The organism is Streptomyces sp. NPDC001502 (assembly GCF_042894785.1).
GTDB classification, from domain to species: Bacteria; Actinomycetota; Actinomycetes; order Streptomycetales; family Streptomycetaceae; genus Streptomyces; species Streptomyces kutzneri.
In genome coordinates this window covers 225,552-340,894 of the sequence record NZ_JBIAVW010000008.1, presented here as the reverse complement: position 1 = coordinate 340,894, position 115,343 = coordinate 225,552, and the positions used below count along the sequence as shown (strand labels likewise).

The following is a 115,343-nucleotide window of genomic DNA, read 5'->3' as shown; positions in this document are numbered from 1 at the left end:
CTTCTTCGGCCACGTGCACCGCCACCCGGCGAAGCTCTACTACGAGCACGGCGCCACCAAGGACGGCAAGCTCACGCACATGAAGTGCAAGATCGTCCTGGACGGCGGCGCGTACGCCTCCGCCTCCCCGGCGGTCGTGGGCAACGCCTCCTCCCTCTCGGTGGGTCCCTACGTCCTGGAGGACGTGGACATCGAGGCGATCGCGCTCTACACGAACAACCCGCCCTGTGGCGCGATGCGCGGCTTCGGCGCCGTCCAGGCCTGCTTCGCCTACGAGGCCCAGATGGACAAGCTCGCGGCGAAGCTGGGCATGGACCCGGTCGAGTTCCGCCAGCTGAACGCCATGGAGCAGGGCACGATCATGCCCACCGGCCAGGTCGTGGACGCCCCGGCGCCGGTCGCCGAGCTGCTGCGCCGGGTCAAGGCCCGCCCGCTGCCGCCGGAGCGCCAGTGGGAGAGCGCCGGCGAGAGCGCGGACGTCCGCGCGCTGCCCGGTGGCCTGTCGAACACCACCCACGGCGAGGGCGTCGTCCGCGGCGTCGGCTACGCGGTCGGCATCAAGAACGTCGGCTTCTCCGAGGGCTTCGACGACTACTCCACCGCCCGCGTGCGCCTGGAGGTCATCAACGGCGAGCCCGTCGCGATGGTCCACACGGCCATGGCGGAGGTCGGCCAGGGCGGTATCACCGTCCACACGCAGATCGCCCGTACCGAGCTCGGTGTCACGCAGGTGACCATCCACCCGGCCGACACGCAGGTCGGCTCCGCCGGTTCCACGTCCGCCTCCCGGCAGACGTACATGACCGGTGGCGCCGTGAAGAACACCTGTGAGGCGGTCCGCGAGGCCCTTCTGGAGATCGGCCGCCGCAAGAACGGCTCGTACCACCCGGCGTGGGCCACGGCCGAGCTGCTCCTCGAAGGCGGCAAGGTCGTCACCGACGGCGGCGAGGTCCTCGCGGACATCGCCGACATCCTTGAGGACGAGGCCATCGACCTCGAACTTGAGTTCCGTCACGCGCCGACCGAGCCCTTCGACCTGGTCACCGGCCAGGGCAACGGCCACGTCCAGTACACCTTCGCCGCGCACCGCGCGGTCGTCGAGGTGGACACCGAGCTCGGCCTCGTCAAGGTCGTCGAGCTGGCGACCGCGCAGGACGTCGGCAAGGCGCTCAACATGCTTTCCGTGGTCGGCCAGATCCAGGGTGGTACCACCCAGGGTCTCGGCGTCGCGATCATGGAAGAGATCATCGTGGACCCGAAGACCGCGAAGGTGCGCAACCCCTCCTTCACGGACTACCTGATCCCGACCATCCTCGACACCCCGACCATCCCGGTCGACGTCCTGGAGCTCGCCGACCCGAAGGCCCCCTACGGCCTGCGCGGTATGGGCGAGGCCCCGACCCTCTCGTCCACCCCGGCCGTCATCGCGGCGATCCGACAGGCGACCGGTCTTGAGATCAACAAGACGCCGATCCGTCCGGAAGCCCTTACCGGGACCCTCTAGGACGGCGTGGTCCGGGGGCCGCGAGGCCCCCGGACCCCCTCAGACTCTCCGGGCGGTGTGCATGGGAACGTCACACTTCACGCCGCACCGCCCGGAGGACATACGAAGCACCGCACCGCTCGCGGTCCCTTCACCTGGCAGTACCCCTGCAAGAACCCCCGTAGTACCAGCGGTCACCCCCGCACTACCCGCAGTACACGCAGTGAACATTCGCGTCGCCTCGGGCCGTCACCCCGGGTCGTGCAGCCAAACGCAGCATCCCAAATCCCGCGTCTCCAATCTCCAAGCGGGTGCCCCTTTGAACCTTGGGAGTTAGGCACCATGACCCAATCGTCAGTAGAGCCCAAGACCACCGCGGAGGATGCCGGCGACGGCTCCCAGCCGCCCGCCGGACGGTCCTGGCTCGACCGCTATTTCCATATAACGCACAGAGGCTCAAACGTCGGCAACGAGGTCCGTGGCGGTATCACGACCTTCATGGCGATGGCGTACATCCTCCTGCTCAACCCGCTGCTCCTGTCGGGCAAGGACGTCGCCGGCACGGTGATGGACGGGTCGGCGATCATCACCGCCACCGCGTTCGCCGCCGCCGTCACGACGCTCCTCATGGGCTTCGTCGGCAAGGTGCCGCTCGCCCTCGCCGCCGGTCTCTCCGTGTCCGGCGTGCTGGCCTCACAGGTGGCCCCCCAGATGACCTGGCCGCAGGCCATGGGCATGTGTGTGATCTACGGTGTCGTGATCTGTCTCCTGGTCGTCACCGGCCTCCGAGAGATGATCATGAACGCGATCCCCCTCGCGCTCAAGCACGCGATCACCATGGGCATCGGCCTCTTCGTCGCCCTGATCGGCTTCGTCAAGGCCGGTTTCGTCGGCAAGGGCCCGGAGTTCGGTCCCCCCGTCCAGCTCGGTGCGGTCGGTGAGCTGGCCGGCTGGCCCGTGCTGCTCTTCTGTATCACCCTGGTCGCCATCTTCATGCTCCAGGCCCGCAAGGTGCCCGGCGCCATCCTGATCGGCATCGTCGGCGGCACCGTCCTGGCCGCGATCCTCAACGCCGTCGTGGACATCGACCCGAAGGCCTGGAAGAACGGCCCGCCGGAGCTCGACGGCTCCGCGGTCTCGATGCCGAACTTCTCGCTCTTCGGTGACGTCTCCTTCGGCGGCTGGGGCGACGTCGGCTACATGACGATCGGCATGATCGTCTTCACGCTGGTGCTCGCCGGCTTCTTCGACGCCATGGCCACCATCATCGGTGTCGGCACCGAGGCCAAGCTGGCCGACGACAAGGGCCGCATGCCGGGCCTGTCCAAGGCGCTCTTCATCGACGGCGCCGGTGGCGCCATCGGTGGCATCGCGGGCGGCTCCGGCCAGACCGTCTTCGTCGAGTCCGCGACCGGCGTCGGCGAGGGCGCCCGTACGGGTCTCGCCTCCGTGGTCACCGGCCTGTTCTTCGCCGCCTGCCTCTTCTTCACCCCGATCACGCAGATCGTCCCGGGTGAGGTCGCCTCCGCGGCCCTGGTCGTCATCGGCGCGATGATGATGCAGAACGCCCGCCACGTGGACTGGGCCGACAGCGCGACCGCGATCCCGGTCTTCCTGACCGTCGTGATCATGCCGTTCACGTACTCGATCACGGCCGGCGTCGCCGCCGGTGTGATCTCCTACGTCGCCATCAAGATCGCTCAGGGCAAGGCCCGGGAGATCGGCGGCTTCATGTGGGCGCTGACCGCGATCTTCGTGGTGTTCTTCGCCCTGAACCCGATCGAGCACTGGCTCGGGGTCGGCTGACCCCGAACCGCCTGATCATCACGTACCCGCACCTCCACGTGTCCGACGTACGTACCCGATGCACGTACTCGGTGTACGTGTCAGATACTGGAACCGAACCTCTCCGAGGAGGCCCCCCATGCTGGACATCGCCGAAGAGCTGAACCGGTGGGTCGAGCAGGGGCGTGACTTCGCCGTCGCCACCGTCGTGGCGGTCGGCGGGAGCGCGCCCCGGCAGCCCGGGGCCGCGCTCGCCGTCGACAGCGAGGGCACGGCCATCGGCTCGGTCTCCGGCGGATGCGTGGAAGGTGCGGTGTACGAGCTGTGCCGACAGGCGCTGGAGGACGGCGAGACCGTCCACGAGCGCTTCGGGTACAGCGACGACGATGCCTTCGCCGTGGGCCTGACCTGCGGCGGAATCATCGACATCCTGGTCACCCCGGTCCGCGTGGGCTCTCCCGCACGGGAGGTCTTCGCGGCCGGGCTGGCCGCGGCGGCCCGCGGCGAGGCCGCGGCGGTGGCCCGGATCGCAAAGGGCCCCGCCGAGCTCATGGGCCGCGCCGTGTTCGTCCGTACCGACGGCGCCCACCAGGGCGGGTTCGGCGGACACCCCGAGCTGGACCGCACCATCGCCGAGGAAGCCCGCGCCATGCTCGACGCCGGCCGGACCGGCGTGCTGGAGATCGGCGCCGACGGCAGGCTCTGCGGAGAGCCGCTGAAGGTGCTGGTCGAGTCCAGCGTCCCGCCCCCGCGGATGATCGTCTTCGGTGCCATCGACTTCGCCTCCGCCCTCGTGCGGATCGGCAAGTTCCTCGGCTACCGGGTGACGGTGTGCGACGCGCGGCCCGTCTTCGCGACGAAGACCCGCTTCCCGGAGGCGGACGAGATCGTCGTCGACTGGCCCCACCGCTACCTGGAGGCCGCGGACGTGGACAGCAGGACCGTCCTGTGCGTGCTCACCCACGACGCCAAGTTCGACGTCCCGCTCCTCGAACTGGCCCTCAGGCTGCCCGTCGCCTACGTCGGAGCTATGGGCTCCCGTCGCACCCACGAGGACCGCAACGAGCGACTGCGCGAGGTCGGCGTGACCGAGCTCGAACTGGCCCGGCTGCGCTCCCCGATCGGCCTGGACCTCGGCGCCCGCTCCCCGGAGGAGACCGCGCTGTCCATCGCCGCCGAGATCGTCGCGAACCGCCGTGGCGGCACCGGCGCGGCCCTGACCGGCGCGCACATCCCGATCCACCCGGACATCTCGCACACGATGCTCGACCGGATCGGCTCCGTCGCCTGAAGGCGTGACGGCCGAACGTGAGAAAAGGGCGCACCCCGTGGGGGTTGCGCCCTTTTGCCGTTCCCCCTATCTTACCCGCCGGTAATAGGAGGCACCCTCTCCATCCCTTCCCCGTAGCGGAGTTGAGCGGATGTTGCGTACCGTGCGAACCCTGGGCCTGCTGGCCGCGGCCACCCTGCTCACCGCCTTCACCCCGGCCCCGGCCGGGTCCGTTCCGGGCTCCGGTCCGGGTGGCGGTCCGGGTGGTGGTCTGCGCGAGGTGCTCTTCGTCGGGAACAACTGGGAGGGGACCGCCGACGTCCTCGCCTCCACCGGCGATCTCGCCAAGGTCGGCCGGATCGACGTGGTCCCCGACAAGGCGGAGCGGCTGCGGGAGATCTACCTCAACCCCGTGAAGCTCGCCTTCTTCCTCGGCATCCGGGAGAGTGCGGGCGAGGGGCACGACCAGTTCGTCGACGACATGTTCACCACCCCGGACGGCTCCGCCGTCGTCGTCTCCCGCCCCAGCTTCGCCGACGTCGTGTCCATCGACGTGGCCTCCGGACGCGTCAACTGGCGCTTCCCGGTGTCCGGGTACCGCTCCGACCACATGGCGGTCTCGCCGGACGGGACCCGCGTCGCCGTCTCGGCCTCCACCTCCAACACCGTGCACGTCCTGGACATCACCACCGGGCGGCAGGTCGGTTCCTTCGGCACCGGGGACAAGCCCCACGAGAACACCTTCACCCGCGACGGCCGCTTCCTGTGGAACAGCTCCATCGGCGAGGTGAACACCGCCCTCGACGCGCCCTGGCTGGACTGGACGAAGGGTGACCGCAAGATCACCGTGGTCGACGCGCAGACCTTCCGCACGGTCCGGGTGATCGACATGCGGGAGCGGCTGGACGCCTTCGGCCGCCGCGACCTGTCCGACGCCGTCCGCCCGGTGTCCTTCAGCCCCGACGAGTCGAAGCTCTACTTCCAGGTGTCCTTCTTCAACGGCTTCCTGGAGTACGACGTCCCCTCCGACCGGATCACCCGCCTCAAGACCCTCCCGGTGAACCCCGCCACCAGCACCGACCGCACCACCTGGGTCAACGACTCCCGCCACCACGGCATGTCGATGAGCCCCGACGGGGCGAAGCTCTGCATCGCGGGCACCATGGACGACTACGCGACCGTCGTGGACCGCGCCACCCTCGCCGAAGGCCCGCTCGTGCCCGCCGCCAAGCCGTACTGGGCCACGGTCTCCGGCGACGGCAGCGCCTGCGTGATCTCCGAGAGCGGCGCCGACCGGGTCACGGCCATCGACTTCGCCACCGGCGCCAAGCGGGTCTCCGTCCCCGTCGGGGACCATCCGCAGCGCGTCCGGCTCGGCCGCGTCCCGGCCGGCTGGACCGGTCCCGCCGCACGGTAGCCCGCAGGAGGTGCGCAAGAGGTCCGCGGCAGGTCCGCAGCGGGTCCGCAGCGGGTCCGCGGCAGGTCCGCAGCGGGTCCGCGGCAGGTCCGCGGCAGGTCTGCGGCAGGTCCGCACACCGGCCGGACGTGCGGACCCGGGCTGCTATGGGGTGACCGGTCCTACGATGACCGATTAGTCTCGCGATCATGGTGGACATCCGCGAGGTACCCGAGTCCGACATCGACCGTGCTCTGGAGCTCGCGTACCTGGTCTTCCACGACCGGCCCGAGAAGGAGGTCCGGGAGAAACACCACGCGCTGCTCGCGCGCGGCGACCGGCTCGGCGCCTACGACGGCACGGCCCTGGCCGGCTTCATGGCCGCGTACGACTTCCGGCTCTCGGTGCCCGGGGCGGACCTGCCCTGCCCCGGGCTCACCTTCGTCGGCGTCGCCCCCACCCACCGCCGGCGCGGCGTGCTCACCGCTCTGATGGGCGAGATGCTGCGGCGGACCGCCGAAGCGGGCAGCCCGCTCGCCGCCCTCTGGGCCTCCGAGGCCGCGATCTACGGCCGCTTCGGCTACGGCAGCGCCACCACCGGCGCCACCATCGAGATCGACTCCACCCGCCCGCTGGCCCTGCGCATCGACCCGGACCGGCGCCCGCTGCGGTTCGTCGACCCGGAGGAGGCCGTCGCCGTCATCGGGCCCTTCCACGACGCGGCCCGCGCCGGGCGGGCCGGCCGCCCCACCCGCAGCGCGGAGCGCTGGACCGAGGAGTGGCTGGCCGAACAGGACGAGGAGGACGAGGAGCTGAGCCCGCCGCGGATCATCGTCCTGGGCGACGCGGACCAGCCGATCGCCGGGTACGTGCTCTACCGCACGAAGCCGGAGGGCGGCGCCGGCCCCGCCCGGGTGCCGGGCCTGGTCCGGGTCGACGAACTGGAGGCCGACACCCCGGCGGTGGCCGCCGCGCTGTGGGAGTGCGTGTCCTCCCTCGACCTCACGGGCAAGGTCTCCGCGTGGGGCCGTCCGGTCGACGACCCGCTGCTGCACATCGCCGCGGACCGGGACCAGGTGCGGGTCACCGCCCAGTTCCCGGCGCTCTGGCTGCGCCTGGTCGACGTACGCGCGGCCCTGACGGCGCGGTCCTGGGCCGCGCCGGTGGACGTGGTGCTGGAGGTGCACGACGTACGGATGCCCGCCAACGCCGGACGGTTCCGGCTGGCGGCCGGGCCGGAGGGGGCCACGTACGAGCAGGCGGACTCCGCCGCCGACCTGGCCCTGGACGTACGCGAACTGGCCGCCTGCTACCTCGGCGGGACCCGGGTCGGGGAACTCGTCGCCGCCGGGCTGGTACGGGAGCACACGCCCGGCGCGGCGGGGGCGCTGGACGCGGCCCTGCGCACGGCCGTACTCCCGCACACGAGCGACGAGTTCTGACGTACGGCCGTCTCACGGCGGGGCGCGTCCCGCCCCGCCGGCACGGCCGACGGGATCAGGCGGGGCGTGTGATCCGGGCGGCCGACATGCCGAGGCCGGCGCCCAGGACGGCGGTGGACAGCAGGTCGGGCCGCGCGTGCAGGTCCTCCGGACGGTAACGGCGGATCTGCTGGTGCCAGTTGAGGATGCCGGCGTGCCAGTCCTGCAGCTCGCCCACGTACGCGTCCAGGGCCTGCCGGGCCTGCCGGCCGAGCTTCCAGTCGTCGTAGAGCAGTGGCAGCTGGTTCGCCACGATGTGCTCGAACTCCTCGGTCCGCCGGGTCATCAGCTCATGGCAGATGTGCAGGGCCTGCGGGTAGCCGACGTCGAAGAAGTTCCGGGTGACCAGGATGTAGTTGTGGACCTCGCCCTCGACCTCCACCTCCTTCTGGTAGGAGTAGATGTCGTTGATCAGACAGGCGGCGTCCGCGACCGCGTTCTCCAGGGAACGGATGGTCCCGGAGGCGTAGATCTCCTCGGGGATGCCCCGGCCCTGGTGCCCGAGCCGGCACAGGTACATCGTGAGGTGGCTGCCGAAGGTGTGGCGGCGCATCTCCGCGTAGTCCACCGGGTCCGGGATGCGGTTCTGGATCTGGTTGCCCACCTCCCACAGCCAGCTCTCCAGCATGCTCACCAGGGTCGCCCGGAACTCGGTGCGCTGCCCGGCGGACATGCCGGCGCCGGTGCGCACCCACAGGTCGCCGAGCGCGCGCTCCATCGCGGTCACCGGCTCCGGCTGTTGGGCGTGGTCGACCGGGATCATGGCGACCAGGCGGGCGGTGGCCGCCTTGGCGGCCGAAAGGTTCCTGCCCTGGGCGAAGACCACCGGGTAGTAGTCGTCCCCGTACGTACCCCAGGTCAGCCAGCAGGCGTTGAGGGCCAGCTGCTCCGGCGTCGCGTCGGGATCGATCCCGGCCGAGCAGAGCGCGAAGTCGAAGCCCCGCAGCCGCTCCTCGGTCCAGATCGCCGAGCCGGGGTCGCCGGACTGCGGGTCCAGCAGGCCCATCCGCCGGGACCAGGCCACGGACTCCTCGCGCGCGTGCGCCAGGTGCGGGCTGAGGGCGAGCCGGTGCGGCATGTAGATGTCGGGGATGACGGAGGGGCCGGTGCGCTCGAAGGGGACGTGGGTGAAGGAGCGGTGGCGCAGCTCCATCGAGCGCCGCGTGAACACGGACCGCAGGTCGAGCGAGGCGGTGCCGAGCCCGGACGGCAGGAAGGGCAGGGTGGCCGGGGCGGTGGGCCGGGCCTCCTTGTTCATGTAGCGGCTGGAGACCATGTGCCACTCGTGGCCGCCGGACTGCCAGTCCTGCAGGCCCTTGGCGTAGGCGAGGACGGCCGCGATCTCCGCCGGGTCCAGCGCGTGGTCGGCGAAGAGCTGCGGGAGCTCGACGAGCGCGGTCTGCTCGAACTGCTGGAGGCGGGAGGTGAGCAGGTCGTTGGAGGCCTCGGCGGCCTCCTGGGTGGTGCAGCCCAGGAAGGTCTCCAACACCAGGATGGCGTTGGAGAGTTCACCCTCGTCGGCGACCTCGCGCTGGTAGGAGAAGATGTCGTTCCTGATGTGCACGGCGTCGGCGAAGGCGTCGCGCAGCACGGCGAGCGGGCGCGCGTGCGCGACGCGTGCGGGGACCTCGGCGCAGACGTACTCGATCAGGCCGGCCGACCAGGGGGCGCCGCCCACCTTGCGCCGCATCTCGATGTATTCGAGCGGGTTCGCCACGCGCCCGATGTCGATGTTGGCGAGCTCCCACATGGACTCGTCGAGGAGGTTCTTCGTGGACAAGGAGAACCGTTCCCGCCAGTCCTGCGACATGGCCGGGACGGTCCGCGCCCACAGGTCCGCGAGCCCCGCCTCGACCGGGTTGGTGGGCTCGGGGAAGCCGTCGGACAGGTCCATGGGCATGAAGGCGGCGAGCCGGTCGAGATAGGCCTTGGCGCCGTGCCGGTCCTGGGAGCGCTTGTACATCTCCAGGAAGTGGTCGTCGAAGAAGAACACCCACACGTACCAGTCGGTGACCAGGGCCAGCGCGTCACGGCCGCAGTCGGGGTGGGTGTACGAGCAGAGCAGCGCGTAGTCGTGCGAGTCGAGGTCGCTCTCCTCCCAGACGCCGGAACCCTCCAGCATCCCGAAGTCGCGCGCCCACCGCTTGGTGTGGGTCCGCGCGTCCTCCAGGTGGGGGTTCAGTCGCGCCGGATAGGGCACGTAGAAGTCCGGCAGTTGGAACGGCTGCGTCACGGCGGCTCGGCCTTTCGTCCATGGGTACGGGGTCCGGCGACCCGGTCCCCCGCACGAGATCAGCAGGGCCCTACCCCTGGTGCCCGTGGGACAAGGGTGATTTCACCGCTTCAGGTGACGCGCGGCCGGTTTCCCGGCGCGCGGCCCCGCAGGGGCTACGCTCGTCCGCGCGGGCGGCGCTCGCTGGCGTCCGGAACCAGCGCGCAGATCACGAAGCCGCACTGGAGTATCAGGCGAACTCAACGACCACGCCGCGTCCCTCGAGACACTCGACGATCAGGTCAAGGACGGACTTGCCCGCGGCGTAGGTGCTCTGGCCGCCGAGTGAACCGATCGCCACCTGCGAGCTCTCCCACACGAGCCGGAAGGGGGGTGTCGGACCACTCACGTCGGCGAGGCAATCGTCCAGGGCTGCCAGGTTGCTCCCGAAATATCCGCCCGGGCCGATCATCATCTCGCCGATGGCGCAGTAGAAACTCGCGAGATCGCAAATGTCGCCGCCGTCGAGGGTGTATTCGCTGCGGGACTCAGCGGGGGCCGTGGCCCTTCCCCAGTGCATGCGGGCCACTTCCACCCAGCCCTCCCGCCGGCCCAGAGGGAGTCGTGTCCAGCCGTTCCTGGTCACAGGCACCTGGTTGCTCCAGGCCTTCCACAGGGCATGGGCACTCTCGTGCGGCACTGCACTGAGCCAAACCGTGAGAGTGGCGGTGATACGTCCGTCGGCACCGGCCGTCCAATCCTCCAGCGTCGCGTTTCCCGCGAAATAGGAGCCGATGGTCCGGCCGAGCGCGTCATGAACATTGATCCATACGTTGCCGAGGTCTCTCGCCGCCTCGGTGCCCCTGCTCCACGCCTCGTCCATGTTTCGTGACGGGGCCAGGCCGATCAGCCGAGGGCGGAGCCATGATCCCTGCCCTGCGTCCGTATCCGCCGCCGTGTCGTCGAATTCCGCGAGGGCAGGCGCTCGGCCGACGAAGAAGCCCTGGATGTCGTTGAAATGGCCGAGGTGTGTGTCCGCGTCGTCGTCCGCGTGGATCGAGAACGTGCAGGGCGAGCTCGGGGCTGTCATGCGAGGGGCTCCATTCAAGGAAAGAGCCTGGGGGGCTCGAAGGCGAGCCCCCCAGGCGGGTGGGTCAAGTCATCTGGACACGCCGGTCAGCCTGACCTACTGGCCGTAGCCGGCAGGGAACTCCTGGATCGTGGTGTAGTGGTTTTCGCTCCAGCCCATGGCGCCCGTGGTCGGATTCTGCAGGATTCTCACTTCGTTTCCAGGGCGGTTGGTCGGCACAACCCATTCCAGTGAGCCTGCCCACTGCCTCTGGCTGGGCCTGTCACCACGGAAGATCTTCTGCACGCCGTTGTTGTCCAGCTGCGGAATTCCGTTTCCTTGCCTGACAGCGGTGAAGTGGTACTTGACTTCCCGGGGGATCGGGATCGGCCCGGCCCCGTTCCCCGAGCCCCTTCGGGGGCAATTGTGAACCAGGACGGGGGTGTGGCCTGCGAGCACATAGTACGTGTGCAGATCAGCGACGGTCATGTTGTACGTCGCTTGCAGGGCCTGATAGGCGCGGGTGCTCGCCACGGAAACCGACGCCCCGGCATCCGTACGCAGAGTCATTCCCGGCTCGAGCAGCTCGGCATTGAGCCACTCCTGCCTGGATTCGACCCAGAACGGGTGATGGCCCGTGGCGGTTATGGTGCTTACCCCATCGACCGTCAGAACACCGATGTCGACATAGGTCTTGTCGTCCTCAGTGCGGATCGTGGCGGCGACGGCTTTCCCCGCGGTCTCATCGGATTCGGGGTCAGTGGCCAGCACGAGATCGTCGGATTCGAGTTGCTCGATCGGCTTCGTGGACCCGTCGGCCATGAGGACCTCGGTGCCGGCAACGAAGCTGTTCGGGCAGTACCTCGTTTGGGGTTTCCCGCCGCCTCCGGCCAGATAGGCGAGACCTGAGGCGAGTTCCCGGCCTACACGTTCGGATGCGTTCGGTTCGTAGAGGGGAGTGTCGACGTTGTTTCCGGTCAGCGCCGCCTCGACCGGCCCGTTGCACGTCAGGAAGTCGCAGTAGTGCGCGCTGAAGTACTCGATGTCCTCGATCGACGCCCCGTACATGTACATCTTGTACGCGACCTGCTTGGTGACGCTGTGGCTCGATGGGTCGTACTTGACCTGGATCTTGTGCAGCTCCTCCTTCGCGGTATTGCTCGGGTTGCGGACGTACTGCTGACCCGAGGTGTAGAGCTCCACGGCGCGGTCGTACGACTGCTGCGCCTGGCCGGCCTTCGCTGAGCCGTAGTGCTCGGCGTACAGCCGCCTGATCCTCGCATCCTCCATGGCCGCGATGTTCTCGGAGACGATCCTGTCGTAGTTCCTGCCCTTGCTGATGGGCTGAGTACCACGGTTGGTGCACACGTACATGCCGCTCATGCACTCTTCGAGCTGCTCACCCGACGGGTCCCAATTGCTGACGGGGTTTCCGTTGGAGTACGTGTACCCGTTCATCTGGAGCGGGTCGGTTATGTCGATGAGCGGGTCGACCGAGATGAAACGGCCGGTGCTCTGGTCGTACTCGCGCGCCCCGATGTGCGTCAGGCCCGTGGTGGAGTCGTTGACGCCCGTTCCGAGGAAGCTGCGGTCGCCGGGCCAGTCGGCAGGCACCGTCCCCCGGACGTTGCCGTACGGGTCGGACTTGCGACGGTAGACCTTCTGGCCCGCGGCCTGCTCGACGGAGGTGGTCGCGGTGTTGTGGTGGTCGGACAGCAGGACGTTGAGCTTGTGCCCCGTTGCCTTGCTCCCCGTGCGGCGGGTGGTGGTGACACCACCGGGGCCGCCGTAGTAGCGGACGGCATCGATGGCCTGACCGGCCTTGTTGACGGTGACTTCGGCGTCGGCGAGGTAGAGGGTGCGGGAGCTGCCGGTCTCCTCGATCAGGCGGTTGCCCGAGGCGTCTTGGATGTAGGTGGTGGTGTTCTCGAAGCTCCACTGCTGGGCGACGGCGCCCGCGACACAGGTGTAGATGTCGAGGTCGTTGCCGTCGACAGGGTTGTCGTTGGGGACGGTGACGCAGGCGTTGGCCGCCGGGTTGTACAGCGTTTTGTCGGCGGGACGGTAGGTGAACTTCTGCTTGGCACTGCCGTCGCAGGTCGCCAGGACCGCATCGCCGCCCTGCGCCGTCAGGCACTTGCCGAGGGCGCGGACGGTGTCACCACTCAGCTTCCACTGCTGAGCCGCGGTCGTGTTGCACGGGTAGAGCTGGACGGCCGTGCCGTCCGCGCTGGACCCGTCGGCGACGTCGATGCACTTGCCCGCCATGCCCGTGACGGCCACCGCACCGATGCCGGGGCTGCTCGCGGAGGTGAGCTTGCTGCGGCGGTCCCAGTTCAGGGCCTGGGTGTCACCGTCGATGCGCCGGGACTTGGTGTTGCCGGAGGCGTCGTACTCGTAGGTCGAGAGCGAGTTGACCGTGGACGCTGCCGTCTTGGTGGTCTTCTCGGCCTTGGACAGGGCGTGGGGCTGGATGGTGACGGGAGGCAGGGAAGCGTTCCCGGCGACCTGGACGCCGTACGTGTACTTCGTCTCGTCGTCCAGCGCCGGGTTGGTGAGGTCGTGGTCGATCAGCTTGGTGCGGTTGCCGATCTTGTCGAACTGGTACTCCTGCCAGTAGCCGTCGCCGTCCGGACCGGCGGTCACGTCGTTCAGCGAGGGCCCGGCGCAGGCGGCCGTCTTGCCCGTCCATGCCTTGGTGAGCTGGCCCACCGCGTCGTACGCGAAGCACTGGCGGTCGACGCGGCCACCGGCCTGGGTGTCCGTGATGGAGGTCGGGTTGCCGACCGTGTCGTAGGTGTAGGAGAGCGCGGAAACGCGGTTCGGGCTGGCGGTCTCGCGGTCACTGATCGACTGTTCGACACGGCCGGTGTTGCGGTTGTGGAGGTTGGTCGTCCACACGCGGTTCGGCGCATTGCCGGATGCCGTGCGCAGGACTTCGCCGTACGGGCTGTACACGACGTCTGCGGTGTACCAGGACAAGCCCGAGATGGTCTTGGCCATCCCGTCGGCGTCATAGCGGGTGATCAGCTTCTCGGCTGCCAGGCCACCCGGAGTGGCCGGCACGGTCGTCGACTGGACCTGGCCGCGCGGTGTGTAGGTGGTGCTGTACGCGTACGTCCCGGCGAGACCCTTGGTGGCAGGCACGTCCGGGATCGTGATCTTGGTTCCGGTCGGCCGGTACTCACTGTCGTAGGAGGTGACCTCGCTGGTGTAAGCCACCAGGCCCTCGTAGCGCGTGGACGCGACGGGCAGTCCCTTGGCGCCGGTCAATGTGTCGTACGTCCAGGACGCGACCACGGGGCCGTCCGGGGCGTCGTCGCGCATCTGGGTGGTACGACCGAGGGCGTCGTACGTCGTGTACTGCGTCCGCCCGGAAGAATCCGTGACGGACACCTTCCGGTCGAGGTTGTCGTACGCGACTGCCGTGGTGCCCATATCAGGGTCGCCCGTAGAGGTCATGCGGCCGCGGGCGTCGTAGGTGTACGTCCACTTGTTGCCGACCGGGTCGGTCACCTTGGCCAGCTTGCCGCGCTGGTCGTACGAGTAGGCGGTGTCCTTCCACGTCGTGAGGTCGGTCGCCGTGTAGTGCTGGATCAGCGAGGTCCGGCCCGACGTGTCGGTCCAGGTCTTGACCGCGCGGCTGCCCGAGAGCGGGGTGAGGCCGTCCGCCGACATGGCAGTGCGGGTCAGCGTCCAGTCGCCCTCGTACATGCTGGTGTTGGAGTGCTGCGGCACATCCGCGTAGAGCGTGGTCGCGCGCACGGGGCGGCCGAGGCCGTCGTACGCCGTCTTCGTCGAGTTCGGGACGTGGAAGACGCTCTCCGGGACGAAGATCTTTCCGTTGGGGCGGCCCTCGGCGTAGTAGCCGTTGTTGGTCTGCCGGACGGTGCCGTTCGCGTTGTAGAGGGTGTCCGTGATCACACGGCCGCCGCCCAGGGCATCCGCCTGGGTCTGGCGCGGCCGCAGCTGCCCGTCGTAGATCGCGATGGACGTGGCGTAGCTGCCGTTGTCCCGGAGGGTCTTGCTGGTGACGACCGGGGGCTCGTGCTCCGAGATCTGGTACTCGAAGGTCTGGGACGCCGGGTCGGTGGTCTTCTGCGACGGCGTCCAGACGGCCTTGGAGCGGCCCAGGTTGTCGTAAGCCTGGCTGAACTTGCGGTTGTTGGTGTCGATGTCCTCAAGGACGGTGCCACGGCCCGGGTCGCTCTTGACGACGCGCGTGTGCCCGAGAGGGTTCGTCGTCTTCGTGCTGAAGGGGACGCCGGTGGCGGGGGTGAACACGGTGGAGGTGGGGTTGCCGGCCGGGTCGAAGACCTTGACCGTCCTGCCCAGTGCGTCGTACTCGGTCTTCGCGGTGGTGACCCAGCCGGTGCCAGCCGCGTCGTTGCTGTCCACCTGGAAGGGCAGACCCTTGACCGGAGCGGTTCCGAAGGCGTTGAGCGCGTCGTACGACGTGCGCAGGTCGGAGAGCATCGCGGCGGTCCCGGCCTGGGCGCAGGCGCCCGTGGTGGCCCGTACCCGCTGAGGCAGGCCGATCAGGTGCTTCGCCGGGTTGTGCACGTACGTCGTCAGCGTGCAGATCTGGTCGGCGATGACCGAGCTGCCGCTGCCGTCCTCGGCACGCGATTCGGTCTGGGCCGACTCCAGGAGACCGTAGGCGGACTCGAAGGTGTTCAGGGAGCGCCCCACACGGAAGCGGCCGCCGCTGATCGACTGGATCGTGTCCGTGCGTGAGTCGTTGACCCGGTAGGCCTCGAGAGGGGTGGTTCCGTCCCGGGGGCGTGTCGCGGTCTTCTGGCTCGAGGGCCAGGTGAGGACGCGCTTGTCGACGCTGCCGCCGGCCTGGGTGTAGGTGATCACCTCGGCGGTGCGGCCCTGGTATTGGGTCAGGTCCTCACCCAGGGTCTCCTTGCCCGTGGAGTCCTTGATCGTGACCTTCGGCCGTCCCGCGTCACCGGACATGCCGCGGAAGAAGTAGGTGCGGGTCTGGGATTCGGCCGTCGCATCGCTCTTGCCGGCGTTCGCCGTCACGCCGCCCTTGGTGACGACGGAGGAGTAGCCGCGCCACTGTCCGTACGTGCGCAGTTCGGGCTTGGAGAATTCGTCGGAGTCCTTGGCCCAGGCCGCGCCGCCCTCGTAGGTGTAGCTGGTGGTGACGTCGGGCTGGCGGGCGACACGGTCCTTCTCGACCACACGCTCGACGACGTACTTGTTGAACCAGGCCAGCGGGGGCTTCTCCAGATCACTGTCGGGTGACCAGTGGACCGGGAAGCAGCGGGTCGTGTTCTCCTCCGGCTTCGGGTGCGTGGTGCCGACCGCGCAGGGGGCGGAGTAGTCGACGTAGATCTCGTTGCCGGTCTCCGTGCGGATGGTCTCCACACGGAGGCGGTCGAAGTCCGGGGTGGCGTCGCCTGGACCCGTGGCCACCCGGTTGGGCATGTCCTGGACGTTCGCGAGGAAGGACACCGGCGGGAGCGAGGTGCTCTCCTGGTTGCCGTTGGTGTCCTTGGTGGTGCCGTAGCCGGTGCGGGTGATCGACTCCAGCCACAGCGGCGGGTGGGTGTCGGTGCGCTGCTTGGGGAAGGACTGGGCCAGGTTCCACCGGTCGACGAGCGAGAGGGCGGTGGAGCCGTCGGTGCGCTGGCCGTACGTGGTGACGGCGGTCAGGCGCTTGCGCGTCCAGAAACTCGGCGAGGTACTGAAGCAGTCCTTCGCGTCGGCCTTGCAGTGCAGGGACGACGGGGTGTCCCACCAGGCCTGCTTGTCACCGTAGTTCTTCGACTCGAACTCGGTGTCCGTGCACTTGGCCGAGCCCTCCTTGATGCACCGTTCGTCGACGGTGAACTCCACCTTGCCGGCCGGAGCTCCGGAGAGGTTGGTGGAGCGCAGGCCGTAGGTGATCTGGCTGGGGTAGCCGCCGCGGCTGTAAGGGACCTTCGCCTGGAACTTCTCGTTCTTGGCGTAGTGGTTGGTCTCCTTCTTCCAGTCGACGATCATCGCGTTGCCGTGGAGGTCCTCGACGTAGTCGAGGTTCCAGCGCCAGCCCTGGTTGCAGGAGGAGTCGGCGAAGGCGGCTTGGTAGCACGGCTCGCCGGGGTGGTTGCCGAACACCGGGACGGTGAAGACGGAGTCGGTCACGGCTCGGGTACCGGCGCCGTCGACGTCGTGGCGGCCGAAGTGGTAGCGGACGCCGTCACGGGTGGTGACGACCCAGTACTCGCCGTCCTTCGCGCCGTTGGCGACGTTCGCGTCGGTTTTGCGCTCCACCTTGGAACCGTCGTCCCCGGCGGGGACCCACTGACCCGAGGTGGCGTCACGGACGAGCTCGGTGCTGCTACCGCCGAGCGACATCACCATGTTGTCGCCGGCCCAGCACAGGTCGTTCTTCTTCTTGTCCGTGCTGTTGTCGTTGTTCGGCTTGCCGGGCGTGGCCTTGAGGTCATCCGAACAGGTGCGGTACCGGCGCTCGATGAAGCCGGGGTGGTAGTCCCAGCCGTCGCCGATCCAGGAAGCCTGGCTGTTCGCGACGGACGTCTTCCCGTCCACGGACTGCGAGGAGTACGTGAACGCCAGCTTCGGCACGGGCCCGGCCCCGGGGGCGGGTGTGCCCAGCGGATAGGTCCACGAGAAGTCGCCGCTGTTGCCGCCGGCCGACCAGCTGCCGGATGCAGCGAGGGGGGTTGCGCTGTAGGTTCCGCCGGGGCCAGAACCGGAGTCGGAGGCGGCCAGGACCATCGGGCCGCCTCCACCGACGGCCATGGTGCGCAGGCCCTGTCCCGGCGCGGTCGCCGGGTCGACGGTCGCGCGGACCGTGCCCGTCGCCGGGTCGTTCGTGCTCGGGACGGCTTTCGCCGTGTTGCACTCGGGCACCAACGGGGTGGTCAGGAAGCACTGCGGGAGCATCCTCAGCTCCAGGCGCGACGACCACTCGGTGCCGTACAGGTCCTTGAACTGCTTGTAGTCGAGCTGCACGTCGACCGGGGTCGAGCCTTCGGCCGGAGGCGTGACCTTGATGAGCGCACCGTCGATGTTCGCGGCTTCGGTCACCGCCCGGGCCTCGACCGCCACCGACCACGTGCCCGACGGGGCCGGAGGGGTCGGGTTGGTCTCCGTCGGTGAGGCCTTGCCGATGCTGATCGGCAGAGATCCTGCCTGGACCAGCTGGTCGCCGGCCAGGGCGACGTTCGCCGTTCCGGCGGTGGGCGGAGTGACCTTCGACGGTTCGTACTCGGCCGGGGGCTGCACCGGAGCTCCGGACCAGCCCTCCAGCTTTGCGGCCTCGACCTTGTCGAGCTTGGCCTTGAGGTCCTCCTGGAGACCCGGTAGCTGCACTCCGGCGCGGTCGCCCGGTGGCGCGGCCCAGGCCTGAGTGGGCAGAAGAGATGCGACCAGCATCACGGAGACCGTGATGCTGGTGCGCCCGGCAAGGCCCATGCGTCTCGCGCGGGCCTTTCTGATTCCGGGCAGGCGAAGACTGTCGGCCGACAACGGCGACATGTGAACCCCCCACGATCTGCCACCGCGGCAGAGGCACGCGTGTGGCAGGAAACTGACTAGTAGCCACGTGATTCTGTGGTCCGGCGTGACCTAAAAGCCACCTCGGGCATGCCCCTGTGGCGTTAATCACCTGACGGTCCGTATACCTCGGGGCAATTCGCCCGAACCGGCAGTAAGTAATGGTCAGTTGGGGTGCGGCGTGATGTGACGATCGGCGTCGTATGGCTCATGCTCAGCTCGCGCGTTCATCGCGTGACGGCCGATCGGGGGAGCGGACCCCGAGCCTCTTGGGGCCGATGGCCGAATCACGAGCAAGTACCGAGGGTTGCGGAAGCGTGCGCCCGCGGGGGGAGAGAACAGAAGAGATGGCTGTCAGCGAATCCGTGGACACCAGTCCGCCAACAGACGTGACAGAAGCACCACCTGCTGCTTCGGAGCGTCGCTGGTACCGGCGCCGCAGGGCTGTGGGTGGCTTGGCCGCTCTGCTCGCGGTGGCCGTTGCCGTGCCGGTCGGCGTGCAGCTGGGCGGGGGCGAGAAGCCGAAGGAGAGGGCATCCGGCGAGGCGAGTGGTCCGGTGGCGGCGCCGCAGGCGCGGAAGCTGGCTGCCGAGACGGGCAAGGACGTCGAGGTGACGGCCGACCGGAGTGCGAACACGACGACGTGGGCGCAGCCGGACGGTCTGTTCAAGAAGCACATCTCCAGCTCCGCCGTCCGGGCGAAGGCCGGTGACCAGTGGAAGGCGATCGACACCGATCTGCAGCAGGTCGAGGGCGGGTTCGCCGCGAAGGCGGTGAACGGGTCCGTCGTCTTCAGTGCGGGGACACCCGGCGCCGAGCGGTCTTCGCGTGGTGTGGTGCGGTCCGCGCTGACGGTGGATGCGCCGGGTCAGGTGTGGACCGAGCTGGTGCGTCTGAACGTCGACGGGCATGACATGTCGGTGAGCTGGCCGGGCGTGCTGCCGGCGCCGGTGATCGACGGTCCGCGGGCGCTGTACGAGAATGTGCGGCCCGGTATCGATCTGCTGATGACGGCTCAGGACGGCGGCTATTCGCATCTGCTGGTCATCAAGGACAAGCAGGCGGCCGCGGATCCGCTGCTTACGGAAATGAATTACCGTCTCGCTTCGCCCGACCTGCAGTTCCAGCTCGATGCCGGGTCCGGTGCGATGTCGGCCCGGGATGCGAAGGGCGAGGAGGTGGCGGGTTCTCCTTCGCCTCTGATGTGGGACTCGTCGGGCAAGGTCGCCACCACCGACGACGTGCCTGCGTGGAAGCCTTCGGCCGCGGCGAAGAAGCACCCCACTCTGGGCCTGGCGGGTCTGGCCGGTGCGGAGCGCGCCCACCTGTCGGTCGCCGCGGCCTCCTTCAAGGACGGCACCCTGTCCCTGAAGCCCGACGCCGCGCTGCTGAATGCCGCGGACACGGTGTATCCGGTGTTCGTCGACCCTTCGTACAAGGGTCACAAGCACGCCTGGTCACTGCTCTACAAGACGGCCGGCAATTCGAGCTTCTACAACGGCCAGAACTACAATGCGTCGGGCACGAACGAGGCCCGCGTCGGGTACGAGTCGGACTCCGGCGGCACTTCCCGTTCGGTGTTCAATTTCTATTTCGGGCCCGAGCTGTACGGTGCGGGTATCCAGTCGGCGAGTGTCCGCGCCCTGCAGACGTATTCGTGGTCGTGCAGTCAGAAGGCCATGGACATCTACTCCACCCCGTTCGTGTCCTCGTCCTCGACGTGGAACAACACCACGGGCTGGTGGGGCAACAAGGTCGGCACCGAGATGGCCGGCTACGGCTACAACAGCTCGTGCCCCGACAACAGGGTCGCCCCCGACATCAAGGGCCTGGTCACCCAGGCCGCCGGCGCCAACTGGGGTGCGCTGTCGCTGGGCTTCAAGGCGCCGAACGAGTCGGACTCGTACTACTGGAAGAAGATCCTCGCCAACGGTGAGAGCGCCCCGTACATCGAGGTCGTCTACAACACCCGGCCCGACATCCCGGTCGCGTCGAACATGAACACCTCCCCGGGCGGCCCGTGCCTGACCAGCGGCACCGGCACCAGCATCGGCAAGACGGACGTGTCCTTCCAGGCCAAGGGCAGTGACCGGGACGGCAACCTCAAGCAGGTCCAGATCGAGGTCTGGGACGCCGAGTCCGGAACCAACATCGCCAGCGAATGGCTGTGGCCCAACAGCGACGGAGTGGTCACCAAGTCCGTCCCCTGGGCCTCCTTCACCTCCGGCCGCAAGTACTTCTGGCTCTCGCGGACCCAGGACTGGGACGGCTGGTGGTCCGCGGGCTCCGGTCCCGCCGACTCCGGCGGCGGCGGATGGTGCACCTTCACCGTCGACCACTCCGCACCCGCCAACCCGGCCATCAGCTCGGCCCACTTCCCGCCGCCCGGCCCCGACGCCGCCGAGTGGAGCGTGAACCCGGCCTCCACCCCCGACCAGGTCGTCGAGATCCGTGGCAACGGCACCGCGGCCGGCACCATCCGTGAATACCAGTGGTCCCTGAACAAGCCGTCCTGGGAGAACAAGGCCGTCCCCACCAGCGGTGACCTCGCCTCCGTCAAGCTCCAGGTCGACACCGCCGGACCCAACGTCCTGTACGTACGCACCGTCAACACGGCCGGGAACGTCTCCGTCCCCACCGAATACCTCTTCTACGTCAGCCCCCGCACCGGCACCGACAAGCCCGGCGACGTCACCGGCGACCAGTTCGCCGACCTCCTGGCCATCGACAAGGACGGCAACCTGCGCACCTACGCCGGTGACCGCCAGGGCGACACCGACGCGTTCATCCCCGGCGCCGTCCAGGACGGCAAGCCCGTCGCGCCCGGCCACTTCAAGGACCCGGCCTCCACCGTCCCCGCCCTGATCGGACACGCCACCGACTGGCACCCCGGCGACGGCATCACCGACATGATCGCCCGGATGCCCGACGGGAAGCTGTACATCTACCCCGGCACCGGCACCGGCCAGTTCGACGCCGGCCGCCGGATCGAGATGCAGCTCCCCGCGTCCGCACCCGACCCGGCGACCTTCCGGCAGATCGTCGTCTCCGAAGACGTCGACGGTGACGGCCTGCCCGACCTGTTCGCGCTGGACGCCGACGGCTTCTGGGCGTTCTCCGGCTACACCGGATCCAGCTTCGCCTCCTACCGCAAGATGGCCACGGGCTGGGCCGCCCGCGACATCGTCGGTGTCCGCGACGTCTCCGGCGACAACGTTCCCGACCTCCTCTTCCGCGACAACGCCAACGCCAACCGCACCATGGCGCTGCGCAAGGGCAAGGCGGGCGTCAACGGCGGCGCAGACCTGACCTCCCTGCAGTACGCGACGAGCGCGGAAGGCGGCGTCGACTACACCTACGCCACGACCGCCTGGAGCCGCGCCGCCTGGCCCATGGTCCTCGGCACCGAGGACAGCACCGGCGACGGCATCCCCGACATCTGGGGTGTCGAGGCGAGCGGCTGGCAGTACTACTTCCAGGGCGGCACCACCACCTACGGCAACGCCACCGGCCGCGACGAGGACAACTGGAACACCTTCCTCACCATCGGATAACCGGCGGCATCACGTCCGCGGGCACGACACAGGCGCCCTCCCCGAACGACACCGGGGAGGGCGCCCGCCCGTTTCAGGAGACGGAGTCGTCGTTCTGCGGCGCGGCGGACTGCCGGGGAATCGCAGGCGACCGGCGCCGCGGATCGTGGCCGAACTGCGCGGCCTGCATCGCGTACATGGAGGCGTACCGGCCGCCCAGCGCCATCAGTTCGTCGTGTCCGCCCCGCTCGACCAGCCGGCCCTCGTGCAGGACGTAGATCACGTCGGCGTACCTGACGCCCGACATCCGGTGGGTGACGAGGACGACCGCGCGCTCGGGACCGGCGAGGCCCCGGATGCTGTCGAAGGCGGCGATCTCCGCCTCCGGGTCGAGCGCCGAGGTGGGCTCGTCCACGACCAGGACGCGGGCGTCGCGGTAGCGGGTGCGGGCGAGACCGAACTTCTGCCACTGCCCGCCAGAGAGCTCCGAGGCGCCCCTGAACACCCGGGCGAGCAGGGTCTCGTAGCCGTGCGGCAGCTGCGCGACGATCCGGTCTGCCCCCGCGTACTGGGCGGCGGCCACCACCTGGGCGGCCGCCTCCACGGCGTGGCCCCGGTCCTCCTCCCCGGGCCGGCCGATGGCGATATTGGTCCGGGCGGTCACCGGCCAGCGCTCGAAGTCCTGGGTGAGGAGGGCGACCCGGTCGAAGACCTGCTCCCGGTCGGCGTCCTTCACCTCCACCCCGTCCCAGGTCAGCGACCCGGAGTCGGGCAGGTGCAGGCCGGCCAGGAGCTTCACCAGAGTGCTCTTGCCGGAGCCGTTCTCGCCGACCAGGGCGACGACCTGGCCCGCCTCGATGGTGAGGGAGACCCCGCGCAGGGCGGGCTCTTCCCGGCCCGGGTAGCTGAAGTCCACGTCCCGGAGCCGGACCGCCGCGAGCCGCTCGGGCAGCGCGGCCCCGCCGGACGGGATGGCGCGGCGGGCCGCCTCGGCGACGAACCGTTCCAGGTCCCGCACGTACAGGGACTCCTCGTGCAGGGTGTTGGTGGTCGCCACCAGCGCCCCCAGGCTCGCCGAACCGGTGCGCACCGCGATCACGGCGGTACCGGCGACGGCGAGGTCCATCCGGCCGGTGACGATGAGCGCGCCCATCGCGCCGTACGTGACCAGCGCGGCGGCGCCGGAGAACGCGGCGGCGAGCAGTTCGGTGGCGGCCTTGTCCCCGGCGAGGCGGGTGGCCTCGGTCTCGGCTACCTCGGCCATGTTGCGGTAGTGGCCGAGCAGGTAGCGGCCGACGCCGTGCACCCGTACCTCGGGGGCCGACGTACGGGAGATCAGCAGCTGGCCGATGAGCCGGGCGGCCCGTACGTGTTCCACCCAGGTGATGACGGACAGGTAGCGGCGCTGGGCCACGCGCATCGCACCCCACCCGCGCGGGGCGGCGATCAACAGCAGCATGGGCAGGAGCAGCGGGTGGAGCACGGTCAGCACCCCGGCGGTGGCGATCAGCGAGATGATCCCGCCGAGGGTGGCCACGCAGGCGCTGACGGTCCGGCGGGCCGAGGGCGGGCCCCACTGGGCGCTGTCCAGCAGCCGCCGGAACTCCCCGTCCTCGATGGCCTCCAGCTCCACCTCGACGGCGGCGCTCAGGTACTGCTCGTGCGCGGCCCGTTCGATCTTGGGCTCCAGCCGTCCGGCGGCCGCCGTGGAACGGGAGGCGAGTACGGCCCCCAGTACGGCGACCAGCGCTCCGGCGGCGAGGGCGGGCAGGGCGGCGTGCAGCCGCTCGGCGGGACTGCCCGCGGCGAGCAGCGTACGGAGCACCTCGCTGATGACGAGCAGCCCGATGGCTGAGGTGACCCCCTGACCGGCCTCGGCGGCGGCGACGGTGAGCAGGGCCGGCCGGTCGGTGTCCCAGGCGAGGCGCAGGGTCCCGCCGACCATGCGGGGCATGGAGCGCAGGGTGGTCAGCAGCCGCCCTTCGAGGCGGGCGTAGTCGTGGTTGGACCAGCCGGCGTCGTAGCGCAGGGGCCCGCCGAAGAGCCGCCGTTCGCTCTCGGACACGGCGGGCTGGAGGGCCGCGGGCCGCTTGAGGAGCCTCATGCGCGGCCACCCCCGCCCGGTGCCGGGTCGAACACCACATGAACGTGCACGGATCGCAAGATTCCTCCCGGGGCGCCGCGGCCGCGAACTGACGCCGCAAGAACGTGGCTGCTCAGAGCGGCGTCACGGGGCCCGGGGAACGAATGCCCGCACACAGTTGCGACCACCCGCCGGACCCCATGGGCCGTGCGGCGACGCGGCGTTCGAACCACCCGCAGGTGTCGATGCCCCCCTTGGAGGGATTGCGCGCCGCCCTCCGGCGGGACCGGCGGCCCACGGACCCGGCTGCCGGATGGTGCGGAGGTGCCACGTAGAGTTCAAGGGGTGAATCGAGACAACTCACCTGAATCCAGCGCCAGTCACGGCGGCGAGAGTGCCGAGGAACTGCTGCGCGGGGTGCACGCCCGGCTGCTGTCCGTCGGGTTGATCTCCCCGGAGGTTGCCGGTGGCATGCAGTACGCCCGGCTGGTGGCGGACGAGCTGGTTTTCGCCTACGCCCTCGACGGGCCCAGCAGCGTGCGCACTCTCACCGACGGCGACGTGGCGCGCGCCGGGATCGAGGAGCTGGGGCAGGCGGCGCGCGCCAACCTGATGCGGGTACCCGTCACGTACGAGGAGATTCCCGTGGAGGGGCGGGCCACGCTGCACTCCGTCTTCGGTGACTCGCACTTCGTGGCCTCCAAGGCGCTGTACCTCGGAGAGCTGGCCCGGCAGGTCACCGGTGAGCCGCTGCCGTCCGCCGGTGCCCTGGTCGTCGTTCCCACCCGGCACCTGCTGGCCTTCCACCCGATAGCCGACGGCTCGGTGGTGGACGCCCTCAACGACCTGGCCGCGTACGCCCTGGGCGCCTACGAGGACGGGCCCGGGCCTCTGTCGCCGCGTGTGTACTGGTGGCACAGGGGCGGCCTGACCTCGCTCACGGTCGTCGACGAGGACACGCGCACGCTGTCGCTGCGGCCGCCGCAGCACCTGCTCGGTCTGATGAAGGGGCTGGTCCGCCTCGACCGCGCCGGCCGCATCGCCGTGCCGGCCGCGGACCGGGAGGCCCCGGACCCCGCCGCCCTCACCCGCGCGACCGTGGAGTCGGTGGCCCGGTCCGCGCACGACCCGTCGGGGCTGGGCGACGCCTTCGCCTCGGCCCTGGCCCTCGCCCACGTCCGCTGTGTCGCCGATCCCCGCGCCTCCGACGTCGTCACGTGGGACGCGTGGGAGTCGGCCGTACGCCTCGGCTCCGCGCTGTTCACCGGCGCCGAGCCGGCGCAGTGGTACCTGGGCGAGGAGAACACCCTGCGGCTGCCCGCCACGGCCGCGGCTCCGCCCGCGGACGCCCGCGCCTGGCTCGACGCCGTCTACCTCGCGCTCGCCTGCCGCGCGCACGACCGGGTGGCGCGGCTGTGCGGGGTCCCGCTGGAGACGCTGCGGCAGGATGGCACCGTCGACGCCTACGTCCTGCACTGGATCGACACCCTGCGGACCTACCTCACCGGTGGCCCCGGCGACGCGGTCGTGGAGAAACTGCTCGCCACCATGCAGGCGTCCCTGCCCGAGACGCTGACCCACTCCCCGGAGGAGTTCGTGAACCGCGTCGACTACCAGCCGGTCGCGCTCTTCCACCGCCTCTTCACGCGGGACCACGAGGCCTTCGGCGAGGTGCTCGCCGAAGCCCTCGCGGAACACGGCGGCTACTGGGCGGAGTCGGCGGCGCCGCGCGCCCGGGTGGCGCTCGGCCCGCTCGCCATGGCCTGTCTCGCCCACGACCAGGGCTTCCCGCTCGACCCGGAACTGCCGTACCTGCCCCGGTACCTCGTCGACGGCAAGAGGGTCGAGAACATCTCCTGACACACCGTCGGCGTGCCGCAGCGCGAGGTGATTGTCCGATTGGGTTAGGTTTGCCCGCGTATACGGTGCCGATATTCCCGGAGGGACACTCATGGCGATCGATCTGGACAAGGTGCTCGACAAGGCGTGGGCCGACAAGCCGCTCACCGAGGTGCTTGCGGCTCCCGTCGCCGCGCTCAAGGGCGTCAGTGACGAGGACGGCAAGCTGCTGCACCAGGCGTTCGGGGTCAAGACCGTCGCCGACTTCGGGCAGCTGAAGTACGTCCGCTGGGCCCAGGCCCTCGTCGCGCTGAACCAGACCGTCAAGGCGTAGTGGACAAGGTCCGCGTGCTCGGGGTGCGTGGGCCTGCATGAGGAAAGCCGTCCCCCTCACCCTTCGGCAGGGTGAGGGGGACGGCCTGTGTGACGGGGGAGCGGACTACTCCGACTCGCCCTCCAGGTTGCCCTCCGTGTCCAGGTAGACCTGGCGCAGGGATTCGAGGACCTGCGGGTCCGGCTTCTCCCACATGCCGCGCGACTCGGCCTCCAGCAGGCGCTCCGCGATGCCGTGCAGGGCCCACGGGTTGGCCTCCTCCAGGAAGGCGCGGTTCGTCGGGTCCAGGACGTACGTCTCGGTGAGCTTGTCGTACATCCAGTCCGCCACCACGCCCGTCGTGGCGTCGTAGCCGAACAGGTAGTCCACCGTCGCCGCGAGCTCGAACGCGCCCTTGTAACCGTGGCGGCGCATCGCCTCGATCCACTTGGGGTTCACGACGCGGGCGCGGAAGACACGGCTGGTCTCCTCGACCAGGGTGCGGGTCTTGACCGTCTCCGGGCGGGTGGAGTCACCGATGTACGCCTCGGGGGCGGTGCCGCGCAGGGCGCGGACCGTGGCCACCATGCCGCCGTGGTACTGGAAGTAGTCGTCCGAGTCCGCGATGTCGTGCTCGCGGGTGTCCGTGTTCTTCGCCGCGACCGTGATGCGCTTGTAGGCCGTCTCCATCTCGTCCCGGGCGGGGCGTCCCTCCAGGCCCCGGCCGTACGCGTAGCCGCCCCACACCGTGTAGACCTCCGCGAGGTCGGCGTCCGTACGCCAGTCGCGGGAGTCGATCAGCTGCAGGATGCCGGCCCCGTACGTGCCCGGGCGCGAGCCGAAGATACGGGTCGTCGCGCGCCGCTCGTCGCCGTGCTCGGCCAGGTCCGCCTGGGCGTGGGCCCGGATGAAGTTCTGGTCCGCGGGCTCGTCCAGGGACGCGGCCAGGCGTACCGCGTCGTCGAGGAGTCCGATGACGTGCGGGAACGCGTCCCGGAAGAAGCCCGAGATGCGCAGCGTCACGTCGATGCGGGGGCGGCCCAGCTCGTCGAGCGGGATCGGCTCCAGGCCGGTGACGCGCCGCGAGGCCTCGTCCCAGACCGGGCGGACGCCCAGCAGCGAGAGGGCTTCGGCGACGTCGTCGCCGGAGGTGCGCATCGCGCTCGTGCCCCACAGGGACAGGCCGACCGAGGCCGGCCATTCGCCGTTGTCCGTGCGGTACCGGTTGAGGAGGGACTCGGCGAGCGCCTGGCCCGTCTCCCACGCCAGGCGGGAGGGGACGGCCTTGGGGTCGACCGAGTAGAAGTTGCGGCCGGTCGGCAGGACGTTGACCAGGCCGCGCAGGGGCGAGCCGGAGGGGCCCGCCGGGATGAACCGGCCGTCCAGGGCCGCGACCACGTGGGTGATCTCGTCCGTGGTGCCGGCCAGGCGCGGGACCACCTCGTTCGCCGCGAAGGTCAGGACGGCGGTCACGTCCGCGGAGTGGCCGGCCGCTACCGCGGAGACGGCCGCGGGGTCCCAGTTCGCGTCCTCCATCGCCTGGACCAGGGCGCGGGCCTGCTCCTCCACGGCGTCCGCCGAGGTGCGGGTGGCCTTGGACTCGTCCAGGCCGAGCGCCTCGCGCAGACCCGGAAGGGCCGTCGTACCGCCCCAGATCTGCCGGGCGCGCAGGATCGCGAGGACCAGGTTGACCCGGGTCTCACCGGTCGGCGCGCCGCCCAGGACGTGCAGACCGTCGCGGATCTGGGCGTCCTTGACCTCGCACAGCCAGCCGTCGACGTGCAGCAGGAAGTCGTCGAAGCCCTCGTCGTCCGGGCGCTCTTCGAGGCCCAGGTCGTGGTGGAGCTTCGCGGCCTGGATCAGCGTCCAGATCTGGGCGCGGATGGCCGGCAGCTTCGCCGGGTCCATCGCGGAGATCTGGGCGTACTCGTCCAGGTGCTGTTCGAGGCGGGCGATGTCGCCGTAGGACTCGGCCCGGGCCATCGGCGGGACGAGGTGGTCGACCAGGGTCGCGTGCACGCGGCGCTTGGCCTGGGTGCCCTCGCCCGGGTCGTTGACCAGGAACGGGTAGATGAGGGGCAGGTCGCCCAGGGCGGCGTCGGGCGCGCACGCCGCGGAGAGGCCGGCGTTCTTGCCCGGCAGCCACTCCAGGTTGCCGTGCTTGCCCAGGTGGATCATCGCGTCGGCGCCGAAGCCGCCGTCCTCGGCGCGCGCCTGGATCCAGCGGTACGCGGCCAGGTAGTGGTGCGACGGCGGCAGGTCCGGGTCGTGGTAGATCGCGATCGGGTTCTCGCCGAAGCCGCGCGGCGGCTGGATGAGGATGAGGAGGTTCCCGCGGCGCAGGGCCGCGAGCACGATGTCGCCCTCCGGGTTCGCGGAGCGGTCCACGAACATGTTGCCCGGCGCCTCGCCCCAGTGCTCGGTGACACTGTCGCGCAGCTCGGCCGGGAGCTCGGCGAACCACCGCTTGTAGTCGGCGGCCGGGATGCGGACCGGGTTGCGGGCCAGCTGCTCCTCGGTCAGCCAGTCCTGGTCGTGGCCGCCGGCCTCGATCAGGGCGCGGATCAGCTCGTCGCCGTCGCCCGAGACCAGGCCGGGGATGCCCTCGGTCGGCCCGAAGTCGTAGCCGCCGGCGATGAGGGTGCGCAGCAGCTCCACGGCGCTGGCCGGGGTGTCGAGGCCGACCGCGTTGCCGATGCGGGAGTGCTTGGTCGGGTACGCGGAGAGGACCAGCGCGACCCTCTTGTCGCGGCGGTCGATGTGCCGCAGGCGGGCGTGGCGTACGGCGATCCCCGCGACGCGGGCGGCCCGCTCGGGGTCGGCCACGTAGGCGGGCAGGCCGTCCTCGTCGAGCTCCTTGAAGGAGAACGGGACGGTGATCAGACGGCCGTCGAACTCGGGCACCGCGACCTGCGTGGCGGCGTCCAGCGGGGAGAGGCCCTCGTCGTTCTCCTCCCAGGCGGAGCGCGAGCCGGTCAGGCACAGGGCCTGGAGGATCGGCACGCCGAGGCCGGCGAGCGCGCCCGCGTCCCAGGACTCGTCGTCGCCGCCCGCCGAGGCGGTGGCGGGCTTGGTGCCGCCGGCCGCGAGGACGGTGGTGACGACCGCGTCGGCCGACTCCAGCGCGGCGATCAGCTCCGGCTCGGGGGTGCGCAGGGAGGACACGTACAGCGGCAGCGCCTGGGCGTCGTGGGCCTCGATCGCGTCGCACAGGGCGTGGACGAAGGAGGTGTTCCCGCTCATCTGGTGGGCGCGGTAGTACAGCACGGCGATCCGCGGGCCCGTGGTGGTCCCGGGCGTGCGCTCCAGCGGGCCCCAGGTGGGGGAGGCGGCCGGGGGCTCGAAGCCGTGGCCGGTCAGCAGGACGGTGTCGGAGAGGAACCGGGCCAGCTGGTCCAGGTTGGCCGGGCCGCCGTGGGCGAGGTAACCGTGCGCCTCGGCGGCGATGCCGATGGGGACCGTGGAGGCCTCCATGAGCTGGGCGTCCGGAGCCTGCTCGCCGGTCAGCACCACGACCGGGCGGGTCTGGCCCGGGGCCAGGAGCAGGTCGAGGCCGTCCTGCCAGGCGCGGAGGCCGCCGAGGAGGCGTACGACGACCAGGTCGACCCCGTCGAGGAGGCCGGGGAGGTCGTCGAGGGGGAGACGGGAGGGGTTCGCGAACCGGTACGGGACGGGGCCGTCCGCCGTGTTCGCTGCGCGGGCGCTGAGCAGATCGGTGTCGGACGTCGACAGCAGCAGAATCATGCGGCGGCAGGCCTTCCTCGGGGTTTCCGCGCCCCGGGCAGTGTGAGGACAGCGGGAGTTCCTGACTCACCCCGGTCGCCGGATCGCTCCGCGGGGTTCACAGTGGCGGGACCGCGCCGGAATCGCACCGGGCTTCCTCCCATGTCGCCGTCCTCGGCGACGGCGGGCCGTGTGGTCCGCCGGAAGGTCATCTTAGGGCCGGTGCGCTCCCGCTGGGGTGGCGGGTGTGCGGGTCCGGGTGCCGCGCCGTTGCCGGGGCTCTGCCCCGGGCCCCGCGCCTCAAACGCCGGCGGGGCTGGATGGGCGGGGCTGGGGGAGCGGGGCCGAAAGGGTGCTTCGGGTGGCGGTGGGGGCGAATGTCGCTGGTCGGGGTGGTGACGGACACAGGTCCGGGGGTCGTAATCGTGGGTATGCTCGCGGCCATGCCCCAGCCCCCTTCCGCCGCATCGCGGGACGAACCCGTCATACGGGAGCGCGGTGACGCCTGTCCGGGCGCGCTGCGGCTGCACGCGGCGGACGACGGGTTCCTGGCGCGGGTCCGGCTGCCGGGCGGGCTGCTCACCGTGCGGCAGGCCTCGGCGCTGGCGCTCGCCGCCGACCGGTTCGGGGACGGGCACCTGGAGCTGACCTCGCGCGGCAACGTGCAGCTGCGGGGACTGGCCGACGGGTGCGGCGCCGGGCTCGCGGAGCTGCTGGACGAGGCCGGGCTGCTCCCCGCGCCGAGCCACGAGCGGGTACGGAACATCGTGGCGACGCCCATGTCCGGCCTGGACGGGCCGGGCGGGCCGGACGGGCCGGACCTGCAGGCGGCGCCGGACCGGCCCGACGCGCCGGCCTGGGCCTTGGAGTTCGACCGGCTGCTGTGCGCGAGCCCCTGGGCGGCCGCACTCTCCGGGCGGTTCCTGTTCGCCTTCGACGACGGGCGCGGCGACGTGGCCTCGCTCGGCCCCGACGTGACCGTCCTCGGCCGCCCCGGCGGCCGGGCGCTGGTCCTGCTCGGCCGGGCCGCCGACGCCGTGGAGCTGGCCGGGCCGGACGCCCACCGGGCGGCGCTGACCGCCGCCCGGTACTTCCTCGACGCCGCCGCCGAAGCGGGCACCCAGGCCTGGCGGGTGTCCGAACTGCCCGCCGAACACGCCCTGAACGCCGCCGAGTTCGGCCGGCGTCTTGAGGCCGCGGGGATCGCTGCGACGCCCGTCGGCCCCGTGGACCGGCCCTACGCGCCGCCGCCCCTGCCGTCGGGCACGGGCGGGCACGACCGCGCCACCCTGTGCGTACTGCCCCCGCTCGGCCGGCTCGACTCCGCGCAGTGGCGGGTCCTGGTACAGGTCGCGGACGAGGGGAGCGGCGAGCTGCGCGTCACCCCGTGGCGCAGCGTCATCCTGCCCGCGGCGAGCGCCCGCGGAGCCGCCCGCGTCGAGGACGCCGGGATGATCCTCGCCCCCGGCAGCGCCTGGGAGTCCGTCACCGCCTGTACCGGTCGGCCCGGTTGTGCGAAATCCCGCGCGGACGTACGCGCCGACGCGCGGGCCGTCGCCGACCGGGCGCGGGGTCCGCTGCCCGTGCACTGGTCCGGCTGCGAGCGCCGCTGCGGGCATCCGCGCGGCACCGCCTGGGTGGACCTGGTCGCCACCGGCTCCGGATACCGGCTCGCCGCGCCCGGCCGCCCCGTACGCGACGACGTACGGCCCTCCGAACTTGCCGCGGCACTCGCGGACGCCCGCACCGACCCCGACGTAGTGAAGAAATGAGCGAGTACACCGTGTTTGAGTACGAGAAGGACGGCGCGGCCATCTACCGCCAGTCCTTTGCCACGATCCGCGCCGAGGCGGACCTCTCGGGGCTGCCCGACACGGTCGCCCAGGTCGCGGTGCGCATGATCCACGCCTGCGGAATGACCGACCTCCCGCAGGACCTCGGGTACACCCCCGAGGTCGTGCTGCGCGCCCGCGCGGCGCTGGAGGCGGGCGCGCCGATCCTGTGCGACGTGCAGATGGTCGCCAGCGGTGTCACCCGGAAGCGGCTGCCCGCCGACAACGACGTGATCTGCACGCTCTCCGACCCGGCCGTACCGGAGCTCGCCGCGAAGATGGGCACCACGCGCAGCGCCGCCGCTCTGGAGGTCTGGCGCGACCGCGGCCTGCTGGCGGGCTCGGTCATCGCCGTCGGCAACGCGCCGACCGCGCTGTTCCGGCTGCTGGAGATGATCGAGGAGGGCGCCCCGCGCCCCGCCGCCGTCATCGGGGTCCCCGTCGGCTTCATCGGCGCCGCCGAGTCCAAGGACGCCCTCGCCGCCCACCCCTCGGGGCTCGACCACCTGATCGTGCGCGGCCGGCGCGGTGGCAGCGCGATGGCCGCCGCCGCCGTCAACGCCATTGCGAGCGTGGCCGAATGAGCGACATCGCCAAGGGGCGGCTGTACGGGGTCGGGCTCGGCCCCGGCGACCCGTCGCTGATGACCCTGCGCGCCGTCGAGGTGATCGCCGAAGCCGATGTCGTGGCCTACCACAGCGCCCGCCACGGCCGTTCCATCGCCCGATCGATCGCGGCGAAGCACCTGCGCGCCGACCACGTCGAGGAACCGCTGGTCTACCCGGTCACCACCGAGACCACCGACCACCCCGGCGGGTACCAGGGGGCGATGGAGGAGTTCTACGAGGCCGCCGCGGCCCGCCTGGCCGCGCACCTGGACGCCGGCCGCACCGTCGCCGTGCTCGCGGAGGGCGACCCGCTCTTCTACAGCTCGTACATGCACATGCACAAGCGGCTCGCGGACGGGTACGAGACCGAGGTCATCCCCGGCGTCACCTCCGTGAGCGCCGCCGCCGCCCGGCTCGGCACCCCGCTCGTGGAGGGTGAGGAGGTGCTGACCATCCTCCCCGGCACCCTCTCCGAGGAGGAGCTCACCGCACGCCTCGCCGCCACCGACTCGGCGGTCGTGATGAAGCTCGGCCGGACCTTCCCGGCCGTGCGCGGCGCGATGGAGAACAGCGGCCGGCTCGCCGAGGCCCGCTACGTCGAGCGCGCCACCATGGCGGGCGAGCGCACCGGCCTCCTCGCCGACACCGACGCCGACAGCGTGCCGTACTTCGCCGTCGCCGTGGTCCCCAGCCGCATCGGCAACCCGGGCAGCGTGCCGTCCGGCCCGGGCGAGGTCGTCGTCGTGGGCACCGGCCCGGCCGGCCCGCTGTGGCTCACCCCGCAGACCCGGCGCGCACTGGCCGACGCCGAGGTCCTGGTCGGCTACACCACCTACCTGGACCGGGTGCCCGTCAAGCCGGGCCAGATCCGGCACGGCTCCGACAACAAGGTGGAGTCGGAGCGCGCCGAGTTCGCCCTCGACCTCGCCCGGCGCGGCAAGCGGGTGGCCGTGGTCTCCGGCGGCGACCCCGGTGTCTTCGCCATGGCCACGGCGGTCCTGGAGGTGGCCGGGCAGGCGGAGTACAAGGACGTGCCGGTACGGGTCCTGCCGGGGGTGACCGCGGCCAACGCGGCGGCCGCCGCGGCCGGCGCCCCGCTCGGCCACGACTACGCCACCATCTCGCTCTCGGACCGGCTCAAGCCCTGGGAGGTCATCGCGGAGCGGCTGCGCGCGGCCGCCGCGGCCGACCTGGTGCTCGCCCTCTACAACCCCGGCTCGCGCAGCCGGACCTGGCAGGTGGCCCAGGCCCGCGAGCTGCTGCTGGAACTGCGTTCGGCCGGGACCCCGGTGGTCGTGGCGCGCGACGTGGGCGGCCCCGAGCAGTCGGTGCGGATCGTCACGCTCGCCGAACTGGAGCCGTCCGAGGTGGACATGCGCACGATCCTGCTGATCGGCTCCTCGCAGACGCAGGTCACCGAGCGGGCCGACGGGTCCCGGATCACCTGGACGCCGCGCCGCTACCCGTGATGACCGGGTGAGGCGGAACGGAAGGAACGTGAGGAACGTGAGGAAGGCCCGGTGCGACGAGCGCACCGGGCCTTCCCCGCGTACCGGGGCGGACGTCCCGCGCTTCAGCCGGCCGCGGGCGCGCCGGCTCCCGCCGCCGTGCCACGGGCCAGACGGAACAGCACGTTCGGACGCAGCGGTCCTTCGGGCGCGTCGGGGTCGTCGAAGTCGTCCGCCGGGTCCCGGGTCATGCCGATCCGCTGCATCACCGCCTGGGAGCGGAGATTGCCGGCCGTCGTCACGGCGAGGATCTCGGGCAGCCCGAGCGTGTCGAAGCCGTGGGCCAGCACCGCCCGCGCGGCCTCGGTGGCGTAACCCTGGCCCCAGGCCGCCCGGGCGAGCCTCCAGCCGATCTCCACACCGGTGAACGGCATCCCGTCGTCCACGTCGTCCATGCCCGCGAAGCCGATGAACTCACCCGTGGCCCGGACCTCGACGGCCCACCAGCCGTAGCCCAGCCGGTCGAACGCGGCGCGGAACCGCACGATGGAGGCCTCGCTCTGCTCCCGGGTGAGCAGGTCGCCCAGGTGCCGACGCACCTCGGGATCGGCGTTCATCGCCGCCCAGGGATCGAGGTCGGAGTCCCGCCAAGGGCGCAGGACGAGGCGTTCGGTGTGCAGTACGGTCATGCCTCCCACCCCACATGAGCCCGGCCTCCCGGGCAATCCGTTTTCCCCAGGGCGCAACCGCCCCGCGCCCCGCACCCGGCGCGCGCTACCCGCGGAGCTGACTGCTCGCACCCAGCCAGTTCAGGGCCGCGGCCACCGAGCCCGCCTCCTGTACGCCCTCCGGGACGGGCGGGCGGCGCACGACGAGGACCGGGATGCCGGCCTCGCGGGCCGCGGTGAGTTTGGGGGCGGTGGCCGAGCCGCCGCTGTCCTTGGTGACCAGGACGTCGATCCGGTGCCGGGCGAACAGCACCCGCTCGTCGTCCAGGGTGAACGGGCCCCGGTCCAGGAGCACTTCGAGGCGCGGCGGAACCGGCGGGGCCGGCGGGTCCACCGAACGCACCAGGAACCAGGTGTCGGTGAGGTGCGCGAAGGTGTGCAGGCCCATCCGGCCGGTGGTCAGGAACGCGCGGGAGCCGAGGCCGGGCAGCCGGTCGGCCGCCTCTTCCAGACCGTCCACGAAGGTCCAGTCGTCGCCCGGCCCCGGCGTCCAGCCCGGGCGCCGCAGCGCCAGCAGCGGGACGCCCGTGAGCGCCGCCGCCCCGGCCGCGTTGAAGCTCATCCGCTCCGCGAAGGGATGGGTGGCATCGACCAGGTGGGTGACCCCGTGGGAGCCGATCCAGGCCGCCAGCCCCTCGGGTCCGCCGAAGCCGCCGATGCGGGTCTCGCCCGGCGGGAGCACGGGCGAGGTGACCCGCCCCGCCAGCGAGGTCGTCACCCGGTACGAGGGATCCCCGGCCAGCGCCTCCGCGAGGCGCCGTGCCTCCGTCGTGCCACCCAGGACCAGGACGTGCGCCGCAGCCACGTCAGCAGACATGCCGGTCGCGCTCGGGCGAGTACAGGTGACTGTCGCGGAACTGCTCCGCGCCGAGCGTGCGGCCCACCACGATGACGGCGGTGCGCACCAGTCCGTGCTCCTTCACCTGCGCGGCGATGTCGGCCAGGGTGCCGCGCAGGATCAGTTCGTCAGGGCGGCTGGCCATCGCCACGACCGCCACCGGGCACTCGGCCCCGTAGTGCGGCAGCAGCTCGTCGACGACCCGGTCCACGTAGCGGGTGGCCAGGTGCAGCACCAGCAGCGCGCCGCTGCGGCCCAGCGTGGCCAGGTCCTCGCCGGGCGGCATCGGGGTGGCCTGCTGGGCGATCCGGGTCAGGATCACGGTCTGCCCGACGGTGGGGACGGTCAGCTCCCGCTTGAGGGCGGCGGCGGCCGCGGCGAACGCCGGGACACCCGGGACGACCTCGTAGGGGATGCCGGCCGCGTCGAGCCTGCGCATCTGCTCCGCGACCGCGCTGAAGATCGACGGGTCGCCGGAGTGCAGCCGCGCCACGTCCTGGCCCGCCGCATGGGCCCGTACGCACTCGGCGACGATCTCGTCCAGGTTGAGCTGCGAGGTGTCGACCAGGCGGGCGTCCGCCGGGCACTCGGCCAGCAGTTCGCGCGGCACGAGACTGCCCGCGTACAGGCAGACGGGGGCGGCGGCCAGGGTCCGGGCACCGCGCACCGTGATCAGGTCGGCGGCGCCGGGGCCCGCACCGATGAAGTACACGGTCATGTTCGATCCTTCTCCTCGGTCGGTCCGGTCGGCCCGGTGGCCGTCCCGTCCGGCTTCGTCACTGACCACTGGGTGACCGGCATCGCCTGCCGCCAGCCCGTGAAACCGCCGACCGGCACGGCGTGCGCGACGGCGAGCTTCACCAGTTCGCCGCCGTGGCGCCGGTAGCGCTCGGCGAGCACCGCCTCCGACTCCAGGGTGACGGTGTTGACCACCAGCCGGCCGCCGGGGGCCAGCGCGTCCCAGACCGCGTCCAGCAGGCCGGGCGCGGTCAGCCCGCCGCCGATGAACACGGCGTCGGGGGCCGGCAGCGCGGCCAGCGCCTGCGGTGCGGCGCCGATGACCACGCGCAGGCCGGGTACGCCGAGCGCCGCCGCGTTACGGGTGATGCGTGCGGCCCGCTCCGGGACGCGCTCCACGGCCACTGCCCGGCACGAGGGGTGCGTACGCATCCACTCGATGCCGATGGAGCCGGAGCCGCCGCCGATGTCCCACAGCAGCTCGCCGGGGGCCGGGGCCAGCGCGCACAGGGTCGCGGCCCGGACGTGGCGCTTGGTGAGCTGCCCGTCGTGTTCGTACGCGGTGTCCGGCAGGCCCGGGGTCGCGCCGAGGCGCGGCGCGTCGTGGGCCGGGTCCCGGCGGCAGTCGAGTGCCACCACGTTCAGGGGATCGCCGGGCGCGTGGTCCCAGCCGTCGGCGAGGCCCTCGTACGTGTCCTCGCGCTCGGACCCGAGCTGTTCCAGCACCCGCATCCGGCTCGGGCCGAAGCCCCGCGCACGCAGCAGAGCGGCGATCTCGCCCGGGGACGCCGCTCCGGCGCTGAGCACCAGCACCCGGCGCCCTTCGTGGAGGGCGGCCGCCAGCCGGGCCACCGGGCGGCCGACCACCGTGACCACCTCGGTGTCCTCCACCGGCCAGCCCAGGCGGGCGCAGGCGTAGGACACGGAGGAGGGGTGCGGGTGGACCCGCAGGGACCGCGGCCCGAGCTCCTCGGCGAGGGCGCGGCCGATGCCGTAGAACATCGGGTCACCGCTGGCCAGCACCGCGATCCGGCGGCCGGCGTGCTCGGCCATCAGCTTCGGCACGGCGGGCCGCAGCGGGCTCGGCCAGGCCACCCGCTCGCCGGCGCACTCGGCGGCCGGCAGCAGGTCCAGCTGGCGCGGCCCGCCGATCAGCACCTCGGCCGAGGACAGCGCGGAGCGGCCGGCGGCGGTGAGCCCGGCCCAGCCGTCCGCGCCGAGGCCGACGACCGTCACGGGCATGGGGGGCGGCGGGGAGCTCACTGCGCGGTTCCTCGGGGACGGGAGGGGGAAAGAGGACGGACCCGCAGCCTACTGGCCTGCGGATCCGTGACCCGCGCCGCCCTGGCCCCCGCCCTGGCCCCGGCCCTGGCCCCGGCCCGGCGGCACCCGCGGAACCTCCTCGGGCTACCCTCGGTAACCCACTGCCTCACGAGGGAGCCGCCATGCCGGGCTGGAACGCGACGCACATCCCCGACCAGAGCGGCCGCAGCGCCGTCGTGACCGGGGCCAACAGCGGGATCGGCTACGTCACCGCCCGCGAGCTCGCCCGGCGCGGCGCCTCGGTGGTGCTGGCCTGCCGCAGCGCGGCCCGCGGCCGGGCCGCCGTGATCCGGCTGCGCGCGGAAGTTCCGGGCGCGCTGGCCGAGTTCCTCCCGCTGGACCTCGCCGACCTGGCCTCCGTAAGGGAGTTCGCCGCCGGGTACGGACAGCGGCACGCCTCGCTGGACCTGCTGGTCAACAACGCGGGGGTGATGGCCCTGCCGTACGGGCGGACCGCCGACGGGTTCGAGACGCAGTTCGGGGTCAACCACCTCGGGCACTTCGCCCTGACCGGACTGCTGCTGCCGCGACTGCGCGCCGCCGCCCCCGGGGCCCGGATCGTCAACGTCTCCAGCGGCTTCCACGTACTGGGGAGGATCGGTCCCGCCGACGCGGACCTCGTCGCCCCGGGCCTCGCCGACGCGGGCGGCGAGCACGGCTACCGGCGCTGGATCGCCTACGGCCGCTCCAAGACCGCCAACCTGCTCTTCACCCACGAGCTGTCCCGCCGCTTCACGGCCGCCGGCTCCCCGATCACCGCCGTCGCCGCCCACCCCGGCTACGCCTCCAGCAACCTCCACTCCGGAGCGTCGAAGCTGGAGGGCCCCACCCTCAACTCCCGGGTGGCCGCGATCGGCAACGCGGTCCTCGCCCAGCCCACCGCCTCGGGCGCGCTGCCCACCCTCTACGCGGCCACCGCGCCCGGCGTCCGGCCGGACACGTTCATCGGCCCGCGGTTCGGCTGGCGCGGGGCGCCCGCACGGTCCTGGCGGGCCGCCTGGACCCTCGACGACACCTCCGGCGAGCTGCTGTGGACCGCCTCCGAGAAGCTCACGGGAGTCTCGTACGCCGCCCTGCCGCGCTGAGCGGATCGCGCGGGCGCCCCGAAGTGAGTCCGCCCGCCCCCGGGTCGCCTCCGGGCGCCCCGGCGCGGACCTGCCCCGAGCGCCCCCTGCACAGCAGAATCTGCGGCATGAGCGACGACGAGCCGGACAACCACCCAGAAACCCGCGGCCGTCACGACCGCATCGACCGTCACGGCCGGGGACCGGGCCGGGCCGGGCGGGATCTCAGGCGGGCTCGGGGCGCAGGGACCGCCAGATGTGGTCGGGGAGGTGGCGGGCGGCCTCGGTGAGGTCGATCTCGTAGGTGCTGGACAGCCAGCGCCGGGCGGCCTCCGCGAGCGGGCCCATGACCAGCACCTCGACCACGGGCGCCGGGAGCGGGGCGATCTCGCCGCGCTCCATGCGCACCGCCAGCCACCGCATGATGGCCGCGAACTTCTCCGCCTTGGCCGCGCCGATCTCCTCGGCGTGGGCCACCAGATAGCCGGAGTAGGCGGAGGCGTGCAGGAACAGCGCCACGTCCCGGTGTTCCTGGGTGAACGTCAGGTAGGCCGTCACCCACGCCCGCACCCCGGTGCGGGCCGTGCGGCACCGGGTGAGGGCGGCGATCATGGCGTCGCACAGCTCGTCCATGCACCGGATGTAGAGGGCGGCGGCGAGACCGTCGAAGCTGCCGAAGTGGTGGTAGAGGCTGCCGAGGCTGACCCCGCCGGCCGAGACGACCGCGTTCACGGTGAAGCCCTGCTGGCCGGACTCGGCGAACACCCGCAGGGCGGTGGTCAGGAGCAGGTCGACGGTGGCCTCGCCACGCTGCTGCTTAGGAGACACGGTGCCGTCCCGTCGGTGTGCGTCCCGATGTCCGGAATACGTGCCGGCGAGCCTAGCAACTCCCGGAAACCGGAAAACTGTTCCGGAAGGGTCTTCCGGGAGCCGCCGCGGCGGCCGGCCGCTCAGGACTTGGCGGAGCGCTCGTACAGGGCGCGGGCACTGTCGCCGAAGCGGACGCTGTACGTGGTCTCCTCGTCCCCGCCCCCGTCGCGGCCGCCGATCACCCCGATCAGGGTGCTGCGGCCGGTCGTCATCGGGCCGCCACTGGTGCCGTTGGGTACGTCCGCGCAGTCCAGGCGCACCTGTCCCGGCCCGGCCAGGACGGCGGTGTTCCGGCACTCCAGCGGTTGCTCGGCGTAATTCGGGTAGCCCATGAGCCGGGCGGGCGCCGGTAGTTCGGTCCCGAAGTCCATGGTCAGGGCCCCCGTGACGTCCTCCAGCCGCTGCCCCGGATAGCCCGGCCGGCGCATCCGGAGCAGGGCGATGTCGTGGTCGGGGTCCTGGTCCTGTGTCCAGCGCGGATCCACGTCGATCCGGGTCGGCACCCAGATGCCGTACGGGGCCACGCCGTCCCGGTAGCCGGGCGCGAAGGCGAGGTTGGTGCGGAAGCCGCCGGCGTGCACACAGTGCGCGGCGGTCGCGATCAGGTCGCCCCGCGGGGAGTGGACCACGACGGCCGAGCAGTGGTGGTCGGGGTCGCCGTCGCCGCCGGGGGAGAAGAGCGCGCCGACGGCGGGCTCGGCCGGGGCGGGCCCGGCCTCCAGGGGATCGGAGGGCTGCCACCCGGCGTACCGCCAGTCCACCGGGCCGCCGCCGTCGGCGAAGGCCTTGCCGTCCGTCGGCGGCTCCGGGTCCTCCCGCACGATCCCGTCCAGCACCGAGGCCGCCGTCTTGTCGGCGCGCTCGGGGTCCTGCTGGTAGACGCCTTGCGCCGGATCGCCGTCCGCGCGGTTCGCGGCGATGCCGCGCAGCTCCCAGGCGGCGTAGCCGACGCCCGCGAGGACCACGGTGCACAGGAGGCCGACGACCATGGAGCCCCGCGGGGCGGCCCGGCCCCGCTGCCGTTCCCGCTCGTCAACCCTGCCGACCATGTGGTACTCCCGCCCCAGACGCATTCAGACTCTTCGTTCGATGGGGGAGCGGCGGCCCGGGTTCCGGCAGGCGGACGTGTCCGTGCTCACAGCCCCCGCCCCGGTACCCCCGCCGACGGCCCCCGATCCGCCGGCCGCACGCCGAACCGGGCGTTCCATGGCCCCTGTTACCCCCGCCGGGCTATGGTGCCGGGCGGGGGACGACTGCGCGAGGGGGGCCGGGCTGCGATGCGTTTTCTCTTTGTCCACGGTACGGGGGTACGGCGCGAGCGGCACGACAGGCTGTTCGCCCAGGTCCGTGAGCGGCTGACGGCCAGATTCCCCGGATCGGCCGTCGACTCCTGCTACTGGGGCGACCGGTTCGGCGCGACCCTCGGCGCGGGCGGCCGCTCGGTGCCGGGTCTGCGCCCCGGGCCGCAGGGCGCGCCCGACCCCGTGGACGCGGAGACGGCCGAGTGGGCGCTGCTGCTCGCCGACCCGCTGTGCGAGCTGCGGGTCCTGGCCGAGGCGGGCTGGGCGGGCCCCGGCGACCGGGGCGACCGGGGTGACGCCGGCGACGCGTACGACGCGGACGACCCGGACGCCGGGTACGGAGACGCCTTCGCGATGCCGGGCGTACAGGCCGCCGGAGCCCGGGTGCTCGCCCTGCTCGAAGGCTTACCGCCCGCGCCGCCACCGACCGGGGACGAACTCGGCGCGCTGCTGCACGGCACCGGCCTCGCCGCGGGCTTCGCCGGCGCCCTGGACGCTGCCGCCGACTCCGCCGAAGCGGCCCGGGCCGCGGCCCGCGCCACCGGCGAGCCGCAGGCCCGCGAGCTGGCCACCGCCCTCGCCCGGGCCGTGACCGCCGCCGCCCTCGCCGCCGCCACCGACGAGGCCGACTGCACGGCCGCCGAACGCGACCGCCTCGTCGAGCTGCTCACCACCCGCCTCGGCGGCGACGGCCGGGTTCCCGGCGCCCGCGTGGCCGCCGTCCTCGGCCGGCTCGCCCTGCGGGTCACCACCCAGCCCCTCCTCGACGCCCGGCGCGGCTCCCTCACCGTCGGCGCCACCCCCGTGCTCGGCGACATCCTGCGCTACCAGTCCCGCGGCCACGAGCTCCGGGAGTTCCTGCACGCCCGGATCACCGCCGATCCGGGGCCGACCGTACTCATCGGACACAGCCTCGGCGGGATCGCCCTGGTGGACCTCCTCACCCTCGCCGCCGCCCGCGGTGAGGCCGTCCCCGGCGCCGAGCTGCTGGTCACCGTCGGCTCCCAGGCCCCGTTCCTCTACGAACTGGGCGCCCTCACCGCGCTCGAACCCGGCGCGAAGCTCCCGTACGGCTTCCCGCGCTGGCTCAACGTCTACGACCGGCACGACGTGCTCTCCTACCTCGCGGCGCCCGTCTTCCCCGGCGACGCGCGCGTCAGCGACCACGAGGTCCGCAGCCGCCAGCCCTTCCCGGCCTGCCACAGCGCCTACTGGAAACAGGACTCCCTCTACGAGCGCATCGAACAGGCGGTGACCGAGGCGGAGATCGGGTGACTCCCGCCGACTTCCTGCCCCCGGCCCTCGGACCGCAGCGCACCTTCGCGCTCGTCGCCGGGGTCGAGCGGTACGACATCAGCCACCGCTGGAACCTGCGCGGCCCGGCCCGCGACGCCCTGCGCTTCGCCCGGTGGCTGACCGGCCCCGCCGAGGTGCCGCCCGGCAACGTCCGCCTGCTGCTCTCCCCGCTCGACGATCCGGGCGACCTCGACTGGACGGATTCCCCGGCGATGACCGCCCTGCGCACGGCCTACCGGCCGGCGACCGAGGAGAACGTGAAGTCGGCACTGCTCGACGAACTCCCGCAGTGCGACGGCGACCTGCTCTGGATCTTCTGGGCCGGACACGGCTACCTCGGGCCGCGCCAGGAGCTGATGCTGCCCTGCGCCGACGCCCGCCCCAGCCAGATCAGGCACCTCAACCTGGACTCGGCGCTGCGCTGGTGGCGGACCGACCTCGTCAAACAGCGCCGCTTCCCGCTCCAGGCCGCACTCGTGGACTCCTGCCGGGTCGACGCGCCCCGCGACAGCCGCTGGAACTTCGGCAACACCGACTACGGGGGCGGGAGCTCGGTACCGGGCCGGCGCCAGTTCCGGCTCTACGCCTCCCGCGAGGGCGAGGTCGCGCAGAACGACCCCGAGCGCGGCGCCGGCCGGTTCACCGAGGCCCTGCTCGGCGAACTGGGCGGACGGTCCGTACGGGAGAGCGTCAGCGGGCTGCCCGGCGCCGCCCTCAGCATCCACCGCACCTTCCAGGAGCTGCGCGAGCGCGGCGAGGGCTGGCAGCTGCCGCAGTTCATCGTCGACCGGGACTGGGACGCCTGCTCTTTCCTCGACGACGACCTGTCCCGGGCCGCACTGCCCCGGGCCGCCAAGCTCGACCAGACGGCCTGGGACGGGCTCGGCGAGCTCTTCGAGGGCCGCGAACTGCCGCGCTGCGCCTACGAGGCCTACGCCTGGGCGTTCAAGGCGGCCGGCTGCACCACCCCGGCCCGCGGCGGCCTGCCGGGGGACGGCCTGCTGGAGGTGGTCCAGGACCTGGACGAGCGGCAGGGCGGGCGTGGCGGGATGCCACTGGCGGTGCCCTTCGTACGGTTCCTCGCGGACCGGGCCGCCGCCGCGGGCGACGCACGGTGGGCGGCCCGGCTCGGGGACTGGGTGCGGGCCACCCGCGAGCGCCTCGCCCTGCCGGTGCTGCCCCCGCCCCCGCCCCCGGCCCGCAGGATGGTCGTGCACGTCCGGCTGGAGACACCGCCGGGCGGGGAGCCCGGATACCTGGCCCGGATGTGGCTGCGGGGCGAACGGACCCGGCACATATGGGAGTCGGAGGGGCAGCCGGTCGCACTGGACGGGGTGCGGCAGGAGCTCGTACGGCAACTCGCCCTCATCGCAGGCGCCTCGGACACCGGCGGCGGGACAGACGGTGAGACCGGGCGGCAGGCGTACGCCGCGGTGGACCGCATCGAGTTCCACGTGCCGTACGAGCTGCTCGACGCCGACTTCGACCAGTGGCCGGTGCCCCGCGGCCCGGCCGGCCGGCGCCGCGCCCTCGGCCTGCTCCACCAGGTGGTGGTGCGCTGCCCGCAGGAGCGGGCGGACACCCGCGCCGAGTGGCACGGCACCTGGCGCTGGCTGCACGCCCAGGGAGGCCGGCACCCCGACGCCGTACGCGTCGTCACGGACGAGGAGGTCACCGACGCGCTCGGGATCGAGCTGGCCGCGCAGCCGCCGCCCGCCTGCGTCCTCGCCCACACCGCGGCCGCCCCGCACGCCGGGCTGCTGGAGGCCGTACTCGAAGGCGGGCTCCCGGTGGCCGTATGGCGGCGCGGCGGCGGCCTGCCCGCGCCCGCACTCCTCGACCTGCTGGCTCCGGCCGGGCCCGACGGCCGCCCCGACCCCGGCGCACTGGACGTACTGGCGCTGCCCGCACGCGTGCGGGAGGTGCGCCGGGCGGCCGCAAGCGCCGCCGGGGGAGCCGCGCGCGCCGACCAACCACCGTCAGGGGGAGACCAGTTGGTGCTCCTGTGGGACGATCCCGACGACATGCCGGGCCTCCGGTCCCTGGCCTGACCCCGACCACCGACAGACGGCGGAACCGAAGATGGAGGCAGAGGCAGTGGTGAAGGACTGGTGGCTGTACCACGGGACCGGCGAGGGCGCGGACCGGCGTGCCCGCCTGGAGGCCGGATTCCCGCCACCCTGGCGGGACTTCACCGGCGCCCCCGACCCCGGATACGCGCCGCCCGGGTGCGCCGGAGCGGCCTGGGAGCGCACCTGGCGGCGCGGCGAGGGATACGTGCCCGACGAGCCGGAGAAGGACGTCGTCAACACGGCACTGCACCTGCGCAGGCCGCTGCTCGTCACCGGGAAACCGGGCGTCGGCAAGTCCACGCTCGCCTACAGCATCGCCTCCGACCTGAACCTGGGACCCGTACTGCACTGGCCGATCACCAGCCGGACCGTCCTGCGGGACGGGCTGTACCTGTACGACGCCATCGGCCGCCTCCAGGAGGCCGGGCTGGAGCAGCTGCGCACACCGGGCGCGCGGCCCGCCGCGGCCGTACCCGTGCCCGCGCCGGACACCGCCCTCGCCCCCTCCGCCCCCTCGATCTCCCGCTATCTGCGCCTCGGCCCCCTCGGTACCGCCCTGCTCCCGCAGGACCGCCCCCGCGTGCTGCTCGTCGACGAGATCGACAAGAGCGACATCGACCTCCCCGGCGACCTCCTCACCGTCTTCGAGGACGGCGGCTTCCTGATTCCCGAACTCGCCCGCCTCGCCCAGGAAGACCCCACCGTCGCCATCGGCACCGACGACGACCCCGACGCGGCCGTACGGATCACCCAGGGCCGCGTCCAGTGCCGCTACTTCCCCATCGTCGTCCTCACCAGCAACGGCGAACGCGACTTCCCGCCCGCCTTCCTGCGCCGCTGCGTCCGCCTCCACCTGGAGCCGCCCGGACCGGACAAGCTCGCCCGCATCGTGCGCCGCCGGCTCGGCGTCGACATCGCATCCGGCGAGGAATACCAGGACCTCGTCCAGGCCTTCCTCGACCGTGGCGAGGACGGCGACCTGGCCACCGACCAGCTCCTCAACGCCATCCAGCTCCGCCTCGCCGGCGCCTGGTCCGCGCCCGCCGACCGCGAACGCTTCCTCGCCACCGTCATGCAGCACCTGACCGGGCCCACGGCGTGATCGAGGAGCTGCTCGCGGCCCTCGCCGACGGCGCCGACGGCAGCGTCCCGAACACCGGCATCGGGGCGGAGGAGATCGCCGACATCCTGTGGCTGGCGGCCCGGGTGGACCCGGGCCGCCAGGCCCGCCCGCCCGGTGCGCCCGGCGACGGCCCGCCGGGCGAGCCGCCGCAGCCCCCCGGAACCCCTTCGCCCGAGCCCGGCCCCGCACCCGGGACGGACGCCCCGGCCGGCGGCGAACCGGCCGTCCAGCTCTTCCCGGCCGCCCGGCACGGCCCCGCCGGGAAACCGGACGACGGCGGCGCGGAACGCCGCGGCTCACCCCTGCGGCTGCCGCGGGCCGCCTCCCTCGACGACCCGCTCGCCCTGATGCGCTCCCTGCGGCCCGTCGGGAGACGCTCCATCGGCGGCCCGGGAGAAGAGCTGGACGAGCAGCTCACCGTGGAACGCAGCATCGAGCGGATGGTGACGACCCCGGTCCTGCGCCCGGCCGAGAGCCGCTGGCTGGACCTGGCGCTGGTCGTCGACACCCACCACTCCATGCTGCTCTGGTCGGACCACGTGGACGAGCTCCGCCGCGTCCTGACCCGCAGCGGCGTCTTCCGCGACGTGCGCACCTGGCAGCTGACCGGCACCGGCCCCGGCGCCACCCCGATGGTCACCCTCGGCCACGGCGGCCCGCCCCGCAACCCCCTGGAACTGGCCGACCCGGCGGGCCGCCGGCTGATCCTCGTACTCTCCGACACCGTGGCGGGCGGCTGGCGCGAGGCCCCGGTGCAGGGCATGCTCCGGCACTGGTGCGCGCACAACGCCGTCGCCGTACTGAACGTCCTGCCCGAACGGCTCTGGACGCGCGGCGCCGTCCGGCCCGTCCCCTTCGCCGTCCGCGCCGACCGGCCGGCCGCCGCCACCCGCTCCTGGCAGCGGATCCCGGCCGCCCGCCGCGCCCGTGCCGGACGCCGACGCGCCGCCCCGCCGGCTGTCGTCCCCGTGGTCGGTGTCGCCTCCGGCAGTCTGGCCCGGCTGGTTCGGGTGGTCTCCGGGGACGGCCGGTGGCGGCGGCTCGCCTGCCTGCGCCTGGACCCGGAACCCGCCGCCGCGGGCGCCCCGGACGATCCGGCCCCCGGCGATGGCCGCAGCGCCCTGGAGGTGGTGGAGGACTTCCGCGCGAACGCCTCCCCGACGGCCCAGCAGCTCGCCGCCCACCTGGCCGCCGTACCGCTCACCCTGCCGGTGATGACCCTGGTCCGGCGCTCCCTGCTGCGCGACTCCGAGCACGGCCACCTCGCCGAGGTCGCCCTCGGCGGGCTCTTCGAGGCCTGGGAGGACGAACAGGACGCCGGGGAGGTGGAGTTCGAGTTCCTGCCCGGCGTACGGGAAGTGCTGCTCGGCTCGCAGCTGCGCGGGGACGTGGCCGCCGTACGGGAGCTGGTCCGGCGCCGCGTCTGGGAGTTCATGTCCCGCAACCGGCGCACCGGCCCGGACTTCTCCGCGACCCGGGTCACCACGGGCCGGGAAGGCGTGCGCCGGGTGGCCGAGGGGGCCCTGCCGTTCGCGGCGCGGCCACCACGGGATCCGGGCCTGGCCGACCGGGTCGTCCGGGTCCGCCACGACGGGACGGCCGAGCCGCAGGAGGTCGGCACCCTGCTGACCCCGCGCCTCGTCCTCACGGTGGGGGACGCACTGCCCCCCGCGGGCGCGGTGGCCTGGGTGCGGCCCGGCGACCGGGAGATCCCCTGCCGTGCGGTGTGGTGGGACGACGCGGCGCCCCGGATGCTGCTGCTCCAGGCCGACGAGGACCTGATGGATCCGGCGGCCGGCGTGGAGCCGCTGCCCTGGCTGACGGCGGGCGACCACCACCGCCTGGACCGGCTGCGGATCGACGGCCGCACCGACCAGGGGGACCCGCTCGCGCTCATGGGCGAGGTGGCTCCGCACGACGGCGAACGCAACGGCGAGCTCGTCCGGCTCTCCGCGGAACCGGAGGGCTGGACGCACTTCCGCGGCGGCCCCGTCTCCGCGGACGGCGCGCTGGCCGGCGTCGTCCACACGGTCTGGCCCGACCGCATGGTGTACCTGCTGGCCGACGCCCTGCTGGAACAACCGGGCTTCCGCGCGGCGCTGGAGGGCTCCGGGCGGGCGCGGGACACGGAGAGCGCGGTGTGCCTGGCGGTGCTGCCCGGCGCGGACGGCGTGGTCCCGACCGGGAGCACGCCGCTCGCGGAGACGCGCGACATGCTGGTCGAGCTCATGCAGCGCACCGGTGTCGCCGGGCGGCTGACCGGCGGCGAAGGGGACGCTCCGCTGCTCGTCACGGTCGCCGCGCCGGGCGCCCACGCCAAGGCCGGCCGGCTCCTGCACGATCTGCCCGGGGTCATGACCCGGTACGGGTTCCGGCGCGTGGACGGTATGCACCCCTCGCTCGGCGTGGCCGTGGGAGGTGGCGCGGACGAGAGCGCCCGGCTGGTGCGGCACCCCGTGATCGCGGATCTGCTGGGACGGACGGTGCGTCCGGGGGCGGTCGTCCTCGCCGTCTCCCACCGCCTGCACGAGGAACTGGGTGACGTGATCGGCTCGCCCGCCCGGCTCGCACTGCACCGGGTGGGCGGCGCCGACGAGGGCTGGGTGTGTTCCGACGACCACGCGCCCGCCGGGGTGCTCGGGCAGGTACTGACCGAGGCGGGCGGCCTCCTGGACGAGGGCGTCGACTGGCCGGCCTGCGGACTCGAGGTCTCACCGGCCGACCCGCGGGCCTGTATCGGCATCCGGCTGCCGGGCCACGAGCGGTGCCTCGCCCATCTGGAGATCGAGGACCAGGAAACCTACCTCGGGACACTGTCGCCGGGAGCGCCGGTCGACCTCCGGGGCACCACCTTCGATCACGGCCTGCTGCCGCGCCTCCTCATGGCGTTGCAGCCGAGCGTTCCGGGACCCGCCAGAGTGGGGCCGGCGGCCTTCGACCGGGCACGGTTCGCGGAGGGCTGGAACCGGCCGGACATCGAGTTCTCGGATCGCGCGTCCTTCGTCCGGGCCACCTTCGCGGGCCGGGCCGGATTCGCCGGAGCCACCTTCGCCGGGCCGGTCTCCCTCGACGGCGCGGTCTTCGAGCACGTCGGCGACTTCGACCGGTGCCTCTTCCGCCGAGGGGCCACCTTCCGGCGGACGCGCTTTCGCGGCTCGGCGGGGTTCAAGGACGCCGTCTTCCTCGCCGACGTCTCCTTCGGCCGGGCCGTGCTGCAGGCCTCCGCGGACCTGAACGGGATGCGGGTGGACGGGGCGGCGGACTTCACCCGCACTGTCTTCCGTGGCCTGGCGGGGATGAGCGCGACCGGCTTCGCGGGATCCGTTTCCTTCGCGTCGGCGACATGGGAGCGCGGGCTCCTGTCCACCGGGGCGGTGTTCGAAGGGCCGGTGGACTTCGCGCACGCCACGTTCCGGGGCCGGGTCCGCTTCGAAGGAGTGCTCTTCGAAGCGGATTCGATCGTCGGGCAGTTCTCGGAGGTCGTCCCGCCGGACCGCTGGGCCTCCACCCGGCGCTCGGACGGCACGTGGGACATCCGGCTGCTCGACGCCGAGAACGAATGACCGGGGCGGCCGGCCCCGGCCCTCAGGGCCCGCTGTGCGAGGCCTCCAGCTGCCGCTCCGGCCTCCCGCCGCCGGCCGCCGGCGGGAGGCTCGCCTCGATCTCGTCCAGGGCCCGGCGGGCGGTGGCGATCCGGGCCCGGACGTCGGGATCCGTGTCCGGCGCCGGGGCGCGGTTCGCCTCGTCCTCCATCTCGCGCGCCTCGTCGAGGGAGTTGAGGACGACGCCGATCAGTACGTTCACCAGTACGAAGGAGGCGAGCAGCGCGTAGGAGGCGTAGTAGATGATGCTCAGCCGGGAGATCTGCAGTCCCGCGCGGACGGCGTCGGTCAGACCGTCGAGCGTGGTCAGCAGGAACAGCGTGAGCATCGCGCGGCCCACCGAGCCGTAGTGCCCGGGGTCCGACCTCGCGAAGCACACCCAGCCGACCATGGCGTACACGTACAGGACCAGCGCGCCGACGAACAGGAAGCTGGCGGTGCCCGGCAGGCTGCGGCCGACGGCGATCAGCAGGATGCGCAGGTGGGGCAGGAAGCGGGCGGTGCGCAGGACCCGGGCCAGGCGCAGCATCCGCAGCAGGGTGGTGTTCTCGCGGACGAGCGGGACGAAGGCGGAGGCCACGACCGCGAGGTCGAAGAGGTTCCACGGGTCCCGGAAGAATGCTTTCGGCCGGTCGGCGCAGGCGCCCACGCGCAGCAGCATTTCCAGGGTGAACAGGGCCAGGCAGCAGTTCTCCGCGCCCTGCAGCACGAGCCGGTACTCCGCGGCGAGCCCGCTGTACGTCTCCACCCCCATCAGCGCGGCGTTGAAGAGGATCGCGCAGAAGACGACCATCCCGAAGGCGGGGGCCTCCGTGGCCACCCGGCACCGGGCTGCCAGTTTCATCCGGCCGCGTCCGGCCGGCCTCGGGTCTCTCATCGTGCTCCTCGTACTCTCGTCTGCGCCGCAGGGCGAAACGGCGGGCCACCCCTCTAACGCCGCAAGCCCGATCGGGTTTCACCCCGGTCCGCCCTCCGATGCGCCGAACGTGAGCCGGAGCCCGGTTCCGCTCCCGCGCGCCCCCTGTCACCTCTCGCCCCGGGCCGGGGTCAAGTGCGTTGCGTGAACAGTCGGTTGATCTGCGGGTGGGGCGGCCCTTGGGCGCATATGCTCGCTTCGTACACCCGCACTCCGTACATCCGTACCTCGTGCATCCGTGCTTCCGCATGCTCTCGCAGCCGTAAGGGGACCGCGCCGTGAGTGTCCGTATCCAACCCTCCTCCCAGGTCGACGAGAGCGCCGAGCTCGGTGAGGGGACCACGATCTGGGATCTGGCGCAGATCCGCGAGGAGGCCCGGCTCGGGCGCGGGTGCATCGTGGGGCGCGGGGCGTACGTAGGGCCCGGCGTACGGATCGGCGACCACGTGAAGCTGCAGAACTACGCACTCGTCTACGAGCCCGCGGTCCTCGGCGACGGGGTCTTCATCGGGCCCGCGGCGGTGCTCACCAACGACTTCTACCCGCGCGCGGTCGACCCCGAGGGCCGGATCAAGCGCGACGGCGACTGGGAGGCCGCCGGGGTCGTCGTCGCCGAGGGGGCCTCGCTCGGGGCCCGTTCGGTGTGCGTGGCCGGGGTGCGTGTGGGGCGCTGGGCGCTCGTCGCGGCCGGCGCCGTGGTGTCCAAGGACGTGCCGGACTTCGCGCTCGTCGCGGGCGTACCGGCCCGGCGGATCGGCTGGGTGGGCCGGGCCGGGGTCCGCCTGGTGGAGCGCGAGGGGGAGCCGGGCACCTGGGAGTGTCCGCGCACCGGAGCGCTGCACGACGAGAAGGACGGCACGCTCATCGAGCGAACCTGACGGAATGTCGGCAATTTAGGGCACCGGCATTTCCTCAAAACCACAATCAATGAACATCCGTGGGCATAACGTGTCCCTGCACACGGGATCTGAGCAGGCAACAGGCCATGTTCAGTGGGGGGTTGTGTACGACGAGGGCACCGGGGCAGTGCCATGCCGGCGCGGGCACACCCGCGTCTGCTGACACTGCCGTTCACGCGTGTCCCGGTCCGAGGCATCGCTGGGGGGATCCAGACGCCGGCTTTCGGACGGTTCGTGCCGTCGGCGTGACATCGCCGCGCGCACGGACGCCGTCATGCGCAGTCCCCCTCCACGGAGCGACGACCGCCAGGTCCGTCCGAGGAGAACGATCAGAGGGGGTAGGTGTGTTGGAGCCGAACAGCTCGGACATGCGGGGTGCGGGGAGCACCAGGGGAATCGGGGTGGGGACCCGATGAACACCACACGATTAGGAGCACTGGCCCACGAGGACCAGTCGCTGCACGCCCTCGCCGAGCGGCTGCTCGCGCTGGCCGAGGCGGGGCTCCCGGCGATGTACCTGCCGGACGCCGAGACCTTCGTGTTCACCCGGGCGGGGGTCATCTCACCCGAGGGAACTCCCGTCCTGGAACAGCGGGGAACGAGCACCCGGTACGCGGCGATCACGGCACTGGGAGCCCGCTTCCTGCCCGAGGACCGGCAGCGCGCGCTCTTCGGCGGGCGCACCGCCGGGGAGTTCACGGGCGTGCTCGTGGAGCGGCTGCCCGGGGTGGTGAACCTCGGCGACGCGGCGCTCATCGCCTGGGCCGCCGCGGAGACCGGCCATCCCAAACTGTCCGACGCCCTCGACCGGGTGGCCGCGCTGGACGTACCCGGGCGGCCGCAGTACACGGTCGAGGCGGCCTGGGTGCTCTCCGCACTCGCGGCCGCGCGCGCCGTGGTGGACGTGGAGGAGCGCCTCGCGGCGGCCCGCGTACGGCTGCTGGCGGCCAGGGTCGGCGACAGCCCGCTCTTCCCGCACGCCACCGAGCCCGGGCTGGTCCCCGGCTACCGGTCCCACGTGGCCTGTTTCGCCGACCAGACCTATCCGCTGCAGGCGCTGGCCCGGCTGCACGCGAGCGGCGACGACCCGGAGGCCCTCGCGGCCGCCGACGCCTGCGCCGCCCGTATCTGCGAACTGCAGGGCGACGGCGGACAGTGGTGGTGGCACTACGACGCCCGCGAGGGCGGCGTGGTGGAGGGCTACCCGGTCTACAGCGTGCACCAGCACGCGATGGCCCCGACCGCCCTGTTCGACCTGGCCGAGGCGGGTGGCACGGACTTCGGCCCGGCGATCCGCCGCGGGCTGCGCTGGATGACCGACGTGCCCGAACTCGCGGATCCCACCGGGAACCCGCGGGAGCCGATGATCCGCGAGGACTTCGGCGTCACCTGGCGCAAGGTCTACCGCGGCGACCCGAAGAAGGCCGTCCGGGCCGCCCGCGGACTCACCACCCGGGTGGCACCGCACGCCCGGCTCGCTCCGCTCGACCGGATCTTCCGCCCCGGTGCGGTGGACCGCGAGTGCCGCCCGTACGAGTTCGGCTGGATGCTCTTCGCCTGGCTCGGAGGGATCCAGAGATGACACGACGACAGTCCCTCTTCGGGGTCCCGCTCGACCCGCTGACCATGGACGAGACCGTGCAGCGCTGCCTGGACGCGGTACGGCGCGGAGAACAGATCGAGATCGGCATGGTCAACGCGGCCAAGCTGGTCAACATGCGGCGCGACCCCCTGCTCGCCGAGGCGGTCGCCGGCTGCGACCTGGTCCTGGCCGACGGCCAGGCCGTGGTGTGGGCCGGCCGCGTACTGGGCGTCCGGCTGCCCGAACGGGTCGCGGGAATCGACCTGTTCATGCGCCTGCTGGCCGCCGCCGAGGTGGCGGACATCCCCGTCTACCTGCTCGGGGCCCAGGAGGACGTCCTGGAGATGATGCTCGGGCAGATCTCCGAGCGCTTCCCCGAGCTGCAGGTGGCCGGCAGCCGCAACGGCTACTTCGGCGACGGCGACCAGGAGGCGATCGCCGACGCCATCGCCGACAGCCGCGCGCGGCTGCTGTTCCTCGGCATGACCTCGCCCAAGAAGGAGATCTTCACCGCCGGTTACGGCAAGCGCACCGGCGCGCACGTCGTCCACGGCGTCGGAGGCTCCTTCGACATCCTCGCCGGCATCACCAAGCGGGCCCCCCTGGTCTGGCAGCGGATGGGACTCGAATGGTTCTACCGCACCCTCCAGGAACCGCGCCGTCTGGGCAAGCGCTACCTCACCACCAATGCTGCCTTCCTCCTCATGACGGTCCGGGAACTCATCCACCGCACACCGTCTGCCGGTTCCGCTTCCGCGAAGGGGAGTTACTGATGCGCGTCGTCGTCGTGGGACAGGGATACGTCGGTCTGCCGCTGGCCATCCGGGCCGCCGAGGTCGGACACCAGGTGATCGGGTACGACGTGGACACCCGGCGGGTCAAGAGCCTCGCCGCCGGTGAGTCGTACGTGGAGGACGTCTCCTCCGAACGGCTGGCCCGCGCGCTCGCGCGCGGCACCTACCGCCCCAGCGAACTGGCCCGGGACTGCGGCGGCTTCGACGTCGCCGTCGTCACCGTGCCGACCCCCTTACAGGACGGAGCCCCCGACCTGCGCTACATCGAGGAGTCGGCGCACACCCTGGCCCGCTTCCTGCGCCCGGGTGCCACCGTCATCCTGGAGTCCACCACCTACCCGGGAACCACCGAGGAGCTGTTCGCGCCCATCCTGGAGGACGGCTCCGGGCTCACCGCGGGCGAGGACTTCCACCTGGGCTACAGCCCCGAGCGCATCGACCCCGGCAACACCGTCTGGGGCTTCCAGCAGACCCCCAAGGTGGTCTCCGGCGTCGACGCCCGGTCCCTGAAGGCCGTCGAGTCCTTCTACGGGGACCTCGTCGACACCACCGTGCCGGTGCGCTCCCCCAAGGAGGCCGAGCTGGCCAAACTGCTGGAGAACACCTTCCGCCACGTGAACATCGCCCTCGTCAACGAGATCGCGATGTTCGCCCGCCACCTGGACATCGACGTCTGGCAGGCCATCGAGGCGGCGTCCAGCAAGCCCTTCGGCTTCATGAAGTTCACCCCCGGCCCGGGCGTCGGCGGACACTGCCTGCCGATCGACCCGTCGTACCTCAACTGGCGGGTTCAGCGCGAACTCGGCCAGAACTTCCGCTTCGTCGAACTCGCCAACGACATCAACAACCACATGCCCGAGTACGTGACGCGTCGCGTGATCGACGCGCTCAACGCCAAGCGCCGCTCGGTCAACGGCTCCAAGGTCCTGCTGCTGGGCCTCGCCTACAAGAAGAACACCGGCGACGCCCGGGAGTCGCCCGCCGTCCGCATCGCCCAGCTGCTCCTCGACATGGGGGCCAAGGTCCGCGCGGCCGACCCCCACGTGGTGGAGAGCATCAAGGTCGACGCCCGCCTGGTGCGGGTCGAGCCGACCCGCAAGGAGTTGGCGGCCGCCGACGTGGTGGTCCTGCTCACCGACCACGACTCCTTCGACTACCAGATGGTCACCGAGCACGCCTCCTTCGTCCTCGACTGCCGCAACCGGGTCTCCGGACCCACCGTGGAGGTGCTCTGACCCCGTGACCAGGATCATCTGCGTGGCCGGGGCCCGGCCCAACTACATGAAGATCAAACCGGTGATGGACGCGCTGGAGCGCCGCGGCGCCGAGGTGATCCTCGTCCACACCGGGCAGCACTACGACGAGTCGATGAACGACGTGTTCTTCCGTGACCTCGGCATCCGCCCGCCCGACCGCTACCTGGGCGCCGGATCCGGCAGCCACGCCCAGCAGACCGGGCGGGTCATGGCCGCCTTCGAGCCGCTGATCGACGAACTCGCCCCGGACGCCGTCGTGGTGGTCGGCGACATCAACTCCACCCTCGCCTGCGCCCTCGTCACCGCGAAGGCCGGCCCGCTGCTGGCCCACGTGGAGGCCGGGCTGCGCAGCCGTGACTGGAGCATGCCCGAGGAGGTCAACCGGGTCGCCACCGACCGGCTCAGCGACTACCTGCTGGCGCCCTCACCCGACGCCGCCGTGAACCTGCGCGCGGAGGGCTACCGGGAAGACCAGATCCACGTCGTCGGCAACGTCATGATCGACACCCTCCTCGCCAACCTGGACCGGGCCCGGCAGTCGGACATCCTGGACCGGTACGGGCTCACCCGCGGCGGATACGGCCTGGTCACCCTGCACCGGCCGGCCAACGTGGACGACCCCGGGGCGCTGCGCGGCCTGCTCAAGGCCCTGGGCGAGATCGCCGACCGCTGCCCGCTGCTGCTGCCCGTGCACCCGCGGGCCGCCCAGCGGCTGGCCGAACTGGGCGTGCCCGGCGGCATCCGGCTGGTCCCGGCCGCCGGATACCTCGACTTCATCGCCCTGCAGGACTCCGCCCGCGTGGTGCTCACCGACTCCGGGGGCATCCAGGAGGAGACCACCGCCCTGGGGGTGCCCTGCGTGACCCTGCGGGAGAACACCGAGCGCCCCATCACCGTGGAGGAGGGCACGAACGTGCTGGCGGGCACGGACCCGGAGCGCATCACGGCCACCGTGTACCGGGTCCTCGACGATCCGCCCGCGCCGCGCTGCCCCGAACTGTGGGACGGCCGGGCCAGCGAGCGCATCGCCGCGGTCCTGCTCGACGGACCGCCCGCGCACACCAGGCCGCGCCCCACCGACCTCGTGTCGCACGGGGCGGCCACCGATCGACAGCACGTGCTGTAAACGCAATTCGAAGGGGAAGACCATGGATCTCGCGGAGATCTGGCGGGTCATGCGCAGGCGCTGGTACGTCCTGCTGCCCGGACTGCTGATCACGGCGGCGCTCACCGCCGCCGTGTACCTGCTGGTCCCGGTGGAGTACCGGTCGCAGAGCACGGTGACACTGCTGAACTCGAAGAAGGCCACGGTGGCCTTCGACGGCAACCCCTTCCTGAGCACGCAGGCCTCGCTCACCGGCATGGCCGACGGCCTGGCCCGCAACCTCAACTCCGACGACGCCAAGGCCGACCTCAAGTCCCTGGGCGTCACCGGAGTGCACGAGGCGAAGATCGCCGACAACGCGCTCGGCCCCTACATGTGGCTGAGCGTCGTCGGGACCGACCAGGCCGCCGTGCTGAAGTCGGACGAGATCCTCACCAAGTACGCCGAGAAGCGGCTGCTGGAGTTCCAGACCCAGCAGTCGGTGACCCCCGACGCCATGATCCGGATGGCCACGATCGTGCCTCCCCAGAAGCCGGAGGCACAGACCAAGGCCAGGCTCCAGTTCCTGATCATGGCGGGCGCGCTGGGCTTCGTACTCAGCCTGGTGGCCACGTTCTTCGTGGAGGCCCGGGGGCGCCGGGGGGCGTCGCCCGGCAAGCACCGGCCCGCCCCAGGCGAGGGCGGCGACAGCGGCGAGGGCGAGGGCGCCGACGCCGGTGACCCGACGGCCACCCTGCGCATGACCGTCGCCCACCCGGCCGGCTCCGCCGCCGCCGGCTCCCGTACGGCCGGATCACCGTGACCGGGCCCGCCGCGGACACCGCGAGCGACACCACCCCGGCTCAGGCGCCGTCGCTGGGCCGCAAGGTCGGCTCCGCCGCCAAGTGGAGCCTGATCAACACCGTGGTCATGCGCCTCGGCAACTTCGCCACCGGCATCGTCCTGGCCCGCTTCTTCCTCGGACCCGAGGCCTGGGGCGTGTACGGGATCGCCCAGACGGTCCTGCTGGTCCTCCTCTCCGCCAACGAACTCGGCGTCTCGCTGGCGATCGTGCGCTGGGAGGGCGACCCCCGCCGCTTCGCCCCGACCGTCCTCACCCTCAGCGCCGCCTCCAGCTGCCTGCTGTACGCCGTACTCTTCGCGGTCGCCCCCGCGGTGGCCGGGGTGCTCGGCTCGCCCGAGGCCTCCGGCGTCCTGCGGGTGATGTGCCTGTGCGTGGTCCTCGACGGACTCTCCCAGGTCCCCGCGGGCTTCCTGACCCGGGAGTTCGCGCAGGGCAGGCGGATGGCCGTCGACGGGCTCAACTTCGTCCTCAGCACCGCGGTGACCCTGCTGCTCGCCGTCGAGGGCTGGGGCGCCATGAGCTTCGCCTGGGGATCCGTGGTGGGCAACGTGGCCGCGCTCATCGGCTGCTGCCTCGCCGCGCCCGGCACCCTGAAGTTCGGCTGGGACCGGGAACAGGCCCGGGCACTGCTGAAGTTCGGACTGCCGCTCGCCGGCGCCAGCATGCTCGCCCTCGGCGTGGTCAACGTGGACACCATGGTGGTGGGCTCGGCCCTGGACCCGCTGGCCCTCGGCTTCTACGTGCTCGCCTTCAACATCTCCGGCTGGCCCGTCCGCATCATCTCCGAAGCGGCCCGCCGCGTCTCCTTCGCGGGCTTCTCCCGACTGGCCGACTCGCCACAGGCGCTCGCCGCCGGATTCGCCCGCGCCCTCGGCGTCGTGATGGCCGCCACCGTCCCGATCTGCGTCCTGCTCGCCGCACTCGCCGCCCCCGTCGTGGAGCTCGTCTACGGTGAACGCTGGCTGCCCGCCGCCCGCGCCCTGCCCTGGCTGATGGCACTCGGCATGGTCCGCATCGGCTGCGAACTCGCCTACGACTGCCTGGTCGCCATCGGCCGGCGCCGCTCGCTCATCGGCGTCCAGGGACTCTGGCTGATCATCCTGATCCCGGCCCTCGTGATCGGCGCCCGCACCGGCGGGATCGTCGGAGTGGCCCAGGGCCACGTCCTGGTCGCCGGGGCCGTCGTGGTCCCGGTGTTCCTCCTCGCCCTGCACCGCGGGGGCATCCGCCTGGGCACCGTTGCCCGGGCCTGTGCCTGGCCGCTGTTCGGCGGCGCGGTGATGGCCGCCGTACTCCTCGTCCTGGAGCGGTACCTGGGCGACAGCGTGCTCGCGCTCCTGGCGACCGGAGCCGCCGGCACCCTGTGCTACGTCCTGTGCGTCCTGCCCGGCCGCGCCTTACTCAAAGGGTAGACAGCTGTGACACAGCACCGAAGGCGCCTGACGGCGTGGCTGCTCGCCGGAGTGGTGCTCGCCGTCGTCCTCACCCTCTACCAGGCCGACCGAACCGGCGTGAGCGAGCACGCGGCCGCGCCCGGCGCCACAGAGCCCGCCGCCCCCTCCGCCACGGCCCCGCCCCCGCCCTCACCCTCGGCCTCGCCCTCCACCTCCGGCCCGCCCTCCCCGACGGCCTCGCCGTCAGGGAGCGAACCGCCGCCCACCACCCCCGCCTGCACCTCGCCCGGCACCTGCGGATTCCCCGACGCGGGCACCACCGGCCCGCGGATCGGGCTGGAGCGGCACGACACCGGGAACATGTCCGTCAAGCAGGACGGCACGGTCATCAAGGGCTGGGACATCCGCGGGTCCCTCGACATCTACGCCAACGACGTCACCGTCATCGACAGCCGGATCACCTCGACCAACTGGTGGGGGATCAACCTGCGCCCCGGCTACAGCGGACTGAAGGTCCTGCACACCACGATCACCGCCGTGCCCGGCAAGGGCCCCGACAACGGAGGGGTCAACTACGCGGTCTCCAACATGGGCGGCAGCTCGATCGAGGTCGGCTGGTGCGACATCTCCGTGTTCGGCAACGCCCTGTCCATGGGGCAGGGCGATCTGCACGACAACTACGTCCACGACATCGTCGCGTTCCGCAACCAGGGCGGCGAATGGCAGCACACCGACGCCGTCATCAGCGGCGGCGGAAACAAGGGCCGGCTGACCATCCGCCGCAACACCCTGCTCAACTCCACCGCGGTGGACCGGGGCGCCACCGCGGCCGTAGGCCTGTTCGCCGACACCGGAGTGGTCTCCTCCGTCGTCGTCGACGGCAACTGGCTGGCCGGGGGAGCGTACGCCCTCTACGGCGGCGGCCCCGGTGCCACCGGCATCCAGGTCACGAACAACGTCTTCTCCACCCAGTACCACCCGGCCGCCGGGGCCTACGGCGCAGCCACCGCCTGGAACGCGGGCGGCGCGGGGAACGTGTGGAAGGGCAACCGCATGTCCGACGGCAGGCCCGTCGAACCCCCACCCGCCTCCTGACCACCGAGAGGACCGACAGCACATGATGCGCCGGATCGCGCGCGCCCCCTGGGAACTGCTCAAACGGACCTTCGGCTGGCTGGTGCTCTTCGAAGCCAGGAACAAGGTCCTGCTGGCCCCCTCCGCCCTGCGGCTGCGCCGCTTCGAGGACGCCGAGACCCACCGCCTCGCCGCCGTCCTGGGCGAGGCCCCGGCCGCCCTGGTCGCCACCGTCGTCCCCACCCACCGGCGCCCGGACGCACTGTGCGCGGCGGTCCGCTCCGCGCTCGCCCAGACGGTCACCGACCAGGTGGTCATCGTCGTCGACGACGGCGCCGGCCTGCCCGGACTGCCGGACGACCCACGACTGTTCGCGGTCTCCCTGGCCCGCAACACGGCGACCGCCGGAGTCGTGCGCAACGTGGGGATCCGGCTGACCAGATCGCGCTACGTGGCCTTCCTCGACGACGACAACCTCTGGGAGCCCGACCACCTGGAACAGGCCCTGGCCACGCTGGAGGCACCCGACGGGCCCGACGCCGTCTACACCGCCCTGCGCAGGGTGCTGCCCGACGGCACCGACCGGGACGTCCTCTCGGTGCCCTTCGACCGCCGCCGCGCCGCCCACGAGGCCTTCCTGGACACCAACGCCTTCGTGGCGCGGCGCAACCGGTCCCTGTACTTCAGCCGGCTGCGCCGCACCCCGGAGGTGCTGCCCCGCGAGGACTGGGAGCTGATCCGCCGCTACGGCCGCCGCCACGAGGTACGCCACCTGCCCCGGGCGACCGTCCGCTACCTGGTCAACCCGGACAGCTTCTGGACCAGCTGGGACGGCTCCTGAGCCCTGTCGCCGAAGGACGGTGCGGCGGCTGAGCACGCCGCGCGGCGAAGGTGCCGGGCAGTCCGTCCGGCTGGAGGGAAACCCGCTGGTGGGCGCGGATTCGGCCCCCGTAGACTCCGGTGCTCGTGACCGAGATCAGCACCGCCCCGACCACCGTCCCCGCCATGCCCGCCGCGTCCGCGCTCGCCGCGGATGCCGAGTCGGTCGGCGCCGCCGTGGCCGCCGCAGGCCGGGGCCTGATCGACCGTGAGACGGTCGCGGAGGTGGTCACGCTCTGCGCGGTCGCCGGTGAGCACCTCCTGGTCGTCGGCGCGCCGGGCACCGCCAAGTCCGAGGCCGTGCGCCGGATCGCCGGTCAGCTCGGCGGCCGCTACTTCGAGTACCTGCTCGGCCGGTTCACCGAGCCGAACGAGCTGTTCGGCCCCGTCGACCTGCGCGGCCTGCGTGAGGGCCGGGTCGAGTTCGAGACCGCCGGGATGCTGCCCGAGGCCGAGATCGCCTTCCTGGACGAGGTGTTCCTCGGATCCACAGCCGTGCTCAACACCCTCCTCGGACTGCTCAACGAACGGGTCTTCCGCCGCGGCCGCACCGTCCTCGACAGCCCGCTGCGGATCTGCGTCGGCGCCGCCAACCACCTGCCCGACGACCCCGCCCTGGCCGCCTTCGCGGACCGCTTCCTCGCCCGCGTGTTCGTCGAGCCGGTGGCCGACGCCCGGCTGGAGGAGCTGCTGGAGGCCGGCCGCCGCCCCGCTGTCGTCTCGGCGGCGCCGGCCGGCCCCGGCGGCCTGCTCGCCGCCGTCGACCGGCTCGCCGCCGCCGCCCGCGCCTGCGACCTCGACGAGGTCACCCCGCTGGTCGGTACGGCGCTGCGCCGGCTGCGCGCTGCCGGGGTGCCGGTCGGCGACCGCCGGGCGGTGCGCTCCCAGAAGCTGGTCGCGGCCGCCGCCGTACTGGACGGCCGGACCACCGCATCCGCGCGTGACCTGTGGGTACTGCCCCTGATCGCCCCGACCGCCGACACCCAGGCGCTGGCCCGCGACACCCTCGCCGACCTGGTGGAGAAGGCCGCCAACCGGAGCCTGGTGCACGCCGCCGAAGAGCTCTCCCGCAGCACCGCCGCGCGCGCCGAGCGGCTGGCCCGCACCGGCACGGCCCTGCTCGCGGAGCACCGGACCCTCCCCGAGGGACGTGACTCGCGGCTGCGGCTGGAGGCCGCGCTGCGCGAGATCGACGCGGGTTTCGAGCCGGCCGACCTGCCGGCCGCGCTGGCCGGGATACGTGCCGAGCTGGTCGCGGCGGTCGCACCCTCGTGACCGCCGCCCAGCCGTCCCCACCCACCCCTGCGCCCGCACCCGCGCCGTCCTTTCCGCTCCGGTGGGAGCGCCGTGAGCCCCCGCTCCCGGCCGCCGCCGTCCTCGCGGTGGGCGACGCGGTGCCCGGCCTGGCCGCGGCGGCCGTCGAGCGGATCCGCGACGGCGCCCGCCTCGGTGTGCTCGCCGACGACGGTCCGGGCCTGCCGGCCGCCGACCGCGCGCTGCTCGTGCTCGGCGCGGAGGCGGACCTGCCGTGGGCCGACGGCGCCCGCTACCTGGGCCGCGACGCCGGCCTGCTGGTCCCCACCACTACCCGCCCCGCGCCGGCCGCCCCGCTCTGGCGCCGGGCCCTCGGCGCGGACGAGGGCCGGCTCTGCGTCCTCGTCCCGGGCCGTGCGCTGGTCGCCGACGTGCCCGCGCCGGTCACCTCCCCGGACGCGCTGGACGCCTTCACCCGGCCGGCGGGCGCCGACCCGGACGGCCCCGGAGGCGGCACCCGATGACGCGACCGCAGCAGCCTGCCCGCCTCCGAGCCGCCGCGGGGCAGCCGTGTGCCGTGCCGTCCCCAACCGCGGCCGCCGGCCCGGCACCCGCACCGGCCCGCGCATCCGTTCCCGGCGCCGCCCCGCCGCCCCGCGGCTCGGCCGCCTCTCCGTGGAGTGCCCGCCGATGAAGACCACCCGCCTGCCCGCCGCCCTCGCCCCCTGGGCCGGAACCCTCTCGGCCATCACCCCCGAACTGGCTGTCGCCTTCGGCCCGTTGCTTCGCCGGCTGGACGCCCTGGTCGGTGAGCGCGAGCCCGTCGCCGACCTCGTCGGCGACCCCGACGGCCTCGGCGGCCTCGCCCGCTCGGGCCGGCCGGACCAGCTGCTGCCGTCCGAGTGGCTGCTCGCCGAAGAGTTCCCGGACGAGTTCCTGCGCCGCTTCGCCGACGGCGAACTGCTGCACCTGGCCCCCGAGTTCCGCACCCCGGCGGTCCGCGGCAGGATCGCCGCGCTGGTCGACACCGGCCCCACCCAGGCGGGCGCGGGCCGGCTGGTCCAGCTCGCCGCGCTCCTCGTCCTGCACCGCCGGGCGGCCGCGCGCGGCACCGAACTGGTCGTCGTCGTGCTCGGCGACCCGCGCGGACGCCGCCTCACCGGCGACCTCGCCGAGCTGCTTCCGGCCTGGCTGACCGCACGCCGACCGGTCGACCCGACGCCCTGGGACGTGCAGCACGCGCTGGACGGCCTGGACGCCGCCGACCAGGCCTGGCTGCTGACCTCGCCGCGCCTCGCCGAACGGCTCCCGGCACGCTCCAGGGTCCTGACGAGCGAGCCCACCCGCTGGTCCGCCGACGGCGCCGACCACGCCGTCGTCCGGCTCGACGGCGCGTCGGCCGAACTCCCGCTGCCCGCAGGCGAGATCGCCGTACGGGCGCTGCGCGGCGCGGAGTTCCGCCGGGCCGAGCCGGTCCCGGCCGGCGGCCCGGCCGCCGACCCCGGGGGAGCGGCCGGCCGGGCTCTGCCCGCCTTCACTACCCACGCCCGCACCCTGCTTGTCCGGAGCGGACGGGGCACCACCCTGTTCGCCGCCAACCTGCCGCACCCCGACGCCCGCGCCGTCACCACCGTCCGGGCGCGCCGCCACGACCTGCCGGGGCCGGTGCTCGCCGCCGGCCGGACAGGACGGCGCCTGATCGCCCTGTACGTCCGGGACGGCCGGCTCGTCCCGTACGTCAGTGGCCGGCCGCTCGACGGCTACACCGCCGACCTCGCCGCCTGCGGGGTCGGCGGCGCCCTGCCGGAGGAGCTGTTCGCCCGCCCGGTCCTGCCGGTCCTGCGCGGCGGCCGCGACCTGTTGCTGCCGCTCGCCGGCCGCTGGTGGCGGATCGCCCCGGACGGCAGCGTCACCGACGACGGACCGCTCGGTCGGGGTGCGCGGGACCGGCAGCACTTCGACCGGTTCCGCGACCCGCGGCTGTTCGACGGCCGGCCCCTTCACGAGGCGGCTCGCGACGCCCGCCACTTCCTGCACGGCGGTGACTCCCAGGCCTGGTCGGCGGACGGCCGGACCTGGACGGCGCGGACCGGTCAGGGGGACGAGAGCCGCATCTCGTTCCGCGAGAACGCCGACGTGATCGGCATGGTTCACGACGGACAGGCGCCCGCACTGATCACCGTCAGCCGCAGCGGCCTCGTGGTACGCAGCGTGCGCGCCGACGGTGTACGGACCCTGACCCGCTTCTCCGGTAACTCCGTGCCGCCCGCCGTACACCCCTCCCTGCCGCTGATCGCCGCCGAGACCCGGCAGGGCCTGATCGTGGTCGGCGACGCCAACACCGGCCGGATCCACTTCCAGATCGGGGGAACCGAGTGAGCGCCACCCAGGGCGCGGCGTTCCGCGCCGCCGTCACGGCCACCGGGTTCGTCCTCGACGTGCCCGTGATCGGCCCGGCCGAGGCCGCCGAGCGTGCCCTCGCCTCCTGGCAGGAAGGCGCCGACCTGCGGCAACTTCCGGACGGCCGCTGGCTGTTCGTCCTGGCCGCACCCGTGGAGATCCGCGCCGACCGAGCCCCCGGGCTGCCCGTCGTACGGACCGACCGCGGCGCGCAGGCCGCCGTCGGAGCCGACACCCGCACCGCGGCCGCCGGAGAGTTCGCGGTCGCCACAGGCGGAGTGACGGCCGTTCACCGGATCGCGGCGCTGCCGGAGCTGGATCCGGCCGGGTGGCTCGACCTGTCCGGGATCACGCTCCACCGTCCGCGACCGGCCGGCGCCACCGAGCACGAGGCCGAACCCGTCGTGGAGGCACTGCCGCAGCGACCGGAGCCCGACCTGCGGGCCGCTGCGGGCATCGCGCCCCGGAGCGAGCGGGCCCGGCGGCTCACCGAGGGCGCCCCGGCCGGCCCCCGCCGCCGGGCGGCGCCGTTCGCGGGGCGGTTCCGGCCGGCGTCCGCGCCCGGGCCGTGGGCCCTCGCCGCCGCGGTACTCGTGGTGCTGCCTCTCCTGCTGCTCGCGGCGCAGGGCGCACTGCACGGCGGCGCGCTGTTGCTCCCGCTCGCGGCCGGCCTGCTCGCCGTACTCCGCAAGCGCGACAGGGGCGCCGTACCCGGCCCGGACGGTTCCGGCGGCGGGGCCGAAGCCGGAACCGCAGCCCCGGCACCGGAGCACGGCCGGTCGCGCGGTCGCGCCCGCCGCCCGCTGTTCGACGCCCTCCTGGCCCGTCTGGCGATGCGTACGGCGGGCCCGCTGATCCAGGGCCGGCACGCCCGCTACCTGCACGAGCTGACCAGGGCGTTCGAGCAGCGCCGCTGGGAGGACGCCCTGCGCGACGCGATCCGGCTCACGGGCGAGCGGTCGGCCGAGCAGAAGTCCTGGCTGTCCCTCGGCCTGCCCCGCCGCTACGAGGGAGCCCTGCGCCCCACGCCCCGGACCGGCGGTTCCGGCGCCGCCTCCCCGCTGTCCGGCCGCACGGTGCACGAGCACCTCGCCGCGCTCTACCAGCGGGCCGCCGAGGACCTGGAGCGCGCGGGACGGATCGACGAGGCCGCATTCGTCCTCGCCGACCTTCGGGACGCCCCGGCCGAGGCCGTCGCGTTGCTGGTGCGGCACCGGCGCACCGCGCAGGCCGCCGAGCTGGCAGAGGGCCGCGACCTCGGCGCGGACCTCGTGGTCCGGCTCTGGTGGCAGGCCGGCGAGCGCGAACGCGCCGTCCGGACGGCCTACCGCCGGGCCGCTTTCGCCCCGGCCGTCGAGCGCCTCGCGGCCGACGACCCGGCGTCCGCCCGTGAGCTGCGTGTCGCCTGGGCCGCGCACCGCAGGGAGTCCGGCGACCGGCTGGGCGCCGCCGAGGTGCTCTGGGCGGACGCGTCGCTGCGGCCGTCGGCGGTCGGCGACCTGCGCGACGCGGTCGCGCTCGGCGGGCCGACCCGGAGCCGGGCGCTGCCGTACCTGCTGGCGCTCGGCGCCGGAGAGTCGACCCGGGCGCTCGCCCTGGCCATCCTTGACGGCGACGGGCACCCGGCCGCCACCGGGCGGTCGGCGCTGGCCGCCGCACTGGCGGAACTCCCGGCCGCCGACCCGGCCCAGGACCGTGAACTCGCCACCGCGGCGGCCCGGGCGGTCGTCCGGGACGGCGGTTTCACGGGCGTCCTCGGCGACCGGGACGCGGGGGCCCGCCACCAGCGGCTGCTGAAGCGGGCCGACCCGCTGGTCGCCGCGGACCTGGCCAGGCCGAGCCGCGCGGCCCCCGCGGCGGACCTCCACGCGTACACCGCCGCCGACCGGGCGGGCACGCTGCCGGTGCTGGACGCGGCGCTGCTCGGCTCCGGCGCCGTCCTGGTCGCCTGCGGCCAGGCGGGCGTCCGGCTGCTCACCGCCGACGGCCGGACCAAAGCCCGCTGGGACGTGCCCGCCGACCAGCTGGTGCTGGCCGACCACGGAGGCGTGGCGATGCTCGTGGCGGGCTACGGGCAGGTCCGGGAAGTCTCCCGGCTCGACCTCGCCACCCGCTCGGTCCGGCGCTGGACGACACTGCGTTCGCGGCAGATCGTCCCCTCCTTCGACGGCCGGCACCTGATCACGGCCGACGACGACGGCATCACGGTGCTGGACACCCTCGCGCCCCGGCCCACCGTGGTCTGGCGCGAACTCGGCGGCGGCGAGCGGCTGGTCGGCCGGCTCGCCCGCACCCCCGCCGGATGCACGGGTGTCGTGGTGTCGCCGCTTCCCGACGGCACACAGGTCGTCGAGCTCTGGCGCTGGGACCTGCCCGGCTGGGAGCTGCGCTCCCGGCTCCGGCCGGACGCGTTCAGCCCCGGCCGCTCCGCGGCCCTCGCCGCCGGCAGCCTGCTGGTGGCCGACCCGCAGCCGGCGGACGGGTCACCGGACAGGACCGTCCTGCACTGGACCACCGAAAGCCCGCTCGCCCGCCCCGGCGCCCGCCCGGGCATCGAAGGCGTCGCGCCGCACGGCCCGATCGTCGACGGCGACCACTGGGCACTCGCGGTGCCCGGCCCCGACGGCAGCGGGGTCCTCCTTCACACGGGCGTGGGCGCGGGCTCCGCGCCCACCGCGACCGTGCTCTTCCCCCAGGCCGACACCCAGGCCCCGGGCCTTCGCAGCCACGCCGACGCGGTCACCCACTGGCACCGCTCCGGCCGCGTCCTCGCCACCACCCCCGACGGAGCCACCCTGCTCGCCAACCTGCGCGTCACGGCCGGCTGAGGGCGGGACGAGGACGGGACGAGGACGGGGACGTGGACGCGCCGGTCCGACGTCGTCTCACGGCCCGGGCGTGGCCCGCAGCGCGGACGGGCTGGCCAGGGCCTTCGCGGCCGCCAGACTCGCGGGCCGGCCGAGCACCGCACGGGAGGTCTCCCGCAGCAGGACGGCCGCCCGGAACGCGGCGGTCGCCGCCGCCCCGTTCCGGCGCCCGTAGAGCCGGACCCGGTTGAGCGTCAGCAGGGTCCACAGCCGGGGCGACACCTGCGAGTCCCCGCCCAGATGGGTGGCCGTGGCCGCCGGCTCCAGCCGGGTGACGAAGCCGAGGTCCCGGGCCCGCAGGCAGTACTCGGTCTCCTCCGAATACAGGAAGAAGGACTCGTCCCAGTCCCCGCACGCCTCCAGGCACTCCCCGGACAGAGCCATCAGCGCGCCCGTCGCCCAGTCCGCGACCGTGGCCCGCTCGTACGCGGACGGATCGGTCACCATCTCGCTCCAGCGCGGGAACCGCCCGGCCCGGCGGTTGCCCAGTACCGCCTCGCCGAGCGCCCGGGTCACCCGCGACTCGCGGCGCAGCGAGAGCAGCAGCGTGCGGCCGTCCTCCTCGTACAGCAGCGGGACGCTGATCCCGACCCGGCCGCCGCCGGGCGCGCCCGTGCCCAGCGCGTCCACCAGCACCTTGGCGCAGCCCCGCCTCATCCGGACGTCCGGATTGCAGACCAGGGCCGCCCGGAAGCCGCCCTCCCACGCGGCCGCGGCCCCGAGGGCGGCGTTCACCCCGGCCGCGTAGCCGGCGTTGCGGCCGGTCTGGACGACCGTCGCGTCCGGCGCCAGGGAGCGGATCAGCTCCACGGTGCCGTCGGCCGAGTCGTTGTCGGCGACGACCAGGCGCCAGTCGAGCCCGGCCATGCCCTCGGGCAGCGAGGCGAGGAACTCCGGGAGCACCCCGGCACTGTTCCAGGTGACGACGAGGACCGCTACAGGGCCGGCACCCGGCTCCGGTCGGCGGGCTGCTGGCTGGCTGAACTGCATGGGGACTCCACGGTTACGGGCTCCGGCGCCGCGCGCCGGATGAACCCGAGGTAGCTGCCTCCGGCGGCGATCGTCAGGAAGAACACCCCTGCGAACATCGGGAAGCTGAGGGCGTCGAAGGTGGCGGCGATGACGAGGGAGACCAGGGCGGAGGCGAAGAACGCCTGCCCCAGTTCCCGGTCGGACTCCGTGCGGGCCAGCCTGCGGATGGCACCGCCCTGGTGGATTCCGGTGAACAGCAGGACCAGGAGCGCGAGCACCCCCACGAGGCCCATCTCCGCCAGGGTGAGCATGTACTGGTTGTCGGTGAAGAAGAACAGTTCGGGCAGGAAGGTCCCGAAGCCCCGTCCGAACAGCGGCCGTTCGGTGAGATAGGGGACGATCGCGCTGTACTTGACGGTACGGGCCTGGGTGCTGCTGTCGGAGTTCGTCAGGAACGAGGCGAAGAGCGCGGTGATGGTGCCGATCAGCCCGGGAATGATCACCTTGAAGCAGGCCACCGAGCCCATCAGCAGACCGATCGCGGCCCATCTCCGCTCCGGCTTCCAGCGCAGCACCATCACCAGGATCACGATGAGCGCCCCGATGATGGAGGTCCGCGACACCGTCAGCGGCAGCGCGCCGCCCATCAGCACCACCGGCCCCCAGCGGCGCCACGCGCGCAGGTGGCGCCGTACCGGATCGAAGGCCTGCTGCACGGCGAAGGGCAGCATGATGGCGAGCATCCCGCCGAACTCCAGGGGCTGTGCCGTCGTGGACCGCGGCCGGGTGAAGGAACCCCGGTCCAGGGTGGTGATCTGGGCGACGCTGGACTGCAGGCCCGGGATGCTGATGCTGTCGGCGATGTTCGTCGCGGTGAAGAAGTCGTAGAAGCCGATGGCGGCCACCACCGCCCCCATCACCACGGCCCGGCGCAGCAGCACGTCGAGGCGCTCGCGGTCCTGGATCCCCGCGGACACCAGGACCACCAGCGACACCCAGACCAGCAGCCCGATCAGCCCGCGGTCCGCCGCGAGGACCTCCTTGTGCGAGCTGCCGCGCATCGCGTTCGCGAGGTACGAGCCCAGCACCGAGAAGGCCAGCAGGCACATCACCACCCGCGGCAGCCGGGTGCCGGGGGCGGGCCGGATCCGGCCCGTGATCCACGCCGCCAGATACCAGAACAGGCACAGCAGCGCGAACACGTTGGCCGGGGTGCCCACCCCGCCCATGCCGGGCAGGGTCAGGTTCGACGGGACGAAGAAGGCCAGCGCCAGATAGCAGCTCAGCAGGGCGGTCACGTCCAGCTGCCGCCCCCACGGCTTGCGGCGCCCGCGCCCCCGGACCGTGGGGGCCGCGGACGCGCGCCTGCGGCGGATCGCCGCCAGCAGGCTGTCCGTCAGGAAGGAGAGCACGAAGGCGGCGGTGGTGCCCACGATGACGACGCCCAGCACCTGCTGGTAGCGGCTCTTCATCTGCGGCACCGGGGTCTGCGGCAGCACCACGGGAGCCGTCTGCACCATGTACGCGGGCTTGACCTTGGCCGCCGCCTGGAGCGCGTTGAGCGTCTCCCCGGCGAAAGCGGTCAGCTTGTTGGTCTCCTCCAGCACGTTCGCCCGGTCCGTCCCCGTGACGGTCAGCGTGAGCATCGGCCCCGAGGTGTTCGCGGCGAACCCGACCGTATAGGGATCGGTCACCCCGATGCCCTGCAGGTCCCGCGCCGCGTCCGTCCCCGACAGCGTCCTGATCAGCACGTCCGCGGTGACCACCAGCGAACCGCCGGCGTTCGAGATGGGATTGCCGAAGGCGGGGGCCAGTTCGGCCACCGCCGTCGAGTCGAGCAGCGCCACCGAGCTCTGCGACTGATAGGCCACCGGCACCGAACGGTACAGGTGCGCCCCCGCGAGGAGACTGATCAGCGTCAGCGGCACCATCACGTACCAGCGGCGCCGGAGCACCGCGAGGATCTCACCGATGCTCATGAACACCCCCCGGGCACACCGCAATTGATGGCGGACCTACCCGTGTCCTGGAAAGATCGGTCACAACGGAAGGAATCCCTGTGTCGCCTGGTGAGTTGATCCGTGCGCTGCGTCGGCGCTGGTACGTCCTGATCGTGGCGGCGGTGCTCGCGGCCGCCGGAGCCGTGCAAGTGCTGCACCCCACGCAGACGTACCTGAGTACGGCGATCGTCGTGCTCAAGCCGCCGGTGACGGACAACCAGCCCAATCAGCTGGCCAATCTGCAACCGCCGCTCGCCGCCGTCTCCTACGCCGCGGTGCAGCAGCTGGACTCGCCCGAAGGGGCCGAGGAGCTGCGCGCCGCGGGGGTGCGCGGCACGTACCGGCTGATCCCGCGCAACAGCGGGACCAGCGTCACCCCGCGCTATCTGATCCCCTCGCTCCAGGTCCAGGCGGAGCAGGCCGAGCCGGCCGCCGCCGACACGGCGGTCCGGAAGATCATCGATATCTACACGAAGCACCTGACGGACATGCAGACGCAGCAGGGGGTCCCGGAGTCCGCGCGGATGAGCGTGACGCTCCTGGTGCCGCCCACCGCGGCGGAGCAGAGCGGCAACAAGAGCCGGGGCCTCGCCGGGGCGGCCCTGCTGGGCGGGGTCGGCGGTGTGGTGGTGGCCCTGTGGACCGACCGGCTCCTGACACGCCGGAGCCGGCGCCGGCAGCGGCACGAGGCCGCCGTCGACGCCGGTCCGGTGGTCCGGGCCGAAGAGCCCGAGCGGGCCGCCCTCGCCGGGGCGGCCCGCTGAACACGGCGTTCGAGTCATCAAATCCCTCGACGCTTCCAGGACCGCCACCACAGCCACTCGCGCCCCCGGTCGGCCACGGCCGAGAGCACGAGCGGCTGGAGGTACGGCATGGTGCGCGCCCCGATGCGCCGCCGCCTGAGCAGCGCCCGGTACTCGGCCAGCTTCGTGTAGTCCTCCGGCAGGCACTGCGCCGCGAACTCCACGAGCTCGTCGACCGGCACCACCGCGGTGCGCCCCCGGTCGTACGCCCGGTAGGCGCGCCGCAGCGCGTACCGGGCGAGCCGGGTGCGCGCCGACAGCGCCAGCCGGTCGGCCCCCGGCAGCAGCCCGGAGCACTTGTCGAGCACCGAGTCGAACGCGACGAGGCGCTGGCGCAGGTCGTCGAGCTGGCCGCCGAAGTCCGTGGTGGACATGTTGTTGCCGTGGACCCGGTAGAAAGCCTGGTCGGCCCCGCGGATGTAGCCCACGTCGGCGTGCGCCGCGAGCCGCATCCACATCTCGATGTCACCGGCGTGCGGCAGCTCCGGGTCGTAGCCCCCGACCTTGCGCTGGAGGCTGGTGCGGACCACCACCTCGGGTGAGGTGATGCACCCGGTGCCCTCGCGGAACCGCCGGTCCAGCCACCACCGTCCCGGGTAGACCACCGATCCGGTGCTGCGGGTACGGGCCGCGGGCAGCGGCCCGCCGTGCTGGAAGCGCAGCGGCCTGCCGTAGGCGAAACCGGCCTCCGGATGGGCGTCGAGCAGGGCCGCGGCCCGCACCAGGGCCCCGGGGACCAGCCGGTCGTCCGCCGACAGCAGCGCGACGTAGTCCCCGTCGGCCCACTCCAGCAGGCCCTCGTTGTAGGTGGCGATGTGGCCCTTGTTGCTCTCGTGGACCCGCACCTCGATCCGCGGGTCGGAGGCCGCCAGCGCGCGGGCGACTTCCGCGGAGTCGTCGGGCGAGGCGTCGTCGATGATCAGTACCCGTACGTCGACGCCCTCCTGCTCGTCCAGCACGCTCTTGACGCAGTCCGCCAGGAAGTGGCCGTACTTGTAGCAGGGGATCACCACGCTGACCGTGCTCACTGCCCGCTCACCTCCGTGGACAGCCCTTCCTGCAGGGCGGGAGGCGCGGTGGTGGTGAAGACCGGGCCGACCCAGTAGTTCACCGAGCCGAAGGTGTTCGTCGGGAAGGCGGTGGCCGCCCCGTACTTGTACAGCCCGTTGGCGCTGCCGGCCGTGTCGGCCGGGGCGACCAGCGGATAGGAGCGGTGCGCTCCGGTGAAGTAGCCGCCGTCCACCGAGTAGTTGCCGTTCGGCGCGTGGTAGGAGGCCACGTACGTGGTGCCCGCGGTGATCTGTACCGGCGTGGCGAAGTGCAGCTGCTGCCAGCCGGACACGGTCTCGCTGCCGAAGGTTCCGGTGGCGAGCAGGGTGCCGGAGGCGGACCAGAGGCTGCCGGTGTGCGTACCGGTGTTGCCGGGGCCCTTGTAGAAGGTGACACCGGTGACGTAGCCGTTCACCGCGGACTGGAAACGGGTGCCCAGTTCCACGGAGTTGGCGTCGTCACCCACGTTGGCGGTGCTCGGCGTCGCGGCGCCGTTCCACAGGGTGCACGGGCAGTTGACCGTCGGCGGGCTCGCGCTGGTGGTGAAGTTCCAGGTCACCGGTGCGGCCATCGCGTTGCCCCACAGGTCGGCGGCCTGGACGGACGCCGTGTAGGTGGAGTTCAGGGCCAGTTCGGAGGACGGGGTGAAGGTCGCGCTGTTGGACGCGCCCAGCACCTTGGTACCCGGCACGGCAGTACCGCCGGAGTCCTTCACGGAGAACACCAGCGTGTCCGCGTCGACGGCGTTGCTGAAGGTGGCCGTGACGGCCGCCGTGATCTGGGTGCCGGTCGCCGCGGACTGCGGCGAGGTGGCGGTGACGGTGGGCGGGGTCGTGCTCGCGGTCGAGGTGTCCAGGACCGCGTCCACCCAGTAGTTGCTGCCGGACGCGGCGGTGGACGGGAACCCGCCCGTGCCGCTGTAGCGGTAGACGCCGTTGCCGCCGTCGGTGCCGCTCTTGAGCGCGGTGAGCGGGGCCAGACCCGCGTCGGACCCGGCGAAGGTGGTGTCGAAGGAGTAGCCGCCGTGCGGGGCGAAGTAGGAGGCGACGTAGGTGGTGTTCGCCTTGACCGGGACCGGCGTGGCGAAGTTCAGCTGCTGCCAGCCGGAGGCCGTCTCGTTGGTGAAGGTGCCGGTGGCCAGGCGCTGGCCGGTGCTGCTCCAGAGGCTGCCGGTGTGGGTGCCGGTGTTGGCGGGGGACTTGTAGAAGCGGACGCCGGTGATCGAACCGGCCACCGAGGAACGGATCTTCACGCCGAGCTCGACGGCGCTGCCGTCCCCGGCGTTGACGGTGCCCGGAACGGCCGCGGCGGGCCATACGGTGCACGGGCACTGCTGGGGTCCCACCGTCAGCGGCACCGTGGTGGTGGCGCCGATGTTGACGCTGTCGTCCACGGCGCGCACCTTGATCTGCGCGGCGCCCGGGACGGTCGGGGTCCACTTGTAGCTCCAGGAGCCGAGGCCCGTGGTCGCCTTCCAGGTCGTGCCGCCGTCGGTGGAGACCTCCACCCGGGCGACCACGCCGCCGCCGGTGTCGGCGGCCGTGCCCGTGATGGTCACGGGCCGCAGCGCCGGTACGGTGGCGTTCGCCGCCGGGCTGGTCACCGTCACGGCCGGGCCCACGGTGTCCGTGGAGGCGGTGGAGGCGACCAGGTCGCTCTGCAGGGACTTGGGCTGGACGCCCATGTCGGCGAAGACGTTCACCGTGGCCTGCTGCATCCGCTTGTCCGCGGTGACCACCGCGTCGTCCGGGTTGCCCGTGGGCATGTTGGTCAGGCCCCAGGACCACTGCACCGTGCCCGCGCCGAACACCAGGGCGTGCGAGGTCTGGTCGCGGAAGGCCACCAGGCTGTGCGTCGCGGTGCCGTTCCCGTACGTGTTGCCGTAGTCCTTGAGGAGCTTGCCGTCCTCGATGTCCACCGTGGTGGAGGACATCGTGATCTGCCCGGCCGGCCGGCTGGCGTTCTCCACGTCGCTGTCCCACTCGTAGCCGAGGGTGCCGGTGGGGAAGGTGGCGGTCTGCGAGGGGGTGAGGTTCGCGACCGTGGTGTTGCGCCACAGCCGCTGCTTGGCGAAGGTGCCGGGCACCGTGATCGCGTCACTGCGGTAGCCGTTGACGCTGAACATCGAGCCCGTCAGCTGGTTCTGCGGCTGGAAGGGCCGGCCGTTCGTGGCGCTGGCCGGGTCCATGAAGGTGCCCGTCCAGATGCCGCTCGGGTCGGGGATGCCGTTCGGCTGGGGGAAGGACAGCTTGGTCTCCTTGTACGAGACCAGGGTCCGGTTGGCGGTGCCCGCGCCGTCGATGCTCGGCGTCAGGCGGGTCTTCCAGAAGACCTCGTTGCCGCTGAAGTACGTCTGGTGGACCCCGGCCCGGCGCGCGTTCAGCGCGTTCGTGAACTGGTCCTGGGTCCAGTACTCGTCGTGCCCGGAGGACAGGAAGACCTTGTGGTTCTGCAGCAGCGTCCCGCCGCGGACCGACATGTCGATGCCGGACATGTAGCTCACGTCGTAGCCGTTGCGCTCCAGCCAGGAGACCATCTGGAACTCGGACCCGTAGATCCCGTTGTCCCCGCCGATGTCCATCGGCCGGTTGTAGCTGACCTCGTACGCCCGCCCGTCCGGGGCGGGGCCGCCGCCGTCGTACAGGTCCTGGCCGCCGTAGTTGTTGTACGCCTGCCAGGTCTGGTCGCTGGTCTGCACGACGATGTCGGAGTGGCTGGAGTCGTTGCGGACGACGAACGGGTACGGCATCACACCGTTGCCGTCCGCCTGGTCGAAGTTGACGACGTAGAGCCCGGACACGGCGTCGGCCGGCACGGTCCACGTCGCGGTGACGGGCCAGTTCCCGCAGTCGACCAGGCCGGTGGCGGCCTTCTTGGCGCAGGTCGCCGGGTTGCCGCCCGGCGCGAAGTTCGCCGGGTACGTCTGGGCCGCCTGGGCCGCGGTCGACAGCAGGCGGGCCCCGGTGCCGCCGTAGTGGCCGAGGCGGTAGACCGAGACCTTGTACGGAGTCGGCGACTGGATCTTGAACTGCACGGTTTCGCCGGCCTGGACGCTCGTCTGGGCCGGGAAGCCCTTGATGTCGCCGTACGCGCTGGGTGCGAACCAGTCCTCCATCGGCGTGCCGGGCTTGGAGTTCTCGCACACGATCGCGTTCGTGGTGGGACCGCAGGGATCGGCCGCACCGGCCACCGTCGCCGGTGGCAGGACCGTGGCCGTCAAGGCCGCGATCACGGTGAAGAGACCGTAACGGAGCAACCTTGTCCGTCTGTTCATCTGGACCTCATTGTTTGCGTGAGCGCGGGGTCAGCGCAGGGCGTTGCGGAGCGTTTCCACGACCCGCTGCTGCTGGTCGGCGGTGATCTGCGGGAAGAGGGGGAGCGAGAGCATCCGGTCCGCCGCCTGTTCGGCGTGCGGGAAGTCGCCCCGGTCGTGGCCGAGGTGACCGAAGGCCGGGGTCAGGTGGACCGGCGCCGGGTAGTGCACACCCGCGCCGATGCCCTCCGCGTTGAGCTTGCCGACGACGGCGTCGCGGTCCGCTCCGGTGACCCGTACGACGTACAGGTGCCACACGTGGACATTGCCCTCGGCCGTGACCGGCAGGGTGACCTGCCCGGCGGCGGCGAGGTCGGCCAGCAGCTCGTCGTAGCGGGCGGCGGCGGCCCGGCGGGCCGCGTTCCCCTCGGCCAGCCGGGCCAGCTTCGCCCGCAGCACCACGGCCTGCAGACCGTCCAGCCGGCTGTTGAACCCGGCCACGTCGTGGCGGTACTTGGCGATGCCGCCGTGGTTGGCCAGGGCCCGGATCAGGTCCGCGCTCTCCTCGTCGTCGGTCACCACCGCGCCCGCGTCGCCGTACGCGCCCAGGTTCTTGCCCGGGTAGAAGCTGGTCGCGGCGATGCCCCCGCTGCCGGGGGAGCGGCCGTCGCGGGTCGCGCCCTGGCTCTGCGCGGCGTCCTCGACGATCTTCACGTGCGCCGGAAGCCCGGCCGCCAGCGCCGCGGTGTCCGCGCACTGCCCGTAGAGGTGGACGGGGACCACTGCGCGGGTGGCCCCGCCCACGGCCTCCAGGGCGGCCCGCGGATCCATCAGCAGGGTGTCGGGGAGGCAGTCGACCAGCACCGGCCGGGCACCGATCCGGGCGACGGCGCCCGCGGTGGCGATGAAGGTGTTCGCGGGCAGCACCACCTCGTCGCCGACACCCACCCCGCTCGCGCGCAGGGCGAGTTCGAGGGCGTCTGTGCCGTTGGCGACACCCACGCAGTGCCCCACTCCGGCGAAGTCGGCGTACTCACGCTCGAACGCGCGGACCTCCGCACCGCCGATGAAAGCGGTGTCGGCGAGCACACGGTCGAATCCTGCCCGTAATTCCTCGGCGACCTCGGCGTGCGCCGCCTTCAGGTCGACCAGCGGTATCTGATTCATGCGACTGTGCTCCCCATCCGTGTCTCCGGCCAGCGGCCGGCCGTCTCCTCGCCATCGGCCCGCAGCTCGTCGAGCGCCGGGCCACCCGCCTCGCGCAGCCGGCGGGCGGGGCTTCCGGCCCACACCTCACCGGGCGGCACATCGGCCAGGACCGTGCTTCCCATACCGGTCAGCGACCAGGCGCCGACCGACGTGCCCTCGCGCACCAGCGCTCCCGCGCCCACGTACGCCCCGCGCCCCAGCCGCACCCCGCCGCCGAGGCGGACGCCCGAGGCGAGCGTGGCGAAGTCCCCGACCCGGTCGTCGTGGGTGAGCACCACGTGCGGCATCACCGCCACGTGGGACCCGAGCCGGACGGCGGCCGTCAGCACGCAGTGCGCGAGCAGGACCGAGCCCGCGCCGAGCAGCGAGGACCCCGAGACCACCGCCGTGGGATGGACCACCGTGGCGTAGCGGCTCCCGGGCAGCCCCAGGCGCCGCACCAGGCGGGCCCGTACGGCGTAGTCGCGCGGACTGCCCACGCAGACCACCACCCGGGCCGCCGGCAGCTCGTGCACGAGGTGGCCGCCGCCCAGCACCGGCACCCCGTCGACCTCCCGGCCGTGCAGGCCCGGATCGTCGTCGAGGTGCCCGAGCAGCCGCCACCGCGGAGCCCGGCCGTACGCGGCCGCCGCGGCGGCCGCGTCCCGTACCGCCTGGGCGGTCTCGCGGGCGAACCCGCCCGCGCCGACGATCAGCAGATCCTCGGTCCGCGGCGGCGGGCCGCTCATCCGCCCGCCTGTTCGCGCAGCACCGCCACCACCCGGTCCTGCTGCTCCGACGTCATCGTGTGGAACAGCGGCAGGATCAGGGAGTCGCGGCTGATCCGCTCGGTCACCGGCAGCGGCGCCGCGCCGTGGTCCGCGTACGCGGGCTCCAGGTGCGAGGCCATGATCCCGCGCCGGGCCGAGATCCCGGCCTCGGAGAGCGCCGCGAGCAGTTCGTCCCGGCCCACGGGGAAGTCCTCGGCCGGCAGCACCCAGTACGACTGGAAGTTGCCCTGGCCGTGACCGGGGTCCCCAACCGGCCGCAGGCCCGGGATCCCGCTCAGCAGCTCCGTGTACCGGGCCGCCAGCGAGCGCCGCCGGGCCACGATCTCGTCCAGCTTGCCGAGCTGCACCAGACCGACCGCGGCCTGGATGTCGGTCATCCGGTAGTTGTAGCCGACCTCCAGGTAGCTCTCGACGACCGGCTTGCTGCTCGCGTGGCGCTGCGCGGCGGACACGTTCATGCCGTGCTCGCGCAGCCGGCGCAGCCGCTCCGCCCACTGCGCGTCGTCCGTGGTCAGCATGCCGCCCTCGCCGGTGGTGATCACCTTGCGGGGGTGGAAGGACCAGGCGGCGAGCAGTGCGCCGTGGCCCACCGACTTGCCGCCCACCGTCGCGCCGATGCCGCAGGCGGCGTCCTCCACCAGGGCCACGTCCCAGTCGGCGCACACCGCGCGCAGCGCGTGCACGTCTGCGGGCACCCCGCCCTGGTGGACGGCGATGACCGCCTTGGTCCTCGGTGTGCGGACCGCGTCCACGGTGGCCGGGGTGAGGTTGCCGGTGGCCTCCTCGACGTCCGCGAACACCGGCCGGGCGCCCACGTAGCGCACCGCGTTGGCCGTGGCGATGAACGACAGCGAGGGGACGATCACCTCGTCGCCGGGACCGAGGTCCAGGGCGATCAGGGACAGGTGCAGGGCGGTGGTGCACGAGCTCACCGCGATGCCGTGCTCGGCGCCCACCCGCTCGGCGAAGGCCCGCTCGAACTCGGCGACCCGGGGACCCTGGGCCACCCAGCCCGAGAGCACGGCGTCGGCGGCGGCCTTGGCCTCCTCCTCGCCCAGCCAGGGCACCATCACCGGGATCCGGGCGGGGGCGGCGTCCGGGGCGCTCATCGGCCCGCCTCCGTGGCCGCCGCCGCGTCGGCGGCACGCTCGGCCCGCCACCACTGCACCAGGTCCCGCAGGCCGGTGCGCAGGTCGATCTCGGCGGTGAAGCCGAGCCGCTCCGCGGCCTGCGAGGTGTCCGCGAGCCGGCGGGTGACGCCGTTCACGGCGCGGGCCGGGCCGTGCTCGGGCACCAGACCCTCGGCGCCCATCGCCTCCAGCAGGCCGTGCGCGAGCTGGAGCAGGCTGGTCTCGGTGCCGCTCGCGACGTTGAACACCTCGTCGGTCAGGTCCGATTCGGCGGCCAGCAGATTGGCGCGCGCGATGTCCCGGACGTCGACGAAGTCCATGGTCTGCAGGCCGTCGCCGAGGATCAGCGGCGGCTCGCCCGAGGCGATGCGTTCCATCCAGCGGATCAGGACCTCGGTGTAGAGGCCGTGGATGTCCATCCGGGGCCCGTACACGTTGAAGTAGCGCAGGGCCACGTAGTCCAGCCCGTACATGGAGTGGAAGCTGCGCAGCACCCCCTCGTTGAAGGCCTTCGCCGCACCGTAGAAGGTGTCGTTGTTGTACGGGTGGTGGCGCTCGGTGGTCGGGAACTGCTCGGCCAGGCCGTAGACCGAGGCCGAGGACGAGGCGATCACCTTGCCCACCCCGGCGGCCGCGGCCGCCTCCAGCACGTTGAAGGTGCCGTCCACCATGACCTCGTTCGCCAGCCGCGGCTCCTCCGCGCACTGGGTGATGCGGATGGCGGCGAGGTGGAACACCAGCTCGGCGCCCTCGGTCGCCTTGCGCACCGCGGTCACGTCGCGGATGTCGCCCTCGACGAGTTCCACCACCCCGCTCGGCAGGGCGCGGGCCAGGTTGGCGCTCCGCCCCCGCACGAAGTTGTCGAGCACCACGACTTCGCGTGCCCCGTTGTCCACCAGCAGGTCCACCAGGTGCGAGCCGATCGTGCCCGCCCCGCCGGTGACCAGAATCCTCTTGCCTCGTACGCTGCTCAACGCCCTGCCCCCACTGAGTCTTCGGTCGTGGTCTTGCGTGTGATCGGACTGCGGAGGGTCAACGCCCGGTGCGCAGTCCGACGACCGCTCCGCGGAACTCCAGGCTCCGGGAAGCGGCTTCCAGGATGTCCAGCACCTTCAGTCCCGCCCGGCCGTCCGTCAGCGGCGGCCGTCCCGTCCTGATGGACGCGGCGAACTCCTCGACCATGCTGCGCAGGGCCTCCTTCTCACCGATCGCGGGCGCCACCATGTCGCCGGTCCGGTAGGAGACGAGCATGTCCCGGCGCTCGTCCGCGCCGATCTCCTGCGGGGCGCTCAGGTCCACCCCGCGGTCGAACACCGCCACGCGCTGCGTGGGGTTGAGGTCGTCCCACACCAGGGTGCGCTTGGACCCGCCGACCATGGTGGTGCGCACCTTGGTCGGGGAGAGCCAGTTGACGTGCACGTGCGCGATGGCGCCGGTGCTCAGCTGCAGCGTCAGATAGGCCACGCAGGACTGGCCGGCCCCGATGGGATCGGCTCCGTGCGCGGCGACGGCGACCGGCTGGACGTGGTCCGGGAGGATGAAGTCCAGCACGGACAGGTCGTGGGGGGCCAGGTCCCACAGGACGTCGATGTCCTTCTGGACGAGCCCCAGGTTGATCCGTACCGAGTCCACGTAGTGGATCTCGCCGAGTTCGCCGGAGCGGACCATCTCGCGGATCCGGCCCACCGCCGGGGTGTAGCAGTAGGTGTGGTCGCACATCAGCGTGAGACCGCGCTCCTCGGCCTCGTTGACCAGCCGCAGCCCGTCCTCGTACGTGGCGGCCAGCGGCTTCTCCACGAGGACGTGCTTGCCGGCGCGCAGCGCGGCCAGCGCGACGTCGAGATGAGTTCCGGCCGGGGTGGCCACCGCGACCGCGTGGACCTCCGGATCGGCGAGGACCGCCTCGTAGTCGCCGGTCGCCTGGACCGTGGAGTACGCGCCGAGCACCTGCCGGGCCCGGTCCACGTTCAGGTCGCAGAGCCAGCGCAGCCGGAACTGGTCACTGGACTGGAAGTTGCGGACGAGATTGGGGCCCCAGTAGCCCGCACCGACCACGGCGACACCTAAGGGGGCGGACCCCTTGCCGGTGGCGCCCGCGCCCTGTTCCGCGTCCTTCGCGGTGTCCTTCACGGCGTTTCCCTTCCTTCCGCGCACGCCGGACGGCGTGTCGCCCACTCATGGCCGGGACGCGTGTGATGAAGGGAGATGCCGTCGACGGCAGCCCGGACGCCTGCGCGTCCCGTGCGTGACCTGCTCAACGGTGATGGCCCCCCACAACCGATGCCCTACGTGATCCGCGTGCTTCGCCCCCCGGCCCGGCCGCCTGTTCCCCACAAGCAGCCGAACCCGTACCGCTTACCGCCTTTGCCCGGTGCCGGACACCGGCTCCGCCGAAGCGTGCCGAATCCGGTCGGCGCCGCTCAATCTAGTCCACCGGGCGTACCCCCGGGCAGAGTTGACGTAATCGCCTGGAGTGGGTGTTCGACCATGCATACTGCCCGGGTGACCAGCATCGTGATACCGGCCCACAACGAAGACCGGGTCATCGGCCGCCTCCTCGACGCGCTCCTGGCCGACGCCTCGGTGTCCGGGCCCGACATCGTCGTGGTGTGCAACGGCTGCACCGACGACACCGCCCGCGTGGCGGGCGCGCGCGGCGACCGCGTACGCGTGGTGGAGATCCCGACTCCCTCCAAACACCGGGCACTTCGGGTCGGCGACGAACACGCGCGGGGCTTCCCCCGGCTGTACGTGGACGCCGACGTCGTCGTCGGGGCCGCCGACGTGCGGGCCCTGGTGGGCGCCCTCGACCGGAGTCCGGAGCTGCTCGCCGCCGCCCCCGGCCGGGACATCCCGCTGGGCGGCTGCGCCTGGCCGGTGCGGGCGTACTACCGGGTGTGGCAGCGGCTGCCCGCCGTCCGCGAGGGGCTCTTCGGCCGGGGGGTCATCGCCGTGACCGAGGCGGGGCACGCGCGGCTCGCCGCGCTGCCCCCGCTGATGGCCGACGACCTGGCCGCGTCCCTCGCCTTCGGGCCCGGGGAGCGGCGCGTGGTCGAGGGGGCCCGGGTGGTCGTCCGTCCGCCGCGCACCTGGTCCGATCTGATCAGGCGGCGGGTCCGCGCGGCGACCTCCTCCGCCGAGTTCGAGCGCTTCCAGGCGGCGCGGCGGGCGGAGGCGCCGGAAGGGGCGCCGACAGGGGCACCGGAGGAGGTGCCGGAGCCGGTGTCGGAGCAGACCGCGCGCACCGGAACGGCCGATCTGCGCGCCCTGCTGCGGGCCCGTCCGACGCTGCTGCCCGGGGTGGTGGTGTTCGTCGTGGCGGCGCTGGCCGCCCGCCGGGGCTCCCGGAAGGCCATCCGTGACCAGGACTTCTCCACCTGGCTGCGGGACGAGAGCAGCCGGCAGGGCTGATCGCCCGGCCGACTCGGGGGCGTACGGCCAAATCTCTTCGTACGCCGCACCGTTGGCCCGTACACCCATTAGGGTTCCACTCGCACGTTCGAGTGAACTCAGTCCGTCGGCATCGGGAGCTCCAGAGCATGTACCTCGCGGACCGCTCCGCGCCCGCGCCCGAGGGCGCGAAGACCGCTCCTGACCGGGGACCCGTCCGGGCTCCCGCGGTCGCCTCGACCGTCCTCGCCCTGGGCACGGTCAGCATGATCACCGACATCTCCTCCGAGATGGTCACCGCCGTCCTGCCCCTGTACCTGATCGCCGGTCTGGGCCTGAGCCCCCTCGGCTTCGGGGCGCTCGACGGCGTTTACAACGGGGTCAGCGCCCTCGTACAGCTGACCGGCGGCCACCTCGCCGACCGGGTCCGCAACCACAAGCTGATCGCCGGCATCGGCTACGGCCTGTCGGCCCTGTGCAAACCGCTGCTGCTGTTCGCCCACAGCCTGGGCCCGATCAGCGTGATCCTCACGCTGGAGCGCACCGGCAAGGGACTGCGCACCGCCCCGCGCGACGCGCTCATATCCCTGTCCACACCACCCGAGTTACAAGGGCGCGCCTTCGGTGTGCACCGGGCCATGGACACCACCGGGGCACTGCTCGGCCCGCTCGCCGCCTTCCTCATCCTGAGCCTGACGGCCGACGGCTACGACGCCGTCTTCGGCGTCAGCGCCTGCGTCGCCGTACTCGGTGTCGTGGTGCTCATGCTGTTCGTCCCGTCCGGCGGCGGCACCCGGCCCAGGCCGTCCGGCGGAGCCACGGCCGGGGCCACCACCGCCGGCACCGCCGCCGCCGTTCCCGACGCGGACCGGCCCGCCCCCGTACGGCTGCGCGACGCGCTCGGCCTGCTGCGCCTGCCCCGGCTGCGCAACCTGGCCATCTGCGCCGTCCTGCTGGGCCTGACCACCGTCAGCGACGCCTTCGTCTACCTGCTTCTGCAGCGCCGCACCGGCATCGGCGACCAGTGGTTCCCGCTCCTGCCGCTCGGCACCGCCGCCGTGTTCCTGCTGCTCGCCGTGCCCGCCGGAGCCCTCGCCGACCGGATCGGCCGGCGCACCGTCTTCCTCACCGGGCACGCCCTCCTGCTGGCCGGCTACGGGCTGCTGCTGTGGGCCCCCGCCTGGCCCGCCCTGCCCTACCTCGTCCTCGCCCTGCACGGCATGTTCTACGCCGCCACCGACGGCGTGCTGCCCGCCGCCGTCGCCGCCACCGTCCCCGGCGAGCTGCGCGCCACCGGCATGGCCCTGGTCGGCACCGGCCAGGCGCTGGCCCGCTTCGGCTGCTCGCTGGCCTTCGGCGGGGCCTGGACGCTCTGGGGCACCGGCCCGGCGCTGGCCGCCGCCGCGGCCGGACTGCTGTGCTGCGCCGCCGTCGCCGGCTTCGTCCTGCGCCCCTCGGCGCCCCAGGACACCGACACCCGGCCCGGCCCGGCCCGGCCCGAATCGAACCCAACCGAAACCCGAAGCCCGTGAGGCCCCCCAGATGACGCTGTCGAACTCACGCCGCCTGCTCGTCCTCGCCGTGGCGGTGCTGCTGCTCGGGGGCCTCGCCGCCGCGCTGGTGCTGCGCGCCGCCACCCGCGACGACAAGCCGTCGGCGGGCGGCCCGACGGTCGCCGCCGGGACCGTCACGCTCGACCGGCCCGGCTCCCTGGCCTTCGTCAACGGCGGGCAGGGTCCGCACCGCGGGGCCCTCGCCTCGGTCCCGGCCGACGCACCCGAGTCCGAGCGCACCGCCTCCGAACTGGGCTGCCAGCGCTTCTACGCCGCCGCGGGCACCGGCGTGTGCCTGCGCTCCACGCCCGGCGCGCTCGCCCAGGACAACAAGGCCCTGATCGTCGACTCCGCACTGCGTACCCTGCGCAGCTTCCCCCTCGCGGGCACCCCGAGCCGGGCCCGGGTCTCGCCCAGCGGCCGGTTCGCCGCCTGGACCGTCTTCGTCTCCGGCGAGTCCTACGGTGCCGCGTTCTTCTCCACCCGTACCGCGATCGTGGACACCCGCACCTGGAAACTGGAGGCGAACCTGGAGGAGTTCGCCATCGACATGGACGGCCGCGAGCACCGCGCCCAGGACGTCAACTTCTGGGGGGTCACCTTCTCCAAGGACGACGACACCTTCTACGCCACCGTCTCCACCGGCGGCGAGACCCACCTGGTCAAGGGCTCGATCTCGGGACGCAGCGTCAAAACCCTGGCCAAGAACGTCGAATGCCCGTCCCTGTCCCCGGACGAGACGCGCATCGCGTACAAGAAGCGGGTCCGGGCGGGCGCCTCGCTGTGGCGCGAGCACGTGATGGACCTCGGGACGCTGCGCGACCACGCACTCGCCGAGAAGCGCAGCGTGGACGACCAGGCCGCCTGGCTCGACGACCGTACGCTCGCCTACGGCCTGCCCACCGACGGCGCCGCCGACAGCACGGACCTGTGGACCGTGCCCGCCGACGGCAGCGGCACCCCGCGGCTGCTCGCCCCCGGAGCCTCCTCCCCGGCCCGCCTCGGCTGACACCTCGGAAGGGGGTGTCAGGACCGGTCCACGAAGGCCCGTACCCGTTCGACGAGCGCGGCGTTGTCGCGGATCCAGCCGTAGTGCCGGCTGCCCGGCGCGCCTTCGCCGAGGGCGAGCTCCTCGTATGTCACCCGCGCGCTCGTGAGCTTGTCGCAGAGCCCCCGCACCCCGCCCGGCGGTGCCATGGGGTCGCCCTCGATGGCCACCGCCAGCACCGGCAGGGCCAACTCGGCCAGCCAGGGCTCGAAGTCCACCGGTGAGGACGGCACGTCGTAGCGGCCCGTCCGGACCTGGGCGGCCATGTCCCGCAGGACCTGCGCGGAGTCGTTCCCCAGCACCTTGAGGCGGCGGCCGGGGAAGTACCCGTACACGGAGGCGAAGGCGGCGGCGAGCTGGAACCCCACGAGCATGCCCAGGCCCCGCGGGAAGGGCCAGCCGCGCCAGTGGCAGGACGGGGCGCCGACCAGGACCGCGCCCGCGGCCATGTGCGGCTCCTGACTCAGGTACAGCGCGCCGAGCTGCCCGCCGAGGCTGTGCCCGAGCAGGTGGCGCGGCGCCCCGGGGAAGGCGGCCTCGACCGCCCGGAACAGCGCGGGGTAGTCGTACGCCACCATCTCGTGGTAGCCGTAGCGCACCCCGCGCCGCACCTGGACCGAGCTCGTGCCCTGCCCCCGCAGCTCCCCGAGGACGACCTGGAACCCCGCCTGTACGAGGGCCTCCGCCAGGGGCGTGTAGGACACGGCCCTGGTACCCATGGCGGGCATGCACACCAGCACCGGGGCCGACGGGTCGTCGGGCCTACGGTGGCACCGGACGCGGACCGTGGCCCCGTCCTCGGCGCGCACCGTCTGCGTGGTCACTTCGGTGGACGGCATGACGGACCTCCCTCGCTCACGGCCATCCTGCGCGGTGTCGCGGGCCAGGTTCAACCGTTTCCGGCCTCGGCCTGTCGGCCGCCGGATCGTGGATCGAAATTGCAATCGAAAAAGCGAACATGTGATGATCCCTGCCGTGACGATGAACGGGGAGAGCCAAGGCGGAAACCCGCAGCCCGGCCAGGTTGTTCGGCTGGCCGACCTGGCTGACCTGGCCGGCGAGGAGCCACCACCGACCGTGACGAAAGCAAAACCGACCGTGCCGACAGAAGGCCGGGAAGTTGCGGCGCGGCGCCGGGAGTTCGCGGTGCTGCTGGGCGAGTTCCGCCGGACGGCGGTGCTGGTGCCGATCGATCCGTACGGCAGTCTGTGGACGGCCGAGCAGGGCGGGGTCCGGTGGATCTGCGCGTTCTCGGACGAGGAGGCGCTGGCGAGGTTCGCGGCCGCGCAGGGCGACGCGGGACGGGAATGGGAGTACCACTCGGTCTACGGGGCGCGGCTGTTGGACGTGATGGTGCCGAAGCTGGGGGTGCCCGCCGGGGTGGCGCTCGACGCCGGAAGCGCTGACGGGATGCTGTTCCCGCCGGTCGCCGGCGTGGTGCCGGACTCGGCAGTGGTGGACCTCGGGGGCGAACGGTGAGCGGTTCCGATTCGGATCTGGACGTACCGCCGGAGGCGCTGAAGCTGATAGCGACCGGCATCGACAAGGCGCACGGCGAGCTGAAGGACCTCGGCATGATCGGCCAGGCGTCCACCGGGCGCGGCTTCTCCGATCTGTCGCTGTCCGGGATGCAGTTGGGCCACGAGAGCCTGGCGGCGGGGTTCAAGACGTTCTGCGAGCGCTGGGAGTGGGGCGTGCGCGGGCTGATGATGCGCGGGAACGGCTTCGCGAAGGCCGTCGGCCTGTCGGCGGGCGCGATCAGCGAGCAGGAGCAGTACATCAAGGACACCTTCAAGATCGCGGTGAACGGGGTGAACGGCAACCCGCACCTGTCGGAGGAAGAGGTCAAGGCCAAGGACTGGGACGAGATCCGGGACCAGCACGCGTGGGACGGGGCGGACTGGAGCGGCGAGTCGTTCTCGAAGGCCCAGGACGAGGTCGAGCAGACCTGGCGCGACACCGCCTACGACGTCGAGGACGGACTGCTCGACTCGATGCAGAACCAGGGCGTGTTCGGCGAGAAGGAGCGCGCGCTGATGGACGAGAAGCTGCGCGAGACGCTGGAGCCCACGCAGGACGCGGTGGACCGGGCGAAGCAGCCGACGTGGGGGAGCGAGTAAGTGGTGGACTTCGGGGGCTGGGTCGACAAGGGCCTCGGAAAGCTCGAAGAGGGCTGGGACGCCGGCAAGAAGCTCGTCGGTGAGGGCGTCGACAAGGCCACGGACGTCGTCGGCGACGGTCTGGAGTACGTCGGCGCCGAGGACTGGGCGGACGCTGTCGAGGACTGGGGTGACAGTACGGCGTCCTCGCTGGGCGCCACGGTCGGCGAACAGCAGCTCGGGCAGACCGAGGAGGCCAACGAGCTGATCCACGGCAAGGTCTCCGACATCAACGCGAGCGTCAAGAACCTGCGGGACTTCAAGAGCGCCTTCGACTCGGTGGGCCAGGGCATGAAGGGCCTCGACTCCAGTCACTGGAAGGGCGCGGCGGCCGACAGCTTCCGGGAGAAGTTCCAGACGCTGCCCACCGACTGGCTGCACGCGGCGGACGCCTTCGAGGGCGCGGCCAAGGCCCTGGAGACGTACGCCACGACGGTGACGTGGGCGCAGGGCAGGGCGAAGGAGGCCATCGACCTCTACAAGCAGGGCCAGGAGGCCAGCAAGAACGCGGCCGAGGCCTACAAGAAGAAGGTGGCCGCGTACGAGGACGCGCGCACCGGCGACAACCCGCTGCCCAGGCCCGAGTGCCCGGCCGATCCGGGCGGCGCGGTGCGGGACCGGGCTCAGGAGATCCTGAACGACGCCCGCCGCCAGCGCAACGAGGCGGCCGACACGGCGAACAAGGCGGTCACCGCCGCGCTGGCGCACGCGCCGGCGATGCCGTCGGCCACCGACCGGGCCAAGCTCAACTTCGTCGACTGGGGCATGGGCCAGGGCGTGGAGATGCTGCACCTGAGCGGCGGTGTCGTCAAGGGCGTCGTGGGCATCACCAACTTCGTCCGCTCGGTGGACCCGCTCGACCCGTACAACATCACCCACCCCGCCGACTACTACAAGAACCTGAACATGACCCTGGCCGGGCTGGCGTCCACCGCGGCGCATCCGGACCGGGCACTGAAGAGCGCGTGGGAAGCGGCCAAGGGCGACCCGAGCGAGTTCATCGGCCGGCTGATCCCCGAACTCATCGGCTCCAAGGGCGCCGGCGGCCTCAAGAACCTGGCGCGCTTCAAGCACCTGGACGACGTACCGCCCGGCAAGGGACGCGACGGCCACAACGGCGACCCCGACGGCAAGGGACGTCAGTGCAAGGAGCTCACCTGCGACGGAGACCCCGTCGACATGGCCACCGGACGGATGGTCCTGCCCCAGACGGACATCGCCCTTCCGGGCTCCCTGCCCCTGGTCTTCGGGCGCACCTTCGAGTCGGCCTATCGCGCCGGCCGCTGGTTCGGGCCCTCCTGGTCGTCGACCGCCGACCAGCGCCTGGAGATCGACTCGGAAGGGGTCGTCTTCGTCTGCGAGGACGGCAGCCTGCTCGCGTACCCGCACCCGGCGCCCGGTGTCCCCGTGCTGCCCACGCACGGCCGCCCCTGGCCGCTCGACCGCGAGGGGGACACCTACACCATCACCGACCCGGACACCGGCTCCGTCCTGCACTTCACCGAACACAGCGGCGAACTGGCGCTCCTGACGCAGACCGGCGACCGCCACGGCCGGTGGATCGCCTTCGAGTACGACGCGGACGGGGCGCCGACCTCGATCGTCCACCACGGCGGCTACCACCTGAAGCTGACGACCGCCGACGGCCGCATCACGGCCCTGCACCTCGCCGGTGCCGCCCAGGACGGCACGGACCAGGCGATCCTCCGGTACGGGTACACCGACGGGCACCTCACGCACGTCACCAACTCCTGCGGCCGCCCGCTGCGCTTCGGCTACGACGCCGACGGGGTGATCACCTCCTGGACCGACACGAACGGCAGCCGGTTCGACTACGTCTACGACCACCTGCACCGCTGCACGTCCCAGGCGGGGACCAACGGCCACCTGGAGTCCCGCTTCACGTGGGACGACACCCACCCGGAAACCGGCCTGCGCGTCACGTCCATCACCGACGGGCTGGGCAACACCACCCGCTACCTCGTCAACGAGCGGGTCCAGGTCGTCGGGGAGATCGATCCCACGGGGGCCGTGTCCCGCTCCACGTACGACCGTCGCCACCGGCTGCTCTCCCGCACCGACCCCCTCGGGCACACCACCCGTTCCGAGTACGACGACCAGGGCCGCCTGAAGGAGGTCGTCCGCCCGGACGGCCGGCACCTGCACGCGGAGCACGACGCGCTCGGCCTGCCCGTCCGCGTCACCCACGCCGACGGCACCGTCATCCGGCAGACCTACGACGAGCGGGGCAACCGCACCTCGTACACCGACGCCGCCGGGGCGACCACCCGCTTCACCTACGACGACGCGGGTCACCTCGCCTCCGTCACGGACGCGCTCGGCGACACCACGCGCGTACGGTGCGATGCGGCGGGACTGCCGATGGAGATCACCGACCCGCTGAACGGGGTCACACGCTACGAGCGTGACGTGTTCGGCCGGCCCGTGGCGATCACCGACCCGACGGGGGCGGTCACCCGCTTCGAGTGGACCGTGGAGAGCCAGGTCGCCGCGTGCACCGAACCGGACGGAGCCCGGCAGGCATGGACGTACGACGGTGAGGGCAACTGCACGACCCACACCGATGCCCTGGGCCGGACCACCCGGTACGAGTACACGGATTTCGACCTCCTCGTGGCCCGCACCGGCCCGGACGGGGTGCGGCACGAGTTCCGGCACGACGTCAATCTCAAGCTCACCCAGGTCACCAACCCGCTCGGGCTGACCTGGGAGTACGAGTACGACGCCGCGGGCCGACTGGTGTCCGAGGCCGACTTCGACGACCGGACCCTGCGCTACCGGTACGACGCCGCGGGCCGGCTGACCGAGCGGGTGAACGGTCTCGGCCAGACCACCCGCTTCGCACGCAACGAACTGGGCCAGGTCCTCCGCAAGGACAGCGAGGGCGCCGTCACCACGTACGAGTACGACGTCTTCGACGAACTCGCCGTGGCATCGAACGCCGACGCCACACTGGTACGGCTGCGCGACCGCTACGGGCGGCTGAGGGCGGAGACGGTGAACGGCCGTGAGCTGGCCTACGACTACGACGCGCTCGGCCGGATCACCGGGCGGACCACGCCGAGCGGCGCGGTCAGCACGCGGACGTACGACGCGGCGGGCCGGCCCGCCGAGCTCACGGCATCCGGCCGCACGATCGCCTTCGAGCGTGACGCCGCCGGCCGCGAACTCATCCGCAGGGTCGGGGGGACGGTCACGCTCACCCACCACTTCGACGCGGGCGGCCGCCTGGCCGACCAGCGGATATCCGGCCGGGGCCGCGATCTCCAGCGCCGCTCGTACACCTACCGCGCCGACGGCCACCTCGTCGGCATCGAGGACGCGCTGTCCGGAACCCGCCGCTTCGACCTCGACGCGACGGGCCGGGTCACCGCCGTGCACGCCGCGGGCTGGACGGAGACGTACGCCTACGACGCTTCCGGCAACCAGACGGCCGCGGCCTGGCCCGCGAGCCACCCCGGCCAGGAGGCCACGGGGCCGCGGACCTTCACCGGCACCCGCATCACCCGGGCGGGCGACGTCCGCTACGAGCACGACGCGCAGGGCCGTACCGTCCTGCGGCAGAAGACCCGGCTCTCCCGCAAGCCGGACACCTGGCAGTACGCCTGGGACGCGGAGGACCGGCTGAGGTCCACCGTCACGCCGGACGGCACGGTGTGGCGCTACCTCTACGACCCCCTCGGCCGCCGCATCGCCAAGCAGCGCCTCGCCGAGGACGGCACCACCGTGCTGGAGGAGACCACTTTCACCTGGGACGGCGCCACGCTGTGCGAACAGGTCAGCCAAGGGGCGGCACTGCCGCTGCCCATCGCGCTCACCTGGGAACACCTGGGCCTGCGCCCCGTCGCGCAGACCGAGCGCATGCTCGGCAAGGACGCGTCGCAGCAGCTCGTGGACGAACGGTTCTACGCCATCGTGACCGACCTGGTGGGCGCGCCCACCGAGCTCGTCGACGAGTCGGGGGACCTCGCCTGGCACACGCGGAGCACGCTGTGGGGTACGACGGCGTGGGCGACCACGAGCGCGGCCTACACCCCCTTGCGCTTCCCGGGCCAGTACTTCGACCCCGAGACGGGACTCCACTACAACTTCCACCGCCACTACGACCCCGAGACGGCCCGGTACCTCAGCGGCGATCCCCTCGGGCTCGACCCGGCCCCCAATCCGACGACCTACGTGGACAATCCCCACACCTGGTCCGACCCCCTCGGGCTCAAGCCCTGCAAGATCAGGGTGTCCCCGGTCGCGTCCGACTGGGCCACCAAGGGGGCGCACATCCACATCCCCCTGAAGAAGGGGAAGGAACACGAAGTCAGCATCACCGTGGACAAGGATGGCAACATCCAGGGTGCCCCCATCAGGCTTGAGGACGGCTGGGCGTCGGACAAGAGCGTCCAGCAGGCCGTGGACGCCGTGAACAACGACCCGAAGCTGCGCGCGGACCTCCTGGCCAAGGCCAAGTCGGCCAAGGAGCACATGGACACCCACAACTGGGGCAACTCGAAGAACCGCTCCGGGGAAATGCAAGCCCTGATCGACAAATTGGAGAACTGGCCGTGACCGGCATCGAATTCCTCGCCTCGTTCCTCAGGACCGGACGCCTGCACGGCATCGGCATCGGCTCCACCCTCGGCGAGGTCGACCGGGCCGTCCGCCACCGCTTCGTCGACGTGGTCGACGAGGAGGGCGAGTCGCTGCGCCGCGACTACGGATTCGTCGAGTTCTACTTCAACCCCGGTGACGAGTGGGTGATGTCCGGCGGCTCCATCGAGCTGCACCGGCTCGCGTCCGGCCCGGACATGGCGAAGGAGTGGGCCCGGACCATGGGGGTCGAGTTCCCCCGCTACGTCGCCTGGGAGGACGTGCGCGACGAGCTCGCGCGCGTCCCCGGAGCCCCGGAACTGAAGGTCAGCGACCAGGGCGGCTTCCTGGAGTACCGGGCAGCGGCGTCCAACGTCTCGGTGATCGTCGTGGACGACGAGGAGGAGGAGCGGGGCTACCACGCGGGGCACGGGGACGTGTGGAGCGTCGGCCTGTGGGCGCCCGTACGCGCGAGCTGACCGCCCGGGGCCGGTCGCGGCCCCCGGACGGCCCCTCCCCGGTCTGGGCCGGTCGGGTGCTCGACCCGCCCGGAGGGGATGGGGTGCGGCCCGAGCGGGCACGTGCACACCATGGCCTTCGAACATCCCGCGAAGAAGGGCGGCCAGGGGCGGCTCGGACGATTCGAGAAGCTGGCGGAGCTGGCCTCGAACTTCACCAGCTCGCCCGCCTTCTCCGCGTTCTGCGTCCTGCTGGTGGCCGGCTTCGTCGTGGTCCACCTGCTCCACCTGGACACGAGCTGGCAGCACCTGACGGGCGACGCGATGGCCGCCGTCGCCCTGCTGCTCCTGGCCCTGCTGAAGAACTCCGAACGCAGGGCCGAACACGCGATCCAGCGCAAGCTCGACGCGATCGCCGCCGCCCTCCTGGAGCAGTACGAGGGCGAGCCGGGCCGCGCGCACGAGGAGCTGGCCAAGGCCATCGGGATCGAGGACGGCGAGTAGCCGGCATCTCCTTGGGCCGAGCGGACCCCGGAACGGGCGCTTTCGAGTGACCCGCCGCGCGGGCCTCGGCCGTGGGCGCCCGGATCTCCCCGACCATCTCAGGCGGCCGGTCATCTTCCGGCCACGGGCCGCCGACCAGGCCGGGTACCGCGCACGCGCGGCTCCGGGCCGCCGCTGGGAGATCACTTGTACGTCCTGCTCGTGGCGAGCGCGTTCAACAGCCTCACGCAGCGAGTCCACGCCGAGCTGCGCGACCACGGCCACCACGTCGCGGTCGAACTCGCCCTGCCCGGTGCCTCCCTGGCCGACGCCGTACGCGGCCACCGCCCCGACCTCGTGCTCGCCCCGATGCTGCGCACCGCCATCCCCGAGGAGGTCTGGGCCGCCCACACCTGTCTGGTCGTCCACCCGGGGCCGGTCGGTGACCGCGGCCCCTCCTCCCTCGACCGGGCCGTCCAGGACGGGGAGCCCCGGTGGGGGGTGACGGTCCTGCAGGCCAACGCGGAGATGGACGCCGGCGACGTCTGGTCGAGCGTCGAATGCCCCCTGCCGCCGGTCGGCAAGAGCGACTTCTACCGCGGCGAGATCGCCGACGCCGCGCTGGAGGCCGTCCTGCTCGCGGTGGAACGGTTCGCCTCCGGTACGTACACCCCGCAGCCCCAGGCGGCCGGCCACGCCCGGCCGCTCCTGCGCCAGGAGGACCGCCGGATCGACTGGGAGAGCGACACCACCGAGGACGTCCTGCGCGCGCTGCGTGCCGCCGACTCGCAGCCCGGCGTACGCGACGACCTGCTCGGCGGCGAGTGGTACCTGCACGGCGGGCACCGTGAGGAGCACCTGCGCGGCCGCCCCGGCGAGCTGCTGGCCACCCGGAACGGGGCGCTCTGCCGGGCCACGGCCGACGGGGCCGTCTGGATCCCGGAACTGCGCGCCCGCCGCCTGCCGGGGGGAGGCCCGGCCGCCCCCAAGCTGCCCGCCACGCTCGCGCTCGCGGACCGGCTGCCCCCGCTTCCCGAGGTCCCCGCGCCACCGCACGGCGGCCCCCACCGCCCCGCCTGGTCGGACATCGGCTACCACGAGGAGGACCAGGCCGGCTTCCTGTCGTTCTCCTTCCCCGGCGGCGCGATGAGCACCGCGCACTGCCGCCGCCTGCTGGACGCCTACCGGACCGCCCGCACCCGCCCCACCACCGTCCTGGTCCTGGGCGGCGGCCGCGACTTCTTCTCCAACGGCATCCACCTCGGCGTCATCGAGGCCGCGGCCGACCCGGCCGAGGAGTCCTGGGCCAACATCAACGCCATGAACGACCTGGTCGAGGCGGTGCTGACCACCACCGACCGGCTCGTGGTCAGCGCGCTGGGCGGCAACGCCGCCGCCGGAGGGGCCATGCTCGCCCTCGCCGCCGACGAGGTCTGGTGCCGCTCGGGCGTCGTCCTGAACCCGCACTACCGCCTGATGGGCCTGCACGGTTCCGAGTACTGGACGTACACCCTGCCCCGCCGCGTCGGCCCCGCACTCGCGGACCGCCTCACCGGCGAGGCCCTCCCGCTGAGCGCCGCCGCCGCCCACGGCCTCGGGCTGGTCGACCGTACGGTCTCCTGCCCGCCCGCGGACTTCGCCCGCGAGACGCAGCGCCTCGCGGTCCGGCTCGCCGGCCTGCCCGCCACCGCCTCCCGGATCGCCGCGAAGAAGGCCGCGCGCGAGCGCGACGAGGCCGTGCGGCCGCTCGCCGCCCACCGCGAGGCCGAGCTGGCCCTGATGCGGCGGACCTTCTCCGACCCAGACGCCCCCTACCACGCCCTGCGCCGCGCCTTCGTCCGCAAAGAGCGCCCGGCCGCCACCCCGCTCCACCTGAGCGGGTCGGCCGTCAGGCCGCGCGCCGTCACTGGACTGGCCGTACCTGACGCGGCGCCCGGGCCGGACTGCTGTTAGCAAGAAAGGTGTGGGTGAGGCAGGCCGCCTCCCCCCCGCCCCTTCCCGATCACCTCCCCGAGGAGCCGTCCCATGGCCACTGCGACTAAGGACACGGTCGAGGACCCGCTGATCCACATCCTCTGGATCAACGCGGGTCTGAGCTGCGACGGTGACTCCGTTTCCCTGACGGCCGCGATGCAGCCGAGCATCGAGGAGATCGTGACCGGCGTGCTGCCCGGTCTGCCGAAGATCGCCGTGCACTGGCCGCTGATCGACTTCGAGTGCGGCCCGGTCGGCGGCGCCGACACGTTCATCGAGTGGTTCTTCAAGGGCGAGCGGGGCGAGATCGATCCGTTCGTCCTGGTGGTCGAGGGCTCGATCCCGAACGAGAAGATCAAGCCCGAGGGCTACTGGTGCGGCTTCGGCGACGACCCCGAGACCGGTCAGCCCATCACCACCAGCGAGTGGATCGACCGGCTGGCCCCCAAGGCCCTCGCCGTCGTGGCCATCGGCACCTGCGCCACGTACGGCGGAATCCACGCCATGGAGGGCAACCCGACGGGCGCCATGGGCGTGCCCGACTACCTGGGCTGGGACTGGACCTCGAAGGCCGGCATCCCGATCGTGTGCGTGCCGGGCTGTCCGATCCAGCCCGACAACTTCTCGGAGACCCTGACCTACCTGCTCTACCAGGCGGCCGGCTCCGCCCCGATGATCCCCCTCGACGACAAGCTGCGCCCCACCTGGCTCTTCGGGGCCACCGTCCACGAGGGCTGCGACCGCGCCGGCTACTACGAGCAGGGCCAGTTCGCCGAGACCTACGACTCCCCGCTCTGCCTGGTCAAGCTCGGCTGCTGGGGCCCCGTCGTCAAGTGCAACGTCCCCAAGCGCGGCTGGATGAACGGCATCGGCGGATGCCCCAACGTCGGCGGCATCTGCATCGCCTGCACGATGCCCGGCTTCCCCGACAAGTTCATGCCGTTCATGGACGAACCCCCCGGCGCCAAGGTCTCCACGAAGGCGAGCAGCGCGTACGGCGCGCTGATCCGCAGGCTCCGGTCGGTCACCGCCCACACCGTGGACGAGGAACCGAAGTGGAGGCAGACCGGCCGCAGCCTGACCACGGGCTACCGCCCGCCCTGGTGACGGCTCCCGGGATCCCACGGAAGCACCCCCCCAACTCCAGCTCTCCGCACCGAAGAAGGGTCACGGCAGAAACGATGACACCGAAGACGAAGGCGGCCGCAGACGGCAGCGGCCTGGTGGAGATGGCCTGGGATCCGATCACCCGGATCGTGGGCAGTCTCGGCATCCACACGAAGATCGACTTCAAGCAGAAGCGGGTCGCGGAGTGCTACAGCACCTCGTCGGTCTTCCGCGGCTACAGCGTCTTCATGCGCGGCAAGGACCCCCGCGACGCGCACTTCATCACCAGCCGCATCTGCGGCATCTGCGGTGACAACCACGCCACCTGCTCGGTGTACGCGCAGAACATGGCCTACGGGGTGAAGCCGCCCCACCTCGCCGAGTGGATCATCAACCTGGGCGAGTCCGCGGAGTACATGTTCGACCACAACATCTTCCAGGAGAACCTGGTCGGGGTCGACTACTGCGAGAAGATGGTCCGCGAGACCAACCCGGGCGTCCTGGAGCTCGCCGAGCGCACCCCCGCCCCGCACGCCGGCGAGCACGGCTACAAGACCATCGCCGACATCATGCGCTCCCTCAACCCCATCGAGGGCGAGTTCTACCGCGAGGCGCTCCAGGTCTCCCGCTACACGCGCGAGATGTTCTGCCTGATGGAGGGCCGCCACGTGCACCCCTCCACCCTCTACCCGGGCGGCGTCGGCACCATCGCCTCGGTCCAGCTCTTCACGGACTACATGAGCCGCCTCATGCGGTACTGCGAGTTCATGAAGAGGGTCGTCCCCCTCCACGACGACCTGTTCGACTTCTTCTACGAGGCCCTGCCCGGGTACGAGGAGGTCGGCCGCCGGCGCGTCCTCCTCGGCTGCTGGGGCGCCCTCAACGACCCCGAGTACTGCGACTTCACCTACGCCAACATGACCGACTGGGGACGGAAGATGTTCGTCACCCCGGGCGTGGTGGTGGACGGCAAGCTGGTCACCAACGACCTCACCGAGATCAACCTCGGCATCCGCATCCTGCTCGGCAGCTCGTACTACGACGACTGGCAGGGCCAGGAGCAGTTCGTCACCCACGACCCGCTCGGCAACCCGGTCGACCCGCGCCACCCGTGGAACCAGCACACCATCCCGGCTCCGCAGAAGCGCAACTTCGACGACAAGTACAGCTGGGTCATGTCCCCCCGCTGGTTCGACGGCAAGGACCACCTGGCCCTGGACACCGGCGGCGGCCCCATCGCCCGCCTGTGGTCCACCGCCCTGTCCGGCCTGGTCCACACGGACTACGTACAGGCCACCGGTCACAGCGTCGTGATCACCCTGCCGCGCACGATGACCAAGCCCGAGACCCGCTTCGAGTGGAAGATCCCGAAGTGGAGCAACGCGCTGGAACGCAACCGCGCGCGCACCTACTTCCAGGCCTACGCGGCCGCCATCGCCCTGCACTGCGCCGAGAAGGGCCTCGCCGAGGTCCGCGCCGGGCGCACCCAGACCTGGGAGAAGTTCGAGGTCCCGGACGAGGGGCTCGGCGTCGGCTTCACCGAGGCCGTACGCGGTGTCCTCTCGCACCACATGGTGATCCGCGACGGGAAGATCGCCAACTACCACCCGTACCCGCCGACCCCGTGGAACGCCAGCACCCGCGACACCTTCGGCACGCCCGGCCCCTACGAGGACGCCGTGCAGAACACCCCGATCTTCGAGGAGAACACCCCGGAGAACTTCAAGGGCATCGACATCATGCGCGCCGTCCGCAGCTTCGACCCCTGTCTTCCCTGCGGAGTCCACATGTACGTCGGCGGCGGCAAGACGGTCAAGACGATGCACGTGCCCACCGGTCTGAGCGGACTGGGCGGATGAGGGCCACCGCGATGGACGGCCCCCAGGCCGGGCGCCGCGTCGAGGAGGTGCTCGACCGGCTCGCCGCCACCGGCGACCGGGCGGCGTGCGCGGCGGCGGAGGAACTGGTGCGCGTCCTCATGGACTTCTACGGCGCCGGGCTCGCCCGCATCGTCGAGAAGGTCGGGGACGGGCCGCTGAAGCCGGTCTACGGCGACGAACTCGTGGCGAGCCTGCTCTCCCTGCACGGCCTGCACCCCGAGGACGTGCACACGCGTATCGCCCGCGCCCTGGCCGCCCACGGTGAACCGCTGGAACTGCTCGGCTTCGACGCGGACACCGGCGTCCTGCGGCTGCGCCCCGCCGCCGCCTCCACCGGCTGTGGGTGTGGCTCGGGCTCCGGTGGCGGCAGCGACGCCGCGCGGACGCTGGAGGACACCCTGGCCTGCTTCGCCCCCGAGGTGACGAGCGTGGAGCGGGAGCCCGCCGCGGCTCCCGCCCCCGCCCTGCTGCAGATCGGCACCCGGCCCCCGAGCCCGGCGCGGGTGCCGTGAGCGGGCCCGGTCTCCTCCACGACGGCCCGCGCGCCCCGCGCGGGCTGCGCCGGTTCGCGGGCCCGCGCCCGCCCCGGCCCGAGACCTGCGAACTGTGCGGGGTCGCCGTGCCGCAGGACGGCCACCGCCACCTGGTGCAGACCGAGCAGCGCGCGCTGATCTGCGCCTGCACCGCCTGCGCGCTGCTGTTCGACCGGCCCGGCGCGGGCACCGGACGCCTGCGGGCCGTACCGGACCGCTATCTCACCGACCCCGCGCACCGGCTCGACGACGGCGCGTGGGAACTCCTCCAGATCCCGGTCGGCGTCGCGTTCTTCTTCCGCAACGCCGCCCTCGACCGGCTGGTCGCCCTCTACCCGAGCCCGGCCGGAGCCACCGAGAGCGAACTCGACCCCGAGACCTGGCAGACCGTACTCGGCAGCGGCCGGCTGTCCGCGCTCCTCGAACCCGATGTCGAGGCGCTGCTGCTGCGCCGCTCGGAGGGGCGCACCGACTGCTACCTGGTGCCGATCGACATCTGCTACGAGCTGGTGGGGCGGATGCGGCTGCTGTGGCAGGGCTTCGACGGCGGGGCGGAAGCCCGGGCCGCGCTGAAGACCTTCTTCGAGCAGGTCGAACGGCGGGCCAGGGCCCTCGCCGAGCCGACGGTGGAGGACGGGATCCGATGACGGAATTCGCCTTCACCTGCACCGGGGTGCGCGCCGACCCGTACGCCGCCGGCCCCACCCTCGTCTTCCGGCTGCGGATCACCGCGGCCGGGGACGCCCGGGTGCACGCCATCGCCCTGCGCTGCCAGATCCGCATCGAACCGGCCCGGCGGGGCTACGGACCCGCCGAGGCGGAAGGGCTCGCGGACCTGTTCGGCGAGCGCTCCCGCTGGGGCAACACCCTCCAGCCCGTGCAGTTCGCCCACGTCTCTGTCATGGTCCCGAGCTTCACCGGGGAGACCGAGACCGACCTGGTCGTGCCCTGCACCTACGACATGGACATCGCCGCCACCCGGTACTTCGAAGCCCTGGCGGAGGGCGAGGTACCGCTGCTGATGCTGTTCTCCGGCACCGCCTTCACCGGTGACGCCGGCTTCCGCGTCGAGCCGGTGCCCTGGGACCGCGAAGCCGCGTACCGGATGCCCGTGGCCGTGTGGCGCGAGATGGTCGAACAGCACTTCCCCGGCTGCGGCTGGCTCCGGCTGCCCCGCGACACCATGGACGAGCTGCTCGCCTTCCGCTCCCGCCACGCCCTCGCCTCGTGGGAGGCGACGGTACGCGCCCTGCTCGACGCGGCCGCCCCGCCGCAGCCGCCGCCCGTGAACGGGTCGGGGGCGGGGTCGGGGGCCGGGTCGGGAGCCGGACCCGTCCGGCTGGGCACCATCCTGCCGCGCCTCACCGAGAGGGCGGCCCCGTGACCACGACGACCACCCCCCATTCCCGCTTCGCGGTCGCCCGGCAGGTGGCCGACGCGGTCCTGCTGGAGGGGTACGTGCTCTACCCCTACCGGGCCTCGGCCGCGAAGAACCGGCTGCGCTGGCAGTTCGGGGTCCTCGTGCCCCCGGCCTGGGGCCGCGCGCACGAGGAGCACGTCTTCCAGCAGACCGAGATCCTGATGGAACCGCGGGGCGCGGCCACCCTCGCCCTGGAGCTGCGCTTCCTGCACGCGCAGCGGCGTACGGTCCAACAGGCTGCGGACGGCGGAGGCTTCACCGAGGTCGCCGAACTGCACCTGGCCGACCGGGTCCTCGTGCCCTGGGACGAGGGCGCCGAGGAACGGGTCGAGGTGACCGTCCCCGTCGCCGAGCTGCTGGGCGGCGACGGCGTCACCTTCCCCTTCCGCCGCCCCGCCCGCGTCGACCCCGAGCCCGTCCAGGGCGCCGACGGACGCACGGTGGGCCGTCTGGTGCGCCGTACCGAGGAGATCGAAGGGGTGCTGCGACTGCACGCCACCGAACTCCCCGGCGCCTACCGGGTCTTGCGACTCCGGGCCGTGGTGGAGAACACCAGCCCGTGGACCCCGCCGCCCGGGGCCGGACCCGCCGACCGCGAGGCCGCCCTGCCCCACTCGCTGGTCGCCGCCCACCTCCTGCTGGGCCTGGACTCCGGATCGTTCCTGTCCATGACCGACCCGCCCGAATGGGCCAGGCAGGCGGTGGCCGCCTGCGAGAACCGCCACACCTGGCCGGTGCTCGCGGGCGAACCCGGCCGCGCCGACGTGGTCCTGTCCTCCCCGATCATCCTGGAGGACCATCCGGCCATCGCCCCCGAGAGCGCGGGCGCCATGTACGACGCCACCGAGATCGACGAGATCCTCGCCTTGCGCACGGCCGCCCTGACCGAGCAGGAGAAGCGCGAGGCCCGCGGCACCGACCCCCGGGCGGCCGCCGTGATCGACCTCGCCGACTCGATGCCCCCCGAGGTGCTGGAGCGGCTGCACGGCGCCGTACGCGCCCTGCGGGAGGTCACCGGTCCTGAGCAGCCGCCGCTCATCGCGGAACTCCCCTCCGAGGACGTGGTGTTCCGGCCCGACACGCCCTGGTGGGACCCGGCCCGGGCGGACACCGCGGACCCGGCCCGCGACCGGATCACGGTCGACGGATCCTCGGTGGGCCCCGGCAGCCGTGTCCGGCTGCGTCCCGGACTGCGGCGCACCGACGCCCAGGACCTGTTCCTCCAGGGCCGCACCGCGCTGGTCGAGGCCGTGCTGCACGACGTCGACGGGGGAGTGCACCTCGCCGTCACCGTGGAGGACGACCCCGGCGCGGACATCCGGCGGGAACAGGGCAGGTTCCTCTACTTCCAGCCCGACGAGGTCACCCCCCTGGAGGACGCGTGAACGACCGGGTCCTGATCGCGGGCATCGGCAACGTCTTCCTCGGCGACGACGGCTTCGGCGTCGAGACCGTGCGGGCACTGGCCGAGCACCCCCTGCCCGACGGGGTCGAGGTGGTGGACTTCGGAGTGCGCGGTGTCCACCTCGCCTACCAGCTCCTCGACGGCTACGACACGCTCCTGCTGGTCGACGCCACCGCACGCGGCGGCGAGCCGGGCACGCTCTACCTCATCGAGGCCGACGGCGGCGCGGGCCCGCAGCCGGCCGGCGACGGGGCGCCGCCGCCCGTCCTCGACGGCCACCACATGTCCCCCGACGCCGTCCTCGCACTGCTGGACACCCTGTGCGCCGGGACCGGAGCCACCCCGCCGCGGCGCACGCTGGTGCTCGGCTGCGAACCGGCCGGTGTCGAGGAGGGCATCGGACTGAGCGCACCCGTGGCCGCCGCCGTACCGGAGGCCGTACGCACGGCCCTGGACCTGATCCACGGCCGGACCCACGACGAAACCGACCGGCCCCGCCGCGAACTGAGGAGAACACCGTGAAGAAGGCCTTCATCGGCGGGGCCGCGGCCGCCGCCCTCACCGCCGTCCTGCTGCAGATCCTCCCCGACCTCCGGCGCTACCTGCGGATGCGCCGGATGTGACACCGCCGCCGGAGCGGCCACGGGCGCCCGTGCGTGTCCGGGCGCCCGAATGGCGTACGGGGCGCGCCGCGCACCGGCGTGCCCGAGCGCACGGACCCCGTCCCGCCGGTTCAATGAGCCCCGGCAGGACGGAGTCCGATGCACGAGATGTCGATCGCCATGGCCGTCGTGGGCCAGGTGGAAGAGGCGGCCCGGGCGGGCGGCGCGCGCGCCGTCACCTCCGTACGGCTGCGGGTCGGTGAGCTGGCGGGGGTGGTCCCCGACGCGCTGGCCTTCTGTTTCGAACTGGCCTGCGCCGGAACGGTTCTCGAAGGCGCCGAACTCCTCACGGAGTCCGTGACGGCCCGCGCCCGCTGCGGCTCCTGCCCCGGCACCGGCACCTGGGCGGTGGGCATGCCCCCCGAACTGTGCTGCCCCGGATGCGGCAGAGCCACCGACGTGGAACTGCTGTCGGGCCGTGAGCTGGAGATCCTCAGCGTGCGCTGGGAAGACGGCCCCGCCGGTGCCCGTACCCGCGAACCGATTCCCGAGGAGGCCTGAACCATGTGCCGAGTGGTCGATCTGCGGCAGGCGGTGCTCGCCAAGAACGACGAAGCCGCCCAGGTCCTGCGCACCGAACTCACCGCCCGCGGTACGACGGTGGTCAATCTGCTCTCCAGCCCCGGCAGCGGCAAGACGGCGCTGCTGGAGCGCGAACTGCTCCTCGCGCGCGAGCGGGGCGTGGCCGTGGCCGCGCTGACGGCCGACCTGGCCACCGAGAACGACGCGGTACGGCTGGCCCGTTCGGGCGTACCGGTCAAGCAGGTCCTCACCGACGGGCTGTGCCACCTGGAGGCCGCGATGCTCGGCCGGCACCTGGACGGCTGGCTGGCCCGGGACACCCGGCTGCTCTTCGTGGAGAACGTGGGCAACCTGGTCTGCCCGGCCGGCTACGACCTGGGGGAATCGCTGCGGGTGGTGCTCGCCTCGGTGACCGAGGGCGAGGACAAGCCGCTGAAGTATCCGACCGCCTTCGGACTGGCCCAGCTGGTGGTGGTCACCAAGACCGACATCGCGCGGGCCGTCGACTTCGACGAGGCCGCCTTCCGCGCCAACGTCGAGCAGGTCAATCCCGGTGTGGAGGTGGTGCTCACCTCGGCGCGCGCGGGTGAGGGCCTGGGTGTCCTGCTCGACCGGGCGCTGGCGGCCGGGGCCGGGTCGGGCACGCACACGCCGGTGATGGCGCGTCAGCAGCACGCGCACGGCCTCGGACATGACCACGGTCACGAACACGACCACGAGCACGACCGTGATCACGAGCACGACCACGACCACGAGCACGACGAGGACCACGAGCACGACCACGAGCACCCGCACCCGCACGCCCACACGGTCGCGCAGACCCGCTGATGGAAGCGGTACAGCGGCGCCGGGTCACCGTCCGGGGCGTGGTCCAGGGCGTCGGCTTCCGGCCCTACGTCTACACCCGCGCGACCGGGCTGGGCCTGGCCGGGCACGTCACCAACACCCCCGAGGGCGTCGTCGCGGAGGTCGAGGGCGCCCCGGCGGCGGTGTCGCGGTTCTGCGAACGGCTCGCGGCGGACGCACCCCCGCTGGCCGTCGTCGACGCGGTCGACCACTGGGAGGTCCCCGTCGCGGGCGGCACCGGATTCACCATCGTCGCCTCCCGGACCGGCGGCCCCGCCCGCACCCTGGTCTCCCCGGACGTGGCCACCTGCGCCGACTGCCTCACCGAACTGGCCGACCCGGCCGACCGGCGTCACCGGCACCCCTTCATCACCTGCACCCACTGCGGGCCGCGCTTCACCATCGTCACCGGGCTGCCGTACGACCGCGCCCACACCACCATGGCCCCCTTCCCCATGTGCCCCGACTGCGCCCGGGAGTACGCGGACCCGGCCGACCGCCGCTTCCACGCCCAGCCGGTCGCCTGCCCGGCCTGCGGCCCCCGCCTGAGGCTGCTCACCGGGCGACCGCCCCGCGAGAGCGCCGGCCCGGACCCGGTCGCCGAGGCCCGCCGGCTCCTGGCGGGCGGGGCGATCCTCGCCGTCAAGGGCCTCGGCGGCTACCACCTGGCCTGCGACGCCACCCACCCGGGCGCCGTCGCCGAGCTGCGCCGGCGCAAGGCCCGCGGGGACAAGCCCTTCGCCCTGATGGCCCGGGACCTCGCCGACGCCGAGCGGTTCGCCCACATCGGCCCCGGGGAACGGGAACTGCTCACGGGCGCCGTACGGCCCATCGTGCTGCTCCGCCGCCGCGCCGGCGCAGGCGGCCCGGACGGGGTCGCCCCCGGCTGTCCGGACCTCGGTGTGATGCTCCCGTACACCCCCGTCCACCACCTGCTGCTCGGCCTGCCCGGGGACCCCCCGGGGCCCCGGCTGCTCGTCATGACCAGCGGGAACCTCGCGGGGGAGCCCATCGTCACCGACGACGCCGAGGCCCTGGACCGGCTCGCCGCCCTCGCCGACGCCTGGCTCACGCACGACCGCCCCATCCACGTGCCGTGCGACGACTCCGTGGTGCGGGTGTGCGACGGCGAGACGCTGACCGTACGCCGCTCGCGCGGGTACGCCCCGCTCCCGCTGACCCTGCCGGTACCCGTCCCCGCGAGCCTCGCCGCGGGCGGGGACCTGAAGAACACCTTCTGCCTCGGCGAAGGGCGCCAGGCCTGGCTGTCCGCCCACATCGGCGACATGGACGACCTCGCCACCCAGTACGCCCTCGAACGCGCCGAGCGGCAGCTGGAGTCCATCACCGGCGTCACCCCCGTGCTCCTCGCCGCCGACCGGCACCCCGCCTACCGCTCCACCCGGTGGGCGGAGCGCGCCGCGGGCGCCCGGCCGCTCGTCCGCGTCCAGCACCACCACGCGCACATCGCCTCCACCCTGGCCGAGCACGGCCGGGGCGCCGGCCGCCCGGTGATCGGGGTCGCCTTCGACGGCACCGGCTACGGCGACGACGGCGCCGTGTGGGGCGGCGAGGTCCTCCTCGCCGACTACGCCGGGTTCACCCGGTTCGCCCACCTGGCCTACGTCCCGCTGCCGGGCGGAGACGCGGCCGTGCAGCGCCCGTACCGCATGGCGCTGTCCCATCTGCGGGCCGCGGGCATCGACCGGACCCCGGAGCTGCCCTGCACGGCGGCCTGCCCGCCCGGAGAACTCGCGCTGCTGGAGCGTCAGCTGGAACGGGGTCTGAACTGTGTCCCGACCTCCAGCATGGGCCGCCTCTTCGACGCCGTCTCCTCCCTGGCCGGCATCTGCCACGTGGCCGGCTACGAGGCGCAGGCCGCCATCGAACTGGAGGGCGCCGCCCTGGGCGCGAGCGAAGCCGGTCCCGGACCCGGCTACACCTTCGGCCTGCACGCGCCGCCCGGCCCCGACGGCGGGCCGGTCACCGCCGATCCGGCGCCCGTACTGGCCGCCGTGGTGGCCGACGTCCGCGCCGGCACGGACCCGGCGCTGATCGCCGCCCGCTTCCACACCTCCGTCGCCGCCCTCGTCGCCACGCTCTGCGCGCTCGCGCGCGAGCGGCACGGCCTGGACACCGTCGCCCTGACCGGCGGGGTCTTCGCCAACACCCTGCTCTCCTCGATGTGCGCCCGGCGCCTCCGCGCGGCCGGATTCACCGTCCTGCGGCACGGCCGGGTCCCCCCGAACGACGGCGGGCTGGCCCTCGGCCAGCTCATGGTGGCCGCCGCGCACCACACGCCCTGACACACCCCTGACACGCCCACAGCAAGGAGAAACCCATGTGCCTGGCGGTGCCCGGCAGAGTGCTCGACATCGGGGAGAAGGACGGCACCCGCATGGCCACCGTCGACTTCGGCGGTGTGCAGAAGGAAGTGTGCCTGGAGTATCTGCCGGACCTCCAGGTCGGCGAGTACGCCATCGTCCACGTGGGCTTCGCCCTGCAGCGCCTCGATGAGGAGTCGGCCAAGCAGACCCTCGAACTCTTCGCGCAACTCGGCATGCTCCAGGAGGAGTTCGGCGACCCGTGGGAGCAGGCCGCAGCGGCCGGCGGTGAGCCCTGGCCCTTCACCGACGATCCCGGTTCCGCCCCCGGGCCCGCGCCCGCCCTCGCCGCACCGCAGGAGGAAGTCCAGCCGTGAAGTACATCGAGGAGTTCCAGGACCCCGACCTCGCCCGCCGGCTGCTCGACGACATCCACGCCACCGTGACCCGGCCCTGGGCCCTGATGGAGGTCTGCGGCGGCCAGACCCACACCATCATCCGGCACGGGATCGATCAACTGCTGCCGGAACAGGTGGAGCTGATCCACGGCCCGGGCTGTCCGGTGTGCGTCACCCCGCTGGAGGTCATCGACAAGGCGCTGGAGATCGCCTCCCGCCCCGATGTGATCTTCTGTTCCTTCGGGGACATGCTCCGGGTGCCCGGGACCGGCCGCGACCTGTTCCAGGTGCGCAGCGAGGGCGGCGACGTACGCGTCGTCTACTCCCCGCTCGACGCCCTGCGGATCGCCCAGGAGAACCCGAAGCGCCAGGTGGTCTTCTTCGGCATCGGCTTCGAGACCACGGCGCCGCCCAACGCCATGACGGTCCACCAGGCGAAGAAGCTGGGCATTGCCAACTTCAGCCTGCTGGTCTCCCACGTCCGCGTGCCCCCGGCGATCGAGGCGATCATGCAGTCGCCGAGCTGCCGGGTCCAGGGCTTCCTCGCCGCCGGGCACGTGTGCAGCGTGATGGGCATGGGCGAGTACCCCGAACTGGCCGCGCGGCACCGGGTCCCGATCGTGGTGACGGGATTCGAACCGCTGGACATCCTGGAGGGCGTACGCCGGGCCGTACGGCAGCTGGAGCGCGGCGAGCACACGGTCGACAACGCCTACGCGCGCGCCGTGCGCCCCGAGGGCAACCCGGCCGCCCTCGCCATGCTGGAGGACGTCTTCGAGGTCACCGACCGGGCCTGGCGGGGCATCGGCGTCATCCCCGACAGCGGCTGGCGGCTGTCGGAGCGCTACCGCGACTTCGACGCCGAACACCGCTTCTCGGTCACCGGCATCAACACCCGTGAACCGGCCGAGTGCCGCAGCGGCGAGGTGCTCCAGGGGCTGCTGAAACCGCACGAGTGCGAGGCCTTCGGCACGCTGTGCACCCCGCGCAGCCCGCTCGGCGCCACCATGGTCTCCAGCGAGGGCGCCTGCGCCGCGTACTACCTCTACCGGCGGCTGGAGCTGGGGACCGTGCCCGCCGCCAAGACCGCCGCGACCGCCGGGACTGCCGCGCCGGTCCCGACCGCCCCGCTGGAGGCGAGCCCCGTTGTCTGACACCGCACTCGACATCACGGGCTGGACCTGCCCGGCCCCGCTGCGCGACCGCCCCCGTGTGGTCATGGGCCACGGCGGCGGGGGCGCACTCTCCGCCGAACTGGTCCAGCACCTCTTCGCCCCCGCCTTTGGCGGTGACGTGCTCGCCCAGCTCGGGGACTCCGCGGCCGTCTCCCTCGGCGGGGTCCGGCTGGCCTTCTCCACCGACTCCTACGTGGTGCGGCCGCTGTTCTTCCCCGGCGGCTCCATCGGCGACCTCGCGGTCAACGGCACGGTCAACGACCTGGCCATGAGCGGAGCCGAAGCCGCCTACCTCTCCTGCGGGTTCATCCTGGAGGAGGGCGTCGAGATGTCGGTCGTGGCGCGCGTGGCCGAGGCCATGGGCACGGCCGCGCGCGCCGCGGGCGTGGAGGTCGCGACCGGCGACACCAAGGTCGTGGAAGCGGGCCACGGGGACGGCATCTACATCAACACCGCGGGCATCGGCATCATCCCCGACGGGGTGGACCTGCGCCCGCAGCGCGTCGTACCCGGTGACGTCGTCATCGTCAGCGGCGAGATCGGGCTCCACGGCGTGGCGATCATGAGTGTCCGCGAGGGGCTCGAATTCGGCGTCGACATCCAGAGCGACTGCGCGGCCCTGGGCGGCCTCGTACGGAGCATGCTCGCTGTCACCCCGGACCTCCACGTCCTGCGCGACCCCACGCGGGGCGGCCTGGCGGCCTCCCTGAACGAGATCGCGGCCGCCTCGGGCACCGGCGTCGTGATCCACGAGGGCCGCGTTCCCGTCCCCGCCGCCGTCGCGAACGCCTGCGCGATCCTCGGGCTCGACCCGCTCTACGTGGCCAACGAGGGCAAGCTGGTCGCCTTCGTGCCCCGCGAGCACGCCGACGCCGTCCTCGACGCCATGCGCGCCCATCCGCTGGGCCGTCGCGCGGCGGTGATCGGCGAGGCCGTCGACGCCCACCCGGGCCTGGTCGTGGCCCGTACCGGCCTCGGCGGCACCCGCGTGGTCGACCTGCCGATCGGCGAGCAGCTGCCGCGCATCTGCTGACCGGCAGGGCCGGCGCCCAAGATGGGTGCCGGCCCCGATGTGCGGTGGCGGTGGGCCGGGTGATGCTGAGGATGCCCGCAGCATCCCTTCCCGGCCACCGCCGGGAGGCGCCGCCACCGCTTCGAGAAGACGCCCCGGACGCCGAACGCGCCGTGCGTCCCGACGGCGTTGACATGGAGCGGCTCGTGCCCTCGGCAGTGCACCCGCTCCTTCGTTCCGGCCCGGCCGACGGAAAGGAGCGGGGTCATGCCGCGATCCGAGGATGTGAGGACCACCGGCACCGATGCCCGGCCCGGGCCCCGGCCCGCGGACGGTCGCCGGCCCAGGCCCCGCGCGTACCGCCGGGCGGGCGCCTGGCTGGCCGTGGCCCTGGGGGTCTGGGCCGCGGTGGCCGGGGCCACCCTGCCCAACGGGCTCGTGCTCGCGGCCGGCCTGGTCGTGGCCGCGCTGGCGGTGAACCGCCTGGGCGCGGAGCCCCGTACGCCCCGTCGGGCGAAGCCGGCGGCACCTCCCTGACCGCTACGGCCGCCCGGCGGGATCCTGGTCGGGAGCCGGCTCCGCGGCGGCCCCGGCCTCCGGGGACCTCGCGGGGGAGGGCACGGCCGCGAGCAGCGGCGTGTGCACGGCGCGCCGCCCCCGGAACCAGGCGGCCAGCGGCTCGGTGTACCGGGCGGTGAGCGGCCCGATCACCACGAGGATCAGCACGTAGGCGGTGGCCAGCGGCCCGAGGGCCGGTTCGATGCCCGCGGTGACGGCGAGACCGGCGATGACGATCGAGAACTCCCCGCGGGCGACGAGGGTGCCGCCGGCCCGCCAGCGGCCGTTGACTCCGACCCCGGCGCGCTTCGCGGCCCAGTACCCGGTGGCGATCTTCGTACCGGCGGTCACCAGGGCCAGCGCGAGCGCCGGAAGCAGCACGGGCGGGATGCTGGCCGGGTCGGTGTGCAGGCCGAAGAAGACGAAGAACACCGCAGCGAACAGGTCCCGGAGCGGGCTGAGCAGGGTGTGCGTACCCTCGGCCACCTCACCGGAAAGGGCGATGCCGACCAGGAACGCCCCGACCGCGGCGGAGACCTGCAACTGCTGGGCGATGCCCGCGACCAGCAGGGTCAGGCCGAGGACGACCAGGAGCAGCTTCTCCGGGTCGTCGCTGGAGACGAACCGGGAGATGAGCCGGCCGTAGCGGACGGCCACGAACAGCACCGCGCCCGCCACGCCGAGGGCGATCGCCAGGGTCAGACTGCCGGCCGCGAGGCCGACCCCGGCCAGCAGCGCGGTGACGATGGGCAGGTAGACGGCCATGGCCAGGTCTTCCAGGACCAGCACGCTGAGGACGACCGGGGTCTCACGGTTGCCGAGCCGCCCGAGATCCCCCATCACCTTGGCGATGACGCCGGAGGAGGAGATCCAGGTGACCCCCGCCAGGACCACGGCGGCCACCGGCCCCCAGCCCATCAGCAGCGCGGCGACCGCGCCGGGTACGGCGTTGAGGGTGAAGTCGACCAGCCCGGCCGGGTACTGGGTCTTGAGATTGGAGACCAGGTCGGTGGCCGTGTACTCCAGCCCCAGCATCAGCAGGAGCAGGATGACGCCGATCTCGGCGCCGATCGCCACGAACTCCTCGCTCGCGCCCATGGGCAGCAGTCCGCCCGTGCCGAAGGCGAGACCGGCCAGCAGGTACAGGGGTATCGGGGAGAAGCGGAAGCGCCCGGCGAGTCTGCCCAGCAGACCCAGGCCCAGGATGATCGCACCGAACTCGATCAGGAAGAGGGCGGAGTGCACAGGCGATCACTCCCGTCCGAGTATGGAGGCGGCCGCGTCCACGCCCTCGCGGGTGCCGATCACGATGAGCGTGTCCCCGCCGGCGAGACGGAAGTCGGGCGCGGGGGAGGGGCGGGCCTCGGCCCGCCGCAGGACCGCCACGATCGAGACACCGGTCTCCGTCCGCATCCGGGTCTCGCCCAGCAGCCGGCCGTTCCAGTGCGAGTGCGCGGACAGCTCGATGCGCTCGGCGACCAGCCCCAGGTCGGTGGTGTGCAGCACGTTGGGGCTGTGGTGGGCGGGCATCAGGGCGTCGATCAGCGAGGCGGTCTCGGCCCCGGACAGGTGCAGCGACTGGGCGCACGCGTCAGGATCGTCCGCGCGGTAGACGTTCACCGTACGGGTGCCGTCGCGGTGGGCGATCACCGACAGATGGCGCCGCTCGCGGGTGGTGAGGTCGTACTGGACCCCGATGCCGGGCAGCGGCGTGGTGCTCATCCGTGGAGCAGGCACAGCTCTGTCCCCCCTTGCTTCGTGTTCGGCGGTGGTGCGGCGCAGCGTCGGCGGAAGACGGCTTCCGGCTGCCGCGCGGGCTCATGGTGCCATCTCGCGCAGGGGGCGGGATATGGGTGTCGGCACGGATGGACAAGACCCCCGACGGACGACAGGCTGAAGCGGGGACACCGGTCCCACCGCAGGTGCGGGGGCGTATCGGCGGGGATAGTGGAAGTGAGCGGTCCGCCGGAGCGGCGGACCCCGGAACGAGGGGAGGGACGCCCGTGTCGCTGTACTGGCGGATCTTCCTGCTCAACGCGGCGGTCCTCGTCACCGCCGTCCTGCTGCTGTTCGGCCCGGTCACCGTCTCCACCCCGGTCCTCTTCGGCGAAGCCGTGGTGCTGCTCGCCGGGCTGGCCGCCATGCTGATCGCCAACGCCGCCCTGCTCCGGATCGGGCTGGCACCGCTCGGCCGGCTGACCCGCGCGATGAGCGCGGTCGACCTGCTGCGCCCCGGCGGCCGGGCACGAGTGGAGGGCCCCGCCGAAGTGGCCGAGCTGACCACCTCCTTCAACGCCATGCTGGGCCGGCTGGAGGCCGAGCGGGCCGGCAGCAGCGCCCGCGCCCTCTCCGCGCAGGAAGCCGAGCGACGGCGCATCGCCCAGGAACTCCACGACGAGGTCGGCCAGACCCTCACCGCGGTCCTGCTCCAGCTCAAGCACGCCGCCGACCGCGCCCCGGCCCCCTTGCGGGAGGAGCTCCGCCAGGTGCAGGAGACGACCCGCACCAGCCTGGACGAGATCCGCCGCATCGCCCGCAGGCTGCGCCCGGGGGTCCTGGAGGAGCTCGGGCTGCACAGTGCCGTGCGCGCGCTGACGGCCGAGTTCACCAGCGGGTCGCTGACCGTGCGGCACGTCATCGGCCCCCGGGTGCCCCCGCTGGACGAAGCGGCCGAACTCGTCGTCTACCGGGTCGCCCAGGAGGCCCTGACCAACGCCGCCCGCCATGCGGGGGCGAGCGAGGTAGAGGTGCACCTGTCGGGCCGGACCGGCGGGGCGGTCCGGCTGCTGGTTCGGGACAACGGCCACGGCGTCGGCCCCGCCGGCGAGGGCGCGGGGATCCAGGGCATGCGGGAACGGGCCCTGCTGATCGGCGCGGACCTCACCATCGGGACCGGCCCGCGGGGCGGCACCGACGTACGGCTGGACGTACCCGCCGCCACCACGGCCACCACCGAGACCACGGAGGGCACGAGTTGAGCACACCCAGGCGGCCGCCGACCCGCGTCCTGCTCGCCGACGACCACGCCCTCGTACGGCGCGGGGTCCGGCTCATCCTCGACGCCGAGCCGGACCTGACGGTGGTCGCCGAGGCCGGGGACGGGGCGGAGGCCGTCGCCCTGGCCCGTACCGGGGAGGTGGACCTCGCCGTCCTCGACGTGGCCATGCCCCGGATGACCGGACTGCAGGCCGCACGGGAACTCTCACGGCTGCGGCCGGAGCTGCGCATCCTCATCCTGACCATGTACGACAACGAGCAGTACTTCTTCGAGGCGCTCAAGGCCGGGGCCGCCGGGTACGTCCCCAAGTCGGTCGCCGACCGCGATCTGGTCGAGGCGTGCCGGGCGGCGATCCGGGACGAGCCGTTCATCTATCCCGGGGCCGAGACCACCCTCATCCGCAACTACCTGGACCGGGCCCGCCAGGGCGATCCGCTGCCCGCCCGGGCGATCACCGAGCGCGAGGAGGAGATCCTCAAGCTCGTCGCGGAAGGCCACTCCTCGAAGGAGATCGGCGACCTCCTCGTCATCAGTGCCAAGACGGTGGAGCGCCACCGGGCCAACCTGCTCCAGAAACTGGGGATGCGCGACCGGCTGGAGCTGACCCGGTACGCGATCCGGGTCGGGCTCATCGAGCCCTGATCCACAGGACACACCCCTAGTAGCTACGAGGTGGTGCCACCCGGGCCCCGACCCCCAGCATGGCGCGGGAGACCGCCCGTCCGGGCGCCGTCCACAGGGGCCGGGAGGGGAAGACGTGCTGCGGTATCCGAGCAGGCTGTGGGCGATGGTGCTGATGTGCCTGGCGGGACTGGTGCTGGCGGGTACGCCCGCGCCTGCCTCCGACTTGGCCTTCGCCTCCGCGCCCGCGCCCGCCTCCGCTCCGGCTGCGCCGAAGCCGCTGTTCCAGCTGCCGTTCCCGTGCGGGACCACCTGGCAGCTGAACACCTGGGGCCACGATCCGGCGCTGGACATCGTGGTGGAGGGCAACACCGGCTCCGACGGCCTGCCCGTCCAGCCGTCCGCCGCCGGCACGGTGTCCGCCACGTACTGGACCAACGGCTCGGGCAACACCATCCAGATCAACCACGGCAACGGCTGGTTCACGGCGTACTACCACCTGAAGGACGACCCGGCGGCCTACGTCAGGAAGGGCGACGCCGTCCAGCCGTCCACGCGGATCGGCCGGATCGGTACCTCGGGCGCCTCCGAGTGGTCCCACCTGCACTATGAGCAGCGCTACCTGGCCTCGGGCGACTTCACCGACGAGAGCCACCGCGTGCCGGCCCACTTCGACGGGGTCGAGTACTCGGGAGCCGCCAAGGAGTGGCCGAGCGTCACCAGCCGCAACTGCGCCGGCACACCGCCCCCCGCCTGGCAGGACTGCCCGCCCGGCTACGTCTGCTTCTACTCGGGGGCGAACGGCACGGGTACCGTCTGCCGCTCCGCCGCCGACGAGCCCCGGAGCACGTGCGGGCTGCGCAGGTCCTTCTTCAACAACGGGACGGTGCAGCCGGGTTACGACCACGTGCAGGTGTACTTCCGGGAGGGAGGCAGTGCCTGCCTGCACCGCGGCTGGGACGAGGGGCGCGGAAACCTTCCCGCCGGGGGCCGGACCATCGAGCGCTTCCAGTGGCGAGGGGAGTGCTGAAGACAAGCCATTGTTGCGGGAACGATTGATTCCGCTGGCTAGCCTTCCCCTGCACCTTCGGGGAAGGAAGCAGCGTGAACAGCATCATCGTGGTTCCGGGGCCCACCATGTCCCCGGCCGCACAGATCCGCCTGGCACCGGGGCAGACCCTCCGTTTCGGCCGTGAACCCCTTCGTCGCACCCACACCGGCGCGGGCCTCCGCGACACCGGCGTCCGCCACACCGGCGGCGGCAGCGGCCCGCACACCCTGCATGTCCCGCACGCCGGCGTCTCGCGTTCGGCGGGGGAGATCACCGCGACAGCCACGTACTGGTCGCTCAGCAACTTCTCCCGCTCGGCGACGTACGTGGTCGAGAACCCCGAGGGCGCCGGCGAGCACATCAAGATCGCCCCCGGCCGGCTGGACGCACCGGTCCCGTTCGAATTCGCCCGGCTCGTCCTGCCCGCCGGTTCCGAACTGCTCACCCTGGACGTCTGGGCGCCGCGCCACGACTACGCCGACCGGGACGCTCCCGGCGAGCCCGACGGGGAGCCGACGGTACTGCCCTTCCCGCTCGACCGCTCCAGCCGGTACTTCCTGGTCCTCACCGCGCTCTGCGAGCCGAGGCTGCGCGGCGAACCGCACGCGCCCCTGCCCACCGTCGAGCAGGTGGTCGAACGGCTGAAGCCGTCCTGGCCCGCGGCCAACCGCGCCGCCGTGCAGTGGAACATCGACTACCTCGCGGTCAAACTGCGCCTCAAGCCAGGCCCCGACACGGCTGATACCGGGCCGCGGCTGGTCGGCAAGAAGGAGACCCTGGTCTCGCTGGCCCTGCGCTTCGACCTCGTCCGCGAGACGGACCTGGCGGCCCTGCCGGCCGCCCCGACCGGTAGCGCCCGCTGACCGGGCGAGCCGGGCACTCCGGCGCCCTCGACGTCCCGGCCGGCTACCGCGTCGGCCCCTGGGTCGTGGGTCACCTGCTGGGGGCCGGCGCCTTCGGCAGCGTGTACGCGGCCCTGCGCGCCGCACCCGAGCCGGGCCTGCCCGCCCGGGCGGCGCTCAAGGTCCTGCCGACCGGTACCCACACCCCGCGCCGGCTACGGCACCTCGTCGAGCTCGCCGAGCGCGAGACCGAGGTACTGCGCCGGGTCCGCACACCCCGGCTGATCAGGCTGTACGAGGTGCTCACCGTCGACGACCCCGGCCGGCCCGAACTCGACGGCGCCACCGTCCTCGTCCTGGAGGAGGCGCAGGGCTCCCTGGACGCCCTGCTGGCCGACGGAGTGCCACGGACCGGGCCCGCCCTGCTCGCCCAGGTCTGCGAGGGGCTCGACCAACTGCACCGGGCCGGCTGGGTGCACGGCGACCTCAAGCCGGGCAACGTCCTGCTGATGGCCGACGGTACGGCGCGGCTGGGCGACTTCAACATGGCCGCGGAGCTGGAGGGCACCCACGCCTACTCCCCGGCCTTCGCCACGCCCGACTACACCCCGCCCGACCTGCTCTGGTCGGAGGTCGGCGAACGCGGTACGAAGATCCGCCCGACGGCCGACATCTGGGCCTTCGGGGTCCTGGCCCACGTCGTGCTGACCGGCGCACTGCCGCTGCCCGGAGGCACCCCCGCCGCCCGCCGGGACGCCGCGCTGCGCTACGCCCGGGGCGAGGACGAGCTGCGGCTGTCGCCGGAACTTCCGGAGCACTGGCGGGACATCGTCCGCGACTGCCTGGCCCGAAGACACGAGGACCGGGCCGCGCACACCGCGGCGTCGCTGCTGCACCGGGTGGAGGCGGCGGCCGCCGGCGCCTCGCCCGCCGCCCCGCCGGCCGCCCCGCGCGGTCCCGGACCACGCCGGCGGCGCCGCGCGCTGATCGCGGCCGGTACGGCGGCGCTCGCCGCCGGTCTGGGCGCCGTATGGGGCTCGGGGCTGTTCCACCTCGGGGACTCCGCCGGGGCGCTGGGGTACGACCGGTGTTGGCGCGGGGCGGTCTGCTTCTTCTCGGAGGAGGACGGCCGGGGCGAGATGTGCTCCTGGGTCGACGGCGGCTCCGACTGGATCGACGGCCCGGCCCCCTGCCCCTGGACGGCCCGCAGCGCGCCCCGCTCGGTCTTCAACAACGGCTTCGACCTCACCCAGGGGGCGACCAAGGTCGACGTCCTCTACTACGGCCAGGCCGCCCAGCAGGAGCCGCTGGGCTGCGTGAAGGTGCGTACGAGAACCAACTTGACCGGCGAGGTCCGGCCCCGCTCCCACGCCTGGGTACCGAACTGCTGACGACTCCCCGGCCCGCCTCCCCGCCGCCCGACCGAGCAATTCGAGCCAATCGCTCCGATCGGGGGGACCGGACGCTGGAACCGAGTGCCGAGTGCCGGGTGCCGGGTGCAAGGAAGCTGCCGGTCCGCCCTTTGGGCCCGGCGCGGCGCGGCTGCCGGGGAGTACCTGCCGGCGGAGCCTCCCGCAGCATGCACACCGCCACCGCCACCGCCACCGCCACCGCGGCAGGCGTGGCGTTCACACCAGGTCCGCCACGAGCAGGTCGAGTGTGGCCTCCTCGTGGAGGGCCAGGCCGAGCGCGGCCATGGCCGGGGCGAGGGCCGGATCCCAGTCCGCGGTGGTCGGCGGGCCGGTGAGCGGGTGCTGTGGGACGTTGCGGGCCCGGGTGCGGGCGGCGAGCGCCTCGTAGTCTTCGGCGCCCATCCGCCAGGGCTCCGCGCCGTAGCGGTGGACCACGCGGTTGGCCAGGGCTATGCCCGGCCAGTCGAAGTCGCCGTGGTAGGCGAAGCGGCAGCCGGTGGCGGCGAGGGCGTCGAGGAGGGTGAGGACCACGGTCGCGGCACTCCCCGAGGTGCACACCAGAGGTTGTGAGCAGGCGGTGTCGGCCGCGGCCTCCACCACGCGCGGGTTCTCGCAGATGCGGACGAGGGTGCCGGCCGGCAGCGAGAGCCGCAGGGCGTGCAGGTCGCGCAGGGTGAGGTGGGTCTCCACGTGATGGACCGCTCGTTCGTACAGCGAGCGTTCCCGCCAGCTCCCGCCGTCGGGGCGCAGGCCGTAGGCGAGGACCGTGCTGGACACCTCGTCCGGTGTGACGGATGCGAGCCGCCACACGGCGCGGCGTCCGGCCGCGTCGTCGGGGAGCTCGGTGTCGTGGGCGAGGGCGATGCCCCGTTGGACGAGGCGCGCGAGCCAGGTCCCGTCGTCCAGGCCGTGGGCCGATCCGGTCGCTTCGGCGGCGAGGTCGCCCCGCCCCCGTGCGCCGGCCCGCTCGGGACCGAAGAGCAAGGTGAGGATGTGGACCGCCTGCTGGAGCGTGCGGACCGCCATCTCGGGTGTCACACCGCTGGGTACGCCCGTGCGGCGCAGCCCGTCGTACCAGCGCCAGGCCCAGTCCTCGTCGGTGAGCCGGCAGCCCTCCAGGGCCGCGGCGAGCGAGGACCACACCTCATCACGCCGCGCCCGGGCCTCCGTCCGGGCGGCGCGGCGGTCGGTGAGCGCCGGTCCCAGCTCATGGAGCACGTCCCTGAGACCGAGGCCGGCGGCCGAGGACCGCAGCCGGGTGTCGAGCGAGTCGAGCCGCACCGTGGCGGTGGCCCCCGTGACCGGCTTGCCGAGCAGGAGCGACAGGTCGTTCCTCTCCTGTACCGCCAGTCCGGACAGCCGCACCGAGCCGGTGGCCCGGAGGCCGTTGCCCTCCAGGCGCTTGCGCGCCGATTCCCAGAGCCGGACGAGCCCCGGACCGGCCAGCCAGTCATGGGTGGCGGCGGGGAGCCGGCTCATACGGACATCAGGCGCCGGTGCCGACCGTTCCAGGTGTAGTGCAAGGTGGCCACCCCGCGGGCGTGCGGGTCGCGGAGGCACTCGTAGATGTGCAGGGAGGGCACCTCGGGCCAATTGCCCATGAGCCTCTCGCTGGTGAGGACGAAGTCGAGGTCGAGGTCGACGAGGATGCGGCCGAGCCGGCCGTGGGTGGGTTCGTCGACCTTGGCGAAGGCGTCGTCCAGGAGGATCAGCCGGGGAGCGTGCGGTGCGGACTCGCCGAGGGTCGTGAAGTGGGCGGCGGCCGCGGCGAAGAGCACGAGATAGGAGAGCACGCGCTGTTCGCCCTGGCTGAGTCCGGTGCGTCCGGTGAGCCTGCGCCTGCGGCCGGGAGCGGCGTCCTCGACCACGAAGGTGTGGAAGCGGAACCAGTCGCGGTAGTCCAGCGCGGTG

85 protein-coding genes and 1 riboswitch (2 of these 86 cut by a window edge) are annotated in these 115,343 nt (G+C 72.7%); of the genes, 59 read left to right on the top strand and 26 right to left on the bottom strand.

The genetic code is table 11. From position 1 onward, the window contains the following. The 5 genes from pucD to ACFY0D_RS16935 form a co-directional block, all read left to right on the top strand. Positions 1–1,504, top strand: partial view of a xanthine dehydrogenase subunit D gene (gene pucD, locus ACFY0D_RS16955; protein WP_390799060.1) — the 3' portion only. Its footprint begins 899 nt before the window's first position; only the last 1,504 of its 2,403 coding nucleotides appear in the window; the start codon falls outside the window, past its left edge; it ends in the stop codon at positions 1,502–1,504. Between the two features lie 321 nt (positions 1,505–1,825). Next, positions 1,826–3,289 carry an NCS2 family permease gene (locus ACFY0D_RS16950; RefSeq protein WP_390799059.1) on the top strand — a complete coding sequence of 488 codons (1,464 nt, stop codon included), beginning with the start codon at positions 1,826–1,828 and terminating at the stop codon, positions 3,287–3,289. 118 nt (positions 3,290–3,407) lie between these two features. Next, positions 3,408–4,559, top strand: a complete 1,152-nt coding sequence (locus ACFY0D_RS16945) for an XdhC family protein (protein WP_390799058.1) — start codon at positions 3,408–3,410, stop codon at positions 4,557–4,559. A gap of 130 nt (positions 4,560–4,689) precedes the next feature. Beyond that, entirely contained in the window at positions 4,690–5,955 is a 1,266-nt protein-coding gene (locus ACFY0D_RS16940; protein ID WP_390799057.1) for a YncE family protein, read from the top strand. A 188-nt stretch (positions 5,956–6,143) separates the two neighbouring features. Then, positions 6,144–7,376, top strand: a complete 1,233-nt coding sequence (locus tag ACFY0D_RS16935; RefSeq protein WP_390799056.1) for a GNAT family N-acetyltransferase — start codon at positions 6,144–6,146, stop codon at positions 7,374–7,376. A 55-nt stretch (positions 7,377–7,431) separates the two neighbouring features. On the opposite strand, the gene ACFY0D_RS16930 is transcribed toward ACFY0D_RS16935, so the two are convergent. The 3 genes from ACFY0D_RS16930 to ACFY0D_RS16920 form a co-directional block, all read right to left on the bottom strand. Then, the gene (locus ACFY0D_RS16930; RefSeq protein ID WP_390799055.1) at positions 7,432–9,648 is read right to left on the bottom strand and encodes a germacradienol/geosmin synthase; all 2,217 of its coding nucleotides are present in this window, start codon (positions 9,646–9,648) and stop codon (positions 7,432–7,434) included. 229 nt (positions 9,649–9,877) lie between these two features. Beyond that, the gene (locus tag ACFY0D_RS16925; protein ID WP_390799054.1) at positions 9,878–10,717 is read right to left on the bottom strand and encodes a barstar family protein; all 840 of its coding nucleotides are present in this window, start codon (positions 10,715–10,717) and stop codon (positions 9,878–9,880) included. A 96-nt stretch (positions 10,718–10,813) separates the two neighbouring features. Beyond that, positions 10,814–18,094 (bottom strand): ricin-type beta-trefoil lectin domain protein, encoded by a 7,281-nt coding sequence (locus tag ACFY0D_RS16920; RefSeq protein WP_390799053.1) that lies wholly within the window; start codon positions 18,092–18,094, stop codon positions 10,814–10,816. Positions 18,095–18,669: 575 nt separating this feature from the next. On the opposite strand from ACFY0D_RS16920, the gene ACFY0D_RS16915 reads away from it, so the two are divergent. Further along, entirely contained in the window at positions 18,670–21,768 is a 3,099-nt protein-coding gene (locus tag ACFY0D_RS16915; protein WP_390799052.1) for a hypothetical protein, read from the top strand. A gap of 73 nt (positions 21,769–21,841) precedes the next feature. Here ACFY0D_RS16915 and ACFY0D_RS16910 read toward each other — a convergent pair whose 3' ends face one another. After that, on the bottom strand, positions 21,842–23,851 hold the full coding sequence (locus ACFY0D_RS16910) for an ATP-binding cassette domain-containing protein (RefSeq protein ID WP_390799051.1): 2,010 nt from the start codon (positions 23,849–23,851) through the stop codon (positions 21,842–21,844). A gap of 324 nt (positions 23,852–24,175) precedes the next feature. On the opposite strand from ACFY0D_RS16910, the gene ACFY0D_RS16905 reads away from it, so the two are divergent. Continuing rightward, positions 24,176–25,690 (top strand): immunity 49 family protein, encoded by a 1,515-nt coding sequence (locus tag ACFY0D_RS16905; protein ID WP_390799050.1) that lies wholly within the window; start codon positions 24,176–24,178, stop codon positions 25,688–25,690. 91 nt (positions 25,691–25,781) lie between these two features. Next, entirely contained in the window at positions 25,782–26,003 is a 222-nt protein-coding gene (locus tag ACFY0D_RS16900) for a hypothetical protein (RefSeq protein WP_030008894.1), read from the top strand. 105 nt (positions 26,004–26,108) lie between these two features. Here the strand turns inward: ACFY0D_RS16900 and cobN are convergent, their stop codons facing one another. Beyond that, entirely contained in the window at positions 26,109–29,726 is a 3,618-nt protein-coding gene (gene cobN / locus ACFY0D_RS16895; RefSeq protein WP_390799049.1) for a cobaltochelatase subunit CobN, read from the bottom strand. Between the two features lie 55 nt (positions 29,727–29,781). Then, a riboswitch (cobalamin riboswitch) is annotated at positions 29,782–29,865 on the bottom strand. A 283-nt stretch (positions 29,866–30,148) separates the two neighbouring features. Here cobN and ACFY0D_RS16890 point away from each other — a divergent pair. From ACFY0D_RS16890 to ACFY0D_RS16880, 3 genes are read left to right on the top strand one after another with little or no spacing between them, the layout of a single operon-like run. Beyond that, the gene (locus ACFY0D_RS16890) at positions 30,149–31,477 is read left to right on the top strand and encodes a cobalamin biosynthesis protein CobG (RefSeq protein WP_390799048.1); all 1,329 of its coding nucleotides are present in this window, start codon (positions 30,149–30,151) and stop codon (positions 31,475–31,477) included. Then, positions 31,474–32,121 carry a precorrin-8X methylmutase gene (locus ACFY0D_RS16885; RefSeq protein ID WP_390799047.1) on the top strand — a complete coding sequence of 216 codons (648 nt, stop codon included), beginning with the start codon at positions 31,474–31,476 and terminating at the stop codon, positions 32,119–32,121. Before ACFY0D_RS16890 ends, ACFY0D_RS16885 begins: the two co-directional genes overlap by 4 nt. Then, positions 32,118–33,614 (top strand): precorrin-2 C(20)-methyltransferase, encoded by a 1,497-nt coding sequence (locus ACFY0D_RS16880; protein WP_390799046.1) that lies wholly within the window; start codon positions 32,118–32,120, stop codon positions 33,612–33,614. The genes ACFY0D_RS16885 and ACFY0D_RS16880 overlap by 4 nt, the downstream gene beginning before the upstream one ends. 104 nt (positions 33,615–33,718) lie before the next feature. Here ACFY0D_RS16880 and ACFY0D_RS16875 read toward each other — a convergent pair whose 3' ends face one another. The 4 genes from ACFY0D_RS16875 to cbiE form a co-directional block, all read right to left on the bottom strand. After that, the gene (locus ACFY0D_RS16875; protein ID WP_390799045.1) at positions 33,719–34,282 is read right to left on the bottom strand and encodes a GNAT family N-acetyltransferase; all 564 of its coding nucleotides are present in this window, start codon (positions 34,280–34,282) and stop codon (positions 33,719–33,721) included. An 85-nt stretch (positions 34,283–34,367) separates the two neighbouring features. Next, positions 34,368–35,138 carry a cobalt-precorrin-6A reductase gene (locus tag ACFY0D_RS16870; protein ID WP_390799044.1) on the bottom strand — a complete coding sequence of 257 codons (771 nt, stop codon included), beginning with the start codon at positions 35,136–35,138 and terminating at the stop codon, positions 34,368–34,370. Beyond that, entirely contained in the window at positions 35,128–35,877 is a 750-nt protein-coding gene (gene cobM, locus ACFY0D_RS16865) for a precorrin-4 C(11)-methyltransferase (RefSeq protein ID WP_189745866.1), read from the bottom strand. Before cobM ends, ACFY0D_RS16870 begins: the two co-directional genes overlap by 11 nt. Then, complete coding sequence (gene cbiE / locus ACFY0D_RS16860) at positions 35,874–37,139, bottom strand: precorrin-6y C5,15-methyltransferase (decarboxylating) subunit CbiE (RefSeq protein WP_390799099.1); 1,266 nt, start codon at positions 37,137–37,139, stop codon at positions 35,874–35,876. Before cbiE ends, cobM begins: the two co-directional genes overlap by 4 nt. 203 nt (positions 37,140–37,342) lie before the next feature. On the opposite strand from cbiE, the gene ACFY0D_RS16855 reads away from it, so the two are divergent. Continuing rightward, positions 37,343–38,305 (top strand): oxidoreductase, encoded by a 963-nt coding sequence (locus tag ACFY0D_RS16855; protein WP_390799043.1) that lies wholly within the window; start codon positions 37,343–37,345, stop codon positions 38,303–38,305. A 204-nt stretch (positions 38,306–38,509) separates the two neighbouring features. Here the strand turns inward: ACFY0D_RS16855 and ACFY0D_RS16850 are convergent, their stop codons facing one another. Both ACFY0D_RS16850 and ACFY0D_RS16845 read right to left on the bottom strand, forming a co-directional pair. Next, entirely contained in the window at positions 38,510–39,112 is a 603-nt protein-coding gene (locus tag ACFY0D_RS16850; RefSeq protein WP_390799042.1) for a TetR/AcrR family transcriptional regulator, read from the bottom strand. A gap of 122 nt (positions 39,113–39,234) precedes the next feature. After that, the gene (locus ACFY0D_RS16845; protein ID WP_390799041.1) at positions 39,235–40,203 is read right to left on the bottom strand and encodes a trypsin-like serine peptidase; all 969 of its coding nucleotides are present in this window, start codon (positions 40,201–40,203) and stop codon (positions 39,235–39,237) included. A 228-nt stretch (positions 40,204–40,431) separates the two neighbouring features. On the opposite strand from ACFY0D_RS16845, the gene ACFY0D_RS16840 reads away from it, so the two are divergent. Genes ACFY0D_RS16840 through ACFY0D_RS16825 form a run of 4 tightly spaced genes read left to right on the top strand, consistent with a single transcriptional unit; the run spans position 40,432 to position 48,509 of the window. Beyond that, positions 40,432–41,730 carry a hypothetical protein gene (locus ACFY0D_RS16840; protein ID WP_390799040.1) on the top strand — a complete coding sequence of 433 codons (1,299 nt, stop codon included), beginning with the start codon at positions 40,432–40,434 and terminating at the stop codon, positions 41,728–41,730. Beyond that, positions 41,727–43,802: a hypothetical protein gene (locus tag ACFY0D_RS16835; protein ID WP_390799039.1), complete on the top strand. Its 2,076-nt coding sequence runs from the start codon at positions 41,727–41,729 to the stop codon at positions 43,800–43,802. Before ACFY0D_RS16840 ends, ACFY0D_RS16835 begins: the two co-directional genes overlap by 4 nt. 31 nt (positions 43,803–43,833) lie before the next feature. Beyond that, a complete protein-coding gene (locus ACFY0D_RS16830; RefSeq protein WP_390799038.1) occupies positions 43,834–44,925 on the top strand; it encodes an AAA family ATPase in 1,092 nt (363 codons plus the stop codon). Further along, positions 44,922–48,509 (top strand): SAV_2336 N-terminal domain-related protein, encoded by a 3,588-nt coding sequence (locus ACFY0D_RS16825; RefSeq protein ID WP_390799037.1) that lies wholly within the window; start codon positions 44,922–44,924, stop codon positions 48,507–48,509. Before ACFY0D_RS16830 ends, ACFY0D_RS16825 begins: the two co-directional genes overlap by 4 nt. 22 nt (positions 48,510–48,531) lie before the next feature. Here the strand turns inward: ACFY0D_RS16825 and ACFY0D_RS16820 are convergent, their stop codons facing one another. Then, positions 48,532–49,425, bottom strand: coding sequence for an ion transporter (locus ACFY0D_RS16820; RefSeq protein ID WP_390799036.1), 894 nt, complete (start codon positions 49,423–49,425; stop codon positions 48,532–48,534). Positions 49,426–49,742: 317 nt separating this feature from the next. On the opposite strand from ACFY0D_RS16820, the gene ACFY0D_RS16815 reads away from it, so the two are divergent. From ACFY0D_RS16815 to ACFY0D_RS16755, 13 genes are all read left to right on the top strand, one after another. Further along, positions 49,743–50,342: an acyltransferase gene (locus ACFY0D_RS16815; protein WP_030009433.1), complete on the top strand. Its 600-nt coding sequence runs from the start codon at positions 49,743–49,745 to the stop codon at positions 50,340–50,342. 433 nt (positions 50,343–50,775) lie between these two features. After that, positions 50,776–51,945, top strand: a complete 1,170-nt coding sequence (locus ACFY0D_RS16810; RefSeq protein ID WP_390799035.1) for a hypothetical protein — start codon at positions 50,776–50,778, stop codon at positions 51,943–51,945. Beyond that, the gene (locus tag ACFY0D_RS16805) at positions 51,942–52,718 is read left to right on the top strand and encodes a WecB/TagA/CpsF family glycosyltransferase (protein WP_390799034.1); all 777 of its coding nucleotides are present in this window, start codon (positions 51,942–51,944) and stop codon (positions 52,716–52,718) included. Before ACFY0D_RS16810 ends, ACFY0D_RS16805 begins: the two co-directional genes overlap by 4 nt. Further along, positions 52,718–53,974, top strand: a complete 1,257-nt coding sequence (locus ACFY0D_RS16800; RefSeq protein ID WP_030009430.1) for a nucleotide sugar dehydrogenase — start codon at positions 52,718–52,720, stop codon at positions 53,972–53,974. The genes ACFY0D_RS16805 and ACFY0D_RS16800 overlap by 1 nt, the downstream gene beginning before the upstream one ends. Before the next feature lie 4 nt (positions 53,975–53,978). After that, positions 53,979–55,121, top strand: coding sequence for a non-hydrolyzing UDP-N-acetylglucosamine 2-epimerase (wecB, locus tag ACFY0D_RS16795; protein ID WP_390799033.1), 1,143 nt, complete (start codon positions 53,979–53,981; stop codon positions 55,119–55,121). 22 nt (positions 55,122–55,143) lie between these two features. Next, on the top strand, positions 55,144–55,902 hold the full coding sequence (locus ACFY0D_RS16790) for a chain length determinant protein (protein WP_390799032.1): 759 nt from the start codon (positions 55,144–55,146) through the stop codon (positions 55,900–55,902). Further along, positions 55,899–57,356: a lipopolysaccharide biosynthesis protein gene (locus tag ACFY0D_RS16785; RefSeq protein WP_390799031.1), complete on the top strand. Its 1,458-nt coding sequence runs from the start codon at positions 55,899–55,901 to the stop codon at positions 57,354–57,356. Before ACFY0D_RS16790 ends, ACFY0D_RS16785 begins: the two co-directional genes overlap by 4 nt. 6 nt (positions 57,357–57,362) lie before the next feature. Further along, positions 57,363–58,433 (top strand): hypothetical protein, encoded by a 1,071-nt coding sequence (locus ACFY0D_RS16780; protein WP_390799030.1) that lies wholly within the window; start codon positions 57,363–57,365, stop codon positions 58,431–58,433. Positions 58,434–58,455: 22 nt separating this feature from the next. Further along, on the top strand, positions 58,456–59,253 hold the full coding sequence (locus ACFY0D_RS16775; protein WP_390799029.1) for a glycosyltransferase family 2 protein: 798 nt from the start codon (positions 58,456–58,458) through the stop codon (positions 59,251–59,253). A gap of 125 nt (positions 59,254–59,378) precedes the next feature. Further along, positions 59,379–60,566, top strand: a complete 1,188-nt coding sequence (locus tag ACFY0D_RS16770) for an AAA family ATPase (RefSeq protein ID WP_390799028.1) — start codon at positions 59,379–59,381, stop codon at positions 60,564–60,566. Next, positions 60,563–61,069, top strand: a complete 507-nt coding sequence (locus ACFY0D_RS16765; RefSeq protein WP_390799027.1) for a hypothetical protein — start codon at positions 60,563–60,565, stop codon at positions 61,067–61,069. The genes ACFY0D_RS16770 and ACFY0D_RS16765 overlap by 4 nt, the downstream gene beginning before the upstream one ends. 166 nt (positions 61,070–61,235) lie before the next feature. Continuing rightward, positions 61,236–62,924, top strand: a complete 1,689-nt coding sequence (locus tag ACFY0D_RS16760) for a hypothetical protein (RefSeq protein WP_390799026.1) — start codon at positions 61,236–61,238, stop codon at positions 62,922–62,924. Next, positions 62,921–65,773 carry a bpX6 domain-containing protein gene (locus ACFY0D_RS16755; protein WP_390799025.1) on the top strand — a complete coding sequence of 951 codons (2,853 nt, stop codon included), beginning with the start codon at positions 62,921–62,923 and terminating at the stop codon, positions 65,771–65,773. Before ACFY0D_RS16760 ends, ACFY0D_RS16755 begins: the two co-directional genes overlap by 4 nt. 57 nt (positions 65,774–65,830) lie before the next feature. On the opposite strand, the gene ACFY0D_RS16750 is transcribed toward ACFY0D_RS16755, so the two are convergent. Both ACFY0D_RS16750 and ACFY0D_RS16745 read right to left on the bottom strand, forming a co-directional pair. Beyond that, complete coding sequence (locus tag ACFY0D_RS16750; RefSeq protein ID WP_390799024.1) at positions 65,831–66,802, bottom strand: glycosyltransferase; 972 nt, start codon at positions 66,800–66,802, stop codon at positions 65,831–65,833. Continuing rightward, positions 66,748–68,763 (bottom strand): O-antigen ligase family protein, encoded by a 2,016-nt coding sequence (locus tag ACFY0D_RS16745; RefSeq protein WP_390799023.1) that lies wholly within the window; start codon positions 68,761–68,763, stop codon positions 66,748–66,750. The genes ACFY0D_RS16750 and ACFY0D_RS16745 overlap by 55 nt, the downstream gene beginning before the upstream one ends. Before the next feature lie 80 nt (positions 68,764–68,843). On the opposite strand from ACFY0D_RS16745, the gene ACFY0D_RS16740 reads away from it, so the two are divergent. Beyond that, positions 68,844–69,548 (top strand): Wzz/FepE/Etk N-terminal domain-containing protein, encoded by a 705-nt coding sequence (locus ACFY0D_RS16740; protein WP_390799022.1) that lies wholly within the window; start codon positions 68,844–68,846, stop codon positions 69,546–69,548. 17 nt (positions 69,549–69,565) lie between these two features. On the opposite strand, the gene ACFY0D_RS16735 is transcribed toward ACFY0D_RS16740, so the two are convergent. Genes ACFY0D_RS16735 through ACFY0D_RS16705 form a run of 7 tightly spaced genes read right to left on the bottom strand, consistent with a single transcriptional unit; the run spans position 69,566 to position 79,129 of the window. Further along, positions 69,566–70,615 (bottom strand): glycosyltransferase family 2 protein, encoded by a 1,050-nt coding sequence (locus tag ACFY0D_RS16735; protein ID WP_390799021.1) that lies wholly within the window; start codon positions 70,613–70,615, stop codon positions 69,566–69,568. Beyond that, entirely contained in the window at positions 70,612–73,911 is a 3,300-nt protein-coding gene (locus ACFY0D_RS16730) for a DUF4082 domain-containing protein (RefSeq protein ID WP_390799020.1), read from the bottom strand. The genes ACFY0D_RS16735 and ACFY0D_RS16730 overlap by 4 nt, the downstream gene beginning before the upstream one ends. 30 nt (positions 73,912–73,941) lie before the next feature. Then, on the bottom strand, positions 73,942–75,057 hold the full coding sequence (locus ACFY0D_RS16725; protein ID WP_351154349.1) for a DegT/DnrJ/EryC1/StrS family aminotransferase: 1,116 nt from the start codon (positions 75,055–75,057) through the stop codon (positions 73,942–73,944). Beyond that, complete coding sequence (locus ACFY0D_RS16720; RefSeq protein WP_314250254.1) at positions 75,054–75,827, bottom strand: NeuD/PglB/VioB family sugar acetyltransferase; 774 nt, start codon at positions 75,825–75,827, stop codon at positions 75,054–75,056. The genes ACFY0D_RS16725 and ACFY0D_RS16720 overlap by 4 nt, the downstream gene beginning before the upstream one ends. Continuing rightward, positions 75,824–76,978 carry a DegT/DnrJ/EryC1/StrS family aminotransferase gene (locus tag ACFY0D_RS16715; RefSeq protein ID WP_390799019.1) on the bottom strand — a complete coding sequence of 385 codons (1,155 nt, stop codon included), beginning with the start codon at positions 76,976–76,978 and terminating at the stop codon, positions 75,824–75,826. Before ACFY0D_RS16715 ends, ACFY0D_RS16720 begins: the two co-directional genes overlap by 4 nt. Beyond that, the gene (locus ACFY0D_RS16710) at positions 76,975–77,973 is read right to left on the bottom strand and encodes an NAD-dependent epimerase/dehydratase family protein (protein WP_351154347.1); all 999 of its coding nucleotides are present in this window, start codon (positions 77,971–77,973) and stop codon (positions 76,975–76,977) included. The genes ACFY0D_RS16715 and ACFY0D_RS16710 overlap by 4 nt, the downstream gene beginning before the upstream one ends. Positions 77,974–78,031: 58 nt before the next feature. Then, positions 78,032–79,129, bottom strand: coding sequence for a Gfo/Idh/MocA family protein (locus tag ACFY0D_RS16705; RefSeq protein WP_373041449.1), 1,098 nt, complete (start codon positions 79,127–79,129; stop codon positions 78,032–78,034). A gap of 372 nt (positions 79,130–79,501) precedes the next feature. Between ACFY0D_RS16705 and ACFY0D_RS16700 the strand changes: the two genes are divergently transcribed. The 3 genes from ACFY0D_RS16700 (at position 79,502) to ACFY0D_RS16690 (ending at position 82,951) form a co-directional block, all read left to right on the top strand. Next, a complete protein-coding gene (locus ACFY0D_RS16700) occupies positions 79,502–80,410 on the top strand; it encodes a glycosyltransferase (RefSeq protein ID WP_390799018.1) in 909 nt (302 codons plus the stop codon). Between the two features lie 128 nt (positions 80,411–80,538). After that, a complete protein-coding gene (locus ACFY0D_RS16695; protein ID WP_390799017.1) occupies positions 80,539–81,921 on the top strand; it encodes an MFS transporter in 1,383 nt (460 codons plus the stop codon). Positions 81,922–81,931: 10 nt separating this feature from the next. Next, positions 81,932–82,951, top strand: coding sequence for a TolB family protein (locus ACFY0D_RS16690; RefSeq protein ID WP_390799016.1), 1,020 nt, complete (start codon positions 81,932–81,934; stop codon positions 82,949–82,951). A gap of 17 nt (positions 82,952–82,968) precedes the next feature. On the opposite strand, the gene ACFY0D_RS16685 is transcribed toward ACFY0D_RS16690, so the two are convergent. Beyond that, positions 82,969–83,829: an alpha/beta fold hydrolase gene (locus tag ACFY0D_RS16685; RefSeq protein WP_390799015.1), complete on the bottom strand. Its 861-nt coding sequence runs from the start codon at positions 83,827–83,829 to the stop codon at positions 82,969–82,971. Positions 83,830–83,971: 142 nt separating this feature from the next. Between ACFY0D_RS16685 and ACFY0D_RS16680 the strand changes: the two genes are divergently transcribed. The 21 genes from ACFY0D_RS16680 to ACFY0D_RS16580 all read left to right on the top strand — a co-directional run bounded on the left by ACFY0D_RS16680 (position 83,972) and on the right by ACFY0D_RS16580 (position 106,487). After that, entirely contained in the window at positions 83,972–84,469 is a 498-nt protein-coding gene (locus tag ACFY0D_RS16680; protein ID WP_390799098.1) for an SseB family protein, read from the top strand. Next, positions 84,466–85,110, top strand: a complete 645-nt coding sequence (locus tag ACFY0D_RS16675) for a hypothetical protein (RefSeq protein ID WP_390799014.1) — start codon at positions 84,466–84,468, stop codon at positions 85,108–85,110. The genes ACFY0D_RS16680 and ACFY0D_RS16675 overlap by 4 nt, the downstream gene beginning before the upstream one ends. Then, the gene (locus tag ACFY0D_RS16670; protein ID WP_390799013.1) at positions 85,111–89,730 is read left to right on the top strand and encodes a putative T7SS-secreted protein; all 4,620 of its coding nucleotides are present in this window, start codon (positions 85,111–85,113) and stop codon (positions 89,728–89,730) included. It abuts the gene before it with no gap. Then, positions 89,727–90,230, top strand: a complete 504-nt coding sequence (locus ACFY0D_RS16665; protein ID WP_390799012.1) for a hypothetical protein — start codon at positions 89,727–89,729, stop codon at positions 90,228–90,230. The genes ACFY0D_RS16670 and ACFY0D_RS16665 overlap by 4 nt, the downstream gene beginning before the upstream one ends. Positions 90,231–90,341: 111 nt before the next feature. Further along, positions 90,342–90,713, top strand: a complete 372-nt coding sequence (locus tag ACFY0D_RS16660) for a hypothetical protein (RefSeq protein ID WP_390799011.1) — start codon at positions 90,342–90,344, stop codon at positions 90,711–90,713. Between the two features lie 186 nt (positions 90,714–90,899). Next, positions 90,900–92,645, top strand: coding sequence for an enoyl-CoA hydratase-related protein (locus ACFY0D_RS16655; protein ID WP_390799010.1), 1,746 nt, complete (start codon positions 90,900–90,902; stop codon positions 92,643–92,645). A gap of 72 nt (positions 92,646–92,717) precedes the next feature. Next, complete coding sequence (locus tag ACFY0D_RS16650; protein ID WP_390799009.1) at positions 92,718–93,773, top strand: hydrogenase expression protein HypE; 1,056 nt, start codon at positions 92,718–92,720, stop codon at positions 93,771–93,773. A gap of 74 nt (positions 93,774–93,847) precedes the next feature. Further along, positions 93,848–95,632 (top strand): nickel-dependent hydrogenase large subunit, encoded by a 1,785-nt coding sequence (locus ACFY0D_RS16645; protein ID WP_030388418.1) that lies wholly within the window; start codon positions 93,848–93,850, stop codon positions 95,630–95,632. Continuing rightward, positions 95,629–96,165, top strand: a complete 537-nt coding sequence (locus ACFY0D_RS16640) for a hypothetical protein (protein ID WP_390799008.1) — start codon at positions 95,629–95,631, stop codon at positions 96,163–96,165. The genes ACFY0D_RS16645 and ACFY0D_RS16640 overlap by 4 nt, the downstream gene beginning before the upstream one ends. Continuing rightward, positions 96,162–96,833 (top strand): DUF5947 family protein, encoded by a 672-nt coding sequence (locus ACFY0D_RS16635; RefSeq protein WP_390799007.1) that lies wholly within the window; start codon positions 96,162–96,164, stop codon positions 96,831–96,833. The genes ACFY0D_RS16640 and ACFY0D_RS16635 overlap by 4 nt, the downstream gene beginning before the upstream one ends. Continuing rightward, complete coding sequence (locus ACFY0D_RS16630; protein WP_390799006.1) at positions 96,830–97,570, top strand: DUF6084 family protein; 741 nt, start codon at positions 96,830–96,832, stop codon at positions 97,568–97,570. Before ACFY0D_RS16635 ends, ACFY0D_RS16630 begins: the two co-directional genes overlap by 4 nt. Next, on the top strand, positions 97,567–98,991 hold the full coding sequence (locus tag ACFY0D_RS16625; protein WP_390799005.1) for a hypothetical protein: 1,425 nt from the start codon (positions 97,567–97,569) through the stop codon (positions 98,989–98,991). The genes ACFY0D_RS16630 and ACFY0D_RS16625 overlap by 4 nt, the downstream gene beginning before the upstream one ends. Beyond that, the gene (locus ACFY0D_RS16620) at positions 98,988–99,533 is read left to right on the top strand and encodes a hydrogenase maturation protease (protein WP_390799004.1); all 546 of its coding nucleotides are present in this window, start codon (positions 98,988–98,990) and stop codon (positions 99,531–99,533) included. Before ACFY0D_RS16625 ends, ACFY0D_RS16620 begins: the two co-directional genes overlap by 4 nt. Further along, complete coding sequence (locus ACFY0D_RS16615) at positions 99,530–99,634, top strand: DUF6893 family small protein (RefSeq protein WP_389119462.1); 105 nt, start codon at positions 99,530–99,532, stop codon at positions 99,632–99,634. Before ACFY0D_RS16620 ends, ACFY0D_RS16615 begins: the two co-directional genes overlap by 4 nt. A gap of 138 nt (positions 99,635–99,772) precedes the next feature. After that, positions 99,773–100,174: a hydrogenase maturation nickel metallochaperone HypA gene (locus ACFY0D_RS16610; RefSeq protein WP_390799003.1), complete on the top strand. Its 402-nt coding sequence runs from the start codon at positions 99,773–99,775 to the stop codon at positions 100,172–100,174. 3 nt (positions 100,175–100,177) lie between these two features. Beyond that, a complete protein-coding gene (hypB, locus tag ACFY0D_RS16605) occupies positions 100,178–101,023 on the top strand; it encodes a hydrogenase nickel incorporation protein HypB (protein ID WP_390799002.1) in 846 nt (281 codons plus the stop codon). Further along, positions 101,023–103,347 (top strand): carbamoyltransferase HypF, encoded by a 2,325-nt coding sequence (hypF, locus tag ACFY0D_RS16600; protein ID WP_390799001.1) that lies wholly within the window; start codon positions 101,023–101,025, stop codon positions 103,345–103,347. The genes hypB and hypF overlap by 1 nt, the downstream gene beginning before the upstream one ends. Before the next feature lie 35 nt (positions 103,348–103,382). Continuing rightward, positions 103,383–103,742 carry a HypC/HybG/HupF family hydrogenase formation chaperone gene (locus ACFY0D_RS16595; RefSeq protein WP_390799000.1) on the top strand — a complete coding sequence of 120 codons (360 nt, stop codon included), beginning with the start codon at positions 103,383–103,385 and terminating at the stop codon, positions 103,740–103,742. After that, positions 103,739–104,917 (top strand): hydrogenase formation protein HypD, encoded by a 1,179-nt coding sequence (gene hypD / locus ACFY0D_RS16590; protein WP_390798999.1) that lies wholly within the window; start codon positions 103,739–103,741, stop codon positions 104,915–104,917. Before ACFY0D_RS16595 ends, hypD begins: the two co-directional genes overlap by 4 nt. Continuing rightward, on the top strand, positions 104,910–105,971 hold the full coding sequence (hypE, locus tag ACFY0D_RS16585) for a hydrogenase expression/formation protein HypE (protein WP_390798998.1): 1,062 nt from the start codon (positions 104,910–104,912) through the stop codon (positions 105,969–105,971). The genes hypD and hypE overlap by 8 nt, the downstream gene beginning before the upstream one ends. Before the next feature lie 246 nt (positions 105,972–106,217). Beyond that, positions 106,218–106,487, top strand: a complete 270-nt coding sequence (locus ACFY0D_RS16580) for a hypothetical protein (RefSeq protein ID WP_390798997.1) — start codon at positions 106,218–106,220, stop codon at positions 106,485–106,487. A 3-nt stretch (positions 106,488–106,490) separates the two neighbouring features. Here ACFY0D_RS16580 and ACFY0D_RS16575 read toward each other — a convergent pair whose 3' ends face one another. Together ACFY0D_RS16575 and ACFY0D_RS16570 are read right to left on the bottom strand one after the other, a co-directional pair. Then, positions 106,491–107,753 carry a cation:proton antiporter gene (locus ACFY0D_RS16575; RefSeq protein WP_390798996.1) on the bottom strand — a complete coding sequence of 421 codons (1,263 nt, stop codon included), beginning with the start codon at positions 107,751–107,753 and terminating at the stop codon, positions 106,491–106,493. Positions 107,754–107,759: 6 nt separating this feature from the next. Next, positions 107,760–108,230: a TrkA C-terminal domain-containing protein gene (locus ACFY0D_RS16570; protein WP_314250309.1), complete on the bottom strand. Its 471-nt coding sequence runs from the start codon at positions 108,228–108,230 to the stop codon at positions 107,760–107,762. A 281-nt stretch (positions 108,231–108,511) separates the two neighbouring features. On the opposite strand from ACFY0D_RS16570, the gene ACFY0D_RS16565 reads away from it, so the two are divergent. From ACFY0D_RS16565 to ACFY0D_RS16545, 5 genes are all read left to right on the top strand, one after another. After that, entirely contained in the window at positions 108,512–109,486 is a 975-nt protein-coding gene (locus ACFY0D_RS16565; RefSeq protein ID WP_390798995.1) for a histidine kinase, read from the top strand. Then, positions 109,483–110,148 carry a response regulator gene (locus ACFY0D_RS16560; protein WP_390798994.1) on the top strand — a complete coding sequence of 222 codons (666 nt, stop codon included), beginning with the start codon at positions 109,483–109,485 and terminating at the stop codon, positions 110,146–110,148. Before ACFY0D_RS16565 ends, ACFY0D_RS16560 begins: the two co-directional genes overlap by 4 nt. 115 nt (positions 110,149–110,263) lie before the next feature. After that, positions 110,264–111,157, top strand: coding sequence for a peptidoglycan DD-metalloendopeptidase family protein (locus ACFY0D_RS16555; protein WP_390798993.1), 894 nt, complete (start codon positions 110,264–110,266; stop codon positions 111,155–111,157). 74 nt (positions 111,158–111,231) lie between these two features. Beyond that, positions 111,232–112,041: an FHA domain-containing protein gene (locus ACFY0D_RS16550; protein ID WP_390798992.1), complete on the top strand. Its 810-nt coding sequence runs from the start codon at positions 111,232–111,234 to the stop codon at positions 112,039–112,041. A 65-nt stretch (positions 112,042–112,106) separates the two neighbouring features. Continuing rightward, a complete protein-coding gene (locus tag ACFY0D_RS16545; protein WP_390798991.1) occupies positions 112,107–113,411 on the top strand; it encodes a serine/threonine-protein kinase in 1,305 nt (434 codons plus the stop codon). Positions 113,412–113,648: 237 nt separating this feature from the next. On the opposite strand, the gene ACFY0D_RS16540 is transcribed toward ACFY0D_RS16545, so the two are convergent. Both ACFY0D_RS16540 and ACFY0D_RS16535 read right to left on the bottom strand, forming a co-directional pair. Then, on the bottom strand, positions 113,649–114,911 hold the full coding sequence (locus ACFY0D_RS16540; protein WP_390798990.1) for a TIGR02679 family protein: 1,263 nt from the start codon (positions 114,909–114,911) through the stop codon (positions 113,649–113,651). Beyond that, positions 114,908–115,343 carry the 3' end of a TIGR02680 family protein gene (locus ACFY0D_RS16535; protein WP_390798989.1) on the bottom strand. Its footprint extends 3,797 nt past the window's final position, so only the last 436 of its 4,233 coding nucleotides appear in the window; its start codon lies off the right edge, out of view; it ends in the stop codon at positions 114,908–114,910. Before ACFY0D_RS16535 ends, ACFY0D_RS16540 begins: the two co-directional genes overlap by 4 nt.

Excerpts from the sequence above, each read along its gene's own strand:
- ACFY0D_RS16650 (WP_390799009.1), top strand. The coding sequence starts at position 92,718 with ATGGCCACTGCGACTAAGGACACGGTCGAGGACCCGCTGATCCACATC.
- ACFY0D_RS16855 (WP_390799043.1), top strand. The coding sequence starts at position 37,343 with ATGCCGGGCTGGAACGCGACGCACATCCCCGACCAGAGCGGCCGCAGC.
- ACFY0D_RS16775 (WP_390799029.1), top strand. The coding sequence starts at position 58,456 with ATGATGCGCCGGATCGCGCGCGCCCCCTGGGAACTGCTCAAACGGACC.
- ACFY0D_RS16570 (WP_314250309.1), bottom strand. The coding sequence starts at position 108,230 with ATGAGCACCACGCCGCTGCCCGGCATCGGGGTCCAGTACGACCTCACC.
- ACFY0D_RS16940 (WP_390799057.1), top strand. The coding sequence starts at position 4,690 with ATGTTGCGTACCGTGCGAACCCTGGGCCTGCTGGCCGCGGCCACCCTG.
- cobN (WP_390799049.1), bottom strand. The coding sequence starts at position 29,726 with ATGATTCTGCTGCTGTCGACGTCCGACACCGATCTGCTCAGCGCCCGC.
- ACFY0D_RS16800 (WP_030009430.1), top strand. The coding sequence starts at position 52,718 with ATGCGCGTCGTCGTCGTGGGACAGGGATACGTCGGTCTGCCGCTGGCC.
- ACFY0D_RS16610 (WP_390799003.1), top strand. The coding sequence starts at position 99,773 with ATGCACGAGATGTCGATCGCCATGGCCGTCGTGGGCCAGGTGGAAGAG.
- hypB (WP_390799002.1), top strand. The coding sequence starts at position 100,178 with ATGTGCCGAGTGGTCGATCTGCGGCAGGCGGTGCTCGCCAAGAACGAC.
- ACFY0D_RS16760 (WP_390799026.1), top strand. The coding sequence starts at position 61,236 with ATGAAGACCACCCGCCTGCCCGCCGCCCTCGCCCCCTGGGCCGGAACC.
- cobM (WP_189745866.1), bottom strand. The coding sequence starts at position 35,877 with ATGACCGTGTACTTCATCGGTGCGGGCCCCGGCGCCGCCGACCTGATC.
- ACFY0D_RS16870 (WP_390799044.1), bottom strand. The coding sequence starts at position 35,138 with ATGTCTGCTGACGTGGCTGCGGCGCACGTCCTGGTCCTGGGTGGCACG.
- ACFY0D_RS16680 (WP_390799098.1), top strand. The coding sequence starts at position 83,972 with ATGAACGGGGAGAGCCAAGGCGGAAACCCGCAGCCCGGCCAGGTTGTT.
- ACFY0D_RS16935 (WP_390799056.1), top strand. The coding sequence starts at position 6,144 with ATGGTGGACATCCGCGAGGTACCCGAGTCCGACATCGACCGTGCTCTG.
- ACFY0D_RS16595 (WP_390799000.1), top strand. The coding sequence starts at position 103,383 with ATGTGCCTGGCGGTGCCCGGCAGAGTGCTCGACATCGGGGAGAAGGAC.
- ACFY0D_RS16750 (WP_390799024.1), bottom strand. The coding sequence starts at position 66,802 with ATGCAGTTCAGCCAGCCAGCAGCCCGCCGACCGGAGCCGGGTGCCGGC.
- ACFY0D_RS16725 (WP_351154349.1), bottom strand. The coding sequence starts at position 75,057 with ATGAATCAGATACCGCTGGTCGACCTGAAGGCGGCGCACGCCGAGGTC.
- ACFY0D_RS16690 (WP_390799016.1), top strand. The coding sequence starts at position 81,932 with ATGACGCTGTCGAACTCACGCCGCCTGCTCGTCCTCGCCGTGGCGGTG.
- ACFY0D_RS16845 (WP_390799041.1), bottom strand. The coding sequence starts at position 40,203 with ATGGTCGGCAGGGTTGACGAGCGGGAACGGCAGCGGGGCCGGGCCGCC.
- ACFY0D_RS16685 (WP_390799015.1), bottom strand. The coding sequence starts at position 83,829 with ATGCCGTCCACCGAAGTGACCACGCAGACGGTGCGCGCCGAGGACGGG.
- cbiE (WP_390799099.1), bottom strand. The coding sequence starts at position 37,139 with ATGCCCGTGACGGTCGTCGGCCTCGGCGCGGACGGCTGGGCCGGGCTC.
- ACFY0D_RS16720 (WP_314250254.1), bottom strand. The coding sequence starts at position 75,827 with ATGAGCGGCCCGCCGCCGCGGACCGAGGATCTGCTGATCGTCGGCGCG.
- ACFY0D_RS16745 (WP_390799023.1), bottom strand. The coding sequence starts at position 68,763 with ATGAGCATCGGTGAGATCCTCGCGGTGCTCCGGCGCCGCTGGTACGTG.
- ACFY0D_RS16945 (WP_390799058.1), top strand. The coding sequence starts at position 3,408 with ATGCTGGACATCGCCGAAGAGCTGAACCGGTGGGTCGAGCAGGGGCGT.
- ACFY0D_RS16540 (WP_390798990.1), bottom strand. The coding sequence starts at position 114,911 with ATGAGCCGGCTCCCCGCCGCCACCCATGACTGGCTGGCCGGTCCGGGG.
- ACFY0D_RS16820 (WP_390799036.1), bottom strand. The coding sequence starts at position 49,425 with ATGAGAGACCCGAGGCCGGCCGGACGCGGCCGGATGAAACTGGCAGCC.
- ACFY0D_RS16830 (WP_390799038.1), top strand. The coding sequence starts at position 43,834 with ATGGAGGCAGAGGCAGTGGTGAAGGACTGGTGGCTGTACCACGGGACC.
- ACFY0D_RS16715 (WP_390799019.1), bottom strand. The coding sequence starts at position 76,978 with ATGAGCGCCCCGGACGCCGCCCCCGCCCGGATCCCGGTGATGGTGCCC.
- ACFY0D_RS16920 (WP_390799053.1), bottom strand. The coding sequence starts at position 18,094 with ATGCTGGTCGCATCTCTTCTGCCCACTCAGGCCTGGGCCGCGCCACCG.
- ACFY0D_RS16695 (WP_390799017.1), top strand. The coding sequence starts at position 80,539 with ATGTACCTCGCGGACCGCTCCGCGCCCGCGCCCGAGGGCGCGAAGACC.
- ACFY0D_RS16900 (WP_030008894.1), top strand. The coding sequence starts at position 25,782 with ATGGCGATCGATCTGGACAAGGTGCTCGACAAGGCGTGGGCCGACAAG.
- ACFY0D_RS16790 (WP_390799032.1), top strand. The coding sequence starts at position 55,144 with ATGGATCTCGCGGAGATCTGGCGGGTCATGCGCAGGCGCTGGTACGTC.
- ACFY0D_RS16950 (WP_390799059.1), top strand. The coding sequence starts at position 1,826 with ATGACCCAATCGTCAGTAGAGCCCAAGACCACCGCGGAGGATGCCGGC.
- hypF (WP_390799001.1), top strand. The coding sequence starts at position 101,023 with ATGGAAGCGGTACAGCGGCGCCGGGTCACCGTCCGGGGCGTGGTCCAG.
- ACFY0D_RS16645 (WP_030388418.1), top strand. The coding sequence starts at position 93,848 with ATGACACCGAAGACGAAGGCGGCCGCAGACGGCAGCGGCCTGGTGGAG.
- ACFY0D_RS16630 (WP_390799006.1), top strand. The coding sequence starts at position 96,830 with ATGACGGAATTCGCCTTCACCTGCACCGGGGTGCGCGCCGACCCGTAC.
- ACFY0D_RS16805 (WP_390799034.1), top strand. The coding sequence starts at position 51,942 with ATGACACGACGACAGTCCCTCTTCGGGGTCCCGCTCGACCCGCTGACC.
- ACFY0D_RS16580 (WP_390798997.1), top strand. The coding sequence starts at position 106,218 with ATGCCGCGATCCGAGGATGTGAGGACCACCGGCACCGATGCCCGGCCC.
- ACFY0D_RS16925 (WP_390799054.1), bottom strand. The coding sequence starts at position 10,717 with ATGACAGCCCCGAGCTCGCCCTGCACGTTCTCGATCCACGCGGACGAC.
- ACFY0D_RS16880 (WP_390799046.1), top strand. The coding sequence starts at position 32,118 with ATGAGCGACATCGCCAAGGGGCGGCTGTACGGGGTCGGGCTCGGCCCC.
- ACFY0D_RS16875 (WP_390799045.1), bottom strand. The coding sequence starts at position 34,282 with ATGACCGTACTGCACACCGAACGCCTCGTCCTGCGCCCTTGGCGGGAC.
- ACFY0D_RS16640 (WP_390799008.1), top strand. The coding sequence starts at position 95,629 with ATGAGGGCCACCGCGATGGACGGCCCCCAGGCCGGGCGCCGCGTCGAG.
- ACFY0D_RS16730 (WP_390799020.1), bottom strand. The coding sequence starts at position 73,911 with ATGAACAGACGGACAAGGTTGCTCCGTTACGGTCTCTTCACCGTGATC.
- ACFY0D_RS16885 (WP_390799047.1), top strand. The coding sequence starts at position 31,474 with ATGAGCGAGTACACCGTGTTTGAGTACGAGAAGGACGGCGCGGCCATC.
- ACFY0D_RS16810 (WP_390799035.1), top strand. The coding sequence starts at position 50,776 with ATGAACACCACACGATTAGGAGCACTGGCCCACGAGGACCAGTCGCTG.
- ACFY0D_RS16910 (WP_390799051.1), bottom strand. The coding sequence starts at position 23,851 with ATGAGGCTCCTCAAGCGGCCCGCGGCCCTCCAGCCCGCCGTGTCCGAG.
- ACFY0D_RS16840 (WP_390799040.1), top strand. The coding sequence starts at position 40,432 with ATGCGTTTTCTCTTTGTCCACGGTACGGGGGTACGGCGCGAGCGGCAC.
- ACFY0D_RS16890 (WP_390799048.1), top strand. The coding sequence starts at position 30,149 with ATGCCCCAGCCCCCTTCCGCCGCATCGCGGGACGAACCCGTCATACGG.
- ACFY0D_RS16660 (WP_390799011.1), top strand. The coding sequence starts at position 90,342 with ATGGCCTTCGAACATCCCGCGAAGAAGGGCGGCCAGGGGCGGCTCGGA.